88 protein-coding genes and 3 pseudogenes are annotated in these 96,432 nt (G+C 66.7%); 69 read left to right on the top strand and 22 right to left on the bottom strand.

Features of this window, described 5'->3' with window-relative positions:
- Positions 1-180: 180 nt before the first annotated feature.
- Complete coding sequence (locus tag ACLP9N_RS26980; protein ID WP_442410255.1) at positions 181-753, bottom strand: hypothetical protein; 573 nt, start codon at positions 751-753, stop codon at positions 181-183.
- Positions 754-942: 189 nt separating this feature from the next.
- Between ACLP9N_RS26980 and ACLP9N_RS26975 the strand changes: the two genes are divergently transcribed.
- From ACLP9N_RS26975 to ACLP9N_RS26905, 15 genes and pseudogenes are all read left to right on the top strand, one after another.
- A complete protein-coding gene (locus ACLP9N_RS26975) occupies positions 943-2,067 on the top strand; it encodes a diguanylate cyclase domain-containing protein (RefSeq protein ID WP_442410254.1) in 1,125 nt (374 codons plus the stop codon).
- Between the two features lie 30 nt (positions 2,068-2,097).
- On the top strand, positions 2,098-3,267 hold the full coding sequence (locus tag ACLP9N_RS26970) for a CoA transferase (protein ID WP_442410253.1): 1,170 nt from the start codon (positions 2,098-2,100) through the stop codon (positions 3,265-3,267).
- 117 nt (positions 3,268-3,384) lie between these two features.
- Entirely contained in the window at positions 3,385-3,963 is a 579-nt protein-coding gene (locus ACLP9N_RS26965; RefSeq protein ID WP_442410252.1) for a hypothetical protein, read from the top strand.
- A gap of 3 nt (positions 3,964-3,966) precedes the next feature.
- Positions 3,967-4,671, top strand: a complete 705-nt coding sequence (locus ACLP9N_RS26960) for an NIPSNAP family protein (RefSeq protein ID WP_442410251.1) — start codon at positions 3,967-3,969, stop codon at positions 4,669-4,671.
- 11 nt (positions 4,672-4,682) lie between these two features.
- Positions 4,683-5,894, top strand: a complete 1,212-nt coding sequence (locus ACLP9N_RS26955) for a cytochrome P450 (protein ID WP_442410260.1) — start codon at positions 4,683-4,685, stop codon at positions 5,892-5,894.
- 1 nt (position 5,895) lies between these two features.
- Entirely contained in the window at positions 5,896-6,864 is a 969-nt protein-coding gene (locus ACLP9N_RS26950; protein WP_442410250.1) for a zinc-binding dehydrogenase, read from the top strand.
- Entirely contained in the window at positions 6,864-7,616 is a 753-nt protein-coding gene (locus tag ACLP9N_RS26945) for an HpcH/HpaI aldolase family protein (protein ID WP_442410249.1), read from the top strand. The genes ACLP9N_RS26950 and ACLP9N_RS26945 overlap by 1 nt, the downstream gene beginning before the upstream one ends.
- Positions 7,613-8,041 carry a nuclear transport factor 2 family protein gene (locus ACLP9N_RS26940; RefSeq protein ID WP_442410248.1) on the top strand — a complete coding sequence of 143 codons (429 nt, stop codon included), beginning with the start codon at positions 7,613-7,615 and terminating at the stop codon, positions 8,039-8,041. The genes ACLP9N_RS26945 and ACLP9N_RS26940 overlap by 4 nt, the downstream gene beginning before the upstream one ends.
- The gene (locus ACLP9N_RS26935; RefSeq protein ID WP_442410247.1) at positions 8,038-8,766 is read left to right on the top strand and encodes an SDR family NAD(P)-dependent oxidoreductase; all 729 of its coding nucleotides are present in this window, start codon (positions 8,038-8,040) and stop codon (positions 8,764-8,766) included. The genes ACLP9N_RS26940 and ACLP9N_RS26935 overlap by 4 nt, the downstream gene beginning before the upstream one ends.
- Complete coding sequence (locus ACLP9N_RS26930; RefSeq protein ID WP_442410246.1) at positions 8,748-10,265, top strand: flavin-containing monooxygenase; 1,518 nt, start codon at positions 8,748-8,750, stop codon at positions 10,263-10,265. Before ACLP9N_RS26935 ends, ACLP9N_RS26930 begins: the two co-directional genes overlap by 19 nt.
- Positions 10,262-11,197: an alpha/beta hydrolase gene (locus ACLP9N_RS26925; protein ID WP_442410245.1), complete on the top strand. Its 936-nt coding sequence runs from the start codon at positions 10,262-10,264 to the stop codon at positions 11,195-11,197. The genes ACLP9N_RS26930 and ACLP9N_RS26925 overlap by 4 nt, the downstream gene beginning before the upstream one ends.
- An 83-nt stretch (positions 11,198-11,280) precedes the next feature.
- Positions 11,281-12,474, top strand: coding sequence for an enolase C-terminal domain-like protein (locus ACLP9N_RS26920; protein WP_442410244.1), 1,194 nt, complete (start codon positions 11,281-11,283; stop codon positions 12,472-12,474).
- A gap of 45 nt (positions 12,475-12,519) precedes the next feature.
- Entirely contained in the window at positions 12,520-12,981 is a 462-nt protein-coding gene (locus tag ACLP9N_RS26915) for an acyl-CoA thioesterase (RefSeq protein WP_442410243.1), read from the top strand.
- 37 nt (positions 12,982-13,018) lie between these two features.
- Positions 13,019-14,489, top strand: a pseudogene (locus ACLP9N_RS26910) (HNH endonuclease signature motif containing protein).
- A gap of 49 nt (positions 14,490-14,538) precedes the next feature.
- Entirely contained in the window at positions 14,539-14,979 is a 441-nt protein-coding gene (locus ACLP9N_RS26905; RefSeq protein ID WP_442410242.1) for an SRPBCC family protein, read from the top strand.
- A 9-nt stretch (positions 14,980-14,988) separates the two neighbouring features.
- Here the strand turns inward: ACLP9N_RS26905 and ACLP9N_RS26900 are convergent, their stop codons facing one another.
- Positions 14,989-15,681 carry a GntR family transcriptional regulator gene (locus ACLP9N_RS26900; RefSeq protein ID WP_442410241.1) on the bottom strand — a complete coding sequence of 231 codons (693 nt, stop codon included), beginning with the start codon at positions 15,679-15,681 and terminating at the stop codon, positions 14,989-14,991.
- Between the two features lie 127 nt (positions 15,682-15,808).
- Between ACLP9N_RS26900 and fadD5 the strand changes: the two genes are divergently transcribed.
- The 14 genes from fadD5 to ACLP9N_RS26830 all read left to right on the top strand — a co-directional run bounded on the left by fadD5 (position 15,809) and on the right by ACLP9N_RS26830 (position 31,315).
- Complete coding sequence (gene fadD5 / locus ACLP9N_RS26895) at positions 15,809-17,395, top strand: fatty-acid--CoA ligase FadD5 (RefSeq protein ID WP_442410240.1); 1,587 nt, start codon at positions 15,809-15,811, stop codon at positions 17,393-17,395.
- A gap of 357 nt (positions 17,396-17,752) precedes the next feature.
- Positions 17,753-18,466 carry an MlaE family ABC transporter permease gene (locus tag ACLP9N_RS26890; protein ID WP_442410259.1) on the top strand — a complete coding sequence of 238 codons (714 nt, stop codon included), beginning with the start codon at positions 17,753-17,755 and terminating at the stop codon, positions 18,464-18,466.
- Between the two features lies 1 nt (position 18,467).
- Positions 18,468-19,337 (top strand): ABC transporter permease, encoded by an 870-nt coding sequence (locus ACLP9N_RS26885; protein WP_442410239.1) that lies wholly within the window; start codon positions 18,468-18,470, stop codon positions 19,335-19,337.
- Between the two features lie 5 nt (positions 19,338-19,342).
- Positions 19,343-20,659, top strand: coding sequence for an MCE family protein (locus tag ACLP9N_RS26880; protein WP_442410238.1), 1,317 nt, complete (start codon positions 19,343-19,345; stop codon positions 20,657-20,659).
- A complete protein-coding gene (locus tag ACLP9N_RS26875) occupies positions 20,656-21,696 on the top strand; it encodes a virulence factor Mce family protein (protein WP_442410237.1) in 1,041 nt (346 codons plus the stop codon). The genes ACLP9N_RS26880 and ACLP9N_RS26875 overlap by 4 nt, the downstream gene beginning before the upstream one ends.
- Complete coding sequence (locus ACLP9N_RS26870; protein WP_442410236.1) at positions 21,693-23,264, top strand: MCE family protein; 1,572 nt, start codon at positions 21,693-21,695, stop codon at positions 23,262-23,264. The genes ACLP9N_RS26875 and ACLP9N_RS26870 overlap by 4 nt, the downstream gene beginning before the upstream one ends.
- Complete coding sequence (locus ACLP9N_RS26865; protein WP_442410235.1) at positions 23,261-24,871, top strand: virulence factor Mce family protein; 1,611 nt, start codon at positions 23,261-23,263, stop codon at positions 24,869-24,871. Before ACLP9N_RS26870 ends, ACLP9N_RS26865 begins: the two co-directional genes overlap by 4 nt.
- A 62-nt stretch (positions 24,872-24,933) precedes the next feature.
- Complete coding sequence (locus tag ACLP9N_RS26860) at positions 24,934-26,115, top strand: virulence factor Mce family protein (RefSeq protein WP_442410258.1); 1,182 nt, start codon at positions 24,934-24,936, stop codon at positions 26,113-26,115.
- Entirely contained in the window at positions 26,109-27,671 is a 1,563-nt protein-coding gene (locus ACLP9N_RS26855) for an MCE family protein (protein ID WP_442410234.1), read from the top strand. Before ACLP9N_RS26860 ends, ACLP9N_RS26855 begins: the two co-directional genes overlap by 7 nt.
- Positions 27,638-28,459 (top strand): Mce protein, encoded by an 822-nt coding sequence (locus ACLP9N_RS26850; protein WP_442410233.1) that lies wholly within the window; start codon positions 27,638-27,640, stop codon positions 28,457-28,459. Before ACLP9N_RS26855 ends, ACLP9N_RS26850 begins: the two co-directional genes overlap by 34 nt.
- Positions 28,456-29,445 (top strand): RDD family protein, encoded by a 990-nt coding sequence (locus ACLP9N_RS26845; RefSeq protein ID WP_442410232.1) that lies wholly within the window; start codon positions 28,456-28,458, stop codon positions 29,443-29,445. Before ACLP9N_RS26850 ends, ACLP9N_RS26845 begins: the two co-directional genes overlap by 4 nt.
- Positions 29,442-29,996 carry a mammalian cell entry protein gene (locus ACLP9N_RS26840; protein ID WP_442410231.1) on the top strand — a complete coding sequence of 185 codons (555 nt, stop codon included), beginning with the start codon at positions 29,442-29,444 and terminating at the stop codon, positions 29,994-29,996. The genes ACLP9N_RS26845 and ACLP9N_RS26840 overlap by 4 nt, the downstream gene beginning before the upstream one ends.
- Positions 29,963-30,622, top strand: a complete 660-nt coding sequence (locus ACLP9N_RS26835) for a mammalian cell entry protein (protein ID WP_442410230.1) — start codon at positions 29,963-29,965, stop codon at positions 30,620-30,622. The genes ACLP9N_RS26840 and ACLP9N_RS26835 overlap by 34 nt, the downstream gene beginning before the upstream one ends.
- A gap of 45 nt (positions 30,623-30,667) precedes the next feature.
- A complete protein-coding gene (locus tag ACLP9N_RS26830; RefSeq protein ID WP_442410257.1) occupies positions 30,668-31,315 on the top strand; it encodes a YoaK family protein in 648 nt (215 codons plus the stop codon).
- A 22-nt stretch (positions 31,316-31,337) separates the two neighbouring features.
- Here the strand turns inward: ACLP9N_RS26830 and ACLP9N_RS26825 are convergent, their stop codons facing one another.
- The 4 genes from ACLP9N_RS26825 to ACLP9N_RS26810 form a co-directional block, all read right to left on the bottom strand.
- Positions 31,338-32,459, bottom strand: a complete 1,122-nt coding sequence (locus tag ACLP9N_RS26825) for a phosphodiester glycosidase family protein (protein WP_442410256.1) — start codon at positions 32,457-32,459, stop codon at positions 31,338-31,340.
- 79 nt (positions 32,460-32,538) lie between these two features.
- Entirely contained in the window at positions 32,539-33,945 is a 1,407-nt protein-coding gene (locus tag ACLP9N_RS26820; RefSeq protein WP_442410229.1) for a YhgE/Pip domain-containing protein, read from the bottom strand.
- Positions 33,946-33,991: 46 nt separating this feature from the next.
- Positions 33,992-34,726: a pirin family protein gene (locus ACLP9N_RS26815; protein ID WP_442410228.1), complete on the bottom strand. Its 735-nt coding sequence runs from the start codon at positions 34,724-34,726 to the stop codon at positions 33,992-33,994.
- Between the two features lie 5 nt (positions 34,727-34,731).
- Positions 34,732-35,553: a MarR family transcriptional regulator gene (locus tag ACLP9N_RS26810; protein ID WP_442410227.1), complete on the bottom strand. Its 822-nt coding sequence runs from the start codon at positions 35,551-35,553 to the stop codon at positions 34,732-34,734.
- Between the two features lie 56 nt (positions 35,554-35,609).
- On the opposite strand from ACLP9N_RS26810, the gene ACLP9N_RS26805 reads away from it, so the two are divergent.
- The 3 genes and pseudogenes from ACLP9N_RS26805 to ACLP9N_RS26795 all read left to right on the top strand — a co-directional run bounded on the left by ACLP9N_RS26805 (position 35,610) and on the right by ACLP9N_RS26795 (position 37,673).
- Positions 35,610-36,743 carry an NAD(P)H-dependent amine dehydrogenase family protein gene (locus ACLP9N_RS26805; protein ID WP_442410226.1) on the top strand — a complete coding sequence of 378 codons (1,134 nt, stop codon included), beginning with the start codon at positions 35,610-35,612 and terminating at the stop codon, positions 36,741-36,743.
- A gap of 149 nt (positions 36,744-36,892) precedes the next feature.
- Positions 36,893-37,171, top strand: a pseudogene (locus ACLP9N_RS26800) (LysR family transcriptional regulator); the annotation flags it as partial.
- Positions 37,172-37,199: 28 nt separating this feature from the next.
- Entirely contained in the window at positions 37,200-37,673 is a 474-nt protein-coding gene (locus tag ACLP9N_RS26795) for a VOC family protein (protein ID WP_442410225.1), read from the top strand.
- On the opposite strand, the gene ACLP9N_RS26790 is transcribed toward ACLP9N_RS26795, so the two are convergent.
- Together ACLP9N_RS26790 and ACLP9N_RS26785 are read right to left on the bottom strand one after the other, a co-directional pair.
- Entirely contained in the window at positions 37,670-39,100 is a 1,431-nt protein-coding gene (locus tag ACLP9N_RS26790) for an alpha/beta hydrolase domain-containing protein (RefSeq protein ID WP_442410224.1), read from the bottom strand. The two genes, ACLP9N_RS26795 and ACLP9N_RS26790, sit on opposite strands and share 4 nt — an antisense overlap.
- 16 nt (positions 39,101-39,116) lie before the next feature.
- On the bottom strand, positions 39,117-40,229 hold the full coding sequence (locus tag ACLP9N_RS26785; protein ID WP_442410223.1) for a sigma-70 family RNA polymerase sigma factor: 1,113 nt from the start codon (positions 40,227-40,229) through the stop codon (positions 39,117-39,119).
- On the opposite strand from ACLP9N_RS26785, the gene ACLP9N_RS26780 reads away from it, so the two are divergent.
- The 5 genes from ACLP9N_RS26780 to ACLP9N_RS26760 all read left to right on the top strand — a co-directional run bounded on the left by ACLP9N_RS26780 (position 40,171) and on the right by ACLP9N_RS26760 (position 45,130).
- A complete protein-coding gene (locus ACLP9N_RS26780) occupies positions 40,171-41,016 on the top strand; it encodes an alpha/beta hydrolase (protein WP_442410222.1) in 846 nt (281 codons plus the stop codon). The genes ACLP9N_RS26785 and ACLP9N_RS26780 overlap by 59 nt on opposite strands.
- A gap of 35 nt (positions 41,017-41,051) precedes the next feature.
- Positions 41,052-41,801 carry a DUF2786 domain-containing protein gene (locus ACLP9N_RS26775; RefSeq protein ID WP_442410221.1) on the top strand — a complete coding sequence of 250 codons (750 nt, stop codon included), beginning with the start codon at positions 41,052-41,054 and terminating at the stop codon, positions 41,799-41,801.
- The gene (locus ACLP9N_RS26770) at positions 41,798-42,322 is read left to right on the top strand and encodes a TIGR04338 family metallohydrolase (protein ID WP_442410220.1); all 525 of its coding nucleotides are present in this window, start codon (positions 41,798-41,800) and stop codon (positions 42,320-42,322) included. Before ACLP9N_RS26775 ends, ACLP9N_RS26770 begins: the two co-directional genes overlap by 4 nt.
- Before the next feature lie 85 nt (positions 42,323-42,407).
- Positions 42,408-42,992: a hypothetical protein gene (locus ACLP9N_RS26765; RefSeq protein ID WP_442410219.1), complete on the top strand. Its 585-nt coding sequence runs from the start codon at positions 42,408-42,410 to the stop codon at positions 42,990-42,992.
- On the top strand, positions 42,992-45,130 hold the full coding sequence (locus ACLP9N_RS26760; protein ID WP_442410218.1) for a beta-glucosidase: 2,139 nt from the start codon (positions 42,992-42,994) through the stop codon (positions 45,128-45,130). The genes ACLP9N_RS26765 and ACLP9N_RS26760 overlap by 1 nt, the downstream gene beginning before the upstream one ends.
- 96 nt (positions 45,131-45,226) lie before the next feature.
- Here ACLP9N_RS26760 and ACLP9N_RS26755 read toward each other — a convergent pair whose 3' ends face one another.
- A complete protein-coding gene (locus ACLP9N_RS26755) occupies positions 45,227-45,388 on the bottom strand; it encodes a metallothionein (protein ID WP_442410217.1) in 162 nt (53 codons plus the stop codon).
- A 108-nt stretch (positions 45,389-45,496) separates the two neighbouring features.
- On the opposite strand from ACLP9N_RS26755, the gene ACLP9N_RS26750 reads away from it, so the two are divergent.
- Positions 45,497-46,156: an O-methyltransferase gene (locus ACLP9N_RS26750; protein ID WP_442410216.1), complete on the top strand. Its 660-nt coding sequence runs from the start codon at positions 45,497-45,499 to the stop codon at positions 46,154-46,156.
- On the opposite strand, the gene ilvD is transcribed toward ACLP9N_RS26750, so the two are convergent.
- On the bottom strand, positions 46,153-47,844 hold the full coding sequence (ilvD, locus tag ACLP9N_RS26745; RefSeq protein WP_442410215.1) for a dihydroxy-acid dehydratase: 1,692 nt from the start codon (positions 47,842-47,844) through the stop codon (positions 46,153-46,155). The two genes, ACLP9N_RS26750 and ilvD, sit on opposite strands and share 4 nt — an antisense overlap.
- 115 nt (positions 47,845-47,959) lie before the next feature.
- Between ilvD and ACLP9N_RS26740 the strand changes: the two genes are divergently transcribed.
- The 7 genes from ACLP9N_RS26740 (at position 47,960) to ACLP9N_RS26710 (ending at position 56,206) form a co-directional block, all read left to right on the top strand.
- On the top strand, positions 47,960-48,250 hold the full coding sequence (locus ACLP9N_RS26740; RefSeq protein ID WP_442410214.1) for a metal-sensitive transcriptional regulator: 291 nt from the start codon (positions 47,960-47,962) through the stop codon (positions 48,248-48,250).
- A gap of 130 nt (positions 48,251-48,380) precedes the next feature.
- Positions 48,381-49,631, top strand: coding sequence for an MFS transporter (locus ACLP9N_RS26735; RefSeq protein ID WP_442410213.1), 1,251 nt, complete (start codon positions 48,381-48,383; stop codon positions 49,629-49,631).
- A gap of 66 nt (positions 49,632-49,697) precedes the next feature.
- Entirely contained in the window at positions 49,698-50,696 is a 999-nt protein-coding gene (locus ACLP9N_RS26730; RefSeq protein ID WP_442410212.1) for a L,D-transpeptidase, read from the top strand.
- A gap of 150 nt (positions 50,697-50,846) precedes the next feature.
- Positions 50,847-51,845 carry a L,D-transpeptidase gene (locus tag ACLP9N_RS26725; protein WP_442410211.1) on the top strand — a complete coding sequence of 333 codons (999 nt, stop codon included), beginning with the start codon at positions 50,847-50,849 and terminating at the stop codon, positions 51,843-51,845.
- A 135-nt stretch (positions 51,846-51,980) separates the two neighbouring features.
- Positions 51,981-53,207, top strand: coding sequence for an FAD-dependent oxidoreductase (locus ACLP9N_RS26720; protein WP_442410210.1), 1,227 nt, complete (start codon positions 51,981-51,983; stop codon positions 53,205-53,207).
- A gap of 180 nt (positions 53,208-53,387) precedes the next feature.
- Positions 53,388-53,975, top strand: a complete 588-nt coding sequence (locus tag ACLP9N_RS26715) for a TetR/AcrR family transcriptional regulator (RefSeq protein ID WP_442410209.1) — start codon at positions 53,388-53,390, stop codon at positions 53,973-53,975.
- The gene (locus ACLP9N_RS26710) at positions 53,975-56,206 is read left to right on the top strand and encodes a molybdopterin-dependent oxidoreductase (RefSeq protein ID WP_442410208.1); all 2,232 of its coding nucleotides are present in this window, start codon (positions 53,975-53,977) and stop codon (positions 56,204-56,206) included. Before ACLP9N_RS26715 ends, ACLP9N_RS26710 begins: the two co-directional genes overlap by 1 nt.
- A 1-nt stretch (position 56,207) precedes the next feature.
- Here the strand turns inward: ACLP9N_RS26710 and ACLP9N_RS26705 are convergent, their stop codons facing one another.
- Positions 56,208-58,205, bottom strand: coding sequence for a M13 family metallopeptidase (locus ACLP9N_RS26705; RefSeq protein ID WP_442410207.1), 1,998 nt, complete (start codon positions 58,203-58,205; stop codon positions 56,208-56,210).
- Positions 58,206-58,247: 42 nt separating this feature from the next.
- Between ACLP9N_RS26705 and ACLP9N_RS26700 the strand changes: the two genes are divergently transcribed.
- Both ACLP9N_RS26700 and ACLP9N_RS26695 read left to right on the top strand, forming a co-directional pair.
- The gene (locus ACLP9N_RS26700; RefSeq protein ID WP_442410206.1) at positions 58,248-58,910 is read left to right on the top strand and encodes a hypothetical protein; all 663 of its coding nucleotides are present in this window, start codon (positions 58,248-58,250) and stop codon (positions 58,908-58,910) included.
- The gene (locus tag ACLP9N_RS26695) at positions 58,907-59,596 is read left to right on the top strand and encodes a hypothetical protein (protein ID WP_442410205.1); all 690 of its coding nucleotides are present in this window, start codon (positions 58,907-58,909) and stop codon (positions 59,594-59,596) included. The genes ACLP9N_RS26700 and ACLP9N_RS26695 overlap by 4 nt, the downstream gene beginning before the upstream one ends.
- A 14-nt stretch (positions 59,597-59,610) precedes the next feature.
- Here the strand turns inward: ACLP9N_RS26695 and ACLP9N_RS26690 are convergent, their stop codons facing one another.
- Entirely contained in the window at positions 59,611-60,111 is a 501-nt protein-coding gene (locus ACLP9N_RS26690; RefSeq protein ID WP_442410204.1) for a helix-turn-helix domain-containing protein, read from the bottom strand.
- A complete protein-coding gene (locus tag ACLP9N_RS26685; RefSeq protein ID WP_442410203.1) occupies positions 60,108-63,062 on the bottom strand; it encodes an MMPL family transporter in 2,955 nt (984 codons plus the stop codon). The genes ACLP9N_RS26690 and ACLP9N_RS26685 overlap by 4 nt, the downstream gene beginning before the upstream one ends.
- A 307-nt stretch (positions 63,063-63,369) precedes the next feature.
- On the opposite strand from ACLP9N_RS26685, the gene ACLP9N_RS26680 reads away from it, so the two are divergent.
- Entirely contained in the window at positions 63,370-63,912 is a 543-nt protein-coding gene (locus ACLP9N_RS26680; protein ID WP_442410202.1) for a hemophore, read from the top strand.
- Here ACLP9N_RS26680 and ACLP9N_RS26675 read toward each other — a convergent pair.
- Positions 63,909-65,093, bottom strand: coding sequence for a lysylphosphatidylglycerol synthase transmembrane domain-containing protein (locus tag ACLP9N_RS26675; protein WP_442410201.1), 1,185 nt, complete (start codon positions 65,091-65,093; stop codon positions 63,909-63,911). The genes ACLP9N_RS26680 and ACLP9N_RS26675 overlap by 4 nt on opposite strands.
- Before the next feature lie 128 nt (positions 65,094-65,221).
- Here ACLP9N_RS26675 and ACLP9N_RS26670 point away from each other — a divergent pair, with 128 nt between their 5' ends.
- Positions 65,222-66,382 carry an AI-2E family transporter gene (locus ACLP9N_RS26670; protein WP_442410200.1) on the top strand — a complete coding sequence of 387 codons (1,161 nt, stop codon included), beginning with the start codon at positions 65,222-65,224 and terminating at the stop codon, positions 66,380-66,382.
- 115 nt (positions 66,383-66,497) lie between these two features.
- Here ACLP9N_RS26670 and ACLP9N_RS26665 read toward each other — a convergent pair whose 3' ends face one another.
- The 3 genes from ACLP9N_RS26665 to trmB are packed head-to-tail and all read right to left on the bottom strand — an operon-like array spanning position 66,498 to position 70,867.
- On the bottom strand, positions 66,498-69,323 hold the full coding sequence (locus ACLP9N_RS26665; RefSeq protein ID WP_442410199.1) for an MMPL family transporter: 2,826 nt from the start codon (positions 69,321-69,323) through the stop codon (positions 66,498-66,500).
- A 48-nt stretch (positions 69,324-69,371) separates the two neighbouring features.
- On the bottom strand, positions 69,372-70,073 hold the full coding sequence (locus tag ACLP9N_RS26660; RefSeq protein ID WP_442410198.1) for an NYN domain-containing protein: 702 nt from the start codon (positions 70,071-70,073) through the stop codon (positions 69,372-69,374).
- On the bottom strand, positions 70,070-70,867 hold the full coding sequence (gene trmB, locus ACLP9N_RS26655; protein ID WP_442410197.1) for a tRNA (guanosine(46)-N7)-methyltransferase TrmB: 798 nt from the start codon (positions 70,865-70,867) through the stop codon (positions 70,070-70,072). Before trmB ends, ACLP9N_RS26660 begins: the two co-directional genes overlap by 4 nt.
- 110 nt (positions 70,868-70,977) lie before the next feature.
- Between trmB and ACLP9N_RS26650 the strand changes: the two genes are divergently transcribed.
- From ACLP9N_RS26650 to ACLP9N_RS26635, 4 genes are all read left to right on the top strand, one after another.
- Positions 70,978-71,952: a hypothetical protein gene (locus ACLP9N_RS26650; RefSeq protein WP_442410196.1), complete on the top strand. Its 975-nt coding sequence runs from the start codon at positions 70,978-70,980 to the stop codon at positions 71,950-71,952.
- A complete protein-coding gene (locus tag ACLP9N_RS26645; RefSeq protein WP_442410195.1) occupies positions 71,949-73,454 on the top strand; it encodes a hypothetical protein in 1,506 nt (501 codons plus the stop codon). The genes ACLP9N_RS26650 and ACLP9N_RS26645 overlap by 4 nt, the downstream gene beginning before the upstream one ends.
- Positions 73,455-73,655: 201 nt before the next feature.
- Positions 73,656-75,485, top strand: a complete 1,830-nt coding sequence (locus tag ACLP9N_RS26640) for a phosphoenolpyruvate carboxykinase (GTP) (protein ID WP_442410194.1) — start codon at positions 73,656-73,658, stop codon at positions 75,483-75,485.
- A 134-nt stretch (positions 75,486-75,619) separates the two neighbouring features.
- Positions 75,620-75,910, top strand: a complete 291-nt coding sequence (locus ACLP9N_RS26635; RefSeq protein WP_442410193.1) for a hypothetical protein — start codon at positions 75,620-75,622, stop codon at positions 75,908-75,910.
- Positions 75,911-75,964: 54 nt separating this feature from the next.
- Here ACLP9N_RS26635 and soxR read toward each other — a convergent pair whose 3' ends face one another.
- Positions 75,965-76,420, bottom strand: coding sequence for a redox-sensitive transcriptional activator SoxR (gene soxR, locus ACLP9N_RS26630; protein ID WP_442410192.1), 456 nt, complete (start codon positions 76,418-76,420; stop codon positions 75,965-75,967).
- A 46-nt stretch (positions 76,421-76,466) separates the two neighbouring features.
- On the opposite strand from soxR, the gene ACLP9N_RS26625 reads away from it, so the two are divergent.
- From ACLP9N_RS26625 to ACLP9N_RS26610, 4 genes are read left to right on the top strand one after another with little or no spacing between them, the layout of a single operon-like run.
- Positions 76,467-77,183 (top strand): SDR family NAD(P)-dependent oxidoreductase, encoded by a 717-nt coding sequence (locus tag ACLP9N_RS26625; RefSeq protein WP_442410191.1) that lies wholly within the window; start codon positions 76,467-76,469, stop codon positions 77,181-77,183.
- The gene (locus tag ACLP9N_RS26620) at positions 77,180-78,259 is read left to right on the top strand and encodes an S-adenosylmethionine:tRNA ribosyltransferase-isomerase (protein ID WP_442410190.1); all 1,080 of its coding nucleotides are present in this window, start codon (positions 77,180-77,182) and stop codon (positions 78,257-78,259) included. Before ACLP9N_RS26625 ends, ACLP9N_RS26620 begins: the two co-directional genes overlap by 4 nt.
- Before the next feature lie 33 nt (positions 78,260-78,292).
- Positions 78,293-79,810, top strand: a complete 1,518-nt coding sequence (gene fadD4, locus ACLP9N_RS26615; protein ID WP_442410189.1) for a fatty-acid--CoA ligase FadD4 — start codon at positions 78,293-78,295, stop codon at positions 79,808-79,810.
- The gene (locus ACLP9N_RS26610) at positions 79,807-80,757 is read left to right on the top strand and encodes an enoyl-CoA hydratase/isomerase family protein (protein ID WP_442410188.1); all 951 of its coding nucleotides are present in this window, start codon (positions 79,807-79,809) and stop codon (positions 80,755-80,757) included. Before fadD4 ends, ACLP9N_RS26610 begins: the two co-directional genes overlap by 4 nt.
- 37 nt (positions 80,758-80,794) lie before the next feature.
- Here ACLP9N_RS26610 and ACLP9N_RS26605 read toward each other — a convergent pair whose 3' ends face one another.
- A complete protein-coding gene (locus ACLP9N_RS26605; protein WP_442410187.1) occupies positions 80,795-81,214 on the bottom strand; it encodes a CD225/dispanin family protein in 420 nt (139 codons plus the stop codon).
- A 66-nt stretch (positions 81,215-81,280) separates the two neighbouring features.
- Positions 81,281-82,456 carry an acyl-CoA dehydrogenase family protein gene (locus tag ACLP9N_RS26600; protein WP_442410186.1) on the bottom strand — a complete coding sequence of 392 codons (1,176 nt, stop codon included), beginning with the start codon at positions 82,454-82,456 and terminating at the stop codon, positions 81,281-81,283.
- A gap of 38 nt (positions 82,457-82,494) precedes the next feature.
- Here ACLP9N_RS26600 and ACLP9N_RS26595 point away from each other — a divergent pair, with 38 nt between their 5' ends.
- Entirely contained in the window at positions 82,495-83,508 is a 1,014-nt protein-coding gene (locus ACLP9N_RS26595) for a MaoC family dehydratase (protein WP_442410185.1), read from the top strand.
- A gap of 23 nt (positions 83,509-83,531) precedes the next feature.
- Here the strand turns inward: ACLP9N_RS26595 and ACLP9N_RS26590 are convergent, their stop codons facing one another.
- Complete coding sequence (locus ACLP9N_RS26590) at positions 83,532-83,729, bottom strand: hypothetical protein (RefSeq protein WP_442410184.1); 198 nt, start codon at positions 83,727-83,729, stop codon at positions 83,532-83,534.
- Between the two features lie 222 nt (positions 83,730-83,951).
- Here ACLP9N_RS26590 and ACLP9N_RS26585 point away from each other — a divergent pair, with 222 nt between their 5' ends.
- Together ACLP9N_RS26585 and ACLP9N_RS26580 are read left to right on the top strand one after the other, a co-directional pair.
- Positions 83,952-85,142 (top strand): CoA transferase, encoded by a 1,191-nt coding sequence (locus ACLP9N_RS26585; protein WP_442410183.1) that lies wholly within the window; start codon positions 83,952-83,954, stop codon positions 85,140-85,142.
- Complete coding sequence (locus ACLP9N_RS26580; RefSeq protein WP_442410182.1) at positions 85,136-86,449, top strand: amidohydrolase family protein; 1,314 nt, start codon at positions 85,136-85,138, stop codon at positions 86,447-86,449. Before ACLP9N_RS26585 ends, ACLP9N_RS26580 begins: the two co-directional genes overlap by 7 nt.
- 38 nt (positions 86,450-86,487) lie before the next feature.
- Here ACLP9N_RS26580 and ACLP9N_RS26575 read toward each other — a convergent pair whose 3' ends face one another.
- Complete coding sequence (locus ACLP9N_RS26575) at positions 86,488-87,417, bottom strand: alpha/beta hydrolase (RefSeq protein WP_442410181.1); 930 nt, start codon at positions 87,415-87,417, stop codon at positions 86,488-86,490.
- 130 nt (positions 87,418-87,547) lie between these two features.
- Between ACLP9N_RS26575 and ACLP9N_RS26570 the strand changes: the two genes are divergently transcribed.
- The 9 genes and pseudogenes from ACLP9N_RS26570 (at position 87,548) to ACLP9N_RS26530 (ending at position 96,296) form a co-directional block, all read left to right on the top strand.
- On the top strand, positions 87,548-88,201 hold the full coding sequence (locus tag ACLP9N_RS26570) for an SAM-dependent methyltransferase (protein WP_442410180.1): 654 nt from the start codon (positions 87,548-87,550) through the stop codon (positions 88,199-88,201).
- Positions 88,198-89,448, top strand: a complete 1,251-nt coding sequence (locus ACLP9N_RS26565; RefSeq protein ID WP_442410179.1) for a molybdopterin-dependent oxidoreductase — start codon at positions 88,198-88,200, stop codon at positions 89,446-89,448. The genes ACLP9N_RS26570 and ACLP9N_RS26565 overlap by 4 nt, the downstream gene beginning before the upstream one ends.
- A 1-nt stretch (position 89,449) precedes the next feature.
- Positions 89,450-89,959 carry a hypothetical protein gene (locus ACLP9N_RS26560; protein WP_442410178.1) on the top strand — a complete coding sequence of 170 codons (510 nt, stop codon included), beginning with the start codon at positions 89,450-89,452 and terminating at the stop codon, positions 89,957-89,959.
- A gap of 126 nt (positions 89,960-90,085) precedes the next feature.
- Entirely contained in the window at positions 90,086-91,303 is a 1,218-nt protein-coding gene (locus tag ACLP9N_RS26555) for an alpha/beta hydrolase fold domain-containing protein (RefSeq protein WP_442410177.1), read from the top strand.
- A gap of 45 nt (positions 91,304-91,348) precedes the next feature.
- A pseudogene (locus ACLP9N_RS26550) lies at positions 91,349-92,757 on the top strand (WS/DGAT/MGAT family O-acyltransferase).
- A gap of 69 nt (positions 92,758-92,826) precedes the next feature.
- A complete protein-coding gene (locus ACLP9N_RS26545; RefSeq protein ID WP_442410176.1) occupies positions 92,827-93,609 on the top strand; it encodes a crotonase/enoyl-CoA hydratase family protein in 783 nt (260 codons plus the stop codon).
- A gap of 43 nt (positions 93,610-93,652) precedes the next feature.
- Positions 93,653-94,465 (top strand): SDR family NAD(P)-dependent oxidoreductase, encoded by an 813-nt coding sequence (locus ACLP9N_RS26540; RefSeq protein ID WP_442410175.1) that lies wholly within the window; start codon positions 93,653-93,655, stop codon positions 94,463-94,465.
- A gap of 44 nt (positions 94,466-94,509) precedes the next feature.
- Positions 94,510-96,003, top strand: coding sequence for a class I adenylate-forming enzyme family protein (locus tag ACLP9N_RS26535; protein WP_442410174.1), 1,494 nt, complete (start codon positions 94,510-94,512; stop codon positions 96,001-96,003).
- The gene (locus ACLP9N_RS26530) at positions 96,000-96,296 is read left to right on the top strand and encodes a hypothetical protein (RefSeq protein ID WP_442410173.1); all 297 of its coding nucleotides are present in this window, start codon (positions 96,000-96,002) and stop codon (positions 96,294-96,296) included. Before ACLP9N_RS26535 ends, ACLP9N_RS26530 begins: the two co-directional genes overlap by 4 nt.
- Positions 96,297-96,432 lie beyond the last annotated feature (136 nt).

The following is a 96,432-nucleotide window of genomic DNA, read 5'->3' as shown; positions in this document are numbered from 1 at the left end:
CTACTCTTCTTCACGGCGGTCCCCTTGCTGTTGGTGTTCTTTGGCGGAACGCCCGACACCTACCACACGGCAGGAATCAAGCGGGGGACCGCCACCTCAACTTCCACGAGACCCGGGACAACCTCGTCGCAAATCCAATCCACAGTTCTTGACAATTACTGTCGCATCACCGCGTGGGTGTCAAAATGTCCAGCTGCCATTTGGTGACACGACGAAACCGTGAGGCTGGCCTTGATCGGGCGGGTGGGCTGGCAATAGGCATGCCGTCATGGATTCGTCCACCCCGCATGTTTCGAAGTTGTAGGTCACCTTGCTGTGTGGCGGAAGGGGCCTGTAGGCGTCCGGGCTGACCGTTCCGTCATGCCACTCGCCAGGGCCGTCCATCCGTTGGTATTGCTCCATGGACGATAAATCTTTATCGGCAAACTTGGCTCCGTCCTTGTCCGGTCCGCCCGGATAGCTCAGCCCGACGGAATTGTGCGTTGTACCGGGCAGCGAACCCCAACACTGCATCAGCGATGCCGCAGCTTTGGAGATATAGCTGGGCCGGCACCGGTAACCGCCCGGGGTTACGAATTGCACACCTAAGGTGCTGTACGCCGAGTAGGTCAAATAGTCCTTGTAGTTGACGTCGGTGTAGCCGCTGAGGTCGGGGAACTGCTGAGGATCAGCGGCCGCCGACGGGATTGTCGTCGATGAGATCGCGATAAAAACCGCGGCATACAGCGGCGCTTTCACCTGTACCAGACTCATCGGCCACAACACCTTCCGTAGGGCACCCCTCCACGCTAGCGCGGACGGGTGGACCTTTTACCAACTGGTGGATTGGGTTGATTTCGTCACTCGGATGGGGGCGGGGGCCGTAGATTGCCGACGGTGGGGTGTGGTGCTGTGGCGGGCCCCTCGACGGCGATAATCGGTGGTACCGGTAGGGAGTCAACGATGACCGCAATGTTCAGCCGGTGGTGGCGGGCCGATCAACATGGCTGGCTCTCCGGTTACCTGGCGGCGCGCGGAATGAGCGGTGCCACCCGGGTTCTGATGGCATCAATTGCGGCCTCGATGGTGTTGTGCCTCATCGCGCTGCTGGCAGGCTCAGACGGTCCGCGCGGAACGGTTCCGGTCGCCATGACGTGCGTCGCTGCGGCCGGTGGGCTAGCGGGCGTGTTGCTCTGGATATGGCGCTGGCCGACCCGCGCACAGTCGGTTGCTTTCGCCCTGACGTGTAATACCGCCGTCGCCCTGGCATGTCTGGCGCACCCTAATCCGCTGGCCGCCCTGATCGGATGCATTGCCTTCGCGACCTTCGGTGCATACATCGCGTTCTTTCACACGACCGGGTTCGTGCTGTACAACTTCGCGGTGGCCAGCGCTGTTGCTCTGTACGAGGCCGTGTTGCTGGCCAGATCCGGACACCCAGCTTTGGCGGGGGTGGATTTATGGCTCGTGGTTGAGGTCAACATCGCCTTACCGTTGGCCATCCGAGTCCTGGTGCGAGCATTGGCGGGCGATCTGCTGCGCGCCGATCGCGATCCGCTAACTGGCCTGCTCAACCGGCGCGCATTTCAGCACAACGCATTGGGCATGATCCTGGCCCGCCGGGGCAACGATGCGCATCTGCTGGTGTTGTCGGTTGATCTCGACAATTTCAAAGCCCTCAACGACAACCGCGGTCACGCCGCGGGCGATCACGCGCTGGTGCAGGTCGCTCAGGCGATGCTGGCAGCTGCCGACAACCAGGCTCTGGTGGCGCGAAGTGGTGGTGAGGAATTCCTCTTGGCCGGCATTTCGGCGGCCTGCAACTCTGAGGCGTTGGCTGCCCGAACGTGCCGGGCAATCGCGGCTTCAACCGCGGGAGTCACCGCCAGCATCGGCACCGCCTGCGCCCGTCTCGATGACACCACACCTGGCGATCGCGAGTCATTTCTCAAGGGGCTGATCACTGCTTCGGATGCCGCGATGTACCGCGCTAAACGCCTCGGGGGCAACCAGTTTCATCACCACGAACTGTGTCGACGACGTCCTGGCCGGGGCAGCGGGTCGGATATTCCGGCGACGGGTGGTTGACTTTGCAGCCCAGACGCTAAGGTCCCAGTCATGGCGGGACCGGTGGAAGGCCTCAAAGTTGTCGAGCTCGGGGTCTGGGTAGCCGGACCGGCCGCGGCCGCCATCCTGGCCGACTGGGGCGCCGATGTCATAAAGATCGAGCCGCCGACCGGTGACCCGGGGCGCATGTTCGGCCGGATGCTGGGCTGCGATCTCGGGGTCAACCCGCCGTTTGAAATGGACAACCGGTCCAAGCGCAGCATCGTCTTGGACCTCACCACCGATGCGGGCCGCGACACCGCGTTCGAATTGCTCGCCGACGCAGATGTTTTCGTGACCAACGTGCGCCCCGGCGCGTTGCGCCGCCTCGGGCTGGACTTCGAGTCGGTGTCCGCCCGCAACGCCCGGCTGGTGTACGGCCTGATCACTGGGTACGGCGAAACCGGGCCCGACGCCGACCGGGCCGCCTACGACGTGGCGGCGTTCTGGTCGCGCGCCGGGCTGGCCCACCTGCTCACCCGGCCCGGTGACACGCCCCCGTTTCAGCGCGGCGGCATGGGTGACCACTCGGCCGGCATGACGCTAGCCGCGGCCATTTGCGCGGCCCTGCTGGCCCGTGAACGCACCGGAGCCGGTCAGCTGGTGAGCACGTCGCTGTACCGCCAGGGCGCTTACACCGTCAGCTTCGACCTGAACACCTATCTGCTGACCGGGCAACCGATCGCGGTCGGTCAACGCGAGACCATGGGCAACCCGTGCATGAACAACTACGCCGCCGGCGACGGGCGGCGATTCTGGATCGTCGGGCTCGACGCCGAGCGCCACTGGCCCCCGCTGTGTCGTGCCGTGGGCCGTCCCGAGTGGCTGGAAGACCCCCGATTCAGCGACGCTCGCGCCCGCTTCGTCAACGGAGTGCAGCTGATCGCCGAGCTGGACGCAATCTTCGCGACCCGCTCCCTGGACGAATGGGCGCAGGCCTTCGCCGAGGAACCCGATTTCTTCTGGTCGCCGATCAACAGCATCGAGGACGTCGTCGCCGATGAGCAGTTCCATGCCGCGGGCGGCATCGTGGATGTGCCGGACGGAGAATCCGGCGTCGCGATGGTGGCCACACCGGCGGATTTCCACGGCACGCCCTGGGCGCCGCGTTCTGCGGCACCCAAACTCGGACAACACACCGAGGAAGTTCTCGCTGAACTGAAGGCCCGCCGCGACGCCTGACCCGCTGGGGCCACCTTTACAAATTTTCGCAAAAGTGTCACGCTGTCCCGTGGGTTGCGTCACCCCGGGTGATGCGCCCACACAGCCCATCACAAGTGGCGATGAGGAACGGATTGAATGGTCACGCCAACTTTCGACATCAGCGAGAGCAGCAGGGTGAGGTCCATACGGTCGGCCCGCACGGACGGCGAGTATTTGCGCTATCGGCTCGACGTCGTTGCGACCAGCGCCGCCGACGCAGTGCACTGGGCCGGGGGGTGGCTGTATGACCGGGCAATGGCCGGGTGGGAGGTGACCGTGCTGCTGCCGCAGAGCTGCGACTCCCGACCGCTGCGGATCCTCGGGGTGGGAGCAATGGACCTGGAGTCCGGGTTCGAACGGACCGGCTCGGCGACGCATAGCCTGGCGGTCAGCGCCGAGGTATTCGCCGCCGATGACCGGATCCGTGAGACAGTGCTCAACGCCTTGAACCACCGGTTGACCGAAGTCGCGCTGTGGGGTGAGGGGTGGCCCCTGGCCGTCAATCGCGGCATGGCCAGGGTGCAGCACGTACTCAGCGCGGCGGCACGGACATTCAAGGGCCACGCGCTGGCGGCCGCCGGGATATGTTGTGACACCGTCGATCCCACCGAGACGATGCTGTACGACATGGCGGCATGTTCGCCTGTGGACTTCGAACTGGTCCGGCTCGGCTAGGCCATGAAGAAGTACTACGGCCACACGCTGCTCTACCTGCACGAGACGATCGACCTGGGTTCCGGGCGCAGCGACCGCTTCACCGAGGTGTTCACCGACACCTATCAGCCCATGATGGCCGAGCTGGGAGCCCGGCTGTTCGCGATCTGGGAATCAACCCCTTACAACGGTCACTGGCCGCAGGTGACGATCATCTGGGAGATCGACAAGTTCGCCGACTACGCCAGGATCGGTGCCGCGCGGGCACGCGGCGGCAGCCATGAGGCCGCGGCAGGCAAGTGGTCAGCGTTTCTGGCCGACATCGGCGCATCGGGGGAGGGACGCATCATGTACCCCGGTCCCAGCAACAAACCGCTGGCGCAGCTGCGTGAGGCCAATTTCGCTGCGCCACTGGTAATCCAGGAGATCATGCAGACCAAGCCGGGGCGACAAGACGACTACATCCGCGAGCTAGAGCGGCTCTACGTCCCGTGGTCAGAGCGCACCGGTAAACGCTGGCTGGGGTCCTTCACCACCACCTTCCGCTTCAACGAGGTCATCCACTACTGGGCACTGGACGGCGGCTGGGAATGCTTCGCCAACCACTACCCGTCGTGGAAGGACAGCCCGCCCGCCGAGATCGTCACCTGGATGAGCGTGGCGCCCGCGCTGCGCGACGGCTGGGAAGACTCGATTCTGCAGGCCCTACCGCCGTCGCCGCTGCAGTGATGAGTCAGAGCGTGGACTTCAGCTACGACCCCTTCGATCCCGAGGTGATGGCAAACCCGTTGCCCTACTACCGCATTCTGCGGGATCGCTATCCTGTGTACTACATGCCGCAGTGGGACACCTTCGCGCTGTCCCGCTTCGAAGACATCTGGCAGGTATTGGAAGTCAACGACGGGACATTCGTCGCGACGGAAGGCACATTGCCCCCGGCGTCGGTGCTGGCTCAGCACAACGACGGGCCGCTCGACGACCCGCCGCTGCACCCGCTGCCGTTCCACGCGGTGTTCGACACGGATTTGTACGCCGAGATCCGTCGCGCGCACTCCCAGCCGTTGCGTCCGAGGTCGGTCGCCGGACTGGAAGCCAGAATCCGCACGCTGGCCAACGAGCGCCTCGATGCGTTGCTGCCGCAGGGCTCCTTCGACTTGACTCAGGAGTACGGGGGCATTGTCGCGGCCTCGATGGTGTGCGGATTACTGGGCCTACCAGACGATCTCGCGCCGCAAGTGTTGGCCGCAGTCAATGCCGGCAGCCTGGCCGAGCCCGGCGAGGGCGTCGACACCGCGCAAGCCCGGCCCAACTACCTCGAATACCTCATACCGGTGGTTGAGCGCCGCCGGGCCGACTCGTCCGGGGATACGCTGCCGGTTGTCGACGGCCTGTTGGGCTACCGGCTGCCCGACGGCAGCGCCCTGTCCGACGTCGAGGTCGCGACCCAGATGCTGTGCATCTTCATCGGTGGGACGGAGACGGTGCCCAAGATCGTCGCGCATGGGCTGTGGGAGCTCAGTCAGCGGCCCGACCAGATGGCCGCGGTGTACGCCGACCCCGCTAGCAACGTGCCGATCGCCCGCGAGGAGATGATCCGGTATTGCGCACCGGCGCAGTGGTTCGCCCGAACGGCACGGAGGCCGTACACAATTCACGGCCGGACCATCGAGCCGGGCCAGCGCATCATCACGCTGCTCGCATCGGCCAGCCGCGACGAGCGGGAGTACCCCCAGCCCGACGACTTCATCTGGAACCGGCCCATCCGCCGTGTGCTGGCGTTCGGCCGTGGCCAGCACTTCTGCATCGGCTACCACCTGGCCCGACTGGAAATCGATGTGCTGCTGGCCGAATGGCTGCGGCGGGTGCCGGACTTCGCGATCCAAGGCGACGCCGCCACCCGGCTGCCGTCCAGCTTCCAGTGGGGATGGAACAAGATCCCGGTGGAGGTCTGACGTGTGGTCCTACCGGATCATCGCCCCCTATCTGTTGGAGCGCACGTCGATCGCTGACAAGACACCCGACGACCTGGCCGACGGTCAAGTGCTGCTGCGGTTTTTGGCCGCCGGTGTCTGCGGCAGCGACATGCCGGCCTTTCGCGGCGCCAGGGGACGGCTCCCGGGCGACGACGGCCGCAGCGCCGCGGAGAAGGACGGCTTCCCGGTGCACGAAATCGCCGGCGAGGTGATCGCCAGCCGCCATCGGCAGCACCGTCCGGGCGATCGCGTGGTGGGCTGGGCCTCCGGGTTCGACGGCCTGATGGAGCGGGTCATCAGCGACGGCAACGGGCTAGCGCCATACGATCCGGGACTTACCCCGGCGCAGGCCGTCGGCCTGCAACCGCTGGCGTGTGTCCTCTACGCCTGCGAGCAATTGCCGGATCTTGCCGGCCGTCACGTCGCGATCATCGGCCAGGGCTCGATCGGGCTGCTGTTCTCCTACATCGCCAAGGCGGCCGGCGCCCGGCGCGTCACCGGGGTAGATCCCGTCGACCGCCGAAGCCTCGCAACGGCATTCGGGGTCGACGACGCGGTGCGGGCCACCAGCGACCGCTGGGTGAGTCAGCTGGCCCCCGCGGACCGCGCCGACGTCGTCATCGAGGCCGTCGGTCATCAGGTGGCTACCCTGGGGCACGCGATCGAGGCCGCCGCGTTCGGCGGCACAGTCCTGTATTTCGGCGTTGCCGACGACGAGGCCTATCCGATCAGCATGCGCCTGATGCTGCGCAACAACCTGACGCTGAAATCCGTTGTGACACTTGACCGGCGCCGGGTATTGGAGCTGGCCGGCAAGTTCGCCGCCGAACATCCGGAGCTGCTCAGCACATATCTCACGCACACCTTCGGGGTCGACGACGCGCAGGCCGCGTTCGACTTGGCCTGCCGGCCCGACCCGGAGCGCGTCAAGATCGCGATCGCCGACTGATGTCTGAAAGCAGTCTGCAGCGCGCCCTGACCCGGGAGAGGCCGATATGGGGAGGCTGGATCACCGGCCCCACGCTGATCGGACCGGAGGAATTCGCCAGGGCCGGCTACGATTACGTCGGCTTCGACGGCCAGCACGGCTACCTCGACGACGCCGATGTGGCGGGCATACTCCGTCGGATGGAACACGTGCCGATCGCCACCGCGGTGCGACTGCCCAATGCCGACGCGGCGCCGATCGGGCGAGTACTTGACGCCGGCGCCGACGCCGTCATCATCGCGATGATCGAATCGGCCGACGAGGCCGCCGAGGCGGTGGCGGCTACCCGGTATCCGCCCGCCGGCGTGCGCAGCTTCGGGCCGCTGCGCGCCAGCCTGGGTTATGACAGCGCCGCCCTCGAGTCCCGGGCAAGCGTGTTCGCGATGATCGAAACCGCAGCGGCGCTGGATAACCTCCGCGAGATCTGCGCCGTCGGTGGCCTGGCCGGAATCTACGTTGGTCCAGCCGACCTGGCGCTCTCGCTGGGTGTCGATGCCATCGGGGCAACCAGGCATCCGGAGGTGCTGGACGCGATCGGGCGAATCCAGCAGGCGGCGGGCGAAGCCGGGCTCGTCGCGGGGATTCACGCCAGCGAGGGCAAGGCTGGCCGCGCCATGGCGCAGCTGGGATTTCGGATGATCACGCTGGCGGCCGAATCCCAGGCGCTGCGGCGGGGAGCGACGGAGCATCTACGCGAGGCGACTGGACAGTGACAGATACCACGACGGACACGGCCGCCGACCACATCGCGATCCGCGAACTGATCGCCGCCTACGCGTTGGCCCTTGACGGAGGGGACGTGGACGGCTGCGTGGAGCTGTTTACCGCCGATGCGCAATTCCTGGTCTATGGGCGGTCTTTCGACGGGCATGGCGGTATCCGCAAGATGTTCCAAGATGCGCCTCGCGGACTGCATTTGACCGGTGTCTCGCGGATCGATGTCTGCGGCAACGCTGCCACTGCCCGGTCGCAGGTGCTGTTCGTCAGGGCCGGCGACCTGCATCTGCGCCCGGCGTTATACGACGACGAATTCGTTCGGCAAGACACCGAGGGTGGACAGTGGCGCTTCCTGCGGCGGCGGTGCCAATTCGTCACCAGCCGCGGTCTGTGCGACAGCCCCGAGGTGACGTCATCATGAGCCCACGTGTCGCATTGGTGACCGGAGCTGCCGGCGGGCAGGGATGGGCGATCACCAAACGGCTTCGCGCGGCAGGCTATTGCGTGGCCGCTTGCGATCGACGCGCCGAAGAGCTGTCGGGCATGGTCTACGAGTTGGGCGACGACGAAGTGATTGCGATTGAGCTCGACGTCACCTCCGCGCCACAATGGGATGCGGCCGTGAACCGGGTAGTGGATCGATTCCGGTCGCTGACCACGCTGGTCAATGCGGCCGGCATGCTGCGCCGTGCCGCGCTGGCCGAGGAGACGGTCGAGGACTTCGAAAACGCCTGGCGGATAAACTGTCTGGGTGCCTTTCTGGGCATGCGGGCGGCGCTGGGCCGGCTACGTGAGGCGGAGCACGCGGCCATCGTGAACATCTGCAGCACGGGAGCGATCCGCCCTTTCCCGCAGCACTGCGCCTATGGCTCGTCGAAGTGGGCGCTTCGGGGCCTGACCCAAACCGCCGCAGCGGAATTGTCCCCCTCCGGCATTCGGGTCAACGCGGTGTTCCCCGGACCGATTGCCACCCCGATGCTCGATGAGGCTACCCAGGAGCGGCTGGCTACGGTGTCGAGCTTTGGCCGGATCGGCCAACCCGGCGAGGTCGCCGACGCCGTAGCGTTTTTGGTGTCCGAAGAGGCATCGTTTATCACCGGTTCGGAACTGGTCGTCGATGGTGGGCAATGCCTGCAGATCCGATGAGTACAAATCTGTCGGTCGGTATCATCGGCGCTGGCCCGGGCGGCCTGGCGTTGGGAATGTTGCTGGCGCGGGCAGGGTTTCGCGACTTCACCATCTTCGACCGGGAAGACGGAGTCGGCGGCACCTGGCGGATCAATACGTATCCCGGGCTGGCGTGTGACGTTAAGTCGCATCTCTGCTCCTACTCGTTCGACTTGCATCCGCACTGGTCGCGGCTGTGGTCACCGCAGCGGGAGATTTTGGCCTACTTCGAGCGGTGTGCCGACAAGTACGGTCTGCGGCCGCACCTGAAGCTGGGCACCGAAATCCGCTCTGCCCGGTGGGAAGGCGATGCGCAGCAGTGGTGGCTGACCACGTCGGCCGGTGAGGAACAACGCTTCAATGTCGTCGTGTCTGCCATCGGTCTGTTCACCCGGCCAGTGCTTCCCGATCTCGTCGAACAGGAGCCATTCACCGGAACGGTGATGCATTCGTCGCGGTGGGACCACTCGGTGCAGCTCGAGGGCGCGCGGGTTGCCGTGCTGGGCACCGGATCGACTGCGTCGCAGCTGATTCCCGAACTGGCGAAGGTCGCCGCCAAGGTGTATTCGGTGCAACGGTCAGCGACCTGGATATTGCCCAAGCCGGACCGGCACTACACCCCAAGGGAGCACTGGGTTTTCGCTCGCATTCCGCTCGCCAGAAGGCTGTACCGGGCGCGTCTGTGGCTGCGCAGTGAATCCAACGTCTCGGTGATCGAGCACGGCAGCGAGAAGACCCAGGATTTCACCGCGATCGCGCTGAACATGCTCGAAAAGACGGTTGAAGACGAGGAATTGCGCCGCAAGCTGACGCCGGACCATCCGATGGGATGTAAGCGACTGGTGTTCTCGTCGGACTACCTGCCCGCGCTGACCCGGCCCAATGTCGAGGTGGTGGCCAGCCCGGCGCGATATTTGAGGGCCCGATCCCTGGTCACCGAGGACGGCACCGAGCGCGACGTCGACGTCGTGGTGTGCGCCACCGGCTACGCGGCGGCCGACTACCTGGGGCAACTCGACGTCGCCGGTGAGTACGGGACGAGGCTGCGCGAGGTCTGGCAAGACGGCGCTCAGGCATATCTCGGCGTGGCCGTGCCCGGGTTCCCGAACTTCTTCATGCTCTACGGGCCGAATACCAACGTCGGCTCCAACAGCGTGATCTTCATGCTCGAGGCGCAGGCGCGCTACATCGTGCGGGCGTTGAAGTACACGCGGCGCAAGGGCAGGACGTACGTCGCTGTGCGGCCCGCTGCGCTGGCGGAGTTTGTCGCCAAGATCGACCGCTGGATGACCGGCACCGTGTGGACCACGCAGTGCAGCAATTACTTTCGCGCGGCCAACGGACGCGTGGTCACACAGTGGCCGCGCAGCGCACGTACCTTCTGGGGAATGACGCGCAGGTTCAAACCCGCCGACTTCAGCTTCTCGGGCGTGCCGGCCGAAGCCGGGTCTACCGTCTCTGCCGGGCGCAGTCGATGACGGAACTTGACGGCGCCGAGCGGCTCGATCCCGTTCTGCGCGCGGTGGCGACCACGCGAACCGACTTCTCGCTCGAATCGATCCGAGCTATCCGGGAGCCCCTCAACGAGCGTCGTCGCGAAACCGCCGAACACACCGACACGTCCGGCGTACACATCGAAGAGGACACCGTGATATCAGGGTCCGGCGGAGTACCCGTTCGGATCTATCGCGGCGGCGGTTCACCAGCACCTGCGGTCGTCTACTGCCACGCAGGCGGATTCGCGCTGGGAAACCTCGACACCGATCACCGGCAGTGTCTGGAGCTCGCGCGGCGCGCCCGCTGCACGGTGGTGTCCGTCGACTACCGGCTGGCGCCGGAACACCCCTATCCGGCCGCGCTCAGCGACGCTGCCGCGGTGCTGAATTGGGTGGCCGCCAATGCGACAGAACTGGGCGTCGACGCCGGGCGCTTGGCGGTCGCGGGCAGCAGCGCCGGGGGCGCCCTGGCCGCATGCATGGCGCACGGGGCTGCCGAAGGGTCGCTGCCGCAGGTCGTGTTCCAGCTGTTGCATCAGCCGGTGCTCGACGACCGGGCGACCGGGTCGAAGACCGAGTTTCGCACCAGCCCCGCTTTCGACGGCGAAGCCGCGGAGCTGATGTGGCGCCACTACCTCGGCACCGACGCCGGGTCGCCCGACGCCGTGCCCGCACGCCGCGACGGATTAGCGCGTCTCCCAACAACTTTGATCACCTGCGCGGAGATCGATCCCCTCCGGGACGAGGCCGTCGACTACGCGCTGCGGTTGCTTCAAGCCGGTGTCTCTACCGAGCTGCACGTGTTTGCCCGCACCTGTCACGGATTCGATTCGCTGGTGCCCGACTGGTCCATCTCCGAGCGGCTGTTCAGCCTGCAGGGTGAAGCCCTCCGGCGCGTCATGTATGGGTCCTGAGCCCAGGGGCCGCATTCGTGACTGGCGGCGCAGGACCTTTGCCTCTACTGCGAGCTTCCGAGCGGACGGAACAATCTGCTGTTATGAAGATCGTAGGCTTGGAGGTCATACCGTTCGAGACATTCGTCGATCGAATCTCGTTCGGCCAGTTGACTACCGACTACCGCGTGGTGCAGACCGTGACCAAGGTACTCACCGATGAGGGGGCCGAGGGCTACTACTTCGGTGGTCATTTCCACGGAGACCAGGATGGCCTGCTCCCCGGAGACCGGGCGCTGATAGTGCAATTCTTGAGCCCTCTTCTCGCTGGCCAGGATCCGTTTGACCGGGCAGAGATCTGGCGGCAACTGTGGGCCGCGAAGCTGCCTGAGAACGTTTGCAGCGTCATCGATCTGGCCCTGTGGGATTTGGCTGGCCGAGTGGCGGGACTGCCCGTGCATAAGCTGCTAGGTGGCGCTCGCGAGAGGGTCAAGGCCTATGCAAGCAGTTTCAACAATCTCGGAAGCCCTGACGAATATGCCGCCCACGCCGCCGAGTGCCGGGGTCAAGGGTATCGCGCCTACAAGATTCATCCGTACCACTACTGGAATCCGGCGACGCGCCAACCCGCCTTGCCGCGACCGTCCTATGTGGACTGGGATATCGAGGTTTGCCGGGCAGTTCGGTCGGCCGTCGGCGACGAGATGGTGCTGATGTTCGACCCGTGGGGTACCTACCACACCTACTCGGACGCGCTGCGAGTCGGCCGGGAGCTCGAACGGTTGGGCTTCTACTGGTACGAGCACCCAATGCCGGAGTACCGAGTGGATTCGTATGTGAAACTGGCTCGCGCACTCGATATCCCGATCTGCTCACCTGAGATCGCAGAGGGCGGCATCTACACACGGGCAGACTGGATCCTGCGCAATGCGTCCGACATCAGCCGCATCGATGTGTTGCGCGGTGGTATCACCGGGGTCATGAAGTTAGCCGGAATGTGCGAGGCGGTCGGCCTGCGGTGCGAGATCCACATGAGCGGCTTTGGCAACCTGCAAATTCTCGGCGCAACGAGCGAAGACGTGTGCGAGTACTACGAGCGGGGCCTGCTCGGGCCGGGAGTTCGCTACGACAGCGCCCTGCCCTATCTCGAGGCACCGTGCGACCCGCTCAGCCAGGATGGATTCGTCGACCTACCGCTGGCACCCGGACTCGGCTACCAGATCCTGTGGGACTACATCGAAAGCCACCGCCTGCCCGACACACAGGTGGAACCGGTCGCACCGCTGCACCCGAGGTAGCCGATCTGGCGGCGGCCCGAACGTGAAACATGCTGGAATACAACTATGGCTTCAGTTCCGGTAGTTCCGCCCGCGCCGGACAGCCTGACCTGCAACGACTTCCCGGTGTTGTGGCCGGTCGGAACCCGCTGGGCCGACAACGACATGTTCGGCCACCTCAACAACGCCGTCTACTACCAGCTGTTCGACACCGCGATCAACGCGTGGATCAACACCACTACCGGGGTTGACCCGCTCAGGACGCCTTCGCTCGGCATCGTCGCCGAGTCGGGCTGTCGCTACTTTTCCGAACTACATTTCCCGCAGAGCCTTGTGGTGGGCCTGGCGGTGACCCGGCTGGGGCGCAGCAGCGTCACCTACCGGCTCGGCGTGTTCCGGGACGAGGCGCAGCCGATCACGGCGCTGGGGCATTGGGTGCATGTCTATGTCGATCGGACCAGCCGCAAACCGGTCCCGATTCCCGGTGCGATCCGGTCGCTGCTGTCGACGGCCTGCGTTGATCAGTAGCGTCGCTTGAGCGATTCACTTGTCGGAGGGCGGTGGCATGCTCGAACGCATGTTCGATTCATATTTGGCGTCGCGGCCGGCTCGGCAGGCGGCGGGGTGGGTGGATCGGATCTGTGCGGGTGCGCGGGCCGAGAACCGGGCGGCCGCTGAGCAGTTGGTCGCGATCGGGCAGTTGTTCGCTCACCGGCTGTCGTTGTGTTCAGAGACCGAGGACTGGGCGATTGACACCGAGGCCGCGGTGAGCGCCGAGGTGGTCGCGGCGTTGCGGATCAGCCAGTCGCTGGCCGCCTCGCGGTTGCGCTATGCCCGCGCGATGCGCGAACGCCTCCCGCGGGTGGGTGAGGTCTTTGCGGCCGGCGATATCGATTACCGGATGTTTCAGACGATCGTGTATCGCAGCGACCTGATCACCAACCCCCAGGTGCTGGCCACCGTGGATGGGCAGCTGGCGGCCAATGTGGCGCGCTGGCCCTCGATGACCACGCGGCGGCTGGCCGCCCAGATCGACAAGGTCGTGGCGCGCGCCGATGCGGATGCGGTGCGCCGCCACAGTCACAGCAAGGATGACCGCGAAATCTGGATCGGGGATCGCGAGGGCGGCACCTCCGAAATTCATGGCAGCCTGTTCACAGCGGATGCCCAGGTGCTCGACCAGCGGCTCGATGCCCTGGCGGGCACCGTGTGTGCACACGATCCCCGCACCTGCCAGCTCCGCCGCGCTGATGCCCTGGGAGCACCGGCCGCTGGGGCCGACCGGCTGGGGTGCCGCTGCGGGCACCCCGACTGCACGGCGGGCTGCAGGCCTGCTCCCGGTGGCGTGGTGATTCACGTGATCGCCGAACAACCCAGCCTTGCCGCCAACAGCTCCACACCGGCCTCCCTGGTGGCCGCCGACGGGCTCATCAGCCCCGAGCTGGTCGCTGAACTGGCCACCACCGCCAAGGTGGTCCCGCTGATCCACCCCGGCGACGCCGATCCCCAGCCCGGCTACATCCCGTCTAAGGCGTTGGCCGACTTCGTGCGCTGCCGCGACCTGACCTGCCGCTTCCCCGGCTGCGACCACCCCGCCATGGACTGCGACCTCGACCACACCATCCCCCACGCCCACGGCGGAGCCACCCACGCGGCCAACCTTAAGTGCTACTGCCGCACCCACCACCTGGTCAAAACGTTCTGGGGCTGGCGCGAGCAACAATTACCCGACGGCACCCCGATCCTGACCTCGCCGGCCGGGCGCACCTATGTCACCACCCCGGGCAGCGCGCTGCTGTTCCCCAGCCTGTGCCGCGCCGTGGGCGGCATGCCCGCCCCCGAAGCCGACCCACCCCCCGACCACTGCGCCCAGCGCAGCGCGATGATGCCCAAACGCCGACGTACCCGCGCCCAAAACCGCGCGCAGCGCATCGCCACCGAACGCCGAGCCAACCACCAAACCCGCCAAACCCGACGCACCGAATACTCCAACACCCGACCAAGCCCCACCCGACGACGACCCACCGCCGTTCTGAGCCTTTGCGCGGTTTCGGAGTCCGTCGCGGGCCCGGATATGCTTCGCGGATGCCAGTTCTGAGCAAGACCGTGGAGGTCGGTGCCGACGCCGCATCGATCCTGGCCATCGTGGCCGACTTCGAGGCGTACCCGCACTGGAATGAGCCGATCAAAGGCGTATGGGTGCTCGCCCGCTACGACGACGGGCGCCCCAGCCAGCTGCGGCTCGACACTGAAATTAACGGCATGCCGGGCACCTACATCCAGGCCGTGTACTACCCGGGCGAGAACCAGGTTCAGACCGTCATGCAACAAGGTGACCTGTTTGCCAAGCAGGAGCAATTGTTCAGCGTGGTGGAGACCGGACCGACGTGCTTGCTGACGGTGGACATCGACGTCGAGTCCACCCTGCCGGTGCCCGCGCCGATGGTGAAGATGCTGCTCAACAACGTGCTCGAGGGCCTCGCCGAAAACCTCAAGCAGCGTGCCGAGGAGCTGGCCGCCGGCTAGAGGCACGCCTCAGCCGAAGATTCCGGCCTCGTCCAGCGTGTCCGTCAACCGGCGCGCCGCGTCGGTGAATTGCCAGACGGTGTGCTCGACGACGGCGCCAGTGTCGCGTCGGCGCAGCGCGGCGACCAACTGCCGGTGGTGATCCACCGCGGCCGCGCCCCACTGCGGGTCGGCGGCATAAATCAGCGCCGGCATGTAGCGCGCCGCGTTGAGCAGGAACCAGGCCAACTTGATCCGCCCGCTTGCCTGGTTGAAGACGCGATGAAAAGCGAATTCGAGCGTCGCGATGGTTTCGGCGTCGCCGGATCCGACGGCCGCCGCCAGGGCATCGTTGATGTGGTCGAGCTCCCCGATCTCGACATCGGTGATGTGGTCGGTGGCCGAGCCGGCCAGTTCCCGCGCGATCGTTGCCTGCAACCAGAAAATGTCGTTGACGTCCTGCCGGGTCAACGGCAAAACGAAGTGCCCGCGGTGCGGCACCAGCTGCACCATGCCCTCGCCGCGCAGCTTCAGTAGGGCCTCGCGCACCGGCGTGATGCTGACCCCGAGCTCGGCCGCGGTCTCGTCAAGGCGGATGTACGTCCCCGGGCGCAATTTCCCGGACATGATCGCCGCCCGTAAGTGGCCCGCGACCTCGTCGGACAACTGCGCCCGGCGCAGTGGGCGCCGGCTACGCGGTCGCGCAGATATCGGTGCGTTCACGTGGGCTGCCAGGACTTTTAGGGGCTTGTCTTTCGTGCCACTGAGGCCATAGTGTGACCCAGACAACACCATGTTTTATCAAATATCAACCTGGCGCAAGCGGTGCGGGAGTGAAGGGAAGAGTTAATTGACCGCGCAACTGGCCCGCCGTCTGACACAGGTCGGAGAGCAGCCGTATCTCGCTCGCCGGCAGAACTGGGTTAACCAGCTCGAGCGGCACGCGCTGATGCAACCTGGCGCCCCAGCGCTGCGGTACCTGGGTCGGACAGTGACCTGGGCCGACCTGCGGCGTCGGGTTTCGGCGCTGGCCGATGCGCTGAGCCGCCGAGGGGTCGGTTTCGGGGACCGCGTCGTGATCCTGATGCTCAACCGTCCCGAGTTCGTCGAGTCGGTGCTGGCGGCCAACCTGATCGGGGCCATCGCGGTCCCGCTCAACTTCCGGCTCACCGCAGCCGAAATCGCCTTCCTGGTCGAGGACTGCGAAGCGCACGTGATGGTCACAGAAGCGGTGCTGGCTTCGGTGGCCACCGGCGTCCGCGACATCCAGCCGCTGCTGGACACGATCTTCGTGGCCGGCGGCCCCTCCGGCGACAGCGTGCTCGGCTACGAAGACATGGTCAACGAGCCCGGCAATCCGCCAGAGCCGGTAGACATCCCCAACGAGTCGCCGGCGCTGATCATGTACACCTCGGGCACCACGGGCCGTCCCAGGGGCGCCGTGCTGACCCACACCAACTTGACCGGCCAGACCATGAGTGGCCTCTACACCATGGGCGCCGACATCAACAATGACGTCGGCTTCATCGGGGTCCCGCTTTTCCACATCGCCGGAATCGGCAACATCCTCTCGGGGTTGCTGCTCGGCGTGCCCACCGTGATCTATCCGCTCGGCGCGTTCGACCCCGGGCAGTTGCTCGACGTGCTGGCCGCCGAGAAGGTCACTGGCATCTTCCTTGTTCCGGCCCAATGGCAGGCGGTCTGCGCCGAGCAGCAGGCACGACCCCGTGACCTGAAGCTGCGGGTGATGTCGTGGGGGGCCGCCCCGGCGCCGGATGCGCTGCTGCGGGAGATGTCGGCGGTTTTTCCCGGAACCCAGATACTGGCCGCATTCGGCCAGACGGAGATGTCGCCGGTCACCTGCATGCTGCTGGGCGACGACGCGATCCGCAAGCGCGGATCTGTCGGCAAGGTGATCCCGACCGTCGCCGCCCGCGTGGTCGACGAGGACATGAATGACGTGCCCGTCGGCGAGGTGGGTGAAATCGTCTACCGGGCACCGACATTGATGAGCGGCTACTGGAATAATCCGGAGGCCACCGCGGAGGCGTTCGCGGGCGGCTGGTTCCATTCCGGGGACCTGGTTCGGATGGACGAGGAAGGTTACGTCTGGGTGGTGGATCGCAAGAAGGACATGATCATCTCCGGCGGCGAGAACATTTACTGCGCCGAGGTGGAGAACGCGCTCGCCGACCATCCCGGCATTGTCGAGGTCGCCGTCATCGGGCGGGCTCACGAAAAGTGGGGCGAGGTGCCGATCGCGGTCGCGGCTGTAACGGATGACTACCTGCGACTCGAAGAGCTAGGTGAGTTCCTGACCGAGCGGCTCGCGCGCTACAAGCACCCCAAGGCGCTCGAGGTCGTCGACAGGTTGCCCCGCAACCCTGCCGGGAAGGTGCTCAAGACTGAACTACGGATACGCTACGGCAACACATAAGGAGGCCGAAAGCCATTCTGCGTGAATGGATTTAACGACAAGGAAGGAAATCTGACGGAATCAGTAACGTTTGCCTGCTGTTGACGAAGGGTTAATTGTGCGGATGCGGTTCACACGTGGACGGCCATCGGGTACATTCCTGTGGTCTCCGTTACTACTTGCGGGTAGGGAGCCGATGGTCACACACGTAGGGTCGGGGCAAGGAGGAGGCGTGCGACACGATCCGCCGAGGCGCCGCGATACATGGGGTGCCTGCGTGGGGGGGCAGCGGTGACCACGGATACGCGTCCGCACCTGGTCAGTTACTTCCGCGACCAACTGCAGACGCCACTGACACTTATCGGCGGCTTCTTCCGGATGTGCGTGCTGACCGGAAAGGCATTGTTCCGGCCGTTCGAATGGCGCGAGTTCATCCTGCAGAGCTGGTTCATCATGAGAGTGGCGTTTCTGCCGACCATCATGGTCTCGATACCGGTGACCGTGCTGCTGATCTTCACGCTCAACGTCCTGCTGGCCCAGTTCGGCGCCGCCGACCTCTCGGGGGCGACTGCGGCGATCGGTGCGGTCACCCAGCTTGGGCCGCTGGTCACGGTGCAGGTGGTGGCCGGCGCCGGGTCGACGGCGATCTGCGCCGACCTGGGCGCGCGCACCATTCGCGAGGAGATCGACGCGATGGAGGTGCTCGGCATCGACCCCATCCACCGGCTGGTGGTGCCCCGGGTGGTCGCCGCGACCCTGGTCGCCACACTGCTCAACGGCCTGGTGATCACCGTCGGCCTGGTCGGCGGCTACCTCTTCGGTGTCTACCTGCAGAACGTGTCGGGTGGCGCCTACCTCGCCACGCTGACCGCGATCACCGGCCTGCCCGAGGTGGTTATCACCATGGTCAAAGCCGCGACGTTCGGACTCATCGCCGGCTTGGTCGGCTGTTACCGCGGGCTGACCGTGCGCGGCGGCTCCAAAGGTCTGGGCACCGCCGTCAACGAGACCGTGGTGCTGTGTGTGGTCGCGCTATTCGCGGTCAACGTGGTGCTGACCACCATCGGCGTGCGATTTGGAACGGGTCACTGACATGGCGACATCTACCGTACTGCGCGCCCGCTTCCCGCGGGCCGCCACCAATCTGGACCGCTATGGCGGTGCTGCGGGCCGCGGACTGAACAAGGTCGGGCAGATGGCCTGGTTCGCGATGCTCAGCGTCGGGCAGATCGGGTACGCGCTGCGCCATTACCGAAGGGAGACGCTGCGGCTGATCGCCCAGATCGGCATGGGCGCCGGTGCGATGGCCGTTGTCGGCGGCACCGTCGCCATCGTCGGGTTCGTGGTGCTGTCCGGCAGCTCCCTGGTCGCCATCCAGGGCTTCACGTCGCTGGGAAACATCGGTGTCGAGGCGTTCACCGGCTTCTTCGCCGCCCTGATCAACGTACGCCTCGCCGCCCCGGTCGTCACCGGCGTCTCGCTGGCGGCCACCGTGGGCGCCGGGGCCACCGCCGAACTTGGCTCTATGCGGATCAGCGAGGAGATCGACGCCCTGGAGGTGATGGGCATCAAGTCGGTCGCGTACCTGGCGTCCACTCGGATCATGGCCGGGCTGGTGGTGATCATCCCGCTGTACGCGACGGCGGTGATCATGACGTTCCTGTCTCCGCAGATCACCACGACGGTGCTCTACGGACAATCGAACGGTACCTACGAGCACTATTTCCGGACATTCCTGCGCCCCAATGACGTCTTATGGTCGTTCGTGGAGGTCATCATCATCGCAGCGGTCGTGATGATCAGCCATTGCTACTACGGGTACACGGCCGGCGGCGGCCCGGTCGGCGTCGGCGAGGCCGTCGGCCGATCGATGCGGTTCTCGCTGATCTCGGGGCCGGTGGTTGTCTTGTGTGCCGCGTTGGCGTTGTACGGCGTCAACCCCAACTTCGCACTCACGGTGTAGCCGCCATGACGACACCGGCAAAGTACAACAAGCCACGAAACCCGCCGTACAAATTGGCAGCCGTGGGCGTGCTGATAGTCGCTGCGCTGGTCCTTTTCCTGGTCTATGGGCAGTTCCGGGGCAATTTCACACCCAAGAGCAAGTTGACGATGTACGCTTCTCGGGCTGGGTTGGTGATGGATCCGGGCTCGAAGGTGACCTACAACGGGGTGCAGATCGGCTTGGTCCGCAACATCACGGAGACCAGGCGTGACGGCAAGCCGGCGGCCAAATTCACCTTGGATGTGTATCCGAAGTACCTGTCGCTGATTCCGGCCAACGTCGATGCCCAGATCAAGGCGACCACGGTGTTCGGCGGTAAGTACGTCTCGTTGACCACGCCGAAAGACGCCAACGGGAACAGCATCGCCAAGGGGCATCTCACGCCGTCCACCCCGATTGACGCGACGGCAGTTACCACGGAGATCAATACGCTGTTCCAGACCATCACCTCCATCGCGGAGAAGGTGGATCCGGTCAAGCTGAACCTGACGCTGAGCGCGGCCGCGCAAGCGCTGGCCGGGTTGGGCGACAAGTTCGGACAGTCGATTGTCAACGCCAACGCGATCCTCGACAATGTCAACCCGCAGATGCCGCAGGCCCGTCACGATATCCAACAACTGGCGGCCCTGGGCGACACGTATGCCAACGCCTCGCCGGATTTGTTCGACTTCCTCAACAACGCGGTGATCACGTCGCGCACAATCAACCAGCAGCAAAAGGATTTGGACCAGGCGTTGTTGTCGGCGGCCGGATTCGGCAACACCGGCGCCGATATCTTCCAGCGAGGTGGGCCGTATCTGGCCCGTGGAGCCGCCGACCTGGTGCCCAGTGCCCAGGTGCTGGACACCTACAGCCCGGAGCTGTTTTGCACCCTGCGTAACTATCACGACATCGAACCCAAGGCCGCCGAGTTCCTCGGCGGTAACGGCTACTCGCTCAACAGCCACACGGCGCTGATATCGGGGTTGGGGCTCTTCCTTAACCCCGTCGCGGCGGTAGCCGCCATAGGCTCACTGTTCGGCGGGCTGGCCGGAGTGGTCGGCGGGGCACCGAATCCCTATATCTATCCGGAGAACCTGCCGCGGGTGAACGCCCGCGGTGGACCGGGGGGTGCGCCGGGTTGCTGGCAGCACATCACCCACGATCTATGGCCAGCGCCGGAGTTGGTGATGGACAGCGGCAACAGCATTGCGCCTTATAACCACCTAGACACCGGTTCGCCCTACGTCATCGAGTACGTGTGGGGCCGTCAGGTAGGGGATAACACGATCAACCCATGAAAATCACCGGGACCATCATCCGACTCAGCATCTTCTCCCTGGTGCTGCTGCTGTTAACTGTCATGATCATCGTTGTTTTCGGTCAGATCCGTTTCGACCGAACCAATGGCTACTCTGCGGAATTCAGCAACATCAGCGGGCTGCGGCAGGGCCAATTCGTCCGCGCCTCGGGGGTGGAGATCGGCAAGGTCAGTTCGGTAGAGCTGATCGACGGCGGCAAGCGGGTGCGGGTGAACTTCGCCGTCGACCGCTCGGTGCCGCTGTATCAGTCGACGACCGCACAGATCCGCTACCTCGACCTGATCGGCAACCGCTACCTGGAGCTCAAGCGCGGCGAGGGCGAAGGCGCTGACAAGATCATGCCGCCGGGCGGATTCATCCCGCTGTCGCGAACGTCGCCGGCGCTGGACCTCGATGCGCTGATCGGTGGGTTCAAACCCCTGTTCCGGGCGCTGGACCCGGAGAAGGTCAACACCATCGCGACGGCCCTCATCACCGTGTTTCAGGGTCAGGGCGGCACCATCAACGACATCCTCGACCACACCGCGCAGCTGACCGCGCAGATCGGCGAGCGTGACCAGGCGATCGGCGAGGTGGTCAAGAACTTGAACATCGTGCTGGACACCACGGTTCGGCACCGCCAGCAATTCGATCAGACCATCAACAACCTCGAGGTGCTGATCACCGGGCTGAAGAACCACGCCGATCCGCTGGCGGCCGGTACCGCGCACATCAGCAATGCCGCCGGAACGGTGGCCGATCTGCTGGCCGAAGACCGCGCTCTGCTGCATAAAACCCTCAACTACCTGGACGCGGTTCAGCAGCCGCTCATCGATCAGCATGATCAGCTGAACGACTTCCTGCACAAGGTGCCGACCGCGTTGAACCTGATCGGGCGTGGCATCGGCTCTTATGGAGACTTCGTGAACTTCTACGCCTGCGACATCACGCTTAAGATCAACGGGCTGCAGTCTGGTGGCCCCGTCCGCATTGTCCGGCTCTTCAACCAGCCGTCGGGTAGGTGCACGCCGCAATGAGAACGCTGGAACCTCCCAATCGGCTACACATCGGGCTCATGGGCATCCTGGTGATGCTGCTCGTCATCGGCGTGGGTCAAAGCTTCACCAGTGTTCCGATGTTGTTCGCCAGGCCCAGCTACTACGGGCAGTTCACCGATACCGGCGGACTCAACAAGGGCGACAAGGTGCGCATTGCCGGGATGGAGGTCGGCAGGGTCGAGGGGCTCGCGATCGACGGCGACCACATCTCGATCAAATTCTCGATCGGCACCAACACCATCGGCACCGAGAGCCGGCTGGCGATCCGCACCGACACCATCCTCGGTAAGAAGGTCCTCGAGATCGAGGCGCGGGGCAACCAGCCGCTACGGCCCGGAGCCAAATTGCCGCTGGGTCAAAGCACTACTCCTTACCAGATCTACGACGCGTTCTTCGACGCCACCAAGGCCGCTACCGGCTGGAACATCGACACGGTCAAGCAGTCGCTGCACGTGTTGTCGGAGACCGTCGATCAGACCTACCCGCACCTGAGCGCAGCGCTGGATGGTGTGGCCAAGTTCTCCGACACGATCGGCAAACGCGACGAGGAGATCAAGCATCTGCTCGCCCAGGCCAACCAGGTGGCCAGCGTCCTCGGTGACCGCAGCCAGCAGGTCGACCGGCTGTTGGTCAACGCGAAGACGCTGCTGGCCGCATTCAACGAGCGCGGCCAGGCCATCGACGCGTTGCTGGGCAACATCTCGGAGTTCTCACAACAGGTCAAGGGCCTGATCAACGACAACCCGAACCTGAACCACGTGCTGGAGCAGTTGCGCTCGCTCAGCGACATCCTGGTCCAGCGCAAAGATGACGTGGCTCGGGGGTTCACCGAGGTCGGCGCCTTCCTCCCGTCGTTGAATGAGGCGATCTCGTCGGGACCGTTCTTCAAAGTGGTCCTGCACAACCTGGCCCAAGGCCAGATCGTGCAGCCGTTCATCGATGCCGCGTTCAAGAGGCGTGGTCTCGACCCCGAAAACTTCTGGCGCGGCGCCGGGCTGCCTGCATACCGGTGGCCTGACCCCAACGGCACCCGGTTCCCCAACGGTGCGCCGCCGCCGGCGCCGCCGGTGCTGGAGGGCACCCCGGATCATCCGGGACCGGCAGTCGGGCCCGGGTCGCCCTGCTCCTACACTCCGGCGAATCCCGGCGGCAATGTCACCGTCGGGGACGACGGTCTGCCGCGGCCGTGGAATCCGCTGCCCTGCGCCGGTGCGACCATAGGCCCGTTCGGTGGCCCCGTCTTCCCGGCGCCGATCGACGTTCAGATTTCGCCGCCGGACCCGAACGGTTTGCCGCCCACGCCGGGCGTCCCGGGCGCCGCGCCTCCGGGCGCGCCGCCCCCGGACGCTCCGGGCACACCGGTGCCACTGCCCGACGCACCACCCGGCGCGCGCACCGCGCCGGTGCCACCGGCGCCGTTCTCGCTGCCGCCGGGGTTCCCGCCGGGTCCGCCCGCAGCGCCTGGGCCCGGGCCGCAGCTGCCGGCCCCGTTCATCAATCCGGGCGGCGCGGGGGGCAGCGGCGTGACGGGAGGTAGCCAGAATTGAGCACCATCTTTGATATCCGCAACCTGAGGCTGCCGAGGCTATCCCGCACGTCGGTGATTATCGGATCGCTGGTGGTGATCCTGGCCCTGGTCGTCGGGTATGTCGGCATCCGGCTGTACCAGAAGCTGACGAACAACACCGTGGTTGCCTACTTCCCTGCGGCGAATGCGCTGTATGCGGGGGACAAGGTCCAGATCATGGGCTTGCGGGTGGGCGCGATCGACAAGATCGAGCCGGCCGGCGACAAGATGAAGGTGACCTTCCACTACCAGAACAAGTACAAGGTTCCCGCCAACGCCTCTGCGGTGATCCTCAACCCCACCCTGGTGGCGTCGCGGACCATCCAGTTGGAGCCGCCCTACAAGGGTGGCCCGGTGATGGGCGATAATGCGGTGATCCCGGAAGAACGCACGCAGGTGCCGACGGAGTGGGACACACTGCGCAACAGCATCACCAACATCATCTCCAAACTCGGCCCGACAAAAGAGCAGCCGAAGGGTCCGTTCGGTGAGGTCATCGAGTCGTTCGCCGACGGGCTGGCCGGCAAGGGCAAGCAGTTCAACACGACGCTGAACAGCCTGTCGCAGGCGTTGACCGCGTTGAACGAGGGTCGTGGCGACTTCTTTGCGGTGGTACGCAGCCTGGCGCTTTTCGTCAACGCGCTGCACCAGGACGATCAGCAGTTTGTCGCGTTGAACCAGAACCTGGCTGAGGTCACCACGCGGCTCGCACACTCCGACAGCGACCTTGCCAATGCCGTGCAGCAGTTCGACGGTCTGCTCACCACGATTCGCCCGTGGCTCGCCAAGAACCGCGAGGTGCTTGCTCACGACGTCAACAACCTGGCCGACGTGACGAACACGCTGCTTCAGCCGGATTCCCTGAATGGGTTGGAGACCGCCCTGCACGTCCTTCCCACCGCGGCGGCGAACGTCAACCAGATTTACCACCCGACGCACGGCTCCGTTGTCGCCGTTCCCTCGATCACCTTCTCGAACCCGATGCAATTCATCTGCAGCTCGATTCAGGCCGGCAGCCGGCTCGGGTATCAAGAGTCCGCCGAACTTTGCGCGCAATATCTGGCGCCGATTCTCGATGCGATCAAGTTCAACTACTTCCCCTTCGGCTTGAACCTGTTCAGCACCGCCGAGACGCTTCCCAAGGAGGTCGCCTACTCCGAGCCGCGGCTGCAGCCGCCGAACGGGTACAAGGACACCACCGTCCCGGGGATCTGGGTGCCGGATACGCCGTTGTCGCACCGCAACACCCAACATGGCTGGATTGTCGCTCCGGGGATGCAAGGGCAGCAGGTCGGGCCAATCACGGCGGGCCTGATGACCCCCGAATCGCTGGCTGAACTCATGGGTGGCCCCAACATCGGGCCTGTTCAATCGACCCTGCAGACTCCGCCGGGACCGCCGAACGCCTACGACGAGTACCCGGTCGTGCCACCCGCGGGCTTGAACGCTCCGGTGCCAATACAGCCGCCGCCGCCGGGGCCGGACGTGATCCCTGGTCCCGTCGCTCCGACGCCTGCGCCAGTGTCGGCGCCAGCACCCAATGCCGGTGGCCCGCCGCTGCCCGCTGAGGCAGGAGCGGGCCAGTGAGGCGCGCGACGAGCGCGGTTCGTGCGAGGAGCAAGCCGAACCATTCGGCACTGCGGCGCGCGATGAGCGCCGCGGGCGCGTTGCGGGTGGCGAGGCTGATCCGCCGAAAGACCTGGCAGGGGCTGGTGCTGCTGGTGATCGCGTTGGTGGGAAGTTCATGTGGATGGCACGGAATCTCCAACGTGACGATCCCGGGGGGTCCGGGCAGCGGGTCGGGGGCCTACACCATCTATGTACAGGTGCCGGACACGCTGGCGATCAACGGCAACAGCAAGGTGCTGGTGGCGGACGTCTTTGTCGGCTCGATACGCGCCATCAACTTGAAGAACTGGGTGGCCACCCTGACGCTGGGTGTGTCCAAGAACGTCAAGCTACCGAAAAACGCGCTCGCCAAGATTGGCCAGACCAGTCTGCTGGGTTCTCAGCACGTGCAGCTGCTCGCACCGCCGAATCCGTCGCCGGAGCTGCTGAAGGACGGCGACACCATCCCGCTGAAGAATTCGTCTGCGTATCCCACTACCGAGCAAACACTGGCCAGTCTCTCGATGATCTTGCGCGGTGGCGGCATCCCGAACCTGGAAGCGCTGCAGAACGAGGTCTACAACATCTTCAACGGGCGAGGCGAGCAGATCCGCGCTTTCCTCGGCAAGCTAGACACTTTCACTGACCAGCTCAACCAGCAACGCGATGACATCACTCACGCGATTGACTCCACCAACCGGCTGCTGGTCTACGTCGGTCAACGGGCGGACGTCCTAGACCGGGTGCTGACCGACATCCCGCCGCTGATCAAACATTTCGCCGACACCAAAAACCTGCTCATCAACGCCGTCGATTCGATAGGACGGCTCTCCCAGGCCGCCGACCAGTACCTGTCGGAAGCACGCCCCAACCTCCATACCGACCTGCAATCGCTGCAATGCCCGTTGCGGGAACTCGGCCGCGGCTCCCCCTACCTAATCGGCGCGCTGAAGTTGATCCTCACCCAGCCGTTCGACATTGACACGGTTCCGAAGATATTCCGCGGCGACTACCAGAACATATCGCTGGCACTCGACGTGACCTACAGCGCCATCGACAACGCGTTCCTGACTGGTACCGGATTGTCCGGAGCTCTGCGCGCGCTCGAGCAATCGTTTGGGCGGGATCCCGAGACGATGATCCCCGACGTCCGCTACACGCCGAACCCGAACGACGCACCCGGCGGACCGCTGGTGGAAAGGGCGGAGAGAGGCCAATGCTGACTCCCTTCATCAGACGCCAGCTGATCCTGTTCTGCATCCTGACGGTGATCTCGATTTTTGTGCTGGGTGTGTACTACCTGCAGATTCCAAGCCAGGTGGGTATCGGCCGGTACACGCTTAAGGCCGAGCTGCCGGCATCGGGCGGTCTGTATCCAACGGCCAACGTGACCTATCGCGGCAAGACGATCGGCAAGGTCACCGACGTCGAGCCGACCGAACAAGGCGCCGAAGCGACGATGAGCATCGACAGCAACTACAAGATCCCGATCGATGCGACGGCGAACGTCCATTCGGTGTCGGCGGTCGGTGAGCAGTACCTGGACCTGGAGTCGAGCGGGAACCCCGGCAAGTACTTCTCCGAAGGACAAACCATCACCAAGGGCACGGTTCCCAGTGAGATCGGGCCGGCGCTGGACACCGCTAACCGGGGCCTTGCCGCGTTGCCCGCCGACAAGATCCCCGCGCTGCTCGACGAGACAGCACAATCGGTCGGCGGGTTGGGTCCCGCGCTGCAACGGCTGGTCGACGCGACCCAGGCGATCGTCGGTGACTTCAAGAACCAAATCAACGACATCAACGACATCATCCAGCACTCCGGACCGGTCCTGGACAGTCAGGTCAACTCAGGGGACGCAATCGAGCGGTGGGCGCGCAACCTGAACACCTTGGCCGCACAGACCGCGCAAAACGACCAGCACGTGAAAAGCATCCTGTCTCAAGCGGCACCCACCGCCGATCAGGTCAACGAGGTATTCAGTGACGTCCGAGATTCGCTTCCGCAGACGCTGGCGAACCTCGAGGTCGTGTTCGACCTGCTCAAGCGCTACCACAACGGCCTAGAGCAAGTGCTGGTGTTCCTGCCGCAAGGTGCTGCGATCGCCCAGACGGTGGCCGCGCCGTTCCCGCGCTACGCCGCACTCGACCTGGCGTTGTCGATCAACCAGCCGCCGCCATGTCTGACCGGCTTCATTCAGCCATCAGAGTGGCGGTCTCCGGCCGACACCAGCCTGCAGCCGCTGCCGAGCGGAACCTACTGCAAGATTCCGATGGACACGCCGGCCAACAGCGTGCGCGGATCGCGCAACATTCCGTGTGTTGATATCCCTGGGAAGCGGGCGGCCACGCCACGGGAGTGCCGCGACCCCAAGCCGTACGTCCCGCTGGGGACCAATCCCTGGTTCGGCGACCCGAACCAGCTCCTGACCTGCCCAGCGCCTTCGGCGCGCTGCGATCAGTCGGTGCGGCCAGGCATGGTGATCCCGGCACCGTCGGTCGACAACGGTCTGAACCCGGTACCGGCCAACAGGCTGCCGCCGGGGGGGTCAACACCGCCCCCGATCAGCGACCCGCTGCAACGACCCGGTTCGGGTACCGTGCAGTGCAACGGACAGCAGCCCAACCCGTGTGTCTACACTCCGAACGGGCCCCCCGCTGCGGTATACAGTCCCCAGAGCGGTGAACTGGTAGGGCCCGACGGAGTCAAATACTCCGTCGAAAACTCGACCAAAACAGGAGACGACGGATGGAAGGAGATGCTGGCGCCAATCGCCGGCTGAACCCCCCACCGATGTCGATGATCCGACGTCTGCGTAACCGGCGGCCAAAGATTCTTGAGGAATCCGATTCCGCAACCGAGCAGACAGATACAGCGGTGACGGCCGAGGATTCGGAAGAATCCGGGGCCGCGACTGAGCAGACCAGCCCCCCCGAGGTGACGGCCGAGGATTCGGAAGAATCCGAGGTCGGAACCGAGCAGAGCACCAAGGTGGCGGGCGAGGCCCCGGAAGAATCCGAGGCCACCGACGCTTTAGCCGACGCTGTGGAGACCGACGTCGAGCGTAGGCCGTCGCGTCTCGGTCGCGGGTGGGTGGCCGGCATCGCTGCGGCGCTTGTCTTGTTCGCCGGCGGCATCGGGGCCGGCGGCTACCTGGCGCTGCGGGCCCACCAGGAAAGCCAAGCTATAGCGCGCAATAACTCCGCGGCGCTGGAAGCCGCGAAGGTTTGTGTCGCGGCGACGCAGGCGCCAGACACGGGCGCGATGGCCGCCAGTGAACAGAAAATCGTCGACTGTGGCACCGATGTGTACCGCACCCAAGCCCTGCTGTACACCAGCCTCCTGGTGCAGGCTTATCAGGCTGCGAACGTACATGTTCAGGTGTCCGATGAGCGGGCGGCGGTCGAGCGCAACAACAGCGACGGTTCGGTCGATGTGCTGGTCGCACTGCGCGTCAAGGTGTCAAACGATCAGGCGCAAAACCAAGAAACCGGCTACCGCCTGCGGGTGAAAATGTCGCCCGTTGACGGCCAGTACAAGATTGCCAGACTCGACCAGGTGACGAAGTGACGGTGGTGGTCCCGGAAACTAACACCGAGATTCCGACCACGGAGGTCATCCCAGAGTCATCGCAGAATAGGTTGGCGCCGTGGCATGTTCGCGTCGGCGCGTTCGCCGTTGACGTCCTGCCGGGTATCGCCGTGGCGGCCACAATGGCATTGGTCTCTTTTACCGTGCCGCCGCGCGGCGTGTGGTGGTGGGTGAGCATTTCGGTTGCCGGGGTCGCCTTTCTGCTGGTGTTGGTCAACCGGTTGGTGCTGCCGACGGTCACCGGGTGGAGCTTGGGGCGCGCTGTCTGTGGAATTGCGGTGATAGGCCGCGACGGGGAAGCCCCCGGGCCGTGGCGGCTGCTGCTGCGGGACCTGGCCCATCTGCTCGACACCATGTCGTTATTCGTGGGATGGCTATGGCCGCTGTGGGATTCACGACGCCGGACTTTCTCGGACATGTTGCTGCGCACCGAGGCGCGACGCGTCGAACCAGAAGAGCGGCCGGGCAACGTTCGGCGGTGGACCGCGGCGGCGGTGCTGACGTGCGCGTGCGTGTGCGTAGCGGGCGCCGCGCTCAGCTACGCGGTGGTGTACTCCCGCGATCGGGCGATCGATCAAGCGCGCCAAGAGATTTCGATTCAGGGGCCCAAGATGGTCGCACAGATGCTGACCTACGACCCGAAATCTTTGCAGGACGATTTCGCGCGCGCCCAGGCGCTGGCCACCGACAAGTATCGGCCCAAATTGGTCGAACAGCAGGAGATAGTGAAGAAGGGCCACCCCGTCGTCAACGAGTACTGGCCGAACGATGCCGCGATTCAATCGGCGACGCCAGATCGGGCGACGATGCTGTTGTTCATGCATGGCCGGCGAGGCGAAGGGGGCGAGGAACGCTATATCACCGCAACCGTCCAGGTGAACTTCGCCAAGGGCGCGGACCAACGCTGGCGCGTTGACGACCTCACCGTGCTGGCCAAGCCGAAACCGCCCGGGAACGGAAAATGAGTCCGCGCCGCAAGTTTCGCCCCGGTGAGGAACCACTGCTCGTCGCGCACACCGCTCAGCCGCGGCGGCGGTGGGGGCTGCCGCTCGCCGCGACGGTCTCGGCGCTGCTCATGGCGGCGGCGGTCACAGTGTCCACGCTGATGCTGATCTCCCATCAATCCCGGGAGCGCACCGCGGCAAAGGACCGCGAAGTGCTCAGCTATGTCAGATGGTTCATGGTGGATTTCACGTCCATTGACCCGTATCACGCCAACGAATACATAGACCGGATTTTGGCCCAGGCGACCGGCGATTTCGCCAAGCAGTTTCACGACAAAGCGAACGAGATCCTGCTGCAGGTCGCTCGTGCCGAGCCGACCAGCGGTACGGTCCTCGACGCCGGCGTGGAAAGGTGGAACGACGATGGCAGCGCCAACGTGTTGGTGGCTACCGGGGTCACTTCGAAGTCGCCGGATGAAAAACAGGTGTTCGAGAACGCCAATCGTTGGACGGCAACCGCCAAGCAGGAAGGGAGTCAGTGGAAGATCAGCAACCTGCTGCAGGTGATCTGACCGTCGACCCGCCGGAGCAAGAGGACGCCTCAGAACAGCCTGAGCAGCCCGACGGTGATGCTGAGGCGGCCGCCGAAGACGCTGAAGACGTCGTGACGCGGACCAGGCGACCGGCCGGTAAGCGGATCGCCATCGCCGTCGCAATCGCGGCCCTGCTGTTCGTCGGCTCCGCGGCATTCGCGGGCGCGACCATGCAGCCCTACCTGTCCGACCGCGCCGTGGTCGCAACCAAACTGAAAGTGGCGCGCACCGCGGCCAACGCGATCACGACGCTGTGGACCTACACGCCGGAGAACATGGACACCCTGGCCGACCGGGCGGCGACGTACCTCAGCGGTGATTTCGCCGCCCAATACCGCAAATTCGTCGATGCGATCGTGGCCCCCAACAAACAGGCCAAGATAACCAACAGCACCGAAGTCACCGGCGCGGCGGTGGAATCGCTGGAAGGTCCGAACGCCGTCGCCATCGTGTACACCAACACCACGTCCACCAGCCCGCTGACCAAGAACGTTCCGTCGCTGAAATACCTGTCCTACCGGCTGATCATGAAGCGCGACAACGGCCGCTGGCTGGTGACCAGGATGACGACCATCACCTCACTGGACCTGACGCCTCACCTGTAGCGGGACCCCATGGCCGTTGCTTCGCCGGTATCGGACCGGTTGACCGTGATCGCGCTGTTGTTGCTGACCTTCGCCACGGGGCTGGCCGACGCGATCAGCATCCTGGTTCTGGGCCACGTGTTCGTCGCCAACATGACGGGCAACGTGATCTTCCTCGGCTTCTGGCTGGCCCCGCGGACCAACATCGACTTGACCGCCGTCGTGGTGGCGCTCCCGACCTTCGTCTGCACGACCATAATCAGCGGCCGGTTGTCCCGGCATTTCGGTGAGCGGGCGCGGCAGTGGATCACCACGGTGCTGGCTACCGAAATCGTGTTATTGCTGGCGTTGTCGATCCTGGCCGGCACCGGTGTGCTGCGCTACCACGACAACACCAAACTCATCATGATCGGCCTGCTCGCGGTGACCTTCGGGCTACAGCACTCCAGCGCCCGACAGTTCGGGATCCAAGAACTCTCCACCACCGTGTTGACGTCGACGATCGTCAGCCTCGGTCTGGACAGTCATCTGGCCGGTGGCACCGGCGTCCGCGAAAAGCTGCGCTTCAGCGTGGTTTTCACCATGTGCGCCGGCGCGTTTCTGGGCGCGACGATGTCGCGCTACGTCGTCGCGCCGGTGTTCGTGCTGACGGCGGCGGTGGTGGCGGTCAGTATGCTGATCTTCTGGCTTGGCCCGGCCGGTGCGAAAACCTAGGCGGCTGAGTGCTATTCGAAAATTAATTGAAGGCCAGCCAGCTGGGCAGCGCGCGCTCATGCGAATCGCAGAGGACCTGGCGGGTGTCACAGGATCCCCGTGGCGAGCCCGCGCCCGCCCACATGCCGCCGGTGTCGCGGCGCAGCACAATGGCCGACGACCCGCCGCCGTCGAGCAGGATCGCGGCATCGCTGCCCAGCCCGCGGAACAGGTCCTGGATGTTGTCCGGCGTGTAGCTGCCGCCCTCGAAGATGTACATCTCGTCTTTTTGCTTCGCATAGGCGAGGGCCGTTCGCGCCGCGCTGGGCCCGCCGTCGTTGAGCTGCCCCGTTCTGCTGGGGGACAACAGCCCGATCCCGGACACCGCGACGAATCTCTCGTTCTTGTTGAGCAGGTCCTGGATCACCGGAGTGGCGACGTCGTAATCTTGTGTGCCCTTGGGCCGCAACACATACGGCGCACCCCCCGAGGGAAGAACCATTGTGGTCAACGCGCTCCAGCTCTCGCCCCCGCCCGAAAGGCCTTGCTTGCCGGGGTAGGCGACCGTACCCGTCACCGCCTCGTTGCTGCGGCCCTGGCCGTGGGTGTTGTCCACAAACGCGCCGAGCGGTGAACTGCAACCGGTGGTGCGCCACGTGCCGCCCCTCTGCGGGCGTACGTCGAAGAAGTTCGCGTTGATCGCGATCGTCGGTTGCCCCATCCGCTGCCACGCCTGCAGCGGCGCGTAGACCTCGGAGGCCTGCATCAGCCCTTCGCCCGTGCGGGCTCCGGGATTGCTCTCGCAGCGTGCCTGGTCACCTTCGTGGGAGTCGACCAGTAGGTGCGGTGAAAGCCGTTCCGCCGCACTCTTGATGATCATCAGGTGCCCGCCGTTGTTCCCCTCATACCAGCTGCCGCCGGCGTTGAGCATCGGCATGGGGTGACCAGCGCCAAAGTTGTAGACCAGGTATGAACCCTGGGTGGTGCTGATGGCGCTCGCGAGCATCTCGCGCCCGTCAGCGGCGTGCGCGACCGGTTGGCCCGTGGTGATCGCGAGCGTCGCGCATACCGCCATCGTGGAGGCCACTGCCGAACACCAAGCCGCCAGCCGGCGCAAGCTGGCGATGGGGGGAAGCACGGTAGCCCTTTCAGCCCTGATGTAGATGCGACATGCCCAGCATCAGTCACATTGGCCACTCTGTCAACAAAAGTAACAGTCGCGTGACGCTTCGGCCGCGCCGCAATTACGTTTGCTCGCTTGGGCTTTCGCTAGCCGTTGCGCCGGTGCTCTTGTGCTTGGGCCCGGTTGACGCTCCCTGCGGGTTTGTCCGCGCCTGATGTTGCGCTTGGTGTTCGGCGGCGATCGCCAGTTCAATTGCCCCCTGAATCCGGTGGAAGCCCTTGCGGTCGTAGATGTTCGTGGTGATGCCGCCCACCAACAGTCCGATCACCAGGCCGATCGACGTCATCCACAACGCCTGGGACAAACCGGCATCCGCGTGGCCGTTGAGATAGAGCAGTGACCGCACGCCCAGGAACACCTGATGCATCGGCTCGAACTCGGCCAGCCAGCGGAAGAACGGCGGCACCGCTTCCAACGGCACGGTGGCGCCCGCCGACGGCAAACCGAGAATCACGAAGACCAGCATGCTGAACAACAGACCCATGGAGCCCAGTACCGCGATGAGTGAGCTGGACGTGACACCCACCGCGCTGATGGCGAACACTCCGTAGAGCCACAACTGCCAGCCGAGCGTAATGGGCATGCCGAGCCCGTGGGCGATCGCCATGTAGATCGCGGACGTCAGCAACCCCAACATGACCATGATGGTCCACTTGACCACCAGCGTTTGCAGGCGCGAGATCCTGACCTGCTCGGCGAATCGATACACCGGGCCCCATTCGGCCGGTACATAGCCGAGCATCGAATCCACCAGCGTGCTGACCACGATGCTGCCGGTAAAGCCCGCCAGCAAGAGCAAGAGCGCGTAGTAGAACGCCGACAATCCGTTGCCGGCGCCGTTCGGCAAGGGGTTGTAGACGGCCGATTTGACGTCAATGGGATTGGCCAGCACCGTCGCCGACGCTCCACTCAGCGGCGCCCCGCCGGTTTGCGCCGCGACCTGGGCCGAAAGGTTCTTGCCCACTTGGCCATTGGCGATCGCCATGGCTTTGGTCAGGGTCTGCCCGGCGATGCTGGACCCCAACGTGCCGGCTCGCTGGTTGGTGAAGATTGTGACCGAGGGGCGGTCGGCCTGGGTGGGCGTAACCGCGCTTGCCCCGAAATCGCCGAGATTGGAAGAGAAGGTCGGCGGAATCAACAGTTCCCCATACACCTGGGCGCTGTCCAGTTGCCGCCGTGCCTCGTCATGGGAAAGCACCCGGATGTCGTAGGTGTTCTTGTCCGCCTGACCGACCAGGCCTTCGACGAGTTTTGCGCCCCACGGCCCGGCGTCCTCGTTCACCACGGCGATCGGGAAGTGGCGCAGGTTGGTGATCGGATTCAAGATTCCGCCCAAATACAGCGCGGCAAGCGCCGACATGAGGGCCAACGTGGCAAGGATCGGGAACACCCAGAAGCGAACGGTCCGTAGCGCTTTTATGTTCGCCTTCGGGTTGGGCGCCGCGTGCCGCGGCGGCGATTCAGACATGCGGGCTCCTGTCTAGTCGTGCCCACTCTATGTGGTGCCTGCGATATCAGATGCCCAACTTTGCGTGCATTTCCCAGATCAGCACCTCCGACGGCTCGTCCGCGGTCAGCCGCCTGCCGTCGGCATCGGTGAAACGGACCGCGTCGCCCTGTTGTAGCTCACCGATTCCCTCAACGTCGAGCCGACCGCGTGGAACGAATAAGTGCAGGTAGGGCGCCGGTGGCAGCTCGATCGCGGTGCCGGGCCGCAACCGCGCGCCGTGCAGCGCGGCATTGCGGTTGTGCAAGGTGATGGCCGCGTCATGCCCCGGTATGCCTGTGGCGATGGTCACCAGGTTGTTGCTCATCACATCTGCGTCAATCTCGCACTGCTGGTAGTCCGGCGAGATGCCCGTCTCATCGGGGATCACCCACATCTGCACGAAATGCACTGGTTCCGTGACGGATTCGTTCTTCTCCGAATGCAGGATTCCGCTGCCCGCCGACATCCGTTGGGCCAGACCGGGATAGATCACTCCACGATTTCCGGTGGAATCCTTGTGCGCCAGCGCGCCCTGCAGTACCCAGGTCACGATCTCCATGTCGCGGTGCGGGTGGGTATCAAAACCGGCAGCCGGTTGCACCAGGTCGTCGTTGTTGACCAGCAGCAGCCCGTGGTGGGTGTTGTCCGGGTCGTAATGGTCGCCGAATGAGAAGGAATGCCTGGATTGCAGCCAGGATGTCCTGGTGACGGCCCGGTCGGCGGCACGGCGGATCTCTGGGATCTCCATGGTGGCGGGCATGATCCTCAGGGTAGTGCCGCCAGCAGCTCCTGGGCATGGCGCAGCGCGGCGTCGAGCTCTCCGAGCGTCAGGTCGGCCGAGCGGCCCAGGTGGATCTCTATCTGGTATTCCGGCTGGCCGTCCTGCCCGAAAATCGGCAGCACCACGAATTCCGTTGAAGCGAGCTCTGATTCGAGAGAATCGGTGACCGACTGCAGTGTCACCATCGTCATCAGCGTGGTGAGCTGGCGGCTTACCTCCACGGTGGGCTGCAGCGACGCCAGCACGCTGGCCAGCCGGTGGTGTAGCGACTGATGGGTGTCGTCGAACCTCCAGGCGCCGTAGCCGCGGGCGCGGATATCTGTGAGCACCCGTTGATGCTGCGCGATCTCGGTGCGGCTCAGCCGCGGCAGCACCCGGTGCAGCCAGGCCTGCACGAAATCGTCGTCGCGCCAGGCCATAGCCACCAGTCCGAAGGGCGGGTCGATGGGGAAGCGCTGCCCGACCGCGTGCTCGCCGTCGGTGCCGTGGCCGACGGTGTCGACGGTGATCAGGTGTCGGTTGCCGATCTTCGACATCGAGCAGCCCGCGCCGAGCGTCTCGTGCAGGAAGCTCAGCGCGTCGCGGCCGCGGTCCAGCAAGGGGAACTGCCTGCGCAGGCCGTGGACCAGTCCGAACAAGCCGCTGCCCAGCGCATAGCGGCGGTCCTCGCGCCGCGCCACCCACGCGCCGCGTTCCAGCTCGGCGAGCAACAGGGCACAGGTCGAGGTGCTGATCCCGCAGATTTTCGCCAGCTCGGCCGACGTCCGCCCGCCGGGTGAATCCGCCAGCGCGCCGAGCACGTCCATCACCCGTGCGGTGGGCGGCGACTTGGCGGTTGACGCAGCGATGGTCAGCTCCTGTCGTGTTGAAGGTGGGCGTCTGGGGTCCGGGCTCCATGGGCGTGATCGCCTTGCGCGGCGTGATCGACCACCCGCAGCTGGAGCTGGTTGACGTCGTCGTGCACAGCGATGCCAAAGCCGGACGCGACGCAGGAGAGCTGTGTGGGATCGCGCCGGTGCGTGTGGTGGCCACCCAGGACCCGGCCGCGCTGCTCGCCGGTGACGCCGACGTGGTGGTGTACGCGGCCGGCGCCAACCTGCGGCCGCTGGAGGCCGTCGAGGACATGGTGTCGATCCTGCGGGCCGGTAAGAACGTGGTGTCGTGTTCGTTGGTGCCCCTGGTGTTTCCCGACGCAGTCGACGTCGCGTTCACCGAACCCTTGCGGCAGGCCGCGCTGGACGGCGGTGTGTCGTTCGTTACCACTGGGATCGACTCGGGGTTCGCCAACGACGTTCTGCCGCTGGTGCTTTCGGGTGTATCCCGGGTGATCGAGTCGGTGCGGGTGACCGAGATGTTCAACTACGCCACCTACCCGGACAAGGCCGCGGTGTACGAGATCCTCGGATTCGGCAAGCCGCCGGAATTCACGGCGTTCGCCGCCACGCCCGGCGTGTTCACCTTCGGCTGGGGCCCGGTCCTGCACCAGCTCGCCGCCGGACTCGGGACCAAGATCGACCACATCGACGAGACCGTCGAAAGGGTCCCCGCCACGGAGTCGTTCGACACACCCACCGGTCACATCGCGGCCGGGACGATCGCGGCGATGCGCTCGACGCTGACCGGGTATGTCGGCGACAAAGCGACGTTCGTCGTCGACCACGTGACGCGCATGCGCGACGACATCGCCCCGGACTGGCCACAGCCGCACATCACGATCGAGCCCAAAGACCTCGGCTACGGGTTGGCGAGCGGCCGCGGCCTGCACCGGGTCGAGATCGAGGGCTCCCCGAGCATGCGGTGCGAATTCGAGATGGCCGACGACCATGACCACGACCTGGGCGCGCGCACGGCGGGCGCGTCACGGATGGTCAACGCCGTCCCCGCGGTGTGTGCGGCGCCGCCCGGTCTGCTGTCCGCTTTGGACCTGCCGTTGATCGCCGGGGCGGGTCTGGTCCGGCCGGTGGCCGGGCCGTCACCGGACAGCCGCTTGTTCTGACGCCGAGCAGGTCACCAGGTCTGGCACGACGGCATCGCCTGCCGACACCGGGCTGGGGCTTTGTCTGGCCGCGCGGTGCCGACTCGACGCCCTGCTGTTCAGCCCGCACGCGCCGCCCCCGGCGAGCAATCCGATCGCGATACCGACGTCGGGACGCTGCCTTTGCGATCCTCGAGAAACACGGGATCGCTTACGAGATCGCCGCCGAATGCGCCGATCTGGCGAGGCTTTACGCGGCGGTGCGCTCAGGGCTTGGGCTGGCGCTGCTGCCGATGATCGGAAAGCTCCCCGATGGTTTGTGCCCGGCCGAGGGCCTGCCTGCGGCCAACTGCGCCACGGTATTGGTGCGCGGGCGCACCGGCGTGGATCCGGATCTGCTGAGCACCGTCGATGCCGCGGTGCGCGACGTGCTGGCCGACGAAAGCTGAACGGTTGCGGCGCAATACACTTTGACGCGTGACTAGCTCCGATCCGCTTCCGATCCAGCGATTCTCCCACCTATGTGTCGGCGTCTCCGACATGGACACATCGTTGGCCTTCTACACCGGCCTGCTCGGGATGGACGTGGTGTTCGACGTCGAGCTTGACGGCGCCGGCTTGGACGCGGTGACCGGGACGAGCGACGCTGCGGGGCGGATGGTCGGCGGGCTGATCGGCGGAGCCATGGTCGAACTGCTCGACCTCGGTGATGTGCCCGCAGTCCCCGACGGCCCCCACCGCGGCTACACCAACATGTCGTTCACCGTCGCCGACGTCGACGCCGTATACCAACACGCCGTCGGGCGAGGCGACGTGAAATGCGTGCCGCCCATCGACATCGGGGGAGTGCGGATGATGTTCGTCTACGACCCCGACGGCACCCCGATCGAGTTCATCGAGCTGCCCGGCGGCGCCGAGACCACCGAGCAACTCTGGAGACCCGCCGGCTAGCTGTAGGGGTATGTCGCGGCGGCGAGCGCGAGGATCTCGGCGCGATCGGCGGGCAGGATGAACCCGAATCCGATCGCGCTGTCGAGCGCGACTGTGAAGCTTTCCAGGTACTCGGTGAGCCCGCCCGGGTAGAGCCGGCGCACAGTGGCGGCGTCGAACGGTTCGCCGGAGCCGAAGATCGCGGCCATGATGTTCTCTGCGGCGCCTTCCGGGCCCGTGATGCCGGAGGTCCGCGCGGTCGGGACGTCCACCCAGGGCGTCCTGATGCCGCCCTGGACCAGGCCGTTGCGATCCAGAATCGGTTGTGGGGCTTCGGTTTCGCGCACCTCGATGGGCGGGGCGCCGGGCGCGGGCTCGCCGGTTCCGACCCAATTGGTAAGCGCGGAGAGCGCGGCCTGCACGACGTAGTGATGTTGCGGCGCGAAGTTGATGTAGTGCCGGAGATGCTGACCCATCAGCATCTTGGTCGGCTCGTAGGCCGCCACGATGTCGTCGAGCGGCGCCGAGCCGGTGTCGATCGGCGCGACTTGGATCGTGTAGTTGTCGGCATGAGCGGCCCCGGCAATCTCCCAGACCCGTAGCCACTCGTTGTCGGGTTGCCTGGCGAGGTAATAGCCCAGCGTCACATCACCGAAGAGGTCCGTTTCGGTGATGACCGTGATCAGCGGGACGCGCAGGTCCGGACGGAACCTCACCGCCACCTGCGAGCCGGCCGACGATTCCAACTCATCGATCAAGGAACTCCCGTCCAACGGGGCGGCCGGCCCGAATCGGGAATGCACCAGGAAGCCGTCGTAAACCCGGGCGAGCGGATCGACGGCGTTGATGTAAGTGGTGAGGAACATCGCCGACTGCGACTCGCCGATGGCCACGACGTGCCGCGGGCGCAGTTCGCCTAGAAGGCCAGGAATGCCCGAGCCCGCGTTTCTGATGAGGGCGCCGATCTGGGAGAAGATGTCGAAGGCGAAGGCGTCGCCCGGGTGATTCAGGCTTGCATATCGTGATGGATCCTGGCTTTTCAGTGACATGTCGATCCCGAGCAAGCTCGCGCCGCCGTCCACTCCCACCTTCTGGGCCGAGACCGCGACGTAGGCATAGCCCGCCCGGACTATTTCGCGATGCGCCATCATCCACACGGCCGGCGCGTCGATCCCCCCGCTCACATTGAGCCATTCGACGAGCACCGTGCCGTTGAACTGCGACCGATCGGCCGGCGTCAGCGCCACCACCCGAGTTGTGAAATCAGCGGCGCCCGAGGGCGTTACCCGCCACTGGCCGTCGGGTCCCAGCTCTGCTTCGGGGCCGTACGACGACGCGGTGCCGGATAAGAAGAACTCCTCGGCGACATATCCCACGCTGTCGATCTCGAAAGCGCCCAGCAGCAGACGCGGTTTCCCGGGTACGGCTTCGAGGACTGGATCCGTCATTCGCTACACCCTAAGGTCATAGCGAGCGGGGTAGCCCGAATTTCGCGAACAACGTGTCATCGAGGAATGCCACCACATGCGACACCCCGTCGGCGCGCATATCCAGCACGTGCAATTGAAACGGCAGGTGCACCTCACCCGCGCGCATGTACATGGCCGCGGCCGGCTGGCCGTTGGCGACCAGCGGGAGCATGCGCATGTCGCCGGGGGATTCGGCGGGACACTGCTGGTGGATGAGGGTGATGATGGCCCGCGGTCCTTGATACCAGCCGGTATAGGGCGGCATTTCCCAGATGGCCTCGCTGGTGAAAAGCTCCACCAGCCGGTCGATGTCGTAGGTCTCGAACGCTGCGATGTAGCGGGCCAGCCTGTCGTGGGCCTCGGGCGAATCCGGCGCCGACAGCCGGTCGCCGTCGCCGGGCCCGACGGCCTCCAGCTGCGACCGGGCCCGCTGCAGCAGGCTGTTCACGGCGACCGTGGTGGTCCCGATCGCCTCGGCCACCTCGGCGGACTTGAACTGCAGCACGTCGCGCAGCAGGAGCACCGCGCGCTGCCTGGGGGAGAGATGCTGCAGCGCGGCGACAAACGCCAACCGCACCGACTCACGGGACCCGGCGATGACCGCGGGGTCAGCAGCATCGCCCGTCAGGTCGGGCAGCGGCTCCAGCCACGGCACCTCACGGCGTTCCACGAGCTCGGCCGTCGGGTCGGAGGTGGACGTCCCCAGCCCGGTCGGCAGCGGCCGGCGCTGGCGGCCCTCCAGCGCGGTCAGACAGGTGTTGGTGGCAATGCGGTGCAGCCAGGTCCGTATCGAGGACTTGCCCTCGAATCGGTCGAAGGCCTTCCAGGCCCGCAGAAATGTCTCCTGCACCAGGTCTTCCGCATCGTGCAGCGACCCCGTCATCCGATAGCAGTGCGCGAGCAGCTCACGGCGGTAGGGCTCGGCATGTATCGAGAAATCCCCGCCGGTTGCGGCTGGGACGTCTGGGGGGTCGGCCAGCACGCTCACCCGCACGAGCCTACGCAGACTCTCTGACATCCCTGTTCGAGGAGCCATTACGCTGCCCGTAATGACAACCCGCACTGAACGGCATTTCGACGGCAGTGAGTCCAGTGGCGGTGTGCGCATCGTCTACGACGTCTGGACGCCGGACATCACGCCGCGAGCGGTGGTGGTGCTGTCACACGGCCTCGGTGAGTACGCCCGTCGCTACGACCACGTCGCGCAGCGATTCGGCGAGGACGGGCTGGTCACCTACGCGCTGGACCACCGTGGGCACGGCCGCTCCGACGGCAAGCGGATGCTGGTGCGGGACATCTCCGAGTTCACCGGTGACTTCGACACCCTGGTCGGGATCGCCAGACGCGAGCATCCCGCCCTCAAATGCATCGTGCTGGGGCACAGCATGGGCGGCGGGATCGTGTTCGCCTACGGCGTGGAACGCCCGGACAACTACGACCTGATGGTGTTGTCGGCGCCGGCGGTGGCGGCCCAAGAACTGGTGAACCCGCTGATGGCGTTCGCCGCCAAAGGACTCGGCGTCGTGCTGCCCGGTGTGCCGGTGCAGGAACTTGACGTCGACGCCATATCGCGCGACCCGGCGGTGGTCGAGGCCTACAAGAGCGATCCGCTGGTGTACCACGGCCGGGTCCCCTTCGGTATCGGCCGTGCGCTGCTGCAGGTCGGCGAGACCATGCCGAAGCGGGCACCGGCGTTGCACGCGCCGCTTCTCGTGGTCCACGGTTCCGACGACCGGCTGATCCCACTCGGCGGCAGCCGCCGCCTGATCGGATGCGTGGGATCGACCGACGTCGAGCTGAAGGTCTACCCCGGGCTGTACCACGAAGTCTTCAACGAGCCGGAACGCGACCAAGTGCTCGACGACGTGGTCTCCTGGATCACCAAACGGCTGTAACAGGAAATGTCGTACGGCTCTAGTAGTTTGGCGCCATGACCGACGACAAAATGCTGGCACGCATCGCCGCGCTGCTACGTCAGGCCGAAGGCACCGACAACTCGCACGAGGCGGACGCCTTCATGACCGCCGCGCAAAGGCTGGCGACGGCCGCCTCCATCGATCTGGCCGTGGCCCGCTCGCACGCCGTCAACCGTTCGGCTGCCCAGGCCCCCACCCAGCGCACCATCACCATCGGGTCGGCGGGCACCCGCGGGCTGCGGACGTATGTGCAGCTGTTCGTGGTGATCGCGGCGGCCAATGACGTGCGCTGCGATGTCGCGTCGAATTCAACATTCGTCTATGCGTACGGGTTCGCCGAGGACATCGACGCCAGTCACGCGCTGTACGCCAGCCTGGTTGTCCAGATGGTGCGGGCCTCGGACACGTACCTCGCCTCCGGCGCGCACCGGCCCACGCCGACGATCACGGCCCGCCTCAACTTCCAGCTGGCGTTCGGGGCCCGCGTCGGTCAGCGGCTGGCCGAGGCCCGCGAGCAGACCCGGCGCGAGGCCATTAAGGACCGTCGCCGTCCGCCGGGGACCGCTATTGCCTTGCGGGACAAGGATGTCGAGTTGCGCGACCACTACCGCAGCGCGTCGAAGGCCCGCGGCACGTGGCAGGCCAGCAGAGCCACGGCCGGGTACTCATCGGCGGCCCGGCGGGCGGGCGACCGGGCCGGCAGACGGGCGCGCCTGGGCAACAGCCCCGAGCTGCCGGGGGCGCGCAGCGCTCTGGGCCGGTGACCGGCGGGCATGCGGCTCGGGATTCCTCCAAGCGGGACTCCCAGCGCGCCAAGGTTTACGCCGCCGAGGAATTCGTCCGGACGATGTTCGACCGCGCCGCCGAACATGGATCGCCCGCCGTCGAGTTCTTCGGGACGCAGTTGACGTTGCCGCCGGAGGGGCGGTTCGGGTCGGTTGCGTCGGTGCAGTGCTACGTCGACGACGTGCTCGCGTTGCCGGCGGTGCGGCAACAGTGGCCCGAGGTGTCGCCGCTGCGAGTGCGGGCGCGGCGGGCCGCCACTGCCGCGCACTACGAAAACAATGATGGCGCAGGCATTATCGCGGTTCCCGACCGTGACACCGCGGACTGGGCGATGCGCGAGCTGGTGGTGCTGCATGAAGTGGCCCATCATCTGTGTCGGGCGCAGCCGGCGCACGGTCCGGAGTTCGTCGCGACGATGTGCGCGCTCACCGAGCTGGTGATGGGACCAGAACTCGGCCACGTGCTGCGCGTCGTGTACGCGAAAGAGGGTGTGCGCTGACGCTACCGTTCGGGGCGTGAGCACGGCATAGTGGAAAACCGCATGACCACCCATGACCCCTGACATCGCAAGAGAGACAAAGAACATGACGACACGACTACCGCTGGCCGTCGCGATTGTCCCGCTGAGTGCCGTGGCTGCCGGCTGTGGAAATCACGGCACCTCGACATCCGGGACATCCGGGACATCCGGGACGTCCGGGACATCGGGCACCGCTACGGTCAGCGCGACCACCACCACGTCTGCCCCACTGGCGCCCGCTTCACTGAACGGCGCGACCGTGTCGCTGTCCGCGAACTACCCAACGGCCGACGATGTATTCACCAACACCGTCACGGGCACCGTACCCGTCAGTTGGCCGAAGGGAGCCCTGTACGGAACGCGAAACAAGCTCGTGCAGGTAAACGCCAGCTTCGACGTTACGGGAACCCAGGTGACCGAGACGTTTCTGACAAATGCGCGTCTGGGGACAGGCACCTTCAACGGCCCTGTCTACAAGTTCACCGGGGCGCCCGCGATCACCAAGGTGACGGTCGATCCGCAGAGTCACCCCGGGGTCGCGCCGACCGGCATCTCATTCACAGCCGACTCGATAAGCGTGAATGATTCGGGGCTGACCGTCTCCAACGCCGCCAAGCAGATCCTTGACGTGGCATTCGCGATGCCGTGATGGGTGCCGCGTCACCGTCGGATAGCGAGGCCGACGTTCGCGCCCGCGAGACCGAGATGTCGATGACCGACGACGAGCGGTTCTCACTGGTGGTCTGCGTGATGGGGGCCGGCGAACTGTGGCCACTGCGCGATGAGCGCATCCCGCCCGGCGTTCCGATGAGCGCCGGGTATGTGCCCGGCGTCCCCAGGCTCGGTGTCCCAGCGCTGCAGATGAGTGATGCCGGGCTCGGCGTCACCAACCCCGGCTACCGTCCCGGGGACACCGCGACAGCACTGCCTTCCACGCTGGCGCTGGCCGGCAGCTTCAACCCGGCGCTGGCGCGTGCCGCGGGCGAGGCGATCGGTCGGGAGGCGCGCAGCCGCGGGTTCAACGTCCAGCTGGCGCCCGCCATGAACTTGGCGCGCGATCCGCGCAACGGCCGCAATTTCGAATACCTTTCGGAAGACCCGCTTTTGAGCGCCACCATGGCCGCGGAGTCGATCAACGGGATACAGGCGCAGGGCGTGATCTCGACGGTCAAGCACTACTCATTGAACTGCAACGAGACCAACCGGCACTGGCTGGACGCGGTCATCGATCCCGACGCGCACCGCGAGTCCGACCTGCTGGCCTTCGAAATCGCTATCGAGCGGGCGCAGCCCGGCGCGGTGATGGCGGCGTACAACAAGGTCAACGGCGACTACGCCTCGGCGAACAACGTCTTGATCAATGACGTGCTGAAAGGCGCTTGGGGATACCGCGGTTGGGTCATGTCCGATTGGGGCGGCACGCCGAGCTGGGAGTGCGCGCTCAACGGTCTGGACCAGGAGTGCGGTGCGCAGATCGACGCCATCCTGTGGCAGTCCGAGGCGTTCACCGACCGCCTGCGGGCCGCCTACGCCGAAGGCAGGCTTCCCAAAGAGCGCCTGTCGGACATGGTCCGGCGGATCCTGCGTTCGATGTTCGCCATCGGAATCGACCGATGGGACGCGGGGGTCGCTCCGGATATGGCCGCGCACAACGAGATTGCGTTGCGGATAGCGCGCCAGGGGATCGTGCTGCTGAAGAATCGCGGGGTCTTGCCGGTGGAGTCCCATTCGGACGTACGGATCGCCGTCATCGGTGGCTACGCGCACACCGGTGTTCCGATTGGCTGCGGGTCCGGTGTCGTCGTCCCCCCGGGTGGCTTCGCCGCGGTGATCCCGATCGGGGGGCCCGGCCTGATGGCCGGTTTACGCAATCTGTACCTGCTGCCGTCGAAGCCGTTGGACGAGCTGAGAAAGCGACTTCCGAACGCGCAGATCGAGTTCGATCCCGGCATCAGCCCGGCGGAGGCGGTGCTTGCGGCGCGGCGGGCGGACATCGTGATCGTGTTCGCGATCCGCGTCGAAGGGGAGGGCTTCGACAGCGCCGACCTGTCGCTGCCGTGGGGCCAGGACGCGGTGATCGCCGCCGTATCGGCCGCCAACCCGAACACCGTCGTGGTGCTCGAAACCGGCAACCCGGTGTCCATGCCCTGGCGAGACTCGGTGAACGCCATCCTGCAGGCGTGGTATCCGGGCCAGGCCGGCGCACGGGCGATCGCGGAAATCATTGCTGGCCAAGTCAATCCGTCGGGCCGGTTGCCGATCACCTTCCCGGCAGAGCTCGGGCAGACACCGCGCCCGGAGCTGCCGGACCTCGGGGCTCCGTTTGGGACGTCGAGCACGATCCGGTACACCGAAGGCGCCGAAGTCGGCTACCGGTGGCTTGCAAAGACAGACCAAATCCCGATGTTCGCGTTCGGTCATGGGCTGTCCTACACCGACTTTGACTACCGCGACCTGGTGGTCAGTGGCGGTGACACCGTCCGGGCCAGCTTCAGCATCACCAACACCGGCGACCGCAGCGGGGCAGATGTCCCACAGCTGTACCTGACCGCCACGCCCGGCGAGCAACGGTTACGGCTGCTGGGATTCGAGCGCGTCGAGCTCGAACCCGCCGAGACCCGTCGTGTCACCATCGAGGCCGATCCGCGCCTGCTTGCCCGCTACGACGGCACGCAACGATGCTGGCGCATCAGCTCGGGCCGCTACACGGTGGCGGTGGGCGCGTCGGCGGTGGCCCAGCGGTTGACGGCAGAGGTCGAGCTGACCGGGCGCTCGTTCGGGCGGTGAGCGGCATATAGCGATTTGTCCGCCCCATAGCGACACACGGTTGTCGTCATGAGGCGGACAAGACCCACCGAGGAAGTAGGCGGGCCGCAATCCGGCCTACTTGACCGGAACCAATTCGTCACCGCAGGTGCAGCGGTACGGCTCAGCCGCGCCGGAGCAGTGGCACGCGACCTCGATGCGAACGCGACACCCGCAGCCCTCGTGGCCACACGTCAGCAAGGTGCCTTCTTCGTAGTTAGCCATTTTGCTCACCCTCATCTGTATTGGAATTCCGGTGATCCCGGGATCCGGTGGATGCTTACAGCTTCAGAATATACCCTATACGGGTAGGGGTAAAGGCCCGAGGATGCGGTTAGCGTGGATGCCATGACCGACAAACCAACCCCGCAAGATGTCGACGCGTTCTTGGACAGCACGCTGGTTGGCGACGACCCGGCGCTGTCGGCGGCGCTACAGGCCAGCGATGCTGCCGGATTGCCGCAGATCGCTGTCTCCTTCCAGCAGGGCAAGTTTCTGTCGCTATTGGCCGGCGCGATGCAGGCGCGCCGCATCCTCGAGATCGGCACGCTCGGTGGTTTCAGCACCATTTGGCTGGCGCGGGGCGCGGGTCCGCAGGGGCGGGTGGTGACGCTGGAGTACGAGCCCAAGCACGCCGAGGTCGCGCGGGCGAACTTGCAGCGTGCCGGTGTGGGCGATCGGGTGGAGATCAAGGTCGGTGCCGCCCTGGACACCTTGCCGACGGTGACCGATGGCCCGTTCGACCTGGTGTTCATCGACGCCGACAAAGACAACTATGTCGGTTATTTGGAGTGGGCGATCCGGCTGGCCCGTCCCGGCGCAGTCATCGTGGCGGACAACGTTATTCGGGATGGCCGGGTGCTCACGGCAACTTCAGAGGACGCCGCGGCGTACGCGGTGCAGCAGACGCTGCGGATGATGGGTGAGGACCCTCGGCTGGACGCCGCCGCGATCCAGACCGTCGGGGCCAAGCACTGGGACGGCTTTGCCTTCGCGCTGGTGCGCTAGCCGCAGACCGCGCCGCCCGACGCCGAGCCGACCAGCTTGACGTACTTGGCCAGCACGCCGGTCTTGTAGCGCGGCGGGGGAGGCGTGAAACCCGCGCGCCGAGAATCGAATTCGCTGACATCGCCCACTACGTCCAGCGTCGCGCGCGCGACATCGAGCCGGATCCGGTCGCCGTCGCGCAGGAACGCGATCGGTCCGGCGTCGACCGCCTCCGGGGCGATGTGCCCCACGCACAGCCCGGTGGTCCCCCCGGAGAACCGGCCGTCGGTCAGCAGCAGCACGTCTTTGCCGAGTCCCGCGCCTTTGATCGCACCGGTGATGGCGAGCATTTCGCGCATCCCGGGGCCGCCCTTGGGGCCTTCGTAGCGGATCACCACGGCATCACCCTTGGTGATGGTGCCATCCTCCAGGGCGTCCAGCGCGGCCCGTTCACCGTCGAAAACCCTTGCAGTGCCTTCGAACACGTCGGAGTCGAAGCCGGCGGTCTTGACCACCGCGCCGTCGGGCGCCAGCGATCCGCGCAAGATGGTGATGCCCCCGGTCGGGTGGATCGGGTTGTCCAGCGCGCGCAGCACCTTGCCATCCGGGTCGGGCGGGGCGATCGCGGCCAGATTCTGAGCCAAGGTCTGGCCCGTCACCGTCAGGCAATCCCCGTGCAGCAGGCCCGCATCCAGCAGTGCCTTCATGATCACCGGGACACCGCCGATGTGGTCGACGTGGGACATCACGTGGCGGCCGAACGGCTTGACGTCGGCCAGATGCGGCACCTTCGATCCGATCCGGCTGAAGTCGTTCAGCGACAGCGCGACGTCGGCCTCGTTGGCGATGGCCAGCAGGTGCAGCACCGCGTTGGTCGAGCCGCCGAAGGCCATCACCACCGCGATCGCGTTCTCGAAGGCCTCTTTGGTCAGGATCTCGCGGGCGGTGATGCCACGGCGCAGCAGTTCGATCACGGCCTGACCGCTGCGGCGGGCGAACCCGTCGCGGCGGCGGTCGGTCGCCGGCGGTGCCGCGCTGCCCGGCAGGGACATGCCCAGCGCCTCGGCGGCGCTGGCCATGGTGTTGGCGGTGTACATGCCGCCGCACGCCCCCTCGCCGGGGCAGATCGCGCGCTCGATGGCGTCGACGTCTTCGCGCGGCATCAATCCGCGCGAGCAGGCGCCGACGGCCTCGAACGCGTCGATGATCGTGACCTCGCGCTCGCTGCCGTCGGAGAGTTTGGCCACCCCCGGCAAGATGGAGCCCGCGTACAAAAACACCGAGGCCAGGTCCAGGCGGGCGGCGGCCATCAGCATCCCGGGCAGTGACTTGTCGCAGCCGGCCAGCAACACCGAGCCGTCCAGCCGTTCGGCCTGCATCACGGTCTCGACGCTGTCGGCGATCACCTCGCGCGACACCAAAGAGAAGTGCATCCCCTCGTGGCCCATCGAGATGCCGTCGGAGACCGAGATCGTCCCGAACTCGAGCGGGTAGCCCCCTGCCGAGAACACGCCCTCCTTGACGGCCTTGGCGAGCCGGTCCAGCGAGAGGTTGCACGGCGTGATTTCGTTCCACGACGACGCGACACCGATCTGCGGCTTGGCGAAGTCCTCGTCTCCCATGCCTACCGCGCGCAACATGCCACGGGCGGCGGCCTTCTCCAGACCATCGGTGACGTCGCGACTGCGGGGTTTGATGTCAGGGGCCATCGTGCAAGTATGCGCGGCGCGATCATGCGCAAAATGCGCGGGTTATACCCCACCAGGGTACACGGTATGCTGGGTAGTCACGATCGCGCCGTATTGGGAGGACTTAGCGATAAAAATGACGACTCCACACGGATACTCGCAGCAGAAGGACAATTACGCCAAGCGGCTGCGGCGCATCGAGGGACAGGTTCGTGGCATCGCGCGGATGATCGACGAGGACAAGTACTGCATCGACGTCCTCACCCAGATCAGCGCGGCCCACAATGCGTTGCGGTCGGTGGCGCTGAACCTGCTGGACGAGCACCTGAGCCACTGCGTCACCCGCGCGGTGGCCGAGGGCGGCGACGAGGCTGACGACAAGCTGGCCGAGGCCTCGGCCGCCATCGCCCGGCTCGTTCGGTCCTGACCACTGAGATTGTGCAGGGCGTGTTGAGACGCGCAGGTGCTTAAAACCCTACGGTGCGGTGCGTACGGTTAGGGTCAGTGTGATCGCGTCAGGACCAACAGCGTTAGCGAGCCGATCCCGCATCCACGCCATGACCGCCGAAACCCCAGCCGCCAGCCTTGCCACACGACCGTGGACGCCACGGATCGCAATGCAACTCGCTGTGCTGGCCGCGGCGGCGTTCATCTATGTCACCGCCGAGATCCTGCCGGTGGGGGCGCTGTCGGCGATCTCGCGGAACCTGAACGTCAGCGTGGTCCTGGTCGGCACCCTGCTGACCTGGTATGCCCTGGTGGCGGCACTGACGACGGTGCCGCTGGTGCGCTGGACGGCGCACCAGCCACGCCGGCGCGTGCTGGTCGTCAGCCTGGCCTGCCTGACCATTTCGCAACTCATCTCGGCGCTGGCGCCTAACTTCGCGGTGCTGGCCGCGGGGCGGGTGCTCTGCGCGGTCACCCACGGCCTGCTGTGGTCGGTCATCGCCCCGATCGCGACCCGGCTGGTCCCGCCAAGCCATGCCGGGCGCGCCACGACATCGATCTACGTCGGAACCAGCCTGGCGCTGGTGCTCGGCAGCCCGCTCACGGCGGCCATGAGCCTGATGTGGGGCTGGCGGCTCGCGGTGGTGTGCGTGACCGTCGCGGCGGCCATCGTCACCGTGGCAGCGCGGACCATGCTGCCGGAGATGATGCTCAGCACGGATCAGCTCGCCCACGTCGGCCCGCGGTCGCGTCATCACCGGAATCGGCGGTTGATCATCGTCAGCGTGATCACCATGATCGGCGTCACCGGCCATTTCGTCTCGTACACGTACATCGCGGTGATCATCCGTGACGTCGTCGGTGTGCGCGGACCGAACCTGGCCTGGCTGCTGGCCGCCTATGGCTTCGCGGGAGTGCTGGCGGTGCCCCTGGTGGCGCGGCCGCTGGACCGCCGGCCCAGGGGCGCCATTCTCTGCTGCACAGCCGCGCTCACGGCCGCCTTCCTGCTGTTGACGCTGCTCGCCTTTGGCGGACAGCCCACCGCGATGACGGCACTGATCGGCACGGGCGCGATCGTGCTGTGGGGCGCCACCGCGACCGGCGTGACGCCGATGCTGCAATCCGTGGCGATGCGCAGTGGGGCCGACGACCCCGACGGCGCGTCGGGCCTGTACGTGACCGCGTTTCAGGTGGGCATCATGGCCGGCTCGCTGGCCGGCGGCCTCTTGTATGAGCGCAGTGTGGCGATGATGCTGACCGCCTCGGCGGGCTTGGTGGGCATAGCGCTGGTCGGTATGGCGGCCAACCGGCAGACATTCGACATTGCCGAGATTGCTGAGGCGAGCTCACCCGATCCATAATCCAGCAGGTCAACTGGCCTTCGCGGTTATGCGACACTGGGCCAAGGACGTGACTGGAGGACGCATATGCTGGGCTGGACGAGGGGGCTGTTCGCGGCTCTGAACGCGGCCGGACTGGCCGCTCTGCTGGTGCTGGGTGCGGGGACCGCTGTCGCCGACCCGGACCAGCCGCCCGACGATCCCAACGTCGCGGCACCCCCAGACCCGCTAGCCGTGCCAGCCCCGCCGGCCCTGCCCCCGTGGTTGATGCCACCGCCCCCTCCCGATCCTTTGGCGCCACCGCCGCCCGGCCCGGTGGCACTGCCGGTGGCAGCGGGCCCAGCTGGCGGGCAGGACCCGACGCCGTTCACCGGCGCACCCCCATTCCGGCCGCCGTCGTTCAATCCGCTCAACGGTTCGATGGTCGGCGTGGCCAAGCCGATCATGATCAACTTCCAGGTGCCGATCGCCGACCAGGCAATGGCAGAAAGGGCCATCCACATTTCCTCGATCCCGCCGGTGCCGGGGAAGTTCTACTGGATGAGCCCGACCCAGGTGCGTTGGCGCCCATTCGAGTTCTGGCCGGCCAACACCACGGTGAACATCGATGCAGCCGGCACCAGGTCGAGCTTCCGGACCGGTGAGTCGCTGGTCGCCACGGCCGACGACGCTACGCATCAGATGACGATCACCCGCAACGGCACGGTGGTGCAGACCTTCCCGATGTCCATGGGGATGTCGGCGGGCCACCATCAGACGCCGAATGGCACCTACTACGTGCTGGAGAAGATGCCCTCGGTGGTGATGGATTCCTCGACGTACGGGGTTGCGGTCGACTCGTCGTGGGGCTACAAGGTGACGGTCAACGACGCGGTCCGGATCGACAACAGCGGCAACTTCGTGCACAGCGCGCCGTGGTCGGTCGGCGATCAGGGCAAGCGCGACGTCAGCCACGGCTGCATCAACCTCAGCCCGACCAACGCGAAGTGGTTTTACGACAACTTCGGCAGCGGTGATCCCGTCGTGGTGAAGAACTCCGTTGGCTCGTACACCCAGAACGACGGCGCCCAAGACTGGCAGATGTAGTGACGTTGCTGGGCCAAGCTCACGCGATTCATAGCTCGCCAGTTCACAGCCCTGATTTGGGCCGCTGATCGGCGCTCTGGAGGCCGTAAAAGAGGTAGCTGGCTTCCGCACTATGCGACACTGGGTCAGACCGTGACAGGAAGGATGCATATGCCGAGCTGGACGAGGGCCTGGACGAGGGGAAGCCTCTTCGCGGCTCTGAGCGCAGCCGGATTGGCCGCTCTGCTGGTGCTGAGTGCGGGGACCGCGGCTGCGGACCCAGACCCGGCCCCCGGTGACCCGAACGTCGCGGCACCGGTTGACCCGCCCGCGCCACCGCCCCTTGCGGCGCCACCGCCCCTACCCGCTCCGTTTCCCGCGCCGCCGGCGTTCCCGCCCGCGTTTCCGGTGGCGGTCGGGCCGGCCGACGGGCAGAACCCGACACCGTTCACCGGCACGGCGCCATTCGCGCCGCCGTCGTTCGTCCCGAAAAACGGCTCGACGGTCGGCGTGGCCCAGCCGATCATCATCAACTTCCCGGGTCGGGTGGATGACGCGGGCGCGGCTATCGATGCGGTCCATGTTTCGTCGATCCCGCCGGTTCCGGGCAAGTTCTACTGGATGACCCCGACCCAGCTGCGCTGGCGCCCGTTGAGCTTCTGGCCCGCCCACACCGCGGTGACCGTCGACGCGGGCGGCACGGTGTCGAGCTTCCAAACCGGTGACACGCTCATCGCCACCGCCGACGACGCCACGCACCAGCTCACGGTCACCCGCAACGGCACCGTGGAGAAGACCATCCCGATGTCGATGGGAATGACGTCCGGTAATCACCAAACCCCCAACGGCACCTACTACGTGCAAGAGAAGATGCCGTCGGTGGTGATGGACTCCTCTACCTACGGGGTCCCGGTCAACTCGACCTATGGCTACAAGGTGACGGTCGAACTCGCCGTCCGCTTTGACAACGTCGGCGACTTCGTACACAGCGCCCCGTGGTCGGTGGATGACCAGGGCAAGCGCGACGTCAGCCACGGCTGCATCAACATCAGCCCCACCAACGCGAGGTGGTTCTTCGACAACTTCGGCCCCGGTGATCCGATCATCGTGAAGAACTCCACCGGCGGCGATTACAAGAAGAACGACGGCTCCAGCGACTGGATCAACTAACAACTAATGGCTTACCGGCGCCGCCTGGGTAGTGAGTTCGCAGGCCGGTCGACGGTTCTCCTATGTGTCAAGGGAGTGCGCAATGGTGAGGTGTGCGCGGGCTAAACGACCGCTCGTCCATCAGAGGGCGGCGTAGTGGAGTCGACGACGGTGGTTATCGCCGGGGGCGGCCCGGCGGGGATGATGGCAGGGCTGCTACTGGCGCGGGCCGGGATTGCGGTGACGGTGCTAGAGAAGCATGCCGATTTCCTGCGGGATTTCCGCGGAGATACGGTGCATGCGTCGACGGTGGCGCTGCTGGACGAGCTCGGCCTGGGCGCGGAGTTTCGGAAACTGCCGCAAAGCAAGATGACCAGTCTGTTGCTGCCCGGTGCCGATTCGCAGCGCGTCCCCTTCAACGTCTTCGGGGCGTTGCCGGCTCCGTACAACTACGTGGCAATGGTGCCGCAGTGGGATCTGTTGAACCTGCTGGCGCAGGCGGCCGGGCGGGAGCCGACGTTCACGCTGCGCATGCGCACCGAGGCGATCGGCCTCGTCGTCGCCGACGACCGGGTGACCGGCGTGCGTTACCGCGGTCCCGACGGGGCCGGTGAGATCCAGGCCGACCTGACGCTGGCTTGCGACGGCCGCGCCTCGGCGCTGCGCCGCGCCAGCGGCTTGCCTGCCCGCGAATACCGGGTGCCGTTCGACATGTGGTGGTTCCGGCTTCCGCGACATCCCGACGAGGGCGGCGACGTCGCGGGCATTGCGCCGGCCTTCGCCCGCGGCGAGGCCTTGCTGGCCTTGACGCGCGAGGACTACTACCAGCTGGCCTACCCGATCCCTAAGGGATCCGACCCACGGCGGCGCGCCGAGGGCGTCGAAGCGTTTCGCGCCCGAGTGGCCGCGTTGCGCCCTGACCTGGCCGACCGCGTCGAGGCGATCGCTTCCATGGACGATGTGTTCGTCCTCGACGTCCGGCTGGACCGGTTGCGATGCTGGTACACCAACGGGCTGCTGTGCCTCGGCGACGCCGCCCACGCCATGTCCCCGGCCGGCGGGGTGGGAATCAACCTGGCCATCCAAGACGCGGTAGCGGCGGCGCGACTGCTCGCGACGCCGCTGCGCGAACACCGGCTGACCACCGCCGATCTGGCCCGCGTCCAGCAGCGCCGGCAGCGCCCGGCGGTGATCCTGCAGACGATCCAACGAGCGATGCATCTGGGCATCAGCCCGCTCCTGTCGGGCCGAATCACCCCACTCCCGCCCTGGGGCCTGCTGCGCCTGGCGTCGCGTGCGCCGCGATGGCTGGTCCGGATACCCGCGCGCCTAATCGCCGTCGGACCCCGCCCCGAACATGCACCCTCCTTCGCCCGACGCTGAATCCCGTGGGAAGGCCAGGCCCCGGACGATCACATGCAACCGACGTACCGATCAGTGACAAGAGTGACTTAACGTCGACGTCTTACTGATCAGCCCTCACGACACTGGCGAAGGCTTTCGCACGCCACGCGATTATGTATAGCATCATACATAAGCTCGGGGTCCGGATTGAGGAGCGGCATGCGAAGCCCACGCGAACGGATGGTGGTGTCGGCCGCGCTGCTGATCAGGGAACGCGGCGCGCATGCCACCGCGATCTCGGATGTCCTCGAGCACAGCGGCGCGCCGCGCGGGTCGGCCTATCACTACTTCCCGGGCGGGCGTACGCAACTGCTGTGCGAGGCGGTCGACTTCGCCGGCGGGCATGTCGCGGGGATCATCACCGAGGCCGCTGGGAGCCGCGAACTGTTGGACACCCTGATCGAGAAGTACCGCCAGCAGCTGCTCGATAGCGATTTCCGCGCGGGCTGCCCCGTCGTGGCGGTTGCCGTCGAAGCGGGTTTCGAGAAGGACGGGGCGCGCGAACGGACGGCGGCCTCGGTCACCGAGCGCGCGGCGGCGGTGTTCGAGCACTGGACCGACCTGATCGCGCAGCGGTTCATCGCCGACGGCCTTCCGACGGACCGGGCCAACGAACTGGCGGTGCTGGCGACCTCGGCGATCGAGGGTGCGATCCTGCTGGCCCGGGTGCGGCGCGACCTGACGCCCCTCGACGTCGTTCACCGCCAGCTGCGCAACGTGTTTCGGGCCGAGAAAGGATCCCCGTGATGACCGCTGAGTGGCAGCCGACCGCATGCATCCTGTGCGAATGCAACTGCGGCATCGTCGTGCAAGTCGAAGGCCGGACGCTGGCCCGCATCCGGGGCGACAAGGAACATCCGGGTACGCAGGGCTACACCTGTAACAAGGCGCTACGGCTGGATCACTACCAGAACAACCGCGCCCGCTTGACATCTCCGATGCGCCGACGGGCCGACGGAACCTACGAGGAGATCGACTGGGACACAGCGATTATCGAGATCGCCGAAGGGTTCAAGCACATCCGCGACACCTACGGCGGAGACAAAATCTTCTACTACGGCGGCGGCGGGCAGGGCAACCATCTGGGCGGGGCCTATAGCGGCGCATTCCTGAAGGCCCTCGGGTCGCGCTACCGGTCCAATGCGCTGGCGCAGGAGAAAACCGGCGAAGCGTGGGTCGATGCGCATTTGTACGGCGGTCACACGCGAGGTGAGTTCGAACACGCCGAGGTATCGGTGTTCGTCGGGAAGAACCCGTGGATGTCGCAGAGTTTCCCCCGGGCGCGGGTGGTGCTCAACGAGATCGCCAAAGACCCGGCGCGGTCGATGATCGTGATCGATCCGGTGCTCACCGACACCGCGAAGATGGCCGACTTCCACTTGCGGGTGCGGCCAGGTACCGACGCTTGGTGTCTGGCCGCCCTCGCCGCCGTTCTCGTTCAGGAAAGCCTTTGTGACGAAGCGTTTCTCGCAGAGCACGTGCATGGCGTCGACGCCGTGCGCGAGGCGCTGCGCGAAGTACCGATCGATGACTATGCGCAGCACTGCGGGGTGGACGAAGAGCTGCTGCGGGCCGCCGCGCGGCGCATCGGCGCCGCGGGCAGCGTGTCGGTGTTCGAAGACCTCGGTATTCAGCAGGCACCCAACAGCACCTTGTGCTCTTATCTGAACAAGCTGCTGTGGATTCTCACCGGTAATTTCGCGAAAAAGGGCGGCCAGCACCTGCATTCGTCGTTCGCCCCGCTGTTCAGCACGGTCTCCGGTCGCACGCCGGTCACCGGTGCCCCGATAATCTCGGGGCTGGTGCCGGCCAATGTGGTGCCTGAAGAGATCCTGACCGACCACCCGGACCGGTTCCGCGCGATGATCGTCGAAAGCGGCAATCCCGCGCATTCGCTGGCCGATTCGGCCGCCTGCCGAGAGGCATTTCAAGCGCTGGAGCTGATGGTGGTCGTCGACGTCGCGATGACCGAGACGGCCAGGCTCGCCCACTATGTGCTGCCCGCGGCATCCCAGTTCGAAAAGCCAGAAGCCACATTCTTCAATTTCGAGTTCCCGCACAACGGGTTTCAGCTCCGCCGGCCGCTGCTCGAACCGTTACCGGGAACCCTGCCCGAACCGGAGATCTGGGCCCGGTTGGTGCGGGCGCTCGGCGTGGTCGACGATGCCGACCTGCGACCGCTGCGGGAGGCCGCACAGCGGGGGCGCCAGGCCTACACCGAGGCGTTTCTCGGGGCGGTGGCCGGCAACCCGACCGTGGCGAAGTTGCTTCCCTACGTGCTGTACGAAACCTTCGGACCGACGCTGCCAGACGGTTTGGCGGGGGCGGCCGCGCTGTGGGGGCTTGCCCAAAAGACGGCCATGACCTATCCCGAAGCCGTTCGGCGCGCCGGTCACGCCGACGGCAACGCGTTGTTCGACGCGATCCTGGACAGCCCGTCCGGGGTCACCTTCACCGCGCACAACTACGAGGACGACTTCGCCCTAATCAGCCACGCCGATCAGAAGATCGCCCTGGAAATCCCCGAAATGCTCAATGATTTGCGGTCATTGATCGCAGCACCACCCCAGCTGACCACCTCGGAATTGCCGATCGTGCTGTCGGTGGGCGAACGGCGCGCCTACACCGCCAACGACATCTTCCGCGACCCGACCTGGCGCAAACGCGACGCCGACGGGGCGCTGCGCGTCAGCGTCGAAGACGCGCAGGCCCTCGGGCTTTCCGACGGGTGCCGGGCCAGGATCACCACGGCGGCCGGTAGCGCCATAGCCACCGTCGAGATCACCGAGACGATGCTGCCCGGACATGCGGCCCTGCCCAACGGTTTTGGGCTCGACTACATCGGCGAGGATGGCAGCACCGTCGTTCCCGGTGTCGCGCCCAATGCCCTCACGTCGACGGAATGGCGCGACAAGTACGCGGGCACGCCGTGGCACAAGCACGTGCCCGCGCGCATCGAACTCCTGAAAGCGGGCTAGCTTAGTTCCAGATCCGGACCCGGCGCTGCGGTTCCAGGTACAACGCGTCGTTCTCGGCGACGTCGAAGGCGTCGTAGAAGGCGTCGACGTTGCGGATGACGCCGTTGCAGCGGAACTCCGGCGGTGAGTGCGGATCCACCGCCAACCGTCGGATCGCTTCCGCGTCGCGCGATTTGGTGCGCCACACCTGCGCCCAGCCGTAGAACACGCGCTGCACTCCGGTCAGGCCGTCGATGACGGGCGCCGGCTTGCCGTTCAGCGACAGCTGGTAGGCCAACAGCGCGATGGACAGCCCGCCCAGGTCGCCGATGTTCTCGCCGACGGTAAACGCGCCGTTCACGTGGTGGCCGGTATCGAGTGCTCGGGGCGTGTACGCCTCGTATTGCTCGATCAGCGCCTTGGTGCGGGCGCCGAACTCGGTGCGGTCGTAGTCGGTCCACCAGTCGACCAGGTTGCCGTCACCGTCGTACTTGGCGCCCTGGTCGTCGAATCCGTGCCCGATCTCGTGGCCGATCACGGCGCCGATGCCGCCGTAGTTGGCGGCGTCGTCGGCGTCGGCGTCGAAGAACGGCGGCTGCAAAATGGCTGCGGGAAAGACGATTTCGTTCATTCCCGGGTTGTAGTAGGCGTTGACAGTCTGCGGCGTCATGAACCACTCGTCACGATCCACCGGGCCGCCGAGCTTGGCCAGCTCGCGGTCGTGGTTGACGGCGTATCCGCGTTGGTAGTTGCCGTACAGGTCGTCACGGTCGATCACCAGCGCCGAGTAGTCCCGCCACTTCTCCGGGTAGGCGACCTTGGCGGTGAACTTGTCGAGCTTGGCCAGCGCGCGCTCCCGAGTCTGCGGCGTCATCCAGTCCAGATCGCTGATGCTAATCCGGTAGGCCTCCTTCAGATTGTCGACCAGGGTGTCGATGCGCGCCTTGGCGTCCGGTGGGAAGTACCTTGCCACGTAGAGCTTTCCGACGGCATCACCCATCAGGCCTTCCACCAGCGACACCGCCCGCTTCCAGCGGTCGCGAATCTGCTCGGTGCCCGTCAGCAGGCGGCCGTAGAAGTCGAAGTCCGCGGCCACGATGGCGTCGGTCAGCCAGGGAGCGCGGGCGCGGATCAAACGCCAACGCGCCCAGCGCTTCCAGTCTTCGAGGTCTTCGCTGCCCCACAGCGCCGCGAATGCGGTGAGGTAATCGGGTTGGCGCACAACCAATTCCGCGACCATCTCCGGTGTGCCGCCCAGCGTGCTCACCCAGCCGGCCCAGTCGAAGCCCACCCCTTCGTCCTGTAGCTCGGCGAAGGTGCGCAGGTTGTAGGTGAGGTCGGCGTCGCGGCGCTTGACCACGTCCCAGTGCGCGGCGGCCAGTTTGGTCTCCAGGGCCACGATGCGCGCCGCGGTTTCGGCGTGCTGTTCGGGGTCGCCCCCGAACACCAGGCTGAACATTTTCGCGATGTGTCCGGGATAGGCCGCCAGCACCTCGGCGTGCTGCTCGTCGCGGAAATAGGATTCGTCGGGCAGTCCGATGCCTGACTGGGTGACGTGCACCAAGTAGCGGGTCGAGTTTTTGGAATCGGTATCGACATACATGCCGACGCCGCCGCCCACCCCGGTGCGTTGCAGCGAGCCGATGACAGCGGCCAGCCCGTCGGCGTCGGCGGCGTTGTCGATCGTTACCAACTCGTCGAGCAGCGGTTGGGTGCCCCTGCGTTCGACGGCCTCCTCGTCGAGGAAGCTGGCATAGAGGTCGCCAATGCGCTGCTCGTCAGTACCCGAGGCGGTGCCTTTTAGGGAGCCGGACGAGCTGGCCTCGATGATCAGGTCGCGCACCTGTTCTTCGGTTCGGTCGAACAGGTACCGGAAGGCGCCGTCGGTCGCCCGGTCCGCGGGTATGTCGTATTCGGCCAGCCAGCGGCCGTTGACGTGACCGAACAGGTCGTCTTGGGGTCGGGCGTCGGCGTCGACGTAGCTCAGGTCGATGCCCGAGCGGATGGCCTCTAATGTCACCCCGCCATCCTTCCATCTCTTTTTGGGTGCGACGATCGGCCCATGCCTGACGGGGAGCAGACCGAAACAGAGACTGATATAGGGCCCCAGGAAGATCGCGCCGACATCGACGACGAATCCGGTTCCGACTCCGCAGAACCGGAATCCAGCGGTGCGATGTTCTCCAATTACGGCATCGCGTCGGCCTTCCTCGGGGTGTTGTCGGTCGCCGCGGTCGTGCTCGGCGTGTTCATCTGGACCGCACACCGCGACGAGGTGGGCGAACGCGCCTACCTCACCCGGGTGATGCAGACCGCCGCCGACTGGACGGGCGTGCTGATCAACATGAACAGCGGCAACATCGATGCCAGCCTGCAGCGGCTGCACGACGGGACGGTCGGCGAACTCAACTCCGACTTCGACGCGGCCGTGCAGCCCTACCGGCAGGTGGTGGAGAAGCTGCAGTCGCAGAGCGCCGGCCGGATCGAGGCGGTGGCGATCGAAACGGTGCACCATGACCTGGACACCCAGCCCGGTGTCTCCCGGCCGGTGGTGACCACGAAGTTGCCGCCGTTCGCCAGCCGGACGGACTCGGTGATGCTGGTGGCTACGTCGGTCAGCGAGAACGCCGGTGCCAAGCCGCAGACGGTGCACTGGAGCTTGCGACTCGATGTCACCAACGTGGACGGCAAGCTGATGATCTCTCACTTGGAGTCGATCCGATGAGAAACCTGTTCCGGCTGCTGGCGTTCGACATCGTGGCGCCGCTGGCCGCGGTCGGCGCGCTGCTGATGATCGGGGTCGTGCTCGGCTGGCCGCTGTGGTGGGTGTCGGCGTGCTCGGTCTTGGTGCTGCTAATCATCGAGGGAGTGGGGGCTAACTTCTGGCTGCTGCGGCGTGATTCGGTCAGCGTCGGCACCGACGACGACGCACCCGGGCTGCGGCTGGCCGTTGTCTTTTTGTGCGCGGCCGCCCTGTCGACGGCAGTGCTGACCGGGTACACCCACTGGGCGACGCCCGACCGCGACTTCAAAAAGGATTCCCGAGAGGTGGTGCAGGTCGCCACGGGGATGGCGGAGGCGATGGCGTCGTTCACCCCGAGCGCCCCGACCAGCTCGATCGACCGGGCCGCGGCGATGATGGTGCCGGAGCAGGCGAACGCGTTCAAGGAGCAATACAGAAAGTCCAGTGCCGAGATGGCGCAGCACAATGTCACGGCACAGGCCGCCACCCTCGCGGCGGGCGTCGAGGCGCTCGGCCCGTCGGTGGCCAGTGTGGCGGTGATCCTGCGGGTCACTCAGAACACGCCCGGCCAGCCGCCCAATCGAGCGGCGCCTGCGTTGCGGGTGGCCTTGATCAAGCGGGGCGGCGACTGGCTGGTGTCGGACGTGGTCCCCATGAACTCACGCTGACTCACGCTGACAGGTCAGTTGGGCTCGGCCGAACGTTCGGCCTTCACCTTGACGAACCGGTCCGACAACCGTCGCATCCGGATCATCAGGGAAGCCGACGGGCTGGCGCTGCCGTCGACGTAAGCGGCCAGCTCCTCGGGTGCGACCCCGATCCGGGACGCGAACTCCGCTTGCCCCAGACCGGAACGGTCCATGAGCAGCCGCACGTGGCGGGCCACCTCGGCGCGTTCGTTGGCTTCCAGGTGGGCGCGGGCGCGCTCCAGCACCTCCCACAGCGCCTTGGCGATGCCAGACGGTCGCGTGCCCTTGAGGACTTCTTCGATCTGGCGTGCCGTGCGCCCGTACGGGTCACGTTTGAGTGCGGCGGCAATCCGCTTCCAGGTGGCGATGTCGCCGCTTTGCAGCGCCGAACGGATGGCGGCGGTGGACCAGAACTCCACGGGCTGCTGGTCCCCGGGGGGCCGCTGCGGCGGCGGTGCGGGACTTGGTTCGCTGCGGGCGGCCGCCAACGTCACTTCGCCTCCTCCAGCATCGCTACCGCCACCGACAGGCAGCGCTGCCGGACGTCCTCCCAGTCTGCCCTGGCATCCGCTTCCGACAACTGGGTTTTAGCGATGTCAGACGGATCCGGATCCGCAAGCCGACGGACCAACTGGGTCGCCATCCAGTGTTGTTGGGGGAGCCGCTCGGCTGGTTGACGACAGTAATAGCTATCCATTCCGGCCAACACGATGGCGGCGGTCTCGGGTTCTATCGCGTCGACCATGTCAGCGAATTCGGTGTAGTCGCGCCGGCTGTTACGGCACATGATCAGGTAGCCCTTGAGGCGCAGCGCTTCGGCTCCCGTCGGGATCAGCAGCCGGTCGCCGGTGGGCAATTGGACATGGGTGGTCTCCACCGGGCTGCGCCGCTGGTAGGACTGGCGGGCGCCTTTGTCGGTGGTGGCGGCTTTGGTCTCCAGCGCGTCGATGGCGACCGAGAGCCGCCTGCGCCACAGCGTGACCGGATGCACCGGCCTATCGCCCCGGGTAATAGCGCGCGCGACGAGCTTGCGGGCCCCGGTCTGACCGTTGGTGCTCGGAGTTTCTTCGCCGGCCGTCTCCGGTTCGAGCTCCGTGCAGCTGCGCCCGCAGCCGGTGAAGGCGAGTGGGTCGGCCACGCACACGGTGTCGGGTGCCAGGTGCTTGAGCTTCGCGGCCGACTTGAGCACCATCCGCAGGTCCGCATTGGGCGCTATCAGGGCCGAGATGTCGTCGGGGATGACCAGGATGTCACCGAGGTCGACCTCGGGCAGCGGCCGGTCGAAGTCGACCGACGGCAAAACGCGGGACATCCAGCGGGGCAGCCACCAGTTCCACTGAGCGAACATGGCCATCAGCGCCGGCACCAAGACCAGCCGCACCACGGTGGCGTCCACCGCGATCGCGACGGCGCAGGCCACGCCGATCTCGGCGACCAGCGGCATCCCGGCGAACGCGAAGCCGATGAACACCGCGATCATGATCAGCGCGGCGCTGGTGATGGTGCGCGCGCTGGTGCTCACGCCATACGCCACCGCGTCGCGGGTCAGCTCGGACTGCACGAAGCGTTCCCGGATGCGGGTGAGCAGAAAGATCTCGTAGTCCATCGACAGCCCGAAGGTCATCGCCAGCACCAGCGGGGGAACGATGCTGTCGATCGAGCCGAGCTCCGGAAAACTGAGCAACCCGAGCTTGTCCAGCCAGCCCCATTGGAACACCATCACCAGGCTGCCGTAGGCGGCGGCCACCGAAAGCAACGTCATCAGGACGCCCTTGAACGCCAGGAACACCGAGTGGATCGAGATCAGCAGCATCACGAAGGCGATCAGGGCGACGAATGCCAACACCAGCGGCTCGGTCGTCGAGACCCGCTCGTCGAAATCCTTGATCAGCGCCGTCGGGCCGCCGACGTCCACTTGGGTCGCTTGCCCCGTGGCACTAACCGGAACCTCGGGTAGCTCCGTGCGCATCCAGTCGATGGTCTTGCGGGCGGTCAGGTCTTCGGGGTCGATCGACAACACTGCGGACAGCAGCGCGCTGCCGTTGTCGTCGGCGAACTGCGGTGGTCCCACCGAGGCGACGTGGGGAGCCTGTGCCATCCGCTGGCGGATCGCGGCGAGCGTCTCGGCGTGGTCGGGCGTGGACGCCCCGCCGTCGGGAAACGTGACCAGCACCTGCACCGGGCCCAGCGCGCCCGGCCCCAGCGCCTGGGCCGCCGCGGCCACCCCGGCACGGATCTCGTGCGAGGAGTCGAACTGACGCAGCAAGCTGTTGCCCAGCACCATCGACGTCGCCGGTACCGCCATGACGAGCAGCACGGCCGACGCCGCCACCGCCGACATCCACGGCCGCCGCATCACCCAACCAACCCAACGCGTCCAGAACCGCGACTGGGTGCTCTCCGGCTGGCGGGACCAGTGCAGCAGCGCCGACCTCTTGGCGGCTGACCGGCCGAACGTCGCCAATACCGCCGGAGTCAGGGTGGCCGCCGTCAGCATCGCGACCGCGACGGCCAGAATCGCCCCGGTGGCCATCGACTTCAGCGCCGGGGTGTTGATCAGATAGATCCCGGTGAGCGAGGCGACGACGGTCATCCCGGACAACACCACCGCAAGCCCGGAAGTGGCCATCGCCGCGTCCACCGCTTCGGTGGGCTGACGGCCGGCGCGCAGCTCCTCACGGAACCGCATCAGGATGAACAGCGAATAGTCGACGGCGAGCGCGATGCCGAACATGGACACCGTCGAGGTAACGAACACCGACATGGTCACGTGCGTCGACAGCAGATAGACCAGGCCCAGGGTGAGAACGACCGTGCAGATGCCGAGCGCCAGCGGGATCGCCGCGGCGGCCAGCGAACCGAACACCGCGAGCAACACGATCAGGATGATCGGCAGGTTCCATTGCTCGGCCGCGGCGATGTCGTGCTTGGTGTTCGCCGCCGCGGCGGCGGACAGCGCGCCCTGCCCGATGACATAGAGCCGCACATGGCCGTTCGCGGTCTGCCCGGATTGGTCGCCGTGGATGCCCACCTTTTCGCGGAGCTTCCTGGCGACATCGCTGGTGTTGCGGGAGTCCAGTCGCAATGACACCACGTACGGCCGGTCGGGTTGCGGTGGTCGTTGGGTGGGGTTGGGGACCTCGGTTACACCGGGGAACTCAGCGGCGGTCCGTCGCAGCTGCGCGACGGCGTCGTTCATGTCCTGGTAGCTGGCGTCCGCGCGGGGCGCTGCGACCAGCGCCAACGAGGAGGCTCCCTGGTCGTGGTATTGAGCTTCGAGTTGATCGTGAACGAGCAGCGACTGCGACCCGGCCACGTCGAAACCGCCGCCGGTGAGATGCCCGGACTGCGTCAGCACTATATAGATTGCCGGAACCAGCGCGAGTAGCCAGCCTGTGAAGACCAACCAGCGGAACCTGCGCAGGTTGCGGCTTAGGCGCATCATGAACTGCTGGATTTTGGTCTCCCCGGGTGTCGCGCATGCGTGCAGGCGAGCGTACCGCAACGCCCTGTGAATAAAGTCAGCTTATCGGGTGCTGAGCTGCGGCGACGGGGGTGCTGCGAAGACGCTACAAAGTCGTTGTGAAGACGTTTGTGAACCTGGACCCGCCCTGCCGCTGAGCGGCGTTGGTCACACGAGTTGGCACCCGTCTCGCGCCGGATGGCAGGATGTCGGATGGCCGTGTGGGCGTCGGGGGACGCAAGCGAGTGGATCGCCGCCGGCAGGCCTTCGCAACTGTGAGGAGTTACCCATGAAATTTGGCAATGCGACCAGGCGCCGGATGCTCGTCGCAGGACTGATCGGAGCCGCATTGCCGAGCGCGGCCGCTATCACCGGGGCCGTCTTGGCAGGACCTGCGGCCACCGGTGCGACCGACCCGTGCGCGGCCAGCGAGGTCGCACGGACGATCGGTTCGGTCGCCAAGTCGATGGGCGACTACCTGGACTCCCATCCGGAGACCAACCAGGCGATGACGACGATGCTGCAGCAGCAGGCGGGCCCGCAATCGGTGACCTCGCTGAAGTCCTATTTCGAAGCCAACCCGAAGGTGGCCATGGACATGACGTCCATTGCGCAGCCGCTGACCGGGCTGTCGACGCAGTGCAAGCTGCCGATCACGGTCCCGCAGGCCATGGGCCTCATGCAGCAGGCGCAGGGCGCCGGCGGGCTGCCGGGTGGGCTGCCCGCTCTGCCCGGTGGTGGGGCTGGGGCCGGGACGCCGCCCGCCGGGCCGGTCCCACCCTCGACAGGCGGCACACTTCCGGGACCCTCGCGGGGTAACGCCGTCGGCTAACGGGGGTCGCTTCCGGTAGCTCGCTCGGGCTTCCGATCAAGTGGAGGTAGCGGGCCCTGCAGCGCGGCATCGGAAGGGTCGTTCCAGTCCAGCGGAGCCTTGAAAGCGGGCAGTGGCCCGGTGGGTGAGTCGTCGTCGGAGTCGTCGGTTTTCTCGGTGCGGAACACGAAGAAGAACACCACCCAGCCGACGGCGGCGATGAATAGCCAGCTGATCAGCCGGTAGATCAGCATCGCCGAGATGGCACTGGGCAGCGACATCCCACTGGACACCAGGCCGGGGACCAGCACTGCCTCGACGATCAGCAGCCCACCCGGCATCAGCGGTATCGTGCCGACCGCGCGAGCGGCCGCGTAGGCGACGGTCAACCCGGCGACCGAGGCGTGGTCGCCGGCCGCGTAGGCGGCAAAGCCCAGGCAGGCGACGTCGGCGATCCAGTTGAACAGAGACCAGCTGAACGCCACCCCCAGGTCGCGTCGGCCCAGGCTCACCGATTCCAGCTGCATGAGCGTCTCGCGCCACTTCTCCACTCCGGTGTCCGCGGGCCGGCCCCGAACCGAGTTGACCCACGCCAAGACCCGGCTGCCGATTCCCTCGATCAGCTCCGGGCGCGACGCCACCGCCTGGGCCAGCAGCAGCAACGCGACGAAACCGCCCAGGGTGAACAGCAGCGAGAACGGGTTGTTCTTGGCGCCCAGGAAAAAGGCGCCACCCAGCCCGAGCACCGCCAGGCCCACCGCCTGCAGCACCCCCGACATCACCAGCTGCCACGACGCCACCACCGTCGAGGCGCCCCAGATGCGTTGCTGACGCAGCAGAAACGTGGCCGAGAGCACCGGCCCGCCCGGCAGTGTGGTGCTCAGCGAGTTGGCCGCGTAGAACGCGGCTTCCGAGCGCAGCTGCTTGACGTGCACCCCGGCGGATGCCAGCAGGGTGCGCTGGATCTGGGCGAAACTGTGCATCGACGCGACCGCGGCTGCCACCGCAGCCAGCAGCCACCACCAGTTCGCCTCGAACAGGCTCTTCCACGCCTTGGCCAGCTGATCCCACCCCAGGGCGATCTCGACGGCCAGCACGACGGCGACGACGCCGAGCACCGCCCAGCGCACCCACCAGTATTTGCCGCGCGGTGCGGTGTCGCGCTGGCTGACCAGCTTGCGGGCGGTGGCGTCGTGCGACACGTGATTTAGGGTAACCGCGCAGGTGGCGCACCGATCGCTGCGCAACGGAGACTGTGTCGTCGTCGTAACCGGATCGTGCCAGCTGTTACGCGCCCGGGCCCGCCCGGACCGCCGGTTAGGCTTGCTGAATGCCGGCAAACGTGGGCAACACCTCAGAAGCCTCAGACGCTGCGTCAGTCGAACCCCTGGTCCGCAAAGCCGCGGCCTGGGCATGGCGTTTGCTGGTCATTTTGGCCGCGGTGGTCGCCGTGTTGTGGGTCGTGGAAAAACTCGAAGTGATCGTCGTCTCGGTGTTGCTGGCGTTGATGATCAGCGCGTTGCTGGTGCCGCCGGTGGACTCGCTGGACCGGCGGGGGCTGCCACGCGGTGGCGCGGTGACGCTGGTCTTGCTGGGCGGATTCGCGGTCCTGGGCGGCATCCTGGCGTTCGTCATTACCCAGTTCGTCTACGGTGTGCCCGACTTGACCAAGCAGGTGGAGCGCAGCATCGACTCCACCCGCAGGTGGCTGATCGAGGGGCCCGCACATCTGCGCGGCGAACAGATCGACAATGCGGGCAACTCGGCGATCCAGGCGCTGCACAACAACCAAGCGAAGTTGACCAGCGGCGCGCTGTCCACCGCGGCCACCGTCACCGAGCTGGTCACCGCTGCGGTGTTGGTGCTGTTCACGCTCATTTTCTTCCTGTATGGCGGCCGCAACATCTGGCAGTACGTCACCAAGATCTTCCCGGCCGGTGTGCGGGACAGGGTGGCCGAGGCGGGCCGTGCCGGATATGGGTCGCTGATCGGGTACGTGCGGGCGACGTTCCTGGTGGCGCTGACCGATGCGGCCGGGGTGGGCGCCGGGTTGGCGATCATGGGTGTGCCGCTCGCGCTGCCGCTGGCTTCGCTGGTGTTTCTCGGCGCGTTCATCCCCCTGGTTGGTGCGGTGATCGCCGGCTTTCTGGCCGTGGTGGTCGCCCTGCTCGCCAAAGGCATCGTTTATGCGCTGGCCACGCTCGGTTTGCTAGTGGTGATCAATCAAATTGAGGCGCATTTGCTGCAGCCGCTGGTGATGGGGCGCGCGGTCTCGATTCACCCGCTGGCGGTGGTGCTTGCCATTTCCACCGGCGGCGTGCTCGCGGGGATCGTCGGCGCGCTGCTCGCGGTTCCGACGGTCGCGTTTCTCAACAACGCGGTGCAGGTTTTGCTGGCCCGCGATCCCTCCGCCGAAGCGGACAAACAGGCCGAGGACGGTGACGCCAGGGCCGGCGGCATCGTCGCGGCCCAGCCCGACAGCGCCGAGTAACTGTCAGGTCACATCTGCCACTTGCGTCTCTCGGGAAGAAGACACGCTTTGTGCCCTCCTCCTGGGATACGCATGTGGCCGATGTGATTTACCCGTCACGGTCAGGTTGCCGACGCTATAACCGTCCCTCGCGGCGCAGCAAATCCGCGGCACTGAGGCCCCCGCCGCCACCGCGGCGGCGCGGGCGCGGCTCGTCGCCGTTATCGCTCTGATTCGCCTGGCCGCGGGCGTTCATCTTCTCGGTGGCCGCCTCGGAGTCGTTGGTCTCGGGCCGCGTGATCGGCAGGGCGGCGGTGGGGTCGGCCGGGTCGCTCGCATTCTCGCCCGGAACCGGCCCCGAAACGGGCCCCGCAACCGGCGCCGCCCGCGTCGGTGCCAGCGGCGGTGGTGCGGGCGCGCTATCAGGCTGGCCGGGCACCGACAGGCGGGTAGTGCTGGCTTCTTCTGTTGGCTGGGTCGGCTGGCTGGGCCTGGTATTCAGCTGTGTGGTGCTCGCGCCGGAGGGAAGCTCGGCCGGGCGCGGCGCCGGGGCGGGATGGGTGGGGTCGTGCGGCGGACGCGGTGCTGCGGCAGCCAGGCTGGCCGCCTTGACCGGAGGCCGCGCGGCACGCCCGTTGACGCTGGGCCGCTTGTGCTCGTCGGGCAGGTCGATCTCGCCCAGCCCGAGGCGGTTCTGCAGGCGCCGCGCCCAGCGTGGAGCCCACCAGCAGTCGTCGCCGAGCAGCTTCATCACCGAGGGCACCAGGAACATCCGCACCACGGTCGCGTCCAGCAGCAGCGCCGCCATCAAACCGAACGCCAGGTACTTCATCATCACCAGGTCGGAGAACACGAACGACCCGGCAACGACAGCGAGCACCAGGGCGGCGGCCGTAATCAGGCGCCCGGTGGTCGCGGTGCCGATCCGGATGGCCTCCGCGGTGGACATGCCGCGCGCTCGCGCCTCCACCATCCGGGACACCAGGAACACCTCGTAGTCGGTGGCCAGGCCGTAGCCGACGGCGACGACCAGCGCGATGATGATCACCATCAGCGGCGTCGGGGTGAAATTGAGCTGCTTCGCGAAATGTCCGTCGACAAAGATCCACGTCAGAATGCCCATGGTGGAGCCCAGCGTCAGCGCGCTCATCACCGCGGCCTTGATGGGCAGCACCACCGACCCGAACGCCAGGAACATCAACAGCATGGTCGTGCCGATGAGCACCACCAGCATCAACCCGGCCTTGTCGAACAAGGCGTGAATGCTGTCCTGCTCCAGCGCGGGGGTACCGCCGACGTAGACCTCTAGACCTTTAGGCGGTGTGATGGCGCGCAACTCGTCGATCTTCTTGGCAGCTTCGTTGCGGGTGAGCAGGCCGTTCTCGATCACCCGGATCGAGGCGTCTTCGGGGTGAGTCGTTCCGTTGGGTCCGGCGACGCACGGATTACCGGCAATGGCCGGGCACGGCCGTTCGTCCCACTGCTTACTGGTGAACCCGGTGATGCTCGAGACCCTGTTGCGGATGTCGGCGACCTGCTGGTCGGTAACGGGGCTGTGGTTGTCGCTCTGGATCACCAGCGTCAGCTGCTCGGTGCGGTATCCCGGGAAGAGCTTGTCGAAGTGCTCCTGCGCCACGCGGGCCGGGTTGTTCGGCGGCAGGTACTTCTCGCTGATGCCACCGAGCTGCAGATTGCCCAGCGGGATGACCAGCAGGATCATGCCGATGATGATCGGGATGGCGAAGGCCAGCGGCCGTTTCATCACCCAGGTGACCAGTTTGCCCCAGAAACCGGCCTCGACCTCTTCGCGGGTCTTGGTCTTCTGCAGCCGATCGGCGAGCCAATTGAGGTAGGCGCGGGACACCTTCCAGTTGCGCAGGAACGGCACCCGGAACGCCGTTCGCACGCCGAGCGCGTCGACATGCTTGCCAAGAATCCCCAGGCACGCGGGCAACAGCGTGATCGACAGCAGCGCAGCGAGCCCGACCGCCGCGATCAGCGCGTAGGTCAGCGACTTGACGAAGCCCTGCGGCAACAACAGCAGGCTGGCGCCCGAGGCGATGATCAACACCGCCGAGAACGTCACCGTGCGACCGGCCGTCATGACCGTGCGTCGCACCGCGGCCTCGGTGTCGTAACCCTCGGCGATCTCCTCACGGAACCGGCTCACCACGAAAAGCCCGTAGTCGATGGCCAGGCCCAGACCGACCAGCGACACGACGGGTTGAGCGAAGAAGTGCACCGGCGCGAACAGCGCGATGAAACGCAGGATGCCCAGCGCACCCGCGATGCTCAATCCACCCACCATCACCGGGAGGCCGGCGGCGATCGCGCCGCCGAACACCAGGAACAGCACCACCGTCACCAGCGGCAGCGCGAGAACCTCCATGCGGCGCTGGTCGGTGGCGATGGTGCCGGTCAGCGAGCTCATGATCGGCTCCAGGCCGGCGAGTTCAACGGTGCCGCCGTCGAGCTTCTGCAGGTCCGGTGCGATGGTCTTGTAGTTGTTGAGGATGGTGTCGTCGTCATTGCCCTTCAGCGGGATGCTGACGAAGGTGTGTTTCTTGTCGTCGGTCGCCATCCCCTTGATCTGGGCGTTGGGGGGATCGGTGCCAGGCGGTAGAGCCAGGTAGCCGGCCCAGCCGAGGACCTGGTCGGGATGGTCGTTCTTGAAATTGTTGAGCTCGTCGACGATCTTCTGGTGCCAGTCGGGGTCGTCGACGGTCTTGCCGTCGGGGGCGGTGAAGGTGGCTACGATGTGGCCGGTGCGGTCCCGGCCGTAGGTCTTGTCGCCGAGGATCGAGGCCTTCACGGATTGGCTGCCGTCGTCGTAGAAACCGCTCTGCGTGACGTGTTTACCCAGGTCCATCCCGAACAGGCCGCCGCCGAGGCACAGGGCCACCATGACCCCGATAACGATGTACCGGTACCGGTACACAGTTCGACCCCACCAGGCGAACACGTACGCTCCTTACTGGATCTCTAGCGACCCGCGCAGTGCTTCCCAGTCTCACACACGCGATGTCAACAGCGCCGACAGCGGCCGGAACGGCTGCAGCCACGCCCCTTGTTCAGGCAGCGAATCCAGGCCGATTCGCGGCAACGGCTCCCGGAAAACACCCGCGATGTCCTCCAGGTCGACGAACTCCAAGGTATCCGACGCTAGTGCCCAACTCGCGTGTTCACGAAATCCGATGACCTGAACTGGGGTTCCGTCGCGGGCCACCTCTTCCAGCGGCTGGCGGAATGCCTGACCGTCTGCGGAAGCCACGACCAGTGCCGCGAGCCCGTCGGTGCGCCGCCGCGCGATGTGCTCGAGCATGTCGCGGTCGACGTCGCTGTCCTCGTCGATCTTCGGCTTGGCGAAGACCGCGAAGCCCACGTTACGCAGCGCCTCCACCCACGGTCGAACAATGTCGGCGCTGCCCGGCGCGATGTTGGTGAACACGGTGGCCTCGGGCTCGATGGTGACGCCGGGACGCGCGGCCGAGACGTCTGCCGTGCGGGCCAGCAGCCAGCGACCCAGCGCGTCGAAACGCGGGCGCTCCAGGGCCGTCGGCCGTCGGCCCAGGATGGAGCCCAGACCCATGTCGAGGTTGGGAGCGTCCCATACCAGCAGGACGCGCCGGATCGGTGCCGCGAAGCTCAGGCCGTTCTCGGACACAACCGACGGTTCGTGTGTTTCCACTTCTTCTGTCACGCTCATGGTCATCGTCTTTTCCAGATCAGCTCGGTGACGGCGCTGCCCGCTTCTTGGGCCTTCGTCTCGTATTTGGTGGTGGGGCGAACGACCGAGATCGGTAATGATTCGGTGCCGGGGTCGACCCGGACGACCCGCGCGAGCCGGGATTCGGTGTCGCCGACGGCGGCGATGTGCTCGGCGTAGCTGGGGTGGTCCGTCGCGGCATGGAGAACACCACCGGGGAGTAGCCGGTCGGTGATCAGGTCAACCGTGGCCGGCTGCAGGAACCGGCGCTTGTGGTGGCGCGCCTTCGGCCACGGATCGGGAAAGAAGACGCGGACACCGGTCAGCGAACCCGGCGCGATGAGACGGTCCAGCACGTCGATCCCGTTCCCGCGGATCAACCGGATATTGCCTACCTGTTCACGCTCGATCGCGCACAGCAACTGCGCCAGCCCCCGCCGGTAGATTTCCACCGCGATCACGTCGATGTCCGGTTCGTCCTGTGCCATCGCCAGCGTCGACGCGCCGTTGCCGCAGCCGATCTCCAGCACCACCGGCGCGCGGCGGCCAAACCACGCAGTGATGTCGAGGGCGGTGTCCAGCGGCTCGGCAGAGGACCCAGAGGGCTCGGGAACCACCGAGACACCGAGTTCCGGCCACAGCCGCTCCCAGGTGTCGCGCTGCAGGTCGGACAGGGCGGAATGTCGCGAGCGAAAGCTAGTGGCCGGAAGGCGCCTGTTCGGCTCGGACTGCTCCGCCACCGGTGTTTCGGGACGTGCCCTCACTCCGGGTTGCGCATGCATCCGTCCATGGTGGCCCATGAACCGCCGATGTAGCCGCCTCTGATCCAGATTGATACCCAACAGTTGCCTTTGACTGCTAACAACCCGGTGGCTCGCGTCTCGGCGACGCAGGTGCCACCATTCGGTGCATGCGGCGACAGGGCCACCAGGCGTTCGTCGGGGAGCTGGCGCGATTTGCCGCCAGGGGCGCCGACCGGCGGCTGACGGCGATCGCCGAGCGGGCCGCGGCGCCGCTGCGGGTGGCCGTGCACGGACGTCGGGGCGTGGGTTGCTCCGTGGTGGCGCGCGCCCTGAACCACGCCGCGATCGCGTCAGTAATCTCAGCCCAGCCGGACTTAGTTGTCTACGTCATCGCCGAAGTGGTCAAGCCCGAGGACTCCCGGGCTATCCGTGCCGCACAACGTCCGGTGCTGGCGGTGCTGAACAAAGCCGATGTGGCCGGTTTCGCCGGGGACGGGCCGATGGCGCTCGCGCGGGCGCGCTGCAAGCATTTTTCCGCGCTGCTCAGGGTACCCGTGGAGCCGATGATGGGTTTGCTTGCCGTGGCCGCGCAAGAGGACGTGCTCGATGACGCGTCGTGGGCCGCGCTGCGGACGCTGGCCGCCGATGCTTCGGCTACTTCGGTGCCGGCCGACGTCCGGCTGGGCTTGCTGAACACGCTCGGCCTGTTCGGCGTCGCGGTCGCGGTGGCCGCGCTCCGGCAGGGCAAGACGGCCGCGCAGGTGCGAGCCCTGCTGCGGCGGGCCAGCGGCGTCGACGCGGTCCTGGACCGGGTCGCCGCCGTCGGCGCCGAAGTGCGCTACCGGCGGGTGCTGGACGCCGTCGCCGAACTCGAGGCGCTGGCCGTCTCCGATGGTGAGATCGGCGGGTTCCTCGCACGCGACGACACGGTGATCGCCCGGATGGCCGCCGCCGTCGACCTGGCCGAGTCCGCCGGACTGCAAGTCGGCTCATGCCACGATTCCGCGGCGCACCTGGCCGAGGCGGTGCGCTGGCAGCGCTACGGGCTCGGACCGGTCAGCGATGTTCACCGCGCCTGCGGCGCGGATATCGCCAGGGGATCGTTGCGGCTCTGGTCACGCGCCGGCGTGGAGTCACCGTGACCGAGGGGGCTCACGACGATCCGGTCGCCGGGGTGGATGCCCTGGTGGCCGCGATCGGGCCGCGGCTGGATCCGCCCCCGATCAACCTTTGCGACGTGGTGCTGGTGACCGGGCCGTGGATGGCCGGCGTGAGCGGTGTGGTCGCGGCGCTGCGCGAACGGCTGCCGCAGCACAAGTTCGTCGAGTCGACCGACCTGGGACCAGGGGATGCGCCGTTGGCAGTGGTCTTCGTCGTGTCCGCGGCGGCCCACTTGACCGGATCCGACTGCGCGTTGCTCGACGCCGCCGCCGAACACACCGACGTGGTGGTCGGTGTGGTGGCCAAGATCGACGTGCACCACACCTGGCGCGACGTGCTGGCCGCCAACCGCGACACACTGGCGGCGCACGCGCCGCGCCACGACAAGGTGCCCTGGGTGGGGGCGGCCGCCATGCCCGAGCTGGGGGAGGTGCGCGTCGACGACCTGGTCGAGGCCGTCTCGGCGCAACTCGCCGATTCGGACATCGCGCGGCGAAACAGGTTGCGGGCGTGGGAATTCCGGCTGCAGACGGTCGCGCAGAGGTTCGATCACGACGCCGAGGGGGCCGGCAGGCAGGCCCGGGTTGACGCGTTGCGCGAAGCGCGCAGCACGGCCCTGCGGGAACGGCGCCAGTCGAGAACCGAGCGGAGCATCACGCTGCGCGGCCAGATCCAGCAGGCCCGGGTCCAGTTGTCCTACTTCGCCCGCAACCGCTGCACGTCGGTGCGCGGCGAACTGCAAGAGGATGTCGCCGCGCTGTCGCGGCGCGACATGGGGGGCTTTGAAGGGTTTACCCGCGGGCGGGTCGAACAGGTGGTCGCCGAGGTGAGCGAAGGCACCGACACACAACTGGCCGATGTCGCCGATGTGATGGGCGTGCCGCTGGCCCTACCGCCTCTCGAGCAGCTGCCGGTGGTCCCAGTTTTGGACGTCTCGCCTCCACCCCTGAAATCGCGGCGGCAGGAAACCGCGCTGATGTTGCTGCTCGGCGCCGGGTTCGGGCTGGGCGTGGGGCTGACACTGAGCCGGATGCTGGCCGGTCTGACCCCTCGCCGCAATACCGGCCTGGAGGTGGCCGGGGCGGTGGCGTGCGTTGCCGTCGGACTCGCGCTCACCTTCGTCGTGGTCACCCTGCGCGGGCTGCTGCGGGACCGCGCGCTGCTGGACCGTTGGGTGGGCGAGGTGACGGCGTCGCTGCGGTCGGTGGTCGAGGAGTCGGTCGCCACTCGGGTGCTGCTGGCCGAGTCGGTGCTGACCACCGCGCTGGCCGCACGCGACGAGGCCGAGAACGCGCGGGTGGCCGAACAGGTCAGTGCGATCGACAGCGAACTGCGCGAATACGCCATCGCCGCGGCGCGGGCCGCGGCCGCGCGTGACCGGCAAATGCCCACGGTAAAGGCCGCGCTCGACGCTGTGCGTACAGAACTGGGCGATCCGGGTATTCCTCTTCCCGAGAACGGGGCGCACGGCGACGAATCGTGACGCTTCCGAAAGTTTCTGAATCGTTGTTGTGAGGAGGCTTATACCCGCCCGGGCCTTCCCTAGCAAGATGATCACGATAACCTGTAAATAACGCAGCATTACGTCAACAGTTGTGTAACCGAACCCGAACGCAACGCGAAGATGCTCGCAAGACGCTCGTAAGCACGCCAGCAAGCACGCAGAAGAATTCAGGAGAGTTCGATGACCTCAGCGACCATTCCCGGTCTGGACACCGCGCCCACAAATCACCAGGGGCTGCTGTCGTGGGTGCAGGAGGTCGCCGAGCTGACACAACCCGACCGGGTTGTCTTCGCCGACGGATCCGACGAGGAGTGGCAACGGCTCGCCGAGCAGCTTGTCGAGGCCGGCACCTTCACGAAGCTGAACGAGAAGAAGCACCCCAATTCCTACCTGGCCTTGTCCGATCCGTCTGACGTGGCGCGGGTGGAGTCGCGGACGTTCATCTGCTCCGAGCGGGAGACCGACGCCGGGCCGACCAACAACTGGATGGACCCGGCCGAGATGCGGTCCCTCATGACCGACCTGTACCGCGGCTGCATGCGCGGTCGCACCATGTGGGTGGTGCCGTTCTGCATGGGCCCGCTCGGCGCCGACGACCCCAAGCTGGGTGTGGAGATCACCGACTCCGAGTACGTCGTCGTCTCGATGAAGGTGATGACGCGGATGGGCACCGCGGCCCTGGAAAAGCTTGGCGACGACGGCTTCTTCGTCAAGGCGTTGCACTCGGTCGGGGCTCCGCTGGAGCCTGGCCAGAAAGACGTGCCGTGGCCGTGCAATGACACCAAGTACATCACCCACTTCCCGGAGACCCGCGAGATCTGGAGCTACGGCTCCGGGTATGGCGGCAACGCGCTGCTGGGCAAGAAGTGCTATTCGTTGCGCATCGCGTCGGCGATGGCCCACGACGAAGGCTGGCTCGCCGAACACATGCTGATCCTCAAGCTGATCTCCCCGGAGAACAAGGCGTACTACTTCGCCGCGGCCTTCCCGTCGGCCTGCGGCAAGACCAACCTCGCGATGCTGCAGCCCACCATCCCGGGCTGGCGCGCCGAGACCCTCGGCGACGACATCGCCTGGATGCGGTTCGGCAAGGACGGCCGGCTGTACGCGGTCAACCCCGAGTTCGGTTTCTTCGGCGTCGCGCCCGGCACCAACTGGAAATCCAACCCCAACGCCATGCGCACCATCGCGGCGGGCAACACCGTCTTCACCAACGTCGCGCTGACCGACGACGGTGATGTTTGGTGGGCGGGCCTGGAGGGTGACCCGCAGCACCTGATCGACTGGAAGGGCAACGACTGGTACTTCCGCGAGACGGAAACCGCGCCGGCCCACCCGAATTCGCGGTACTGCACGCCGATGTCGCAGTGCCCCATCCTGGCCCCGGAGTGGGACGACCCGCAGGGGGTGCCGATCTCGGGCATCCTGTTCGGCGGCCGACGCAAGACCACGGTGCCGTTGGTGACTCAGGCGCGGGACTGGCAACACGGCGTGTTCATCGGTGCCACCCTGGGCTCCGAGCAGACCGCCGCAGCAGAGGGCAAGGTCGGCACCGTGCGGCGCGACCCGATGGCGATGCTGCCGTTCCTGGGCTACCACGTCGGTGACTACTTCCAGCACTGGCTTGACCTGGGCAAGAACTCCGACGAGTCCAAGTTGCCGAAGGTGTTCTTCGTCAACTGGTTCCGCCGCGGCGACGAGGGCCAGTTCCTGTGGCCCGGATTCGGCGAGAACAGCCGGGTGCTGAAGTGGATCGTCGACCGCATCGAGCAGAAGGCTGGCGGCCGGACCACGCCGATCGGTATCGTGCCCGCCGTCGAAGACCTGGACCTGGACGGGCTCGACGTCGACAGCGACGACGTCTCGGCGGCGCTGGCGGTCAACCCCGCCGAGTGGCGCAACGAACTGCCGTTGATCGAGGAGTGGTTCGAGTTCGTCGGCGACAGGCTGCCCACCGGCGTCAAGGACGAGTTCGAGGCGCTCAAGCAGCGGCTGGCCGAGGCCGACTAGCTACCGCGAGCAGTCGCAAAATCCCCCGCACGCACGGGGTGTCGGGGGATTTTGTGTCTGCTCGGCAGAGTGTTTGGCACGGTGCGATTCGGTCTACAGACAGCTGACAGACCCCTCTTCCCGGAAGGCCGACAATGAAGTCACGTACGCCCGCAGCGATCGCGATCGCGGTTGCAGCAGTGGGAATTCTGTTCAGTGGATGCTCAGCCTCATCGGTGATCAACACCGGCGGCGACACGCAGTGCAAGGACTTCACCACCCAGGACCAGAAGAAGCAGAACGACGAGATCAGCAAAATGCTCAAGGACAAGAGCGGCACCGACCCGACCAATTTGCAGATCGACGCGACGCGCCTGTCGGCGCAGACCTGGTGCCAAACGCTGGGCAAGCCCGACAGCAAGATCTCTGAGGCGCCGCACGGCTGACCATCGGCGGCGGTGAGCAGGCCGCCCGCTTAACACCTGTCGATATAACCGTCCTCACTCGCGTCGCAACGACCCGGGCAGGTAGACCGCGCCCGGTCCGCCGCCCGCCGCTGTGTCTCGCGGGTTGTAGATGGCGCAGCGCTGCAGCGACAGGCAGCCGCAGCCGATGCACGAGTCCAAATTGTCGCGCAGCGCTGTCAGCCCGGCGATCTGATCGTCGAGGCGCTCGCGCCAATCCTTCGACAGCCGGGTCCAATCGGCGCGGGTAGGGGTGCGACCGTCCGGCAGCCGCGCGAGCGCGGCCGCCACCTCGTCCAGGCTCAACCCGACGTTTCGCGCGGCCCGGATGAACGCCAGGCGCCGCAGCATCTGGCGTTCGAACCGGCGCTGGCCACCGGACGTGCGGGTCGCCGTGATCAGGCCCTGGCCCTCGTAGAACCGGATCGCCGAGGGCGCGAAGCCGCTGCGTTTCGCAATCTCGCTCACGGTGAACAAATCTCGTTTATCCATGTGACTCACTTGACTTGAAGTTAACTTTAACTATCAGTATGGCCGTATGACGATTCCTGAAACCGATCCGGTGGCAATAGTTACCGGCGCCTCGCGCGGGTTCGGCCGAGCGGTCACCGCCGCACTACTGGACCGCGGCTGGACCGTCGTCGGAGATGCCCGCCGTGCCTTTGAACTGGAAACAACGGCCCGCGAACTCAACTCGGCGCGGCTGATCGCGCTGCCCGGCGACGTCACTGACGCGTCACATCGCGACGCCCTGGTCGGCGCCGCAACTGGCGCGGGACCGCTTCGCCTGCTGGTGAACAACGCCAGCCGGCTGGGCCCCAGCCCGCAACCGGCCCTGGCCGACTACCTGACGGGTGAACTGTGGGCCGTGTATGACACGAACCTGTTTGCGCCGCTTGCCCTGATCCAGGCTGCGCTGCCGGCGCTGACCGGCAACGACGGGGTGATCGTCAACCTCACCTCCGACGCGGCCGTGGAGCCGTATCCGGGCTGGGGTGGGTATGGCTCGTCGAAGGCCGCGCTCGATCAGCTCTCGGCCGTGCTGGGCGCCGAGGCGCCCACCGTGCCGGTCTACGCCTTCGACCCGGGCGACATGCGGACCGAAATGCATCAGGCCGCCTTCCCCGGCGAGGACATCTCCGATCGCGCGGAGCCGGAGTCCGTCGTGCCGGCGCTGCTGCGGCTGCTCGACGCCCGGCCGTCCGCCGGTCGCTACCGGGCCGTAGATCTGCGGTTATCCGGTGTGCGGCTATGACTTCGGCGACTCTGGTGAGCCCGCGCACGCATTTCCAGCGGCTCCCGGATTCGGACGCCACCGAGCCGCCGGAAGTCCACGGCGTCGCCCGGGACGCGGTCAAGCTGCTGGTCGCCCGGCCGCGCGGCGTCAGCCACGCCCGATTCGCCGACCTCGGCGACTATCTGCAACCGGGTGACCTGCTGGTGGTGAACAATTCCGCCACCCTGCCCGCCGCGGTCGACGGCTACCGTGCGGGGCGCCCGGTCGCCATCCATTTCTCCACCGCGCGCGCCGAAAAGGTCTGGGTGGTGGAACTGCGCCCGGCGGCGAATGCGACCGGGCCCTTGACCGACATCCGGCCCGGCGAACGCATCGACATGGTAGACGGCGGCGCCATCGTGATCGGGTCGTCATACCCGCAACCCGGGATCGACGGCGGGCGGCTGTGGACCGCGCGGGTGGTTCTGGAAGGCCCGGATGGCAGCGTGCTGTCGTACCTGGCCCGCTACGGCCGGCCGATCAGGTATTCGTACGTGCCGCGTCAATGGCCGCTGAGCTACTACCAAACCGTGTTCGCTCGCAGGCCCGGCAGCGCTGAAATGCCCAGTGCGGCAAGACCGTTCAGCACCGAACTGGCAACCAGTTTGGTGGCCGACGGCATCGCGATCGCACCGATCACGCTGCACGCCGGGGTGTCTTCGGCGGGGCCGGGCGAGCCGCCAGTGCCGGAGCTGTTCGGCGTGCCGTCCGCCACCGCGCGGCTCGTGAACCTCACCCGGGCGGCGGGCCGACGGGTGATCGCGGTCGGGACCACGGTTACCCGCGCTCTGGAGTCGGCCACGAATATCGAGGACGCCGACGGCGTCGTGCGCCGGGCGGGTGGCTGGACGGGTCTGGTGCTCGGTGCCGGCCGCCGCCCGTGCCGCGTAGTCGACGGTCTGATCACCGGATGGCACGATGCCGGCGCCTCGCACCTGTTGCTGCTGGAGGCCGTCGCGGGCCCGGAGCTGGTGGCCGCGGCGTACCGGGAGGCCGTCGAGCACGGGTACCTGTGGCACGAATTCGGCGACAGCGCCCTGCTGCTGCCCGCATGACAGGCGTCAAAGTCCGCGTCGTACAGTCAGCCCATGCAGATTCGCCCCCATATCGGCGCCGACAAACCTGCTGTCATCCTCCACCCGTCCGGAACCGTCATCACCTTCGACGACTTGGAGGCCCGCGCCAACCGGCTGGCCCATCGGTTCCGCGAGGCCGGACTGCGCGAGGGCGACACCGTCGCGATCCTGATGGAGAACAACGAGCATATCCACGCGGTCATGTGGGCGGCTCGGCGCAGTGGCTTGTACTACGTGCCGATCAATACCCACCTGACCCCGGCCGAGGCGGCCTACATCGTCGACAACAGCAGCGCCAAGGCGATCATCGGGTCGGCGGCGCTGCGGGACACGTGCGCGGGCCTGGCCGAACACCTGCCGGGCGGGCTGCCGGAGTTGCTGATGCTAGCGGACGGCGACCTGCCGGGCTGGGAGCGCTACCCGGAATGCGTTGCGGATCAACCGGACACCCCGATCGACGACGAAATGGAGGGCGACCTGCTGCAGTACTCGTCGGGCACCACCGGCCGGCCCAAGGGGATCAAACGCGAATTGCCGCACGTCCCACCGGATCAGGCGCCGGGCATGATGTCAGCCCTGGTCGGGTTCTGGATGGATCGCGACGCGGTGTATCTGAGCCCGGCGCCGCTCTACCACACCGCGCCGTCGGTGTGGTCGATGAGCGTTCAGGCCGGCGGCATCACCACGGTGGTGATGGAGAAGTTCGATGCCGAGGGAACGCTCGAAGCCATCCAGCGCCACCGGGTGACCCACGGCCAGTTCGTGCCGGCCATGTTCGTCCGGATGCTCAAACTTCCTGAAGCGGTTCGTGATTCGTATGACTTGTCCAGCCTCAAACGGGTGATGCACGCCGCCGCGCCGTGCCCGGTGGAGATCAAGAAGCAGATGATGGACTGGTGGGGGCCGATCATCGACGAGTATTACGCCTCTTCGGAGGCGATCGGGTCGACGCTGATCACCGCCGAAGACTGGCTGGCACACCCGGGTTCGGTGGGCAAACCCATGCTGGGCGGGGTGCATATTCTCGACGAGAACGGCAGCGAGCTGCCGCCGGGGCAGGCGGGGGAGATCTATTTCGAGGGCGGGTATTCGTTCGAATACCTCAACGACCCCTCGAAAACCGCTGCGTCGCGCGACAAGCACGGCTGGATGACCGTCGGCGACATCGGCTACCTCGACGACGACGGCTACCTGTTCTTGACCGACCGGCGCCACCACATGATCATCTCCGGCGGGGTGAACATCTACCCGCAGGAAGCCGAGAACCTTCTGGTCACCCACCCGAATGTGTTGGACGCGGCGGTATTTGGCATTCCCGACGACGAGATGGGTCAACGCGTGGTGGCCGCCGTGCAGACGGTCGAGGAAGGCGACGCCACCGATCAGTTCGCCGGCGAACTGCTCGACTGGCTGCGAGACCGCTTGTCGCACTTCAAGTGCCCGCGCTCGATCGCGTTCGAGGCGCAGCTGCCGCGCACCGACACCGGGAAGCTCTACAAGAACGCGTTGATCGAGAAGTATTCGGTGTGACCTTGCGGGTGGTCGACCTGTCGGATGCGCCGGACACCGGTGCGGACGCGGGTTCTGGGCCGCCCGGCGTGATCGTCGCCGTCGGTTCGTTGTCGAACGAATATTGGCTCAACGCGGCGACTTTCACGCTGACCGAGGAACCGTGCGCTGACCGCCGGGTGGTCACCGTCGCCTCGGTTCCCGAGACCCTGGCCGAGCTGACCGCACGCTGCGAACGCTGGCCACACGCCAGCGCGGTGTGCGACGACGTGCTGCGCGCCATCGACCCCGGCGGTGCGACGCTGGCCGGGGTGATCACCGAGTCGCTGGCGTACTCGACGCTGCAGGCCGGCCCGGAGTTCGCACGCTGGCTCGACGAACGCGTCCCGGCTCGCGTGCCCGTCATCGCCGACCCGGTGGTGGTGCAGCGCCACGGCGACACGCTGCAGGTCACGTTCAACCACCCGCAACGGCACAACGCGTTCTCCACCGATGCGCGCGCCGCCCTGCTGGAGGCGCTGGCCGTCGCGCAGCTGGACCCGTCGGTGACCGGGATCATGTTGAGCGGCAACGGCCCGTCGTTCTGCAGCGGGGGAGACCTCGCCGAGTTCGGCACCTTCGCCGATCCGGCCAGTGCGCACCTGGCCCGCACCCGGCACAGCCCGGCCCTGGTGCTCGACGCGCTGTCTGCCAGGCTCGGTGAGGCCTGCCGCGCCCGGGTGCACGGCCGGGTGATGGGCAGCGGGCTGGAGATGGCGGCGTTTTGCGGATGGATTGAGGCGCAAGGCGATTCGGTATTCGGACTGCCGGAGTTGGGTCTGGGGTTGATCCCCGGCGCCGGCGGTACCGTGAGCGTGACGCGCCGGATCGACCGCTGGCGCACCGCCTATCTCGTGCTGTCCGGACGAACTATCGACGCCGATACCGCACTGGCCTGGGGGCTGGTGGACGCGATCGCGCCAGTCTGACGCCAAACTTACTGGCGCTCAGGGTATCTCGCTCTCGCTAGAAACCCGGATACGTGGTCGTGGTGGTGGTCGTCGGAAGGTTGGACACGAAAACAGCGAAGCTGACCCAGAGCACCACGATGATCACGGCGAAGACGACGCCGACGATCGCGCCGATGATGGCCCATTTCTTGGCGTTGTCGGCGGCGGCCTGTGCTTCGGCGTAGCGCCCCTGAGTCCACAGACCGGAGACCTTGTTGGAGTACACCAGCGACACGATCCCGAACGGGAGACAACACAGCACCGTGCACAGAATCGCCCAGACGAGGTGGTTGTCCGGCTCGGGTTGGCCCTGCCACCCGGGCTGCGGGCCCGGCCATCCCGGCTGCAGTGGCTGCTGGGCCGGCTGACCCTGCCAGCCCGGCTGCTGGCCTTGCCAACCCGGGGAACCTTCGTAGGGCCCTGGCGGATAACTCATGGCAACTGCCTTCCCTTGGGGTGGCCGCGAAGTCACGCAAATATAGCGCACGGGCAGCCGGCAAACTCAGATTCCACCCCGGGCGATCAACTGTGCGGCGATCACGTTGCGCTGGATCTCGTTGGTGCCTTCGCCGACGATCATCAACGGCGCGTCGCGGAAGTAGCGCTCCACGTCGTATTCGGTGGAGTAGCCGTAGCCGCCGTGGATGCGTACGGCATTCAGCGCGATCTCCATCGCGACCTCGGAGGCGAACAGCTTGGCCATCCCGGCCTCCATGTCGCAGCGCTCGCCGCTGTCATAGCGTTCGGCGGCGTGGCGCGTGAGCTGACGCGCGGCGGTGAGTTTGGTCGCCATGTCGGCCAGGTAGTTACCAACGGACTGATGCTTCCAGATCGGCTGGCCGAAGCTCTCTCGCTGCTGGGCGTAGGCGAGCGCATCCTGCAGCGCCGCCGTCGCCACGCCCAGGGCGCGTGCGGCCACTTGGATACGGCCCGTCTCAAGGCCTTTCATCATCTGCGAAAAGCCTTGGCCCATAAGGCCTCCCAGGACGGCCGACGCCGGCACGGCGAAGTTGTCGAACGACAGCTCGCAGGACTCGACGCCCTTGTAGCCCAGCTTGGGCAGGTCCCGGGACACCGTCAGCCCCGGCCCGTGTTCGACGAGCACGATCGAGATGCCCGTGTGCCGCGGCGTGGCGTTGGGGTCGGTCTTGCACAGCAGCGCAATCAATCCGGAACGGCGCGCGTTGGAGATCCAGGTTTTGGAGCCGTTGATCAGCAACGTATCTGGACCTCCGGTACCGTCCGGTAGGGCAGTGGTCGACATGTTCTGCAGGTCCGAGCCGCCGCCCGGCTCGGTCAGCGCCATCGTGGCCCGCAGTTCGCCGGTGGCCATCGGTGGCAGGTACGTCCGCCGCTGTTCCTCGGTGCCGAACAGGGTTAGCAGCTTGGCGACAACGGTGTGCCCGCCCATAGCGCCGGCCAGGCTCATCCAGCCGCGCGCCAGCTCCTGGGTGACTTCTACATAGCACGGCATCGACACCGGCGACCCACCGTACTCCTCGGGAATGGCCAGGCCGTAGATGCCGATCCGCTTCATCTGCTCGATCCACGCCTCCGGGTAGGTGTTGGCGTGCTCGACATCGCGGACGGTGGGTTTGACGTCGCGGTCGATGAATGCGCGCACGGTGGCGACCAGCATCTCTTCGTCGTCGTTCAGGTCACTATTCACCTCTGCCATATTGCCTGGGCTTCGACGGCCTGCCAGCATGTGGCCTTGTGCATATCGGCTACGCGGGCCAACGCGAAGGCGGGCCCTACTTCGACGACTTATCCGCAAGTCAGGTGTTCGACTGGGCGCCGGCGGCGACGCTCACGGCCGGGTTGGCCGCCGCCCATCAGGCGATCTTGGGGGACCGGCTGCGGCTGGCGCTGGACGCCGTCTTGTGCACCGCGGTGACCGGCGTGCCGGGGCCGCTGGCACATCCGGCGCTGGTGTGCGATGTGGCGATCGGGCAGTCGACACTGGTGACCCAGCGGGTCAAGGCCAACCTGTTCTACCGCGGCCTCACCTTCCATCGGTTCCCCGTCATCGGGGACACGATTTACACGCGCACCGAAGTGGTTGGGCTGCGGGCCAATTCGGTTAAGCCGGGCCGGGCGCCGACGGGACTGGCCGCGCTGCGGATGATCACCATCGACCAGGCCGACCGATTGGTGCTCGACTTCTACCGCTGCGCCATGCTGCCCGCCAGCCCGGACTGGAATCCGTCCGGGGCGCCGGACGATGACCTGTCCGGCATCGGCGCCGATGCGGTGCCGCTGGGCGCCGATCCGGCCGCGCACTGGGACGGCGAGGTTTTCCGCAATCGCGTGCCCGGTCCGCACTTCGATGCGGGCCTGGCGGGTGCGGTGCTGCACAGCACCGGGGATGTCGTCAGCAGTGCGCCGGAGCTGGCCCGTCTGACTCTGAATATCGCTGCCACGCATCACGATTCGCGAGTGGGAGGGCAGCGGCTGGTGTACGGCGGGCACACCATCGGGCTGGCCCTGGCGCAGGCGAGTCGGCTGCTGCCGAACCTGGTGACGGTGCTGGGCTGGGAGTCCTGCGACCACACCGGTCCGGTGCACGAGGGCGACACGCTTTATAGCGAACTGCACGTGGAGTCCGCTGAGTCTGTCGCAAACGGGGGCGTGCTGGGGCTGCGTTCGGTGGTCTACGCGGTCAGCGACACTGTCGGCGAGCCCGACCGGCCGGTGCTGGACTGGCGGTTCAGCGCCTTGCAGTTCTGACCGCCAGCCCAGTCCGGCCGATCTCAGCCGTGGTTGCCGGCGGTGCCGGCTGAGCCGTTGGCGCCGGTGTTGCCGTTGGTGCCGCCGCCCGGCCCACCGTTGGGCAGGATGACGGTGCCGCCGGTGCCGCCAGCGTCGAACCGATACCCGCCAAATCCGCCGCTACCGCATTCAGCGCCTGCGGTGTCGCGATCACATACGACATGTGGAGACCACCCCAACTAGCTCAAGCACGCCCGATCAAGTCGTGCGCGTGGCCCCCGTCACGATGCCGCCTACTCGGCAAGCAGGTTCGAACAATAGCCGATCGCATACCGGATTTGTGTCTTATTGCCCAAAATCATTCAAATCGTCTCGGTAGCCCTACTACACCACGCCGGCCGTCCGGCCGCCCGCGCGCAGACCTGCGCACACCGGGCGAGCACCATGGTGGGGTGAGTTCGGTGCCGTCCCCGTGGGTCAGCAAGTGGGGGAGCAGCGGGCTGGCCTTTTTGACGGGCCTGCCCGACGGGCCTCCCGACTTCTCCCGCGCGAACGTGTTGGCTCGCGCCGAGCGGATCGCCACCGATGCGGCCACGCTGCTGAGCGGGCGCGCCGCATTGCTCGGACTGCGCCGCGGCGGCCGGGGGTCCGCCGGCGGCGCCACCCGGTTGCTGGCGGCCCGGGACGGCTGGTGCGCAATCACACTGTCCCGCCCCGATGACGTCGCGGCCGTCCCCGCGCTGCTGCACGCCGATAACGTCCCCGCCGACCCGTGGCCGACGCTGCAGCGCTGGGTCGCGGCCCACCCGGTGTCGGCGGTCATCGAGCGGGCCGGGCTGCTCGACATCCCCGCGGCCGCGCTGGGCGAAGCGGCAGCCACCGGGCCGCGGATACGCCGGCTGGGGGCCAAGGCATCCAAGGCGCCGGTGCGCGCCGGCCTGCTGGTGGCCGATTTGTCGTCGATGTGGGCGGGCCCGCTGTGCGGGCATCTGCTGGCTCGCGCGGGCGCAAACCCGGGAGCAACGGTCGTCAAAGTCGAATCCCCGCGCCGCCCGGACGGCACCCGGGCCGGCGATCGCGCGTTCTTCGACTGGATCAACGGCGAAAAGCTCTCCTATTGTCTCGATTTCGACAGCCAGGCCGACGAGCTGCGCGAACTGCTGGCCGTCGCCGACATCGTGATCGAAGGCTCGCGGCCCGGGGGACTGGCGCGGCGCCGGTTGGGGCCGGATGACCTAAACGATATGGCGCCGCGCGCCGGGCGAATCTGGTTGCGGATCACCGGGTACGACGGGTGTTCGGGCCGACCGGCGTTCGGCGACGACGCCGCGGTGGCCGGCGGCCTGGTGGCCGGCAGCACACAAGACCCGGTGTTCTGCGGCGACGCCATCGCCGACCCGCTCACCGGGCTGGAGGCGGCCCAGGCGGTGACCGAATCGCTGGGCCGCGGGGGATGCGAGGTGATCGAGGTGTCGATGGCCGCGGTCGCCGCGACCTATGCCGCCCTGCCGACACTGCCGACGGTGCCAAACTGCAGGCAACCGGCCCCGCCGCCGCCGGCCCCCCCGGCAGCGAAGCCGTCGTCCGAGCTCGGCGCCGACAACGACGCCGTGCGGCGCCTGGTCGCCGAAAGGCGCTGCCTCTCATGCTGATTCGGCGGGCCACATTGCTGGACGGTACTGTCACCGATATCCGGGTCGGCGCGCAAATCGACGAGGTGGGCGAGAACCTTGCCGTCCAGCCCGGGGAGGGTCTGCTTGACGCGGGCGGTGGCACCGTGCTGCCCGGGCTGCACGACCACCATGTGCACGTCCGCTCGGCGGCCTCCGCGCTGTATTCGTTCAGCGTCGGACCTCCGGGCGTGAGTACCAAAGACCAACTGGCACAGATACTCTCGAATGCCACGCCGGGTCCCGACGGGTGGATTCGCGCCGTCGGCTATCACGAGTCGGTGGCCGGGGACCTCGACCGGACCGCGCTCGACGCCGTCGTGCCCCACATTCCGGTGCGCATCCAGCACCGCAGCGGCGCGCTGTGGATCCTCAACTCCGCCGCACTGGGCCGGGTCGGCCTGGCCGAACATCCCGACGGGCGCCTGCGCAGCGCCGACCGCGGCTGGTCGGAGGCGTTGGCGCGGCGCGAAACCGACCTGGCGGAACTCAGCCGCCGAATCACCGCGACCGGCGTTACCGGCGTCACCGACGCCACCCCCGACCTCGACGCCGACGACATGGTCGCTCTGATGGTGGCGCACCGCCGCGGTGAGTTCCGGCCGCTGCTGCACTTCCTGGCGCCGGGCAAGAAGATCCTGCACGACGACCGCCTCGACCTGGACGCGCTGATCGACTGGATCGCCGGGCAGCACAGCGCCGGCCACCCGGTGGCGGTGCATTGCGTGACCGCGGCCCAACTCGTCGTGACCATCGCGGCCCTGCGTGCCGCCGGCAGCCATCCGCTGGATCGCATCGAGCACGCCGCACTGGTGCCCGACGACAATCTGGAAGACCTGGCCGACCTGGCCGGCCGGGGCCTCACCGTAGTAACGCAGCCCAACTTCGTCGCCGAGCGCGGCGATCAATACCTCACCGACGTCCCCACCGCCGAGCACCCGCACCTATGGCGGGTCGCGTCGCTGCTGAAAGCGACCGTGCCGGTGGCGTTGTCCACCGACATGCCGTTCGGCCACGGCGACCCGTGGACGACGATGCGCGCCGCGGTGCACCGCACCACACTCAGCGGTGCCGTCCTCAATGCGGGCGAATGCGTCTCGGCGCGAACGGCTTTGACGATGTTTCTGGGCCGGCCCGACCGGCCGGGTCAGGCGCGGACCGTCGCAACGGGGCAGCCGGGGGACCTCTGCGTGCTGACCGAGCCACCGGAGACGGCGCTGGCCGAACTGGACGCCGGCATGGTGGCCGCCACCGTCATCGGCGGTGAGCTCGTCTACTTCGCGATGTGAGCCCATGTGAGCCCATGTGAGCCCATGTGAGCCCGAAGTCAACCCACCGGGGCCAGCCCCGCGCCCAACACTTTGCACTGACTCCCGAAAAACCGTTGTGACACTAGCGATTTCGATGCCCACATGTCGAAGCCATGGAAGGCGCCGGGCACCACTTCGACGTCGCAGGGCACACCGGCGGCCTGGAGGCGTTCGGCATAGGCCAGATCCTCGTCGTGGAACAGATCGTTCGTGCCGACACCGATCCACGCCGGCGGGAGCCCGCTGAGGTCGTCGCGCCGTGCCGGGACGGCGACCCGCGGGTCCGCGTCACCGAGGTAGGCGCTCCAGCCGAAGCGATTGGCGCGCGTGTCCCACAGCCGGTAGTTCGGCTTGTCGGTGGTCATCGAGCTGCGGTCGTCCAGCATCGGGTACACCAGCAACTGAAACGCGGGCCTGACCGCGCGGTCCGACGAGCCTTGGGACGAGCTACAGTCGCGGGCCAGCAGGGCCAGCGCCGCCGCCAGGCCACCGCCGGCACTGGCGCCGCCGATCGCCACCCGCCCCGGGTCCACCCCGGGCAGACCGGCCAACCAGGTCAACGCGGAATAGCAGTCCTCGATCGCCGCGGGATACGGATGCTCCGGGGCCAGCCGGTATTCCACCGACGCAACCGTGATGCCCAGCATCTTGCTGAACTTGGCGCACACATGGTCGTCCATCTCGGCGGTGCCGATCAAGTAGCCGCCGCCGTGAATCCACAGCAGTGCGGGTGCGGGTTCACTGACCCCTCCGGCCTGATGGGCGGGCCGGAACAGCCGGACGCCGACCCCGGACCTCAAGGTGATCACTTCGGCGTCGCTGATTGCACGACGCGACCTCAGCGTCGACAAAGCCCGGATCACTGGCAGAATCCGGGGAGCGACCGTTCGTCGTGGGGCGAAGCGAGCGGCGCGGCGCAGGTCTGGGTGAAAATCCTCGCTCGGCACCGATCCAGTATGCGTTGGGCACCGAATCTCCTACCGCAGGCCCTCAATCGGGTTTGGTGTAGCTGATCGAGGAGCGGGGTATCGGTGGAAGTCAGGGTCACCTGGCCGGGAACGCTGCGAGAGGCTTGACATGTTGGGGTATCTCTACGATCAGGCGCTCGGCGGCGAGCGATGTTGGATCCGCCACGAGGACGGCGAGGTCCGTCCGCTGCCGGCGCATCGTTGGCTGGGCGAGCGCCGCGACGGAGATCCCTCCCAAGAGCCCTCCGACGAGCCCTTCGATGAGGCCGTTACGCAGATGTGCGCTGCGCCGACGATCGAACTCGGATGCGGACCCGCACGGTTGGTCGCGCGGCTCATCCGGCGCGGGATACCCGCGCTCGGCATCGATCGGTCCGCGACCGCAATCCGATTGGCCGGTCGCGGCGGAGCTCCGGCCTTGCTGGGCGACGTGATCGAGCCGCTGCCCGGAATGGGCCACTGGCAGACGGTATTGCTCGTCGACGGCAACATCGGTCTCGGCGGCGACCCGCGCCGGATTCTGGGCCGGGCCGCGGAATTGCTGTGCCGCGGCGGGCGCTGTGTGGCCGAGTTCGACACCGAAGCCATCGGTATCCGTTCGCAGTGGGTGCGGCTGGAGTCGGCTCGCGACGTCGGGCCATGGTTCCGCTGGGCATCGGTCGGTGTGGACAGCGCCGCGGCCCTGGCCGGTCAGGTCGGGCTGGCGCTCACCGGTGTTCGCCTCGTCGGCGGCCGGGTGATCGCGGATCTGGCGTCACCGTGAGCGGGCCCGGCAGCCGATTTCAGATCCGGTTTAGAAGCCCGCTGCGGGGCCCGTGGCTGACGTCGGTCTTCGGACTCGTGCTCTTGGTGGCGCTGCCGATCGTCATCATCACCGGGCTGCTGTCCTACATCGCGTACGAGCCGCAGTTGGGCCAGGCCATCCCCGGTCACGTCGGCTGGCTGCGGCTGCCCGCCTTCAGCTGGCCCACCCGACCGTCGTGGCTGTACCGGCTGACCCAGGGCCTGCATGTCGGGCTGGGCCTGCTGATCATCCCGGTGGTGCTGGCCAAGCTGTGGTCGGTGATACCGCGGCTTTTCGTGTGGCCGCCGGCGCGCTCGCTGGCCCAGCTGCTCGAGCGGGCCTCGGTGCTGATGCTGGTCGGCGGGATCCTGTTCGAGATCGTCACCGGGGTGCTCAACATCCAGTACGACTACATCTTCGGGTTCAGCTTCTACACCGGCCACTACTTCGGGGCGTGGGTTTTCATCGCCGGTTTCCTGTTGCACATCGCGGTCAAGATTCCGGGCATGATCGCCGGGCTACGGTCACTGCCGATGCGAGAAGTGTTGCGTACCAACCTGACCGGCACCCGTCCGCAGCCGCGCGATGCGTCGGGGCTGGTGCCGGACAATCCGGACGAACCGACGATGAGCAGGCGCGGTGCCTTGGCGTTGGTGGGTGCCGGTGTGCTGCTCATCGGTGTGCTGACCGCCGGGCAGACCCTCGGCGGTGTCACCCGCAAGGCCGCCTTGCTGCTGCCGCGGGGCCGCGTCCGCAGTCCGGGCGACTTCCCGATCAACAAGACCGCCGTCGCCGCCGGGATCACACCGGAGGCTACCGGCGCGAATTGGCGGTTGACCCTGCGCGGCGGACCCTCGGAGGTGGCGCTGGACCGCGCCGCCCTGGCCGGCATGCCACAACACACCGCGCGGCTGCCGATCGCCTGCGTCGAAGGGTGGTCGACCGTTCGGACCTGGAGCGGGGTGCGGCTCGCCGAGCTGGCCCGCAAGGCCGGTGTGCCGCAACCAAATTCGGCGCGAGTGATCTCCCTGCAGCGCGGCGGCGCCTTCGGCGAGGCGCGGCTGGCGGCCAATCAGGTCGGTGCTCCCGACGCGCTGCTGGCGCTGCGGGTCGACGGCGCCGACCTGTCGCTGGATCACGGGTACCCGGCCCGGATCATCGTCCCCGCCCTGCCCGGCGTGCATGCCACCAAGTGGGTCGCCGTCATCGAATTCGAGCAGGCCTGAGATGGCAAGCATTGCAACGCTTTTCAGGAAGTCTTACGGAGCTCACCCGGCGCACCTGCTGACCATGCTGTCCGGCTTCGCGCTGGTGGGCTACACTCTGGTCACGTTCACGCCGTCCGAGCTGTGGAGCCAGGGCACCTGGTGGCAGTCGATTGCGGTGTGGTTCGTCGCCGCGGTCGTCACACACGACTTCGTGCTCTTCCCGCTCTACGCGCTCGCCGACCGAGCCCTCGCTGGACGGCGCAGATCAACCCGGCGTCCAAAAGTCCCGGTGCGCAACTACATTCGCGTGCCGGCACTGGCCGCCGGGCTGATGTTGCTGATCTTCCTTCCGGGCATCATCGAACAGGGCGCGCCCGTCTACCAGGCCGCGACGGGCCAAACCCAGCAGCCGTTCCTGGGCAGGTGGCTGCTGCTCACCGCGGTGATGTTCGGCATCAGCGCCGTCGCCTACGCCACGCGGCGAAGCGTCGCGTGTCGGCGAGCCGCCGACGGCCCCCGCAGCGAATAGGCAAATCACCATTTGACGTTGCAATACCGCTCATGGCAAACGCTCTCCAGGGCGTTGATGAGACGCCGACCACGGCCTTAACGCAAACGTCAGTTTCCGCGGCCCGCGCGGGGGTACGCTCCCTCCATGACGGTGACGGGACCGCGTCTGGCGGCCTATCTGAGATGGTTGCTGCGGGCCCGCCCGGGCGACTATGTGCTGGCCCTAAGCGAGGCTGGGGCTTCGCTACCAGTGGTGGGCAAGCGCCTGGAGCCGCTGGGCGGCATGACTGCGATGGGCATCTGGGGTGCTCGACTCGCACCCGAATTCGTGTCTGGGGCCGCCAAAGCAGCCAAGCGGGACTGGTTCGCCCCGGGCATGAACGACGAACGCCGCCGGGACCGGGAAAGCACCCATGCGGTCTCCGTCGCGGCCCTGCGCGGGGTGGTGTCGGCGGCTGATCTGGACCTCGAATGGCCCACCGCCGAGCGGACGCCGCCGATCTGGGATGCGTTGCGCGAGCGCCGCTATCTCCACCGCCGCGGGGTGCACTACGGCGACCACCCCGCGCAGGTGCTTGATGTCTGGCGCCGTAAGGATCTGCCGGCCGAGCCCGCGCCGGTGCTGATCTTCGTCCCGGGCGGCGCCTGGGTGCACGGCAGCAGCATGCTGCAGGGCTCCGCCCTGATGTCACGCATGGCCGAGCTGGGGTGGGTGTGCCTGGCGATCGACTACCGCGTCTCGCCGCGCCATCGCTGGCCGCGCCACATCATCGACGTCAAGACCGCCATCGCGTGGGCGCGGGCCAACGTGGACAAGTTCGGCGGCGACCGCAATTTCGTTGCGGTGGCTGGCTGTTCGGCCGGCGGCCACCTGTCGGCGCTTGCCGGCCTCACCCCCGATGACCCGCGGTACGAGGCCAAGCTGCCCGAGGGTGCCGACAGCTCGGTGGACGCGGTGGTCGGGATCTACGGCCGCTACGACTGGGAGGACAGATCCACCCGCGAGCGTGCTCAGTTCGTCGAATTCCTGGAGCGGGTGGTGGTCAAACGGACCATAGCCCGTCATCCCGAGGTGTTCCGCGACGCGTCGCCGATCGCGCGGGCGCATCGGAACGCCCCGCCGTTCTTGGTGATTCACGGCAGCAAGGACAACGTCATCCCGGTCGAGCAGGCGCGCAGCTTCGTCGAGCGGATGCGGGCGACGTCGCATTCGATGGTCGGTTACCTCGAATTGCCGGGGGCGGGCCACGGCTTCGACCTCATCGACGGTGAGCGGGCCGGGGTGGCGGCACATGCGACGTCGCTGTTCCTCAACCAGGTCTACCGCAGCAGGGCGCCGATCGGGGCCAAAGAGGTTATCTGAGCGGCCGCTGCTGAGTAAGGTCGCCCGTATGGGCAGGGGGCAGCGGTGAAACGGCTCAGCGGCTGGGATGCGGTGCTGCTGTACAGCGAAGCGCCGAACGTGCACATGCACACCATCAAGGTCGCGGTCATCGAACTCGATGAAGACAGTCGCGGATTTAACATCGACGCGTTTCGCGAGGTCATCGCCGGCCGGATGGACAAGCTTGTGCCGTTGGGCTACCAGCTGATCGATGTCCCGCTGAAATTCCACCATCCGATGTGGCGGGAGAACTGCGACGTCGATTTCACCTACCACATCCGGCCCTTCCGGCTGGCCGCCCCGGGCGGTCGCCGCGAGCTCGACGAGGCGATCGGGCAGATCGCCGGCACCCCGCTGGATCTGACCGCCCGCTGTGGGAGATGTATTTCGTCGAGGGCCTGGCCAACGACCGCATCGCGGTGGTGGTCAAGATCCACCACGCGCTCGCCGATGGCGTCGCGTCGGCGAACCTGATGGCCCACGGCATGGATCTGATGCCGACCCCGCAGGTCGGCTCCTACGCACCGGATCCGGAGCCCTCCAAGCGGGAGTTGATGACGTCGGCGTTCACCGACCACATGCGGCACATCGCGCGAATCCCGGCGACCGTCCGGTACACCGCACAGGGGTTGGGGCGGGTGCGACGCAGCTCGCGCAAGCTCTCGCCGGAACTGACCATGCCGTTCACCCCGCCGCCGACGTTCATGAATCACAAGATCACCCCGGAGCGCATGTTCGCCACCGCCACACTGGCATTCGCCGATGTCAGGGAGACCGCCAAGAAGCTGAAAGCGACGATCAACGACATGGTGCTGGCCATGTCCACCGGGGCGCTCCGGACCTTGCTCTTGCGCTACGACGGCAAAGCCGAACCGCTGCTGGCTTCGGTTCCGGTGAGTTACGACTTCTCGCCGGAACGGATCTCGGGCAACCGCTTCACCGGAATGATGGTGGCGTTGCCGGCCGACTCCGACGACCCGCTGGAACGGGTGCGGCTCTGTCACGAGAACGCGGTCTCGGCGAAGGAGGGCCACCAGCTCATGGGTCCGGAGTTGATCGCCCGCTGGGCGGCGTACTGGCCGCCGGCGGGTACGCAAGCCGTGTTCCGCTGGCTGTCCAACCGCGACGGGCAGAACAAGATCCTCAACCTCAACATCTCGAACGTGCCCGGGCCGCGCGAACGCGGCCGGGTGGGCGGCGCGCTGGTCACCGAGATCTATTCGGTGGGCCCGTTGACCGCCGGCAGTGGGCTGAACATCACCGTGTGGAGTTACGTCGACCAGCTCAACATCTCGGTGCTCTCCGACGGCGCGACCGTCAAGGACCCGCATGAGGTGACCGAGGCCATGATCGCCGATTTCATCGAAATACGCAGGACCGCAGGGCTTTCCAAACGCCTGACGGACGTGCCGGAGGCGATGGCTCCAGCTTGACCAAAGGCTTGGCCAAGGCTTGACTAAGGCCCGTTCAGGCCGCGACGGGGGGCCGTTACCATCAGCACCGTGAGCGAAGAAGCCCAAAACACCGAACCCGAGGTCCTGGTCGAGCAGCGCGACCGGATTCTCCTCATCACCATCAACCGGCCGAAGGCCAAGAATGCGGTGAACGCGGCGGTCAGCCGCGGCCTGGCCGACGCGATGGATCGTCTCGACGGAGACCCCGGTCTTTCGGTGGCGGTCCTGACCGGCGCCGGTGGCTCGTTCTGCGCGGGCATGGATCTCAAGGCGTTCGCGCGGGGCGAAGTACCCATCGTCGAGGGCCGTGGCATGGGCTTCACCGAGCGTCCGCCGGACAAGCCGCTCATCGCGGCGGTGGAGGGATTCGCACTGGCCGGTGGCACCGAGCTGGCCCTGGCCACCGATCTGATCGTGGCCGCCAAGGACTCGGCCTTCGGCATCCCCGAGGTCAAGCGGGGTCTGGTCGCCGGCGGCGGGGGACTGTTGCGGCTGCCCGAGCGCATCCCGTATGCAATCGCCATGGAGCTGGCGCTGACCGGTGACAACCTGCCCGCCGAACGCGCGCACGACCTGGGGCTGGTCAACGTCCTGGCCGAGCCGGGCCAGGCCCTGGACGCCGCGATCGCGCTGGCCGAGAAGATCGCCGCCAACGGACCGCTGGCGGTGGCCGCCACCAAGCGGATCATCGTCGAGTCCCGCAACTGGACCCCGGAAACCATGTGGGCCGAGCAGACCAAGATCCTGGGCCCGGTGTTCGTCTCCAACGACGCCAAGGAGGGCGCGATCGCGTTCGCCGAGAAGCGCGCACCCCGCTGGACCGGAACATAACCGAGGAGCCCCGGCACCCGCCAGATCCGGCTAGCGTTGAACCATGATCTGGTTCATCACCGGCGCATCCAAGGGATTCGGCCGCGAGTTCGCCATCGCCGCGCTCGAGCGTGGCGACCGTGTCGCGGCGACGGCGCGCGACACCAAATCGCTGGCCGACTTGTCCGGGCGGTTCGGTGACCGCTTGCTGCCGCTTCGGCTCGACGTCACCGACCGGGCCGCGGCTTTCGAGGCGGTGGGCAGGGTCTACGACGAGTTGGGTGGCCTCGACGTCGTGGTCAACAACGCCGGCTACGGCCACTTCGGCGCCGTCGAGGAGCTCTCCGAGGCCGACCTGCGGGACCAGCTGGAGACCAATCTGTTTGGGGCCGTGTGGATCACCCAGGCCGCACTGCCCTTTCTGCGCGCCCAGGGTTCGGGGCACATCATCCAGGTGTCCAGCGTCGGTGGCGTCGGGGCGTTCTCCAACGAGTCGGCCTATCACGCGTCCAAGTGGGCGCTGGAAGCCATCAGTGAATCGCTGGCGGCTGAGGTCGGGCCGCTGGGTATCAAGGTGACCATCGTGGAGCCGGGCCGTTTCGGCACCGACTGGGCCGGTGCCTCGGCGCGCTGGTCGGACAAGATGACCGAGTACGACTTCGTCCGCGAGACCATGCTCGCGCGCCGCAACTCTCAGGCCCCCGGCGACCCCAGGGCGGCCGCGCGGGCGTTGCTGGAGATCGTCGACGCCGATCGCCCGCCGCTGCGCGTGCTTTTCGGCTCCGAGGTGCCCGCGCTGATCACCGAGATCTACCAGCAGCGGCTGCAGACCTGGCACGACTGGGAAGCGGTCTCCCGTCGGGCCCACGGCGGCTGAATTACACTATTACGTAGATTTGTAAAGATGTAGAAGGATCGTGAATGAGCGTTTCGTTGCTGCTCGAGATGGCTGCGTCGAGCAACCCCAACCGCACGGCGGTCGTCGACGGAGACTTGCGGTTGACGAACCAGCAGCTCAGTGACCTCGCCGACGGCGGCGCGGGTGTGATCGCGGGCTCGGGCGCCCAGCACGTCGTCTACGTCGGCACCGGCGGTGCGATGCTGCCGGTGCTGATCTTCGCCTCGGCGCGCGCCGGGCTGGCCTTCACCCCGATCAACTACCGGCTGTCGGCCGACGGTATTCGGGCGTTGATTGAGCGGCTGCCCGAACCCCTGGTGATCGTCGACAGCCGCTACCAGGACATGGTCGCGGATGCCTCCCAACGGGTGATGGAGTCCGAGGACTTTCTGGAGGCCGCGCGCAGCGCCGAGCCGACTGCCGAGTTCCCCGACCCGGACTCGGTCGCGATCGTGCTGTTCACCTCGGGCACCACCTCGCAGCCCAAGGCCGTCGAACTCTCCCACAACAACCTGACCAGCTATGTCACCGGGACGGTCGAATTCGAGTCGGCCGACGCAGAAGACGCTGCGCTGATCTGCGTGCCGCCCTATCACATCGCCGGCGTCGGCGCGGCGCTGTCGAACCTGTACGCGGGCCGCAAGATGGTCTACCTGCCCAACTTCGACCCCGAGGAATGGGTCCGGCTGGTCAACGCCGAGCAGGTCACCACCGCAACGGTGGTGCCCACCATGCTGGACCGCATTGTCACCGTGCTGGAGACGAACGGACATGAGCTCCCGTCGCTTCGCAATCTTGCCTACGGCGGATCAAAGGTCGGCCTGCCGCTGGTCCGCCGTGCGCTGGAACTGTTGCCCGGGGTGGGCTTCGTCAACGCCTACGGCCTGACCGAGACCAGCTCGACGATCGCGGTGCTCACCCCCGACGACCACCGGGCGGCGCACTCCGCCTCGGATGCCGCCATCGTCAAGCGGCTGGGATCGGTCGGACAGCCGGTGCCTGGCATCGAGTTGCAGATCCGTGACGAGGACGGCAACGTGGTCGGCCCGGGTGAGACCGGCGAGCTCTTCGTGCGCGGCGAGCAGGTTTCCGGCCGCTATACCGGGATTGGCTCGGTGCTCGACGAAAATGGTTGGTTCCCAACCAAAGACATCGCGATGCTCGACGAAGAGGGCTACCTGTTCATCGGCGGACGCAGCGACGACACCATCATCCGCGGTGGTGAGAACATCGCGCCCGCCGAGCTGGAGGAGGTGCTGATCGAGCACTCTCATGTGCGCGACGTCGCGGTGGTCGGAGTCGAGGATCCGGAGTGGGGCCAGGCGATTGTCGCCGTGGTGGTGCCGGCTGTGGGTATCGATCCCGATCCCGAGGAACTGCGCGAACATGTCCGCAAGAGCTTGCGCGGGTCGCGTACCCCCGACCGGGTAGTGTTTCGCGACGAGCTGCCAACGACTCCCACCGGCAAGGTACTTCGCCGGGAAATCATCGAGACGCTAAAAGGACTACACGCATGATCAAGAACGGAACCCGCCTCGCCAGCCAGGTGTGTGACACCCAGGTCATCGTCGTCAGGAACGCCGACAGCCTCGACGACCTGCGCTGCGGCGGTGTGCCGATGGTGGCGATAGGCGCCGAACGGTCCGGCGAACTCGACCCGGCGTTCGCCGACGGCACCGTGATGGGCAAGCGCTACGTCGACGAAACCGGGGCCGAGGTGCTGGTGACCAAGCCCGGCGCCGGGAGCCTGAGCGTCGGTGCGACCGCGCTGTCGCTCAAAGAGGTCAAGCCGCTGCCGGCCAGCGACTAACCGCTAGGGCCCCACCTGCCCATCGGGCCCGGGCACCCCGAGCAACAACCCGCCTTTGCCGCCTACGCCGAATATGCCGTTTGCGAAGTAGGCGTTACCGCCGGCGCCGCCGTTGCCGATCAGCCGGGCATTGCCA

Origin of the sequence: Mycobacterium sp. (genome assembly GCF_052144515.1) — a bacterium.
GTDB lineage: Bacteria > Actinomycetota > Actinomycetes > Mycobacteriales > Mycobacteriaceae > Mycobacterium.
Note: the sequence above shows the minus strand (reverse complement) of the source record. Positions and strands in the feature narration are given on the sequence as shown.

Bases quoted from the DNA above. Each gene is read 5' to 3' on its own strand.
- ACLP9N_RS26580 (WP_442410182.1), top strand. From the start codon at position 85,136: ATGCTGATTCGGCGGGCCACATTGCTGGACGGTACTGTCACCGATATC.
- ACLP9N_RS26710 (WP_442410208.1), top strand. From the start codon at position 53,975: ATGACCGCTGAGTGGCAGCCGACCGCATGCATCCTGTGCGAATGCAAC.
- ACLP9N_RS26740 (WP_442410214.1), top strand. From the start codon at position 47,960: ATGACGACTCCACACGGATACTCGCAGCAGAAGGACAATTACGCCAAG.
- ACLP9N_RS26930 (WP_442410246.1), top strand. From the start codon at position 8,748: ATGCCTGCAGATCCGATGAGTACAAATCTGTCGGTCGGTATCATCGGC.
- ACLP9N_RS26660 (WP_442410198.1), bottom strand. From the start codon at position 70,073: ATGACCATGAGCGTGACAGAAGAAGTGGAAACACACGAACCGTCGGTT.
- ACLP9N_RS26915 (WP_442410243.1), top strand. From the start codon at position 12,520: ATGGCTTCAGTTCCGGTAGTTCCGCCCGCGCCGGACAGCCTGACCTGC.
- ACLP9N_RS26685 (WP_442410203.1), bottom strand. From the start codon at position 63,062: ATGATGCGCCTAAGCCGCAACCTGCGCAGGTTCCGCTGGTTGGTCTTC.
- ACLP9N_RS26815 (WP_442410228.1), bottom strand. From the start codon at position 34,726: ATGCCCGCCACCATGGAGATCCCAGAGATCCGCCGTGCCGCCGACCGG.
- ACLP9N_RS26755 (WP_442410217.1), bottom strand. From the start codon at position 45,388: ATGAGGGTGAGCAAAATGGCTAACTACGAAGAAGGCACCTTGCTGACG.
- ACLP9N_RS26920 (WP_442410244.1), top strand. From the start codon at position 11,281: ATGAAGATCGTAGGCTTGGAGGTCATACCGTTCGAGACATTCGTCGAT.
- ACLP9N_RS26540 (WP_442410175.1), top strand. From the start codon at position 93,653: ATGATCTGGTTCATCACCGGCGCATCCAAGGGATTCGGCCGCGAGTTC.
- ACLP9N_RS26680 (WP_442410202.1), top strand. From the start codon at position 63,370: ATGAAATTTGGCAATGCGACCAGGCGCCGGATGCTCGTCGCAGGACTG.
- ACLP9N_RS26730 (WP_442410212.1), top strand. From the start codon at position 49,698: ATGCTGGGCTGGACGAGGGGGCTGTTCGCGGCTCTGAACGCGGCCGGA.
- ilvD (WP_442410215.1), bottom strand. From the start codon at position 47,844: ATGGCCCCTGACATCAAACCCCGCAGTCGCGACGTCACCGATGGTCTG.
- ACLP9N_RS26605 (WP_442410187.1), bottom strand. From the start codon at position 81,214: ATGAGTTATCCGCCAGGGCCCTACGAAGGTTCCCCGGGTTGGCAAGGC.
- ACLP9N_RS26960 (WP_442410251.1), top strand. From the start codon at position 3,967: ATGAAGAAGTACTACGGCCACACGCTGCTCTACCTGCACGAGACGATC.
- ACLP9N_RS26570 (WP_442410180.1), top strand. From the start codon at position 87,548: ATGTTGGGGTATCTCTACGATCAGGCGCTCGGCGGCGAGCGATGTTGG.
- soxR (WP_442410192.1), bottom strand. From the start codon at position 76,420: ATGGATAAACGAGATTTGTTCACCGTGAGCGAGATTGCGAAACGCAGC.
- ACLP9N_RS26640 (WP_442410194.1), top strand. From the start codon at position 73,656: ATGACCTCAGCGACCATTCCCGGTCTGGACACCGCGCCCACAAATCAC.
- ACLP9N_RS26975 (WP_442410254.1), top strand. From the start codon at position 943: ATGACCGCAATGTTCAGCCGGTGGTGGCGGGCCGATCAACATGGCTGG.
- ACLP9N_RS26560 (WP_442410178.1), top strand. From the start codon at position 89,450: ATGGCAAGCATTGCAACGCTTTTCAGGAAGTCTTACGGAGCTCACCCG.
- ACLP9N_RS26905 (WP_442410242.1), top strand. From the start codon at position 14,539: ATGCCAGTTCTGAGCAAGACCGTGGAGGTCGGTGCCGACGCCGCATCG.
- ACLP9N_RS26700 (WP_442410206.1), top strand. From the start codon at position 58,248: ATGCCTGACGGGGAGCAGACCGAAACAGAGACTGATATAGGGCCCCAG.
- ACLP9N_RS26760 (WP_442410218.1), top strand. From the start codon at position 42,992: ATGGGTGCCGCGTCACCGTCGGATAGCGAGGCCGACGTTCGCGCCCGC.
- ACLP9N_RS26790 (WP_442410224.1), bottom strand. From the start codon at position 39,100: ATGACGGATCCAGTCCTCGAAGCCGTACCCGGGAAACCGCGTCTGCTG.
- ACLP9N_RS26695 (WP_442410205.1), top strand. From the start codon at position 58,907: ATGAGAAACCTGTTCCGGCTGCTGGCGTTCGACATCGTGGCGCCGCTG.
- ACLP9N_RS26880 (WP_442410238.1), top strand. From the start codon at position 19,343: ATGACGACACCGGCAAAGTACAACAAGCCACGAAACCCGCCGTACAAA.
- ACLP9N_RS26820 (WP_442410229.1), bottom strand. From the start codon at position 33,945: ATGTCTGAATCGCCGCCGCGGCACGCGGCGCCCAACCCGAAGGCGAAC.
- ACLP9N_RS26860 (WP_442410258.1), top strand. From the start codon at position 24,934: ATGAGCGCCGCGGGCGCGTTGCGGGTGGCGAGGCTGATCCGCCGAAAG.
- ACLP9N_RS26750 (WP_442410216.1), top strand. From the start codon at position 45,497: ATGACCGACAAACCAACCCCGCAAGATGTCGACGCGTTCTTGGACAGC.
- ACLP9N_RS26855 (WP_442410234.1), top strand. From the start codon at position 26,109: ATGCTGACTCCCTTCATCAGACGCCAGCTGATCCTGTTCTGCATCCTG.
- ACLP9N_RS26945 (WP_442410249.1), top strand. From the start codon at position 6,864: ATGTCTGAAAGCAGTCTGCAGCGCGCCCTGACCCGGGAGAGGCCGATA.
- ACLP9N_RS26965 (WP_442410252.1), top strand. From the start codon at position 3,385: ATGGTCACGCCAACTTTCGACATCAGCGAGAGCAGCAGGGTGAGGTCC.
- ACLP9N_RS26735 (WP_442410213.1), top strand. From the start codon at position 48,381: ATGACCGCCGAAACCCCAGCCGCCAGCCTTGCCACACGACCGTGGACG.
- ACLP9N_RS26850 (WP_442410233.1), top strand. From the start codon at position 27,638: ATGGAAGGAGATGCTGGCGCCAATCGCCGGCTGAACCCCCCACCGATG.
- ACLP9N_RS26775 (WP_442410221.1), top strand. From the start codon at position 41,052: ATGACCGACGACAAAATGCTGGCACGCATCGCCGCGCTGCTACGTCAG.
- ACLP9N_RS26650 (WP_442410196.1), top strand. From the start codon at position 70,978: ATGCGGCGACAGGGCCACCAGGCGTTCGTCGGGGAGCTGGCGCGATTT.
- ACLP9N_RS26725 (WP_442410211.1), top strand. From the start codon at position 50,847: ATGCCGAGCTGGACGAGGGCCTGGACGAGGGGAAGCCTCTTCGCGGCT.
- trmB (WP_442410197.1), bottom strand. From the start codon at position 70,867: ATGGGCCACCATGGACGGATGCATGCGCAACCCGGAGTGAGGGCACGT.
- ACLP9N_RS26635 (WP_442410193.1), top strand. From the start codon at position 75,620: ATGAAGTCACGTACGCCCGCAGCGATCGCGATCGCGGTTGCAGCAGTG.
- ACLP9N_RS26875 (WP_442410237.1), top strand. From the start codon at position 20,656: ATGAAAATCACCGGGACCATCATCCGACTCAGCATCTTCTCCCTGGTG.
- ACLP9N_RS26870 (WP_442410236.1), top strand. From the start codon at position 21,693: ATGAGAACGCTGGAACCTCCCAATCGGCTACACATCGGGCTCATGGGC.
- ACLP9N_RS26780 (WP_442410222.1), top strand. From the start codon at position 40,171: ATGACAACCCGCACTGAACGGCATTTCGACGGCAGTGAGTCCAGTGGC.
- ACLP9N_RS26785 (WP_442410223.1), bottom strand. From the start codon at position 40,229: ATGCGCACACCGCCACTGGACTCACTGCCGTCGAAATGCCGTTCAGTG.
- fadD4 (WP_442410189.1), top strand. From the start codon at position 78,293: ATGCAGATTCGCCCCCATATCGGCGCCGACAAACCTGCTGTCATCCTC.
- ACLP9N_RS26765 (WP_442410219.1), top strand. From the start codon at position 42,408: ATGACGACACGACTACCGCTGGCCGTCGCGATTGTCCCGCTGAGTGCC.
- ACLP9N_RS26555 (WP_442410177.1), top strand. From the start codon at position 90,086: ATGACGGTGACGGGACCGCGTCTGGCGGCCTATCTGAGATGGTTGCTG.
- ACLP9N_RS26535 (WP_442410174.1), top strand. From the start codon at position 94,510: ATGAGCGTTTCGTTGCTGCTCGAGATGGCTGCGTCGAGCAACCCCAAC.
- ACLP9N_RS26890 (WP_442410259.1), top strand. From the start codon at position 17,753: ATGTGCGTGCTGACCGGAAAGGCATTGTTCCGGCCGTTCGAATGGCGC.
- ACLP9N_RS26625 (WP_442410191.1), top strand. From the start codon at position 76,467: ATGACGATTCCTGAAACCGATCCGGTGGCAATAGTTACCGGCGCCTCG.
- ACLP9N_RS26530 (WP_442410173.1), top strand. From the start codon at position 96,000: ATGATCAAGAACGGAACCCGCCTCGCCAGCCAGGTGTGTGACACCCAG.
- ACLP9N_RS26810 (WP_442410227.1), bottom strand. From the start codon at position 35,553: ATGGACGTGCTCGGCGCGCTGGCGGATTCACCCGGCGGGCGGACGTCG.
- ACLP9N_RS26600 (WP_442410186.1), bottom strand. From the start codon at position 82,456: ATGGCAGAGGTGAATAGTGACCTGAACGACGACGAAGAGATGCTGGTC.
- ACLP9N_RS26840 (WP_442410231.1), top strand. From the start codon at position 29,442: ATGAGTCCGCGCCGCAAGTTTCGCCCCGGTGAGGAACCACTGCTCGTC.
- ACLP9N_RS26980 (WP_442410255.1), bottom strand. From the start codon at position 753: ATGAGTCTGGTACAGGTGAAAGCGCCGCTGTATGCCGCGGTTTTTATC.
- ACLP9N_RS26925 (WP_442410245.1), top strand. From the start codon at position 10,262: ATGACGGAACTTGACGGCGCCGAGCGGCTCGATCCCGTTCTGCGCGCG.
- ACLP9N_RS26620 (WP_442410190.1), top strand. From the start codon at position 77,180: ATGACTTCGGCGACTCTGGTGAGCCCGCGCACGCATTTCCAGCGGCTC.
- ACLP9N_RS26970 (WP_442410253.1), top strand. From the start codon at position 2,098: ATGGCGGGACCGGTGGAAGGCCTCAAAGTTGTCGAGCTCGGGGTCTGG.
- ACLP9N_RS26715 (WP_442410209.1), top strand. From the start codon at position 53,388: ATGCGAAGCCCACGCGAACGGATGGTGGTGTCGGCCGCGCTGCTGATC.
- ACLP9N_RS26670 (WP_442410200.1), top strand. From the start codon at position 65,222: ATGCCGGCAAACGTGGGCAACACCTCAGAAGCCTCAGACGCTGCGTCA.
- ACLP9N_RS26885 (WP_442410239.1), top strand. From the start codon at position 18,468: ATGGCGACATCTACCGTACTGCGCGCCCGCTTCCCGCGGGCCGCCACC.
- ACLP9N_RS26935 (WP_442410247.1), top strand. From the start codon at position 8,038: ATGAGCCCACGTGTCGCATTGGTGACCGGAGCTGCCGGCGGGCAGGGA.